Here is a 111538-nt window from a genome sequence, read left to right as displayed (position 1 = left end):
ATCGGCGAGCGGTGCGCTGATGGCGAACGCCGCACCACCTGACGAGCGAACCACCTCGCAGCAGGCCCGGTTCGCGACACAGGCTCGCAGCGCTGGGCTCACCGCGGCTCAGGCCAAGGAGCTGCAACGCAAGGTCGACGATCGGATGGCGCAGATCAAGGTGCCCGTTCACCAGGTCAGCTTCAACCAGATCATGGCGGACGACGGAAGCGCCAGGCTCACCCTCGGCGCTCCGGGAGCCGCGGCGCCACGGAACATCCTGTGCGACGACGGCAACCTGTGCCTGTGGGCCGGCGACTACTACGACCACGAGCGGCACGACCTCTTCTACTGCCGCTTGTACAACCTGGCGGACTGGGGCTTCAACGACAGACTCACGTCGTACATGAACGAGCAGTCGAAGGGAACCCGGGCCAGGTTCTACAACTGGCAGGGCGGCAAGTGGGTCCAGAAGTTCACCAGCGTTGCGCCGCACCAGGACCCCGATCTGGGGCGTTGGCAGGGACTGAACAACATGATCGACGCGGTCCGGCCCTGCTAGTGGCCTGAGCCCAGCGCCCGGGGGAGGACCCGGTCGTCGCCTAACCTGAAGTGATGGTCGGGGACGGGGTGGAGATCCGGGTGCTGGGCCCGGTCGAGGTGATGGTCGGAGGGAGACCGGCGAGCCTCGGGGGTCAGCGGGCCCATCAGGTGCTGGCCGCGCTGCTGATGGAGGCCGGCCGGGCGGTGTCGGCCGACGAGCTCATCGATGCGGTGTGGGACGAGAGTCCGCCGGCTTCGGCGCGGACGCAGTTGTCCATTCAGGTGTCTACGTTGCGGCGGGCGTTCGTGGATGCCGGGTGTGAGCGCGAACTGATCGAGACGACACCGCACGGGTACCGTCTGAACGACCAGGAGGTTCGGATCGACCTGGCAGAGGCCGAGCGGTTGCAGGCCGAGGCGCAGGCTGCGGGTGATCTTGAGGACGCGGCTGATCGGTTGCGGGCTGCTTTGGCGCTGTGGCGTGGTACGGCGTTGCGGGACCTGTCGACGCGGGCGCTGAGTGCTAGTGCCCAGCGGGTGGCTGAGCTGCGGCTGACGATCGCTGAGCAGTTGTACGACGTGGAGTTGGCGCTCGGGCGGTACCGGCAGGCGATCGCGGAGCTGAGCGCCCTGGTCGCCGAGCAGCCATTGCGCGAACACCTGCGGGCCCTGCTGATGACGGCCCTGTGGCGCTCCGGCCGCCCCGCGGAGGCCCTCGAGTGCTACCGCGAGGGCCGCGACCTCCTCGTCGAGGAACTAGGCATCGAGCCCGGCCCCGAACTCCGCGACCTCGAATGCGCGGTACTAGCCGGAACAACCCCGGACGAGCCACGGGACGAGGGGCGGGGGAGGGTTGTGCCGGCGGAGTTGCCGTTGGGGGTGCCGGGGTTTGTGGGGCGGGGGGCGGCTATCGGTCGGCTTCGGGAGGTGTTGGGGGGTGTGCGGGTGCGGCCGGCGCCGATTGCGGCTCTTGCGGGGCCTGGTGGTGTTGGGAAGTCGGAGCTTGCGGTGCATGTCGGGCATCTGGTTGCCGATGCGTTCCCGGACGGTCAGCTGTACGTCGACCTTCGCGGATCCACTCCGGATGTCGCGCCTCTGGAACCCGCCGAGGTGCTGGGACGGTTCCTGCGTTCGCTCGGCGCCGCCGACGGGACTGTACCGGCGGACACCGACGAGGCAGCCGCCCGCTTCCGCTCGATGACGAACGACCTGCGGCTCCTCGTGGTGCTCGACAATGCCTCGGACGTCAGCCAGGTCGAACCGCTGATCCCGGCCGGGCCGGACTGCCGCACCATCGTGACCAGCCGCCGGATCCTGGCGGCGCTGACCGGCGCCGTTCACGAACCGCTCGAGGTCCTGCCCGAGGAAGACGCGATCGCCTTGCTCGCCCGCCTGGTCCAGCGGGTCGACCTGGCCGATCCGGAGCAGCGCCGGGCCGCCGCAAACGTCGTACGGCTCTGTGGCGCCCTGCCGCTCGCGGTCTCGATCGCCGCGTCCCGGCTGACCTCCCGTCCGTCGTGGACCTTGCCGACCTTGGCCGACCGGCTCGCGACCACCGACCACGGAAGCCGGCGGCTGAGTGAGTTGCAGACCGAGGACCGCGGCGTGCGGGCAAGTTTCCAGGTCAGCTACCAGGAACTCGACGATCGGCAACAGCGGCTCTTCCGGCAGATCAACCTCTTGGACGCTGCCGACGTGGGCATTCCGGTTGCCGCGGCCTTGGCGAACACCAGCACCAGCACCGCCGAGGACCTGCTCGAGAGCCTGGTCGACATGCAGCTGCTCGACAGCCACGCGCCAGGCCGGTACCGGGCGCACGACCTGCTCCGGCTGTTCGGCCGCGACCGTGCGCGTGCAACGGACGACGACGCGAGTCGCGCAGCCGCCGTCTGGCGGGCTCTGCACTGCTATCTGGCGACTTCGCGGACCGCATGCCGACTGCTGAACGCCGATGCCGCGTGGCGGACCGAGGCCGGACCCGCGACCCTCCCGGGCGTCGGTGTCGAACTCCGTGATCGCGACGAGGTCTACGCGTGGCTCGATGCGGAGGCCGACAATCTGTCCGCGATCGTCCGCCAGGCTGCCGGAATGGACCCGGGGCTGGCGGCTGCGATCGGCTCGGCGGTTGGTCTTGGGCTGACTTTGCGCGGGCGGCATCGCGACCGACTCCGGCTCGGTGAGCTGGTGCTGGCTGCGGCCGTCGAGCCGTTTCACACGGCGGTTGGGCACGAGAACATCGGGGCCGCGCTGCTGCGCTGGGGAGACAACAGCTTCGCGCTCGAGCACCTGTCGCGGGCGTTGTCCGCGTACCGGGAGGTCGGCAACGAGGCTGGTCAGGCGGTTCAGCTGGCTTCGATGGCGTCGGCGTACCGTCTGCTCGGTCGGCATGACGAGTCGATCGCTCACTCGCGCGCGGCGATCGAGCTGAACCGGCGCAATGATCGGCCGACCGCATTGGCTGACTCTCTGACCAGCCTCGGGTTGACCTATCGGCACGCGGACCGGCCCGCGGACGAGGTCGCCGCGCATACCGAGGCGTTGGCGATCGCCGAGTCGTTGGACGAGATGAACTGGCTGGCGAACATTCTCTGCAACCTGGCCGAGGCGACCCGGCTGGCTGGTCGGCCTGCTGAGGCGCTTGCTCACTTCGAGCGTGCGCATGCGGCCAGCCGGCGGTCCGAAGCGACGCAGACGCTTCTCGACGCCGAGATCTGGTGGGGCCTCGGCCGGACGCAGGCCGATCTCGGCGCACCCGGCACCGCCCGCGACTGCTGGCGCCGGTCCGCGGCGATCCTGCACGAGCTCGGCCTGATCTCAGCCGCCGAGCGACACGAGATCGCCCACGCCGACACCCCGTCCGCCCCGGACCTGATCGACCGAAACACCTGACCACTTACAGCCGGTCGGTAGGTATCCGCTCGATGCGGGTCCAGCCTTTCCAGCCGCGTTGTTCCAGGAGGGTGATGATTCGTTGGGCCTCCGGGGCGGCCTCCAGCATCGCGGTGTCCATCAGGCGTACCAGGTCGTCGTCGAGGCCGTAGGAGCCGGCGGCACCTGCCTGTACGGCGGCGATCATCATGCTCTCGATCAGGTCGACCATCTCGATGATTCGCGGGTCGTCGGCCGCCGCGTCGAGGGTCTCGTTGACGAGGCGGTACAGCTTCACCGTGTCCGGGTGCTCCAGCGCCTGGTGCTTCTGCACGATGACGTCGTCGACGAGGTGCGGGACCTGCGCCGCGATCATGATCCAGGCGTCCCGCTCGAGCACGATGTAGCGCTCGTCCATGCCGAGTTCGCGGAGGCGGTCGAGGTAGTCCACCACACTGGCCGGAAGCGCGAGATGCTCGCCCGCGGCGAGCCTGGCGAGGCGTTTGCGGGTGTCCTGCAGCCGCCGGATCTCGGCGCGTAGTTCCTTGTCGATCTTCTCCACGCCGTCGCTGAACTCTTCCGGCGCGGCGTCGAGAAGCTCCTGGACGCGGGCGAGCGGTACGCCGGCACCGGCGAGCGTGTGGATCTGGATCAGGCGCACAACCGCGCCGGCGTCGTACGCCCGGTACCCGGAGTGGTCGCGTCCGGGCTCCGGCAGCAGGCCGATCTTGTGATAGTGCCGCACCGCGCGCACCGTCACCCCGGCGTACGTCGCCAGCTGGCTGATCGTGAGCATGGGTCCCAGCCTGCCTCAGGCGATCTTGCGGCGGTAGGCAGCCACGGCGAAGACGTAGGCGACGACGAGGATGCCGACGCACCACGCCAGAGCGGTCCAGATGTCGTCCCCGACCGGCTGCTGGGCGAACAGGTTGCGGATCGTGTCGACGATCGACGTCACCGGCTGGTTCTCGGCGAACCAGCGCACCGGACCCGGCATGGTCTGCGTGGGCACGAACGCCGAGCTGACGAACGGCAGGAAGATGAGCGGGTACGCGAACGCGCCCGCGCCCTCGACCGTTGCCGCCGAGAGTCCCGGGATCACGGCGATCCACGTCAGGGCCAGTGTGAACAGGAACAGGATTCCCGCGACGGCGAGCCAGTCCAGTACGCCGGCGCTCGAGCGGAACCCCATGAGCAGCGCGACGCCCGCGACGATCACCAGCGAGACCAGGTTGGCGACCAGGGACGTGAGGACGTGCGCCCAGAGCACGCCCGATCGGGCGATCGGCATCGACTGGAACCGTTCGAAGATCCCACTCTTCAGGTCCATGAAGATCCGGAACGCCGTGTACGCGACGCCGGACGCGACCGTGATCAGCAGGATGCCGGGCAGCAGGTAGTTCACGTAAGCCTCCGACCCGGTGTCGATCGCGCCGCCGAAGACGTACACGAACATCACCATCATCGCGACCGGCGTGAGCACCGTCGTGATGATCGTGTCCACGCTGCGGACGATGTGGCGCAGGCTGCGTCCGGTGAGGGCGGCGGTGTCGCCGAGGAAATGGCTGGTCACTATGCGCGGTCCTTCGTGATCGCGAGGAACACGTCCTCGAGGGTCGGCTGCTTCTCGACGTACTCGATCTCGGCCGGCGGGAGGAGCTGTTTGAGTTCGGTGAGGGTGCCGTTCACGATGATCCGGCCCTGGTGCAGGATCGCGATCCGGTCGGCGAGCTGTTCGGCCTCTTCCAGGTACTGCGTGGTGAGCAGCACCGTCGTACCGTGGCCGGCGAGCTCCTGCACGGTCTGCCAGACCTCGATCCGCGCCTCGGGATCGAGCCCCGCGGTCGGCTCGTCCAGGAAGATCACCGGCGAGTCGCCGATCAGGCTCATCGCGATGTCCAGGCGGCGGCGCATTCCACCCGAGTACGTCGCTGTTCGCCGGGCGGCCGCCTCCGTCAGCGAGAACCGGTCGAGCAGGTCGTCGGCGACGGCGCCGGGGTCCGCGACGTGCCGGAGCTTGGCGACCAGTACGAGGTTCTCGCGGCCGGTGAGGATCTCGTCGACGGCGGCGAACTGCCCGGTCAGACTGATGGACTCGCGGACGTCGGCCGGCTGCGTGGCCACGTCGAAACCGTTGACGGCGGCGGTGCCCGCATCCGCCTTGAGGAGGGTGGAGAGGATCCTGATCGTGGTGGTCTTGCCGGCCCCGTTGGAGCCGAGGAGGGCGAAGATGCTGCCCCGCGCGACGTCGAAGTCCACGCCGCGCAGCACCGCCTTCGTCCCGTACGCCTTCTCCAGACCCTGCACCCGGATCGCCGGGCCGGCGGTCGATCGAACTGTCATGGACAGCACCTTGCGGGGTTGACCCAGCGTCAAGGTCAAGCCACCGCGAGCGGGTTATTTGATTGACGGTGCCGATGGGGACTGATCTGCTGGGGGCACGTGCGCCGGATCAGTCGGTGCGGACCGGAAGGAGGGACGCGTATGTCTGCTCTGTCCTGCAGGTTTGCTCTGAAAGGTTCTTCGGTTTGGTATTCGCACGTTCGTTCAGCTGTGAACATTGCGGCGTAGAGGTCTCCCTCGACGCCCCTGGAACTACCCATCGCAACCATTGCCCGAGTTGTCTGTGGTCGCGTCACCTCGACCGCAACGTGCCGGGTGATCGCAAGGCCGACTGTGCCGGCGGCATGGAGCCGATCGCGGTCACGGTCCGCGGCGAGGGCCGCTGGGTCCTCATCCACCGGTGCACCAACTGCGGGCGTCTGCGCCTGAACAAGACCGCCGGCGACGACAACGTCCTGCTCCTGATGCGGCTGGCGGCGCTCCCGCTGACCATGCCGTTCGTCCCGTTCGCTGCCGAGCCCCCACTCAACGGCAGCAACGGCAACGGGACCAAACCTCGCAAGCCGAGGGCCCGCAAGAAGGCGGCCACCGACGCGAGCCCGGCGTGAAGCGCTCAGCGGGGAGTGAGCAGGCAGAACTCGTTGTTCTCGACGTCTGCCAGGACGGTCCACGCAACGTCGCCCTGGCCGATGTCCAGGTCGGTGGCGCCGAGTGAGCGCAGCCGGTCCGCCTCCGTCGCGTGGTCGTCGCTGGGGTACGGGCGGAGATCGAGGTGGATGCGGTCCAGTCCGATCTTCGGGTCGGAGGTGCGGATGAACTCGAGGTAGGGCCCGACGCCCTTGGCGGACCGCAGTACGGCGGAGTTGTCGGTCGTCTCGTGGAGTGTCCAGTCCATGGCCTCCGACCAGAACCGGCCCATGGCTCGCGGGTCCGCGCAGTCCACGACGACCGCGGCGATCGGGCCGGTGTCGCTGTAGATCGGCCGCGGCTCCAGGACGCAGAACTCGTTGCCCTCCGGGTCGGCGAGGACCGTCCACGGGACGTTGCCCTGGCCGATGTCGGCGGGCGTCGCACCGAGCTTCTGGAGGCGCGCGATCAGGTCCGCCTGGTGGGTCGCGGAGGTGGTGGCGAGGTCGACGTGGACGCGGTTCTTCGCCGTCTTGGGAGCGGGGACGGGAAGGATGTCGATGCAGACGGCGCTCGGGTCGGGGTAGCTGAAACCGTGGGGTTCGAGGTTGGTTTCCTCGGCGTTGTCGGCGGTGACCTCCCAGCCGAGCGCCTCCGCCCAGAACCTGCCGAGCGCCGAGCTGTCGTGCGCCTTCATCGAGATCTGTACCAGCCGCGTCGCCATGCCGCCGATCCTAGGCCAGGCTGCCTCCCGCACAGGGAGGCAGCCTGGGCCGGGTTAGGCGGTGAGCAGATCGGCGAGGGTCGTCCGGGCCCGTGACACCTTGGAGCGGACGGTACCGATCGGGCAGCCCAGGTGGGCGGCGGTCTGGGCGTAGGGGACGCCGGCGAGCTGAGTGAGGACGAAGACCTCGCGGCGGTCGCCGGGGATCTTGTCGAGCAGCTCGGTCAGCGCGATGCCGTCCTCGAATCCGGGCACGTCCCGCGGCTGGGACTGTTCGGCGGCGCGCTGCCAGTCGTGCCGCGAGATCCGCGGGCGCGCGGCCCTGCGGCGCAGGTCGTCGGCGACGGTACGCCGGGCGATGGACAGCAGCCAGGTCCGCGCCGACGAGCGGCCCTCGAACCGGTGCAGGCTTTGCAGCGCCCGCAGGAACGTCTCCTGGGTGAGGTCGTCGGCCGCGTGCGGATCGCCGCTGAGATGCGCGACATAGCGCCGTACGTCGTGGTGCAGCGCGCGGACGAAGTGGTCGAGGGCAACAAGATCACCGTCACGTGCGGCGATCGCCCAATGGGTCGATCGGTCGTCGATCAAGGCAGAAGCCATGGAGTGAGTCCTTCTGGGGTCCAGATGATCCGGCGGCGCATGGAAACGCGGCACCGGTGAGCGGAGGCCTGCCGAATGGCATGGCACAACCCCGGACGGCGAAACGCCCGGGGTGAATCGTGCTGTCAGAAAGCAGCGATTCCGCTCGGCGGACCCCTGGACGTGATGGCGTGCACGAGCAGCAGGTCGTCGTACGGCGCGGGGGAGTGGGCGAGCCGGATCCGCGGCCGGTGCGTGGTGATCTGCGGGCGCGTGAACGGCCGCAACGGCACCAGGATCAGGCGGGCGACGGAGCGCAGTACGGCGAACGCGGCGCGCTCCCCGTACGCGAGCCACAGCCCGCACAGGAGCGCCGCGAGCAGGTGAGCGCCGAGCATGCCGAAGGACGACGTACCGGTCATCTCATGGCCGGTGTGCATCGCGTGCGGGACTGCCATTGACTGCGCGAGCGAGAACACCAGGTGCAGCGCGCCCTGCGCCACCAGCGTGCTCAGGACGACGAACGGTACGCCGCGCTCCCGGTCGGCGACGATCCACGCGGTGCCGCCGATCCAGCCGAGGCCCATCGGGATCGCCCACCAGGGGAGGCCCGCGCCGGACATCACGACGTGGCCGAGGGCGGCGAGCAGCACGCAGGTGACCGCGAACATCGCGGCCCGCGTCCCTCGGAACCCCCACGTCTGCTGCATGGCGGGACCATCGTCGCATTCTCCGCCGACAGCCCTTCCGACAGCCTCTCGGGCCGCACCTGTGTCCCACGCCACATCGGCCGGCTGGAACTGATCGCGCCCGCGAACCGACTCCTGGTGTGGACGGTGCGAAGAAGGAGTGGACGTGAGCGCAGTACTGGAGGCCCCAGCGAAGCCGGACCACGGTGCGCGGACCCGCGGCGCCGGGTTGTTCCGGGCGTTCTGGCGATGGCACTTCTACGCGAGCTTCCTGGTGATCCCGGTCCTGCTGATCCTCGCCGCGACGGGCTTGATCTACCTGTTCCGTTTCCAGATCGAGCCGGTTCTGCACGCTGATCTGATGAAGGTCGACCAGCCCGCGGGGCTGGTCGCGCAGCCGTACGAGACGCAGCTGGACGAGGTACACCAGGCCTTCCCGGACGCCACGGTGGTCTCGATGACCGAGCCCTCCGCGCCGAACCGCTCGACCGTGTTCTCCGTCGACACCGCGGCCGGTCCCCGGGACGTGTTCGTCGATCCGTACGAAGGCAAGGTCCTGGGCTCGCTCAACCCGGACACGACGCTGTCGGGCGCCGCGATCCTGCTGCACGGCGAACTGATGGCCGGCCGCTGGGGCGACTACGTGATCGAGATCGTCGCCTGCTGGGCGATCGTGATGGCGCTGACCGGGTACTACCTGTTCTTCAAGGGCAGGGTCGCGCGAGCGCGCAGGCGAGCGGCTGGTGCGGCGGGCGCCGTACTGCGCTCACGGCACGGCCGCACCGGCGCGGTCCTGGGCCTCGGGTTGCTGTTCCTGATCGTGTCGGGTCTGCCGTGGACCGGGTTCTGGGGCGCGAAGACCCAGGAACTCGCGACTCAGCAAGGTACGTCGTTCTGGGGCGAGGATCCCGGTGCGCTGTCGAACCCGACCTCGACCCTCGACGAGTCGCTCCCGCACAGCCACTCGGTGCCGTGGGGTCTCGGCAAGACCGAGGTACCGCGCTCGAACCCGGCCGACGGGAAACGGTCGGTGGCCACCGTCGACACCGCGATCGCGGTAGGCCAGCGCAACGGGCTACGCCGCCCGATGACGATCGCTCTGCCCACCGACGATGCGGGCGTCTACTCGGCGATCGGCTACGCGTTCAACGACCCCGGCAAGGAGCGCACGTTGCACGTCGACCGGTACGGCGGCCGCGTGGTGTCGACGTACGGGTACAGCGACTACCCGACACTCGCGAAGGTCGTTGCCCAAGGCATCGCGCTGCACGAGGGCCGGCGCCTGGGAACGCTCAACTTCTGGGCGACCACCGTCTTCTGTCTCGGCGTGATGTTCATGTGCGTCAGCGGACCGCTGATGTGGTGGCGCCGCCGCCCGAAAGGCAACGCCCTCGGTGCACCCCGCGGCCGCCTCCCACTCCGCGCCACCCCCGCCCTGGCCGTCCTCGTCGTCGCCCTCGCCCTGTTCCTGCCCCTCTTCGGCCTCACCCTGGCCGCCGTACTCCTCCTCGACCAACTCCTACTCCGCCGAATCCCACGCCTGACCACCTGGTTCAACACCGCGCCGTAGCAGGCACGCCGGAGCAGCTTGTTCGATGTGGTGTCATGTGGAACGCTCATAGCAAGTGGAGGGGAGTATTCCTTCGCGGCGGCGTCGTCATCACGGCTAGCGGGCTGTCCCGCACCCGGCGCCGTCGGCCAGCTGACGCGGTGAGCTTTGACCAGCCCCCCGCATGGCGGAAGAGACCTCCGGTCAGAGGCGCATGCCCGCAGAGTCGGAGCGTGCCCGAGCACCGGAGAGATGTCATGGGGCTGGTCAGTAACTTCGCTGTCGTCGGAGCTGTCGCGTGTGCGGTCGTGTACGCCGCCGCGCGCCTGGTCGCACTTCTCATCGTCCTGCGCGGAACCCGCCCGAGCCAGCGGGCCGAACTCGTGCGCGCGGTCGCGGAACTGTTCCACTACAGGTCCTCCCGCACGAAGGAGGACAGCCAATCGGACTAGCCAGTTCTAGGGCGCTATCTGGAAGTTGGCGAACAACGCAACATGTGGAAGCCGGCTCGGCCTCGACGCCGCTATAGACGCTGGGAGCGTGCCGTGCCTCACGTTCTGGGGGTGTTAGAGAGGCGTTAGAAACGGCCGGGTGGAGGCCGAGCGCTGGTTAGGCTCCGGGCGGTGACAGAAACGCGTGAGAACGAGACGGTCGGCGTCCCGCCGCCCACCCATGGGCGGGTGGTCGGCTGGTTGCTGCACGACCGTCCGGCCGGGCACCCGGGCCCGCATCGGCCGGCGCCGCACCCGACCCACCGCTGGTGGAAGGTGATGTGCCTGACCGGTGTCGACTACTTCTCGACGCTCGGCTACCAGCCCGCGATCGCCGCGGCCGCGGTCGGGCTGCTGTCACCGGTCGCGACGTTGATCCTGGTTCTCCTGACCCTGCTCGGCGCGCTGCCGGTCTACCGCCGGGTCGCGGCCGAGAGTCCGCACGGCGAAGGCTCCATCGCGATGCTTGACCGGCTGCTCGGCCGCTGGAAGGGCAAGTTCACGATCCTGGTCCTGCTCGGCTTCATGGCCACCGACTTCATCATCACGATGACGCTGTCCGCCGCCGACGCCACCGCGCACGTGGTCGAGAACCCGTACGTGCCGCACTGGTTCGAGGGCAAGGAGGTGATCATCACCCTGGTGCTGCTGGCCCTGTTGGCGGGCGTGTTCCTGCGCGGCTTCGGCGAGGCCATCGGGATCGCGGTCGCGCTGGTCGTGGTGTACCTCGGCCTGAACCTGATCGTGGTCGCGAACGCGCTCTGGAACGTCGTCACCGCGCCGGAGCTGGTCACGAACTGGCGCGGCATGCTGACCACCGAGCACTCGAACATCTGGGTGATGATCGGCATCTCGCTGGTCGTGTTCCCGAAGCTCGCCCTCGGCCTGTCCGGCTTCGAGACCGGTGTCGCGGTGATGCCGCAGGTCGACGGCGCGCCCGAGGACGACCCGGCGCACCCGGAGACGCGGATCCGCAACACCCGCAAGCTGCTGACCACGGCCGCGTTGATCATGAGCGGGTTCCTGATCACCAGCAGCTTCACGACGATCGTGCTGATCCCCGAGGACGAGTTCAAGGACGGCGGCGAGGCCTCCGGGAGAGCGCTCGCCTACCTTGCGCACGAGCACCTCGGCAACGTCTTCGGGACCGTGTACGACGTCAGCACCATCCTCATCCTGTGGTTCGCCGGGGCGTCGGCGATGGCGGGCCTGCTGAACATCGTGCCGCGCTACCTGCCCCGCTACGGCATGGTCCCGGACTGGGCGCGGGCGACCCGGCCGCTGGTGATCGTGTTCGGGCTGATCGCGTTCGTGATCACGATCCTGTTCAAGGCCGACGTCGACGCGCAGGGCGGTGCGTACGCGACCGGCGTACTGGTGCTGATCATGTCCGCGTCGATCGCGGTCACGCTGTCCGCCCGGCGGAAGGGGGAGCGGGCCAAGACCGTCGGGTTCGGCGTGATCAGCGTGGTGCTGCTCTACACGACCGTGGCGAACATCATCGAGCGGCCGGACGGTGTGCAGATCGCCTCGTTCTTCATCGTCGCGATCATCCTCACCTCGCTGATCTCGCGCGCCACCCGGTCGCTGGAGCTGCGGGCCACCGAGGTCCGGTTCGACGAGGAGGCGTGCCGGCTGATCGCCGCGGCCGCCCGGCACGGCGAGCTGCGGATCATCGCGAACGAGCCGGACGCGCGCGACGAGGCGGAGTACCAGGAGAAGGAGGCCGAGCAGCGCGAGGTGCGTAACCTGCCGGAAGGTCTGCCGATCCTGTTCCTCGAGGTCACCCTGACCGACGCGTCCCAGTTCGAGACCGAGCTGGACGTCCGCGGCGAGGAACGCTTCGGCTACAAGATCCTGCGCGTCGACAGCCCCAGCGTCCCGAACGCCATCGCCGCCCTGCTGCTGAAGATGCGCGACGACTGGAACGTGATGCCCCACATCTACTTCGCCTGGGCCGAGGGCAACCCGTTCTATTTCCTCTTCCGCTACCTGATCTCCGGCGAAGGCGACGTCCCCCCAGTCACCCGCGAAGTCCTCCGCCGAGCCGAACCCAAACGCTCGAACAGACCGTGGGTCCACGTCGGTTAGAAGTGCTCCGACAGCCGTCCGCGGATCAGCGCGTCGAGGCGTTCCCAGGCCGGCGACGACGCGTTGATCGAGGACTGAACGAGCTGGGGCAGGGCTCTCTCGGACGCATCTTGGCGCAGCTCGTCGACCGGATAGCGCTCGAGCGACGCTGTGACGATCCGCTGCGCGAGATCCGCGAGCGCCGGGTCGTCCGGGGCGAGGTCGTAGGCGCTGTCGTACGCGAGGTAGAGGCCGCGGAGCTCAGGATCGGCCTGCGCGTGCGCCTGATCCGTGAAGTACTGCCGGGCGGTGTCCGGGTCGGTCGCGAACGAGAGAATCCAGAGATCGCTCTCGAGCGCGATCCAGCGTTCGGAGAATCCGAGCTCGTGCAGCCGCAGCAGGTGCTGCTCGACGTCCGGCGGCAGGAACGGGTTGTTGCCGGCAGCAAGGTCTCGCAGCCGGGCGAGCGTGCCGGTGAGCCGCTCGATCCGGGCGGTCAGCTCGGTCTCCGCCGCAGACGCCGCAGCCTGCAGTTCCGCGGGTGAACCGACTTGCGCGATCTTGGCCAGCGGCAGACCGGCCTCGGCCAGCGTGCGGATCTTGATCAGCTCGACGAGGTCCTGCGCGGAGTACCGGCGGTACCCCGACTCGTCGCGCGGGGGCTCGGGGAGCAGTCCTTTCTCGTGGTAGACGCGGATCGTCTTGGTCGAGACGCCGACGTACTGCGCCAACTGGCCGATGGTGATCACGGCACCAGCTTGACCCTTCCCCTGGGGCAATGTCGCACGATCAGGGTATGACCAACGATCGGGAAACCCTGCGCGCACTCGCTGACGACGGCAACGAGCGGGCCTTGGACCGGCTTGCGGACCTGGCCGAGGCGCGTGGCGACGTACAGGAGCTGAGTGATCTGCTGGACGAGGGGTGCCTGCACGCGGGGGAGTTGCTGACGCGGCGGGCGGCGGCTGTTCGTGATCTTCGGGAGTTGCAGCGGATCGCCGATGCCGGGTACGACGAGGCCGCGGAGGTGCTCGAGCAGTTGCTGGTGAGTGATCGGTAATTCGACCGCAAGACCTCGGCGCCCGGAACCAGGGACGGCATCGGTTCGGTGGCCGCCGCGGACCGCGACGACCTGCGCAGCTCGACCGATCCGCGCTACCGCTGGGATTTCGTCGCGCTGCGCCTGAAGGTCTGAGTGCGGACCACGATCAGACCGGTGAGTAGCGCGGCTCCGACCACGAGGGCCAGCAGGCTCAGGCCGCTGATTGGTGCGGCTCCTGCGCCGCGCACCGTTGGGTCGAGGGCGAACAGCAGCAGCCAGGGGGCCGAGTTGACCGCGAGGGCGGTGCCCCAGGTCCGGTGGCCCGCGATCAGCAGGACGGTGGCCAGCACGATCAGGCCTGTGCCGAGCAGGATTCCGAGGGCGATCCGTAGCGAGACCTGGTCAGGTTGGCGGTAGAAGAACCAAGGCTCGGGACCGAGTGACGATGCGAGGACGAGCATCGCGGCGATGGTCGGACCGGCTGCGAGCAGCGCGAACAGGCCGCGCGAGCTGCTGCGGGGCGGCACCGGCTCACCGGTTGCGGCGAGCGCGCTCACCAGGATGACGAAGGCGAGGATGCCGCCTGGCGGCCGGGTGAAGCCGAAGCTGTGCGCGAACTGCTCGATCGGCGGCGCCATGATCGCCAGCGCGCTCAGTGCGCTGAAGGTGGCGAGCCATCGTGCCGAGACCGCCCGGCCGAGAACCATCGCGAGCGCGGCAAGCAGTCCGGCGAGGAAGGGGATCGATCCGGTGGTTACGTTACCGATCGGCGAGCCCTCCATACTCGATTGCGGATCCCAGGGCGCCCACTCGCCGAAGACCAGGAATGTACTGCTGATCGCGGCCAGCAGTGCCACCGCGATCACCGACACCCGGTTGCGGATGCCCTGCACCAGCGTGGGCGGACCTGCCTGGGTCAGGCGGAGCCGAGCGGCGTGGGCCGCCAGGTTGAGCAGATCCCTGAAGTCGGCGCGGCCACGAGCCTCGGCGGAGTCGAGCAACAGACCGAGCGCCTCCTCGCCGTGCTGGTCGCGCCACCAGCGCGGGTAGCACTTCAGTACGGCGCGGTACAGGGCGCTCATGCGACACCACCTCCGGCCGCGGGACCCAGCCGGAGCCGGAGCTTGCGGAGCGCCTGGTCGGCGTTGGACTGCAGTCGAGCCGCCTCGGTGGACAGCGTCTCGGCGCCGGCGTCCGTGAGTTCGTAGTAGCGACGGAGGCGGCCGTCGACGATCTCCTCGCCGGCCGGGCGGACCAGACCTTCGTCGCGGAGGCGGTCGAGGGCGGCGTACAGGGTGCCGGGGCGGAGGGTGACGCGGCCGCTGGACAGGGCTGACACCTCGCTGATCACCGCGTAGCCGTGTTTGCGGCCGTCGGCGAGGGCGGCCAGGACGAGGAACGTCGGCTCGCGCATCTCGGAAGAGGACATGCGCCGACAATAGTCAGTTCATCGGTATATAGCAATCATTGAGTCATGGCGAAGGATTCCCCTGATTTTGGGGAGCGACCGCTTCCGTGTCAGGTAAGTGCTGGGCAGTATTCGGGGCAACCGGCCGCCCGCCCAGCGGCCCGACCTGGAGGAGCGCAGCTGTGCGATCTCTCATCCCCCGTTCCCGTGCCCTGGCGGTCCTGGTTTCCGGTGCGGCTCTGGTCCTGACTCCACTGAGCGGTCAGGCGACCGCGCGAACGCCGGTCGGCGAGGCGCCGGACTGCTTCGTACCGCCTGCCGGCGCGTCCGCGAAGGGCGGTCACGGCGCCGACACCCGCGACATCTCGGTCTCCGAGCAGAAGGCGATCGAGGCCCGGACGGCGCGGTTGCTCAAGGCAAAGACCGCCCGTGCCGCCGCGTCGGTGAACGTGCCCGTTTACGTGCACGTGATGCGGGACGCCGCCGGCAACGGTGACGTCACCGACACCCAGATCTCGCAGCAGATCGCCGTACTGAACAAGACGTTCGGCGGCCAGGAGTCGTCGCAGGCCGCGAACACCGGCTTCACGTTCACGCTGGCCGGTGTCGACAAGTACGACAACAACCAGTGGCACAAGGACAAGCAGAGCAGCACGTACCGGAAGAAGACCCGTCAGGGCGGCAAGAACGCGCTGAACATCTGGCTGGTCGACTTCGCGTACCTCGGGATCGCGACGTTCCCCTGGGACTACGCGCGGCAGCCCGGCATCGACGGGATCCGCGTGCAGTACACGTCGCTGCCCGGTGGCTCGGCGACGAACTACGACCTCGGTGAGACCGCGACGCACGAAGCGGGCCACTGGCTCGGGCTGTACCACACGTTCCAGGGCGGTTGTACGGCGACGAACGACGAGGTCGCCGATACGCCCGCGCAGAGCAGCCCGACCAACGGCTGCCCGACCGGACGCGACTCGTGCTCGCTGCCGGGCCTGGACCCGATCCACAACTACATGGATTACTCGTACGACTCCTGCTACAACCAGTTCACCCTCGACCAGAGCACCCGGATGAGCAACATGTGGAGCGCTTACCGGGCGTAGCTCGCGGAGGCTGGGTGGTTCAGGGTGCTCTGATGCTGTTCGTGGACCAGTCGGCGAGCGATCGAGCCCGGGCCTTCGAGCTGCAGAGTCTGTGGGTCGTCGGGTAGCCGGAAGCCGAGCGTGGTCACGGTGTCGAGGCAACGGTTCGTACCCAGGACCGCCCAGCCGGTGCGAGTGTCGGGGGAGAGGTCGAGGTCCTCGGCGAGGAGGAGATCCTCGCCGAGCCAGGCACGGGTCGCGGTACGCAGGACGCCGCCGGTTTCGCCCTGCCGTCCCAGGACGAGTGACTCGCGAAGGTGCGCGGTGCAGCCGGCCGCGAGGCGTACGGTCGTCGTACGGGTGACGTCGGCGTCGGCGGCGACGACGAACGGTTCGGCGTACCACTGGAGGCTGGCGCCGTCCGTCAGCCGGATGTCGATGTCCCAGCGCGCGGAACCGCCACGCATGCCGTAGGCAACGGTTCCGGCGGTCTCCACGATCTCCAGCCGGACGGCGCCGGACACCGCGATCTCGATGCGTACGTCGTCACCGGCAAGGAGCAGCGCACCGGCTGCGACGAGGGCGACGCGTACGACGCCGGCGGCACCGGGCAGTTGCCGCGGTGACAGGTGGTCGGTCGTCAGCAGGCAGCGGTCCCGGACCGGGTCGGCGACGACCTCAATGCGTGTGGACATGGGTGATGACCTCGCCGTTCTCGCCGATGTGCGAGTGCGGGGCCATGGGACCGGGATCGACGGGTGTGTGGTCGCCGGTGCGTACGACGTGCGCCATCGATCGCACCCATGCGGTCAGGAGTGCGATCGAGGCGGGATCCGTGCGCGAGAGCGCGATCACGGGTTTCCCGTCGCGGGCCGTCTCGGCGTCCTTCACCATCTGCTCGACGTCGACCCCGACGTACGGCGCGAGGTCGGTCTTGTTCACGATCAGGAGGTCGGCGCGGGCGATACCGGGACCGCCCTTGCGGGCCACGTCACCGCCGCCGGCCACGTCGAGGACGAAGATCTGCGCGTCGACGAGGGCGGGGGAGAACGTCGCTGTCAGGTTGTCGCCGCCGGACTCGACCAGGACGACGTCGAGCGGCGCGAAGTCGCGTTCGAGGTCTTCGACCGCGATCAGGTTCGGGGTGACGTCGTCGCGGATCGCGGTGTGCGGGCAGGCCCCGGTCTCGACCGCGCGGATGCGTTCCGGGTCGAGGACGCCGGCCGAGCGCAGCAGCCGCGCGTCCTCGTCGGTGTAGATGTCGTTGGTGATGACACCGAGCCGGAGTTCGGTGGCGAGCTCGCGGCAGACGGTCGCGATCAGCGAGCTCTTGCCGGTGCCGACCGGTCCTGCGACTCCCAGGCGGAACGAGCGGGTCTCAGGCGTGTCAGGCATGGAACAACCTCATTCTCTCGATGGCGTGGTGGTGCGCGAACACGTCGATCAGCGGCGCACCGTCGGCCGGGATCTCGTCGACGCGGGTCAGCGGCGCGACGTCCTTGACGAGCCGTTCGATGTCGTCGTGCAGGCCGGCTAGCCAGGTCGCCGCGTCGGCTGGGTCCACGGGCAGCAGCTTCAGGGACGCGGAGATGACGGTCTGCGCGTCGTCGTACGCGACGGTCCGCGCCACCTGCTCAGCCGACAGCCCGGTCACCGCCCCGACGACTCCGAGTACGACGGGTCTCGCGATCTCGCCGTCGTTCGGCAGGTACGTCGATACGCCGGGCCATACTCGCCGCGCCAGGCGCAACAACAGCCGCCCCTGCCGCCGCGAGACGCCCCGCACCACGTGGCTCGGCACCCGCGCCGCCCACGCCGCCTCGACCAACGCCACGGGCTCGGGGCTTTCCGGAACATTTTTGTCGCCTGGTGCAACTTTTGTTCCGGAAAGTGCCAGCGCCATGTGGCGAGTGAGGACAGCGACAGCGGCTTCCACGCGGGTCGTCGTACGGAGGCGATCGCGGACATAGGCCGCGACGTCGGCGAGTTGCCTGCCGTCGGCACCCAGGCCCGCGCGGACCGCGGGCTCCAAGCCACCGGACTGGGTGTGCCCGCCGGTCGGCAGCCGGCCGTCGGCGAGCATCATCGCGACCAGCTCCGCGTTACCCATCAGAACATCGCGTACAGCTGAGCGAGCGGCAAGACCGACGCCGGCGCCGGCTCGACCAGCTCACCGTCGACCTTGATCGCGAACGTCTCCGGGTCGATGTCGATCGCCGGCAGCGCGTCGTTGTTCTTCAGATCCGCCTTGGTGATGTCCCGCGTCGGCCGTACGCCGAGCAGCTCGCGCCGCAGCCCGAGCCGCCCGGCCAGTCCGTTCTCGAGCGCGGCCGGGGACACGAACGTGTACGAGAGATCCGCCCCGATCGCGTCCCCGAACGCGGGCCGCATCAGCACCGGCTGCGGCGTCGGGATCGAGGCGTTCGGATCGCCGAGGGCGGCCCAGGCGATCGCGCCGCCCTTGATCACCAGGCTCGGGCGGACCCCGAAGTACCGCGGGTCCCAGAGCGCGAGGTCCGCGAGCTTGCCGGGTTCGACCGAGCCGACGACGTGATCGATGCCGTGGGCAATGGCCGGGTTGATCGTGTACTTCGCGACGTACCGGCGGACCCGCTCGTTGTCGGCGGGAAGGCCGCCCGTCAGCGCGCCGCGGCGGTGTTTCATCACGTGCGCGACCTGCCAGGTGCGGGTGACGACCTCGCCGATCCGGCCCATCGCCTGCGCGTCGGACGACGTCACCGACAGCGCGCCGAGGTCGTGCAGGATGTCCTCGGCGGCGATCGTGGTGGCGCGGATCCGGGACTCGGCGAACGCGAGGTCCTCGGGGACGTCCGGGCTGAGGTGGTGGCAGACCATGAGCATGTCGAGGTGCTCGGCGACCGTGTTGACCGTGTGCGGCAGCGTGGGGTTCGTGGAGCCCGGGATGACGTGCGGGTACGACGCGATCGAGAGGATGTCCGGCGCATGACCACCGCCCGCGCCCTCGACGTGGAACGCGTGGATGCCCCGGCCCGCGATCGCGCCGAGGGTCGACTCGACGTACCCGGCCTCGTTCAGGCTGTCGGCATGCAACGCGACCTGGAGCCCCCACTCGTCCGCGGCCCGCAGTGACGCGTCGATCGCGGCCGGGGTCGAACCCCAGTCCTCGTGCACCTTGTACCCGGCGGCGCCGGCGAGCGCCTGCTCGGCGAGGGCCTCGGCGCTGACGGTGTTCCCCTTGCCGAGCAGGAGGATGTTGAGCGGTACGGCGTCCAGCGCGCGATGCATCTGCTCGAGGTGCCACGCGCCGGGGGTGACCGTGGTCGCCTTCGAACCCTCGCTCGGGCCGGTGCCGCCGCCGACGATCGTGGTGATCCCGGTCGCCAGCGCCTCGTGGAGCTGTGACGGGGACAGCAGGTGGACGTGCGCGTCGATCGCGCCGGCGGTGAGGATGCGGCCCTCGCCGGCGATCACGTCGGTGGACGGCCCGATCCGGAGGTCCGGGTGGACGCCGTCCGCGATGTCTGGGTTGCCCGCGCGGCCGAGGGCGACGATGCGGCCGTCGCGAATGCCGACGTCCGCGCGCACGATGCCCCACCAGTCCACGACCAGCACGTTGGTGATGACGGTGTCGGGCGCACTGTCCGCACGGGTCGTCGTCCCTTGCGCCATCGATTCGCGGATCGACTTGCCGCCACCGAAGACGACCTCCTCGCCGCCGACGGTGAAGTCCTGCTCGACCTCCACCCACAGGTCGGTATCCGCGAGCCGCACCTGGTCGCCGACGGTCGGCCCGTACAGCGCGGCGTACGCGGCCCGCGAGATCTCAACCACGATCAGTCGCCTTCAACTGGATGCCCGGCACGCGGCGGTTGCCTCGCAGCGCGACCAGCGCCACCTCGCGCGAAGCGCCGGGCTCGAACCGTTGCGACGTACCCGACGGGATGTCCAGGCGGAACCCCTGGGCGGCATCCCGGTCGAAGGCGAGGGCCGAGTTGGCGTCCGGCAGGTGCAGGTGCGAGCCGATCTGGATCGGCCGGTCGCCGGCGTTCACGATCACCAGCCGCAGACGCTCGTCGTCTGAGCGGTCGGCATTCAATCGGATGCTCCCAGGGAGCACCCGGACTGCTCCAGGCCCCGCCCCGCCCTGTCTTTCCTTGCTAAGTCTATCGTCGTCGGCCATGGATCCTGCCTTCAAATGATCGGGCTGTGGATAGTCACGAGTTTGCGGCCGTCCGGGAAGGTGGCTTCGACCTGGACGTCGTGGAGGAGCTCGGCCACTCCGGGCATCACCTGATCGCGGGTGAGCACCGTGCGACCGGTCTCCATCAGGTCCGCCACGAGAGCGCCTTCGCGGGCGCGTTCGATCACCCAGGTGCTGAGCAGGGCGACGGCTTCGGGGTGGTTGAGAAGCACTCCCCGGGCCAGCCGGTCGCGGGCGACCATGCCGGCCACGGAGAGCAGCAGCTTCTCGACGTCAGCGGGAGTGAAGTTCATGTGAGTGGTGCGGGGCCGGCCCGTTGTTCAAGGCGAGACGTGACCGCCGCTGACTCCCTTCGGAGGTCGGAGACTGCGAGCGAGCGCAGCCGGACGGGCCGGGATTGGGGAGGATTGCTGTCCGTTTTGGGTAGGTAATCCTCCCCAACCGCATCATTGCAGCTCCGGCGCGGGGCGGCTCATCGTTGTGCGGGAAGGACGTGGTCGGACACCTTGTCTGTGCTCAGGCAGAGCGAGCACACGGCCGCGGAGTGCGTCGCGCAGGCAGTCATGTCGGGGCGCTCGTACTGCTGGCGGCACACGTGACACGTCAGTACTTCGCCCGACGGGTTCCCGTGCTCGTCGTACATCGGCAAATCGAGTCCGTCGTCGGTCCGCCGCAGGTAGTACTTGCCGCGGGTGATCGCGGCCAGCACCGGCGGGAGGACCAGGGCGAGCCCGATCGCGACGAGTGGCGAGTACGGCTTGATGCCGGCGCCGAATCCACCGAAGAACACGACGATCGAGACACCCGCGGCCGCCGCCATCGACACGAAGCCGACCGGGTTGACGGCGTACAGCATGCCGCGCCGGAACTCGGGAGCCTTCGGGGACAGCCCCAGCAGGTACTTGTTGAACACGATGTCCGAGGCAACGACCACGATCCACGCCATCCCGCAGTTCGCGTAGAACCCGAGAATGGTGTTCAGGAAGTCGAACATGTTCGCCTCCATCAGCACCAGCGCGATCACCAGGTTGAACCCGAGGAACACCAGCCGTCCGGGGTAGTGCCGGGTCAGCCGCGTGTACGAGTTCGTCCAGGCCAGCGAACCGGAGTACGCGTTCGTCACGTTGATCTTCACCTGGCTGATGACGACCAGTACGACGGCCAGCGTCATCGCGAGCCACCCGGGCAGGAACCCGCGGTAGATCTCCAGGAACTGGTGTACCGGCTGGTTCGCGATCGACGACGAGTCGGCGACGTTCGCGATCAGGTACACGGCGAGGAACAGGCCGATCACCTGCTTCAGCGCGCCGAAGATCACCCAGCCCGGACCGGCGAGCAGCATCGCGGTCCACCACCGGCGCGAGTTCTCCGGGGTCTTCGGCGGCATGAACCGCAGGTAGTCGATCTGCTCCGCGATCTGCGCGATCAGCGACAGGCACACGCCGGCCGCGAGCAGCATCGAACCGAAGTCGGCGTCCGGACCGTAGTCGAAAAACGTCGACACCGACGACGGGTGCGACACGAGCAGGTAGCCGAACGGCAGCACCATGAGGATCAGCCACAGCGGAGTCGTCCACACCTGGAGCGTGGAGAGCACCTTCATCCCGTAGATGACCAGCGGGAAGATCACCAGCGTCGAGACGGCGTACCCGAGCCACAGCGGCACGTGCAGGCCCAGTTGCAGGCCCTGCGCCATGATCGAGCCTTCGAGCGCGAAGAAAATGAACGTGAAGGACGCGAAGATCACATTGGTGACGACCGAGCCGTAGTACCCGAAGCCGCTGCCGCGGGTGATCAGGTCGAGGTCGATGTTGTAGCGCGCGGCGTAGTACGCGAGCGGCAGGCCGGTCGCGAAGATCACCACGGCGAAGATCGCGATTCCCCACAGCGCGTTCGTGGTCCCGTACGAGATCCCGATGTTCGCGCCGATCGCGAAGTCAGCGAGGTACGCGATCCCGCCGAGGGCCGAGACGGCGACGACGCCGGTCGACCATTTCCGGTAGCTGCGCGGCGCGAACCTGAGGGTGTAGTCCTCGAGTGTCTCGCGGGTCGCGGTGGTGGGCGCGGGGGCTTCTGCGGTGGTGCGGTGGTCGAGCGAGGGTTCCACAGACATGGGCGAACTCCTGGCGGCACCTTCGGGCGAGCGGTGCTCCGGCGGGCCGGCGACGCTGCCGGCGGGGGATGCACCCGAATGGAAGGAACCTAGGAACGCCGTGTTACCGCTGTGTTGCCGAGCTGCTACGTTCGTGTATTTCCATCTGGAAGTACTTTGAAATCATTTCCTCGAGACCGCGCTGGGCCGCGGCGAGACGCTCGGCGACCGTGGCGCCGACGGGGGAGAGCGCGATGATGACCCGTCGCTTGTCACTGGTATGGATGCGGCGCAGAACCAGGCCGCGTTCGACCAGCTTGTCGACGTGCCGGGTGAGGCTGGCGGCCGGCAGGACGGCAGACTGTGCGAGGACGGTCATCGGCTGTCCGGGCTCCTCGCGGAGTGCGGCCATGATCCGCCACTGCTCGATCGTCAGCCCGAACTCGCCGAGCAGCGGCTGCAGGCCCAGCTCGAACTGCCGCTCCATCCGCTTCAGCAACAGCAGCATGCCGCACCTCCTCCTCGGTTCAGGTGCTGGGAAATATAACCGGTGGCTCGCGGTTCCGCCGCATCGTCGGTCAGACTTGGCCGCGACTGGAGGAGGTGACGATGCGGCGTACTGACGTACTGCCGATCGCCTTCGTCGTGCCGTTGCAGGGGCCGACCGGGATCTACGGGCCGTCGTGTCTGGCCTGCGGGCAACTCGCGGTCGAGCAACTGAACGCGCGGAACGGTATCGCGGGCCGTCAGGTCGAGCTCGTCCAGGTGGACGCCGGCCGCCCACCGGAGGTCGTCGCCGAGGAGGTCGGGCGGCTCGTCGACACGGGTCGCGTGGAAGCGGTCGCCGGCTGGCACATCTCCGCGGTCCGGGTCGCGCTGACCCGACGCATCGGCGGGCGGGTGGTGTACGCGTTCGCGGCGATGCACGAGGGCGGTGACGACACGCCTGGTGTGTTCATGCTCGGCGAGCGCCCGGTCAACCAGCTGCTGCCGGCGGCGCACTGGCTGCGCGAGCATCTCGGCGCCCGGCGCTGGGTTGTCGTCGGCAACGACTACGTGTATCCCCGGGTCACCGGTTCGGTTGCGCAGGAAGCCTTGCAGGGAACGGGATCCGAGATCGTGCACTCGGCGTACGTCCCGCTCGGTACGGCGGACTTCCGGGACGTGATCGATGGACTTCGGGCCACTGACGCCGACGGCGTGATCATGCTCCTGATGGGCCAGGACGCGGTGCACTTCAACCGGCAGTTCGCGGCCGGTGGGCTGAGCGAGAGACTGCTCCGTCTCAGCCCGGCGATCGAGGAGAATACGCTGCTCGGCGCCGGATCGGGCGCGAACCACGGCGTCTACGCGGCGGCGGCGTACTTCGACAAGCTCACCACCGTCGAGAGCAACGAGTTCGCCCAGCGGTACTACGCCCGCTTCGGGGCGTTCGCGCCCGCGCTCAACGCGGTCGGCGAGTCCTGTTACGAGGCGATCCGCTTCCTCGCCCGCCTCGGCGAGGTCAGCGGCACCATCGCGATGTCGGCCGGACTCCCGAGCGGCCACTTCTACGACAGCCCCCGCGGCCTGCTCCGTCTCGACGGCAACCTCGTCGACCAGGACGTGTACCTGGCGGTCGCCGACGGTCTCGAGTTCCGGATCCAGGAGCAGATCGCCCACACCTCCTAACCGACATGAACCGTCTAGATGGTTAGGTAGTGGGATGGATGTCGACGAGCGATTCAGCTGGGAAGGCCGATCGATCGCCTGGGGACGCGCCGGCAGCGGCCCACCGGTGGTGTTCTGCCACGGGACACCGTTCTCGTCACGCGTGTGGTCGCGGTACGCGGACGCGTTGAGCGCCGACTTCCGCGTGTACCTGTGGGACATGCCGGGGTACGGCGAGTCGTCCAAGCACCCCGACCACGCGGTCGACTTCGGTGCGCAGGCGAAAGCGTTCGCGGCGTTGCTCGAGCACTGGGAGTTGGACAGGCCACGGGTCGTGGCACACGACTTCGGCGGCGCTGTCTCCTTGCGAGCAACACTGGCCGAGGGCGCGGCGTACGAGTCGTTGATGCTCGTCGACGTGGTGGCGATCCCGCCGAGCGGGTCGGCGTTCTTCCAGTTCGTGAAGCGCTACCCGACGACGCTCGACGAGTTGCCGCCGTACATCCACGAGTCGATCCTGCGGGCGTACGTGAGCGCCGCGAGTCATCGCGGGCTGCGGGACGAGGAGCTGGCAGCGCTGGTTTCCCCCTGGTGCACCGAGGCCGGGCAGCCGGCGTTCTATCGGCAGATCGCGCAGTACGACGAGGAGTTCCTGGGTCAGAACGAGCGGACCGTCGGCCAGCTCGCGATCCCGGTCAAGGTGGTCTGGGGGAGCGACGACGCGTGGATCCCGCCGGCGACCGGGCGGCGGCTGGCCGGGCTCATCCCGGGGGCGTCGTACCTCGAAGTACCCGACGCCGGCCACCTGATCCAGTACGACGCACCGGTGGCGCTCGCGACGGAGCTGCGCAAGTGGCTGTATTTCTGACCACGGGTCCGCGCTCTTTTCACAGGTGACGAGATCTGCGGTGGTGGTCGGTGGCGGGATCGTGGGGCTGGCTGTGGCGCGAAGCCTGCAGCGGCGCGATCCCGGTACGCCGGTAGTCGTACTGGAGAAGGAACCGGCCGTCGGGGCGCACCAGACCGGGCACAACTCGGGCGTCGTGCACTCGGGGCTGTACTACCGGCCAGGCTCGCTGAAGGCGCGGCTCGCCGTGGCCGGCGGTACGGCGCTGCGCGAGTACTGCGAGGAGAAGGGCATCCCGCTCGACGTACCGGGCAAGCTGGTCGTCGCGACGACCGAGGCCGAACTACCGCAGCTCGATCGCCTCTTCGGGATCGGCCGCGAGAACGGCGTCCCGGTGCGTCGGCTGACCCTGGACGAGGTCGCGGAGCGTGAGCCCCACCTGCGGGTGAAGGGCGCGCTGGCGGTCGACTCCACGGGACGTGTCGACTTCAAGCTCGTGGCCGCGGCCCTCGCCGACGATGTCTGCGCGGCGGGCGGCGAGATCCGGACCGGGGTGTCTGTGACGGCGGTCGAGAACGCGGGTTCCGTGGTGCGCGTTCGGACGACCGACGACGTGATCGAGGCCGACCGCGTGGCGGTGTGCGCGGGCCTGCACAGCGACCGGCTGGCGCGTGCGTCCGGTCTGGAACCGGGCGTCCGCATCCTGCCGTTCCGGGGCGAGTACAGCGAGCTCGTCCCCGAGCGGGAGTTCCTGGTGAAGGGACTGGTGTACCCGGTGCCCGATCCCGACCTGCCGTTCCTCGGTGTGCACCTGACCCGCGGCATCGACGGCAGCGTTCACGTCGGCCCGAACGCCGTCCCGGCGCTGTCCCGCGAGGGGTATTCGTGGGGCAAGATCGTCGTACGGGACGTGTGGGAGTCGGCGACGTACCGCGGGACCTGGAAGCTCGCCCGCCGGTACGCCCGCACCGGCGCGAAGGAGATCGTCCGCTCACTCACCGGCCGGGCGCTGGTCCGCGAGGCGCGGCGGATGCTGCCGGAGCTGCAGGTTTCCGACGTACGACGGTCCGGTGCCGGCGTCCGCGCCCAGGCCGTGACGCGCGACGGCAAGCTGGTCGACGACTTCCTGTTCCTCCGCGACGGCCGCGCCCTGCACGTCCTGAACGCGCCGTCACCCGCCGCCACCGCCTGCCTCGTGATCGGCGACCGCATCGCCGAGGAACTGTCCGCCGACCGAGCCTGAGCTACGCCTATCTTGGTCGGCATGACGACGTTCGGCGTGCCAGGGGTTCGGGTGGGGCATTGGAGCGACTTCGAAGGGCGGACCGGCTGCACGGTCGTGGATCTGCCGGCCGGTACGGTCGCGTCCTACGAGGCGCGCGGTGGTGCGCCGGCCTCGCGGGAACTGGAGCTGCTGGAGCCGGGAAAGGCCGTGAGCGCGATCGACGGCGTCGTACTGACCGGGGGATCGGCGTTCGGTCTGGCGGCGGCGGACGGTGTCATGCGGTTCTACCGCGGGCAGGGGCGCGGGGTGCAGACGCCCGCGGGCCCGGTGCCGATCGTGCCGACGCTGGCGCTCTTCGACCTCACCGCGGGCGATCCGGCCGCGGCTCCGGACTCCGCTGCCGGGTACGCGGCCGCGCAGGCGTGCGCCGTGGACCAGACGCTCCAAGGACAGGTGGGGGCGGGAACCGGCGCGTACGTCGGTCATTGGCGCGGGCCGGACGGCCGGCGACCCGGCGGGCTCGGGTACGCCGAGCATCGGCTGGGCGAGCTCGTGGTGGCCTGCCTTGCCGTGGTGAACGCATTCGGTGACATCGACGACGGCAGCGCGGGCGTGTCGTTCGACGCCGTACGGATGCTCGCGGAGCCGTTCGCGTTCGGCGAGGGACGCGCGCACACGACGATCGGCGTCGTCGTCACGAACGCCCGCCTCGACAAGACCGCCTGCCGAACCGTTGCCCAGGGCGCCCATGACGGCCTCGCCCGCTCCATCACGCCACCGCACACCCAGTTCGACGGCGACGGGTTCGTCGCCGCGGCCACCGGTCAGGTCGACGCCCACGTGGACATCGTCAGGCTCCTCGCCCTCGCCTGCGTCACCGACGCCGTCCGGAGCGTCGCCTAGGTCCACCGGCGAACTTCACATCGGTGCAACAGGAGGGAAATTTCGGCCGGGGATGCTGTGAGTCATGGACACGTTGCGTACGACGCTCACCGGCGGGACGGCCTGTGACGTATGCGGAAGGCTGCCCCACCCGCGGCGCCTCCGTCTGACGCTCGCGAAGCTCGTGGCGATCGCGCCCGTCGAGCTCGCGTTGCACGCGGCGGTGCTGGCCGCGCATCCGCCGTACCTGGTCTCGGTCGCGGTCCTGGCGAGTGTGACGACCGCGCTGGTGATCTGGGTGGTGGAGCCGTCGACGATGCGGCTGCTGCGGTCCTGGCTGCACGCCCCGAAGGCTCGTCCGCGGAACGGGATCGGGACGCTGTGGCGGATCCGCGTGACGCTCGACGACCGGGCGGGAACGCTGGAGAGCGTTACCCGGCAGCTCTCCGTACTGGACGCGAACATCCTCGGGCTGCACGTTCATCCGATCGACGACGGGGTGCGGGACGAGCTGGTGGTCTCGACGCCGGATGACGTCACCGCAGCTGACCTGGAAGATGCGATCGAGTCGGCCGGCGGCCGCGAGACGCACGTGTGGCCGACGACGGCGCTGGCGTTGGTCGACGGCCAGACCAAGGCGCTGAGTCTGTCGGCTCGCGTGGTCGCGGATCCGGCTGAACTGCCGCACGCGGTCGCCGAGCTGCTCGGAGCTCAGCTGGTCACCGATCGGGCGACGTTGACGGGTCAGCTTCCCGACGACGGCACAGTACTGAAGGTCCCGTCGCCGTGGACCGGCCTGTTCGCGTTCAGTCGACCGGGCGAGCCCTTTACCCCTGCCGAGTCCGCCCGCGCCCACCGCCTGGCCGAACTGGCAGAAGCCACCCAAACCCTCACCCGCTGAGGTCAGGGTGTTGGAAAGGTGATGGGCTGGACGATTTCGATGCGGGTTCCGACGTGGTCGCAGGTGGGGAGGTCGTGGTAAACCTCCCAGCTGTCGCCGGTCGCGACCGCAGCGCCGGTTTCCAGCCAGTCCTGAACGGCGTGGTAGCTGAGCGGGATCTTCTCGTCCGGATCGGTGTGCCAGACGGCGAGCACCGGCCCGGCGGGCAGGGAGGACGGTTCGACGTCGCCGCTGCCCGCAATCGGCGTACCGACCGGGAAGCCGGCCTCGGCTTCGATCTCGCCGCCGGGCAGCGGGTGCCAGCGAGCGTACGGGTAGCCGGTCGGCGCGATGCCGCGGTGACGCAGATGCTCGGCGACGGCCGCGCACGCCGAAGGAACCCAGTCCTCCAGTTGCTCAGGCACAAGATGACCCCGCCGGACGGCGGTCGCTTCGTCGCTGTGGAATCTCACCTGGGGCATGGTGCATCACCACCACTCAATGTACGACGGCATCCGCCGCCTGCCTACCGACGTCTGGCCCCGTCTTGTATCACCAGGTGCTGCTCTGCGTTCCTCTCTACAGAGGACCCGACGGCACTTGGAGGTTCCGATGGCCCTGATCGAACTCACCCCGGACGACCTGTGCGCGATGGTGAGCGCTCCCTTCCCGTGTGAGGAAGGATCCGTGATCGACCCGATCGCGGTCGCTCATTTCCTGGGGCTCGTCGAAACCGGCGCGGCCGTCTTCGAGGACATCGAGGGCGGGTTCGCGCCCAAGGGCGGGCGGACGGCGGACGAGCGCCTCGCGCTGCTGTTCCTGGCCTGCTCGATGGAGGCGAGTCAGGCCGTGACCCGGGGGAGGACCGCGAGTCCGGACGCCGCCGAGGCCGAACCCGAACGTGCACACGTCAAGGACGCACTCGACGCGTTCACGGACGGTGTGATCGCGAGCCCGCCGGTGCTGACCACTGTGATCCCGGCACCTGGCACGGTCGTCGTGATCGGCACCGTCGTGATCAAGATCCCGACGCCGCCACCGGTGCCTCCGCGCTGGGAAGAGGGCGAGCAGCTCACCCGTACCGATCTGCTGGCGCTGGCCGTCCGATTCCAGTCCGCGTCGAAGATGCCGGACATCGGCACGACCGCGGAAGACCTCGCCGGAGCAGCCACCCGCCTCATCGACGCCGCGATGACCCGCTAACCGCCGACGACGTCCAGGGCTTGGCGGGCGATCTCCCACTCTTCGTTGGTGGGGATGACCAGGACGGCGACCGGACTGTCGTCGGTGGAAGCGATGTTGTCCGTGGGGTCGGCGTTGCGGGCCGGATCGAGATGGATACCCAGGCCTTCGAGCCCGCTGACAGCGGCCGCGCGGACCTCGGCCGAGTGCTGGCCGACCCCGGCAGTGAAGACGATCGCGTCGACCGTTCCGAGTACGGCGTAGTACGCGCCGATGTACTTCTTCAACCGGTAGCAGTAGACATCGAACGCGAGCTGGGCCCGCTCGTCCCCGGCCGCCCGGCGACGCGACACCTCCCGGAAGTCGTTCACGCCGGTCAGGCCCTTGAGCCCGGACTCCGAGTTCAGCGCCCGGTCGGTCTCCTCCGCGGACCGCCCCGCGACCCGCGCGAGAAGCCCGTGGATCGCTGGATCGAGGTCGCCCGACCGGGTCCCCATCACGAGACCCTCCAACGGCGTCAGCCCCATCGAGGTATCCACCGACCGGCCGCCCCGGACGGCGGTCGCGGAACACCCGTTGCCGAGGTGCAGCACGATCAAGTTCACGTCCTCCACCGACCGTCCGAGCAGCGCGGCGGCCTGTCCGGACACGAACGAGTGCGACGTCCCGTGGAACCCGTACCGCCGGATCCCGTACTCCTCCTGCCAGGCGGTCGGCACCGCGTACGTGTAGGCGTACGGCGGCAACGTCTGATGGAACGCGGTGTCGAAGACGGCCACATGCGGCAGGTCCGGCAGGAGCCGCCGCGCGACCTCGATACCTTCCAGATTCGCGGGATTGTGCAACGGCGCCAGCGGAACCAGCTCGGTCACCGCCGCGATCAGCTCGTCGTCGACCAACGCCGGCGCCGCGAACCTGTCGCCGCCGTGCACCACCCGGTGCCCGACCGCCACGATATCCACGTCACCGAGCGCGGGACCGTGCGTCTCGAACGCTTGTACGGCGGCCTCCAGCGCGGCTTCGTGATCCGCGACGGCCTGCTCGTCGTCGTACGAACCCGAAGGCCCGTGGTGCACGTGATGGCTCTGCTCCTCGCCGATCCGCTCGACCAGCCCGGTCGCCGCGGCCTCGCCGGTCTTCGCGTCGACCAGGCTGTACTTGAGCGACGACGAGCCGGCGTTGATCACCAGGACATGTCCACTCATCGCGTGCCACCCTGCTGTGCCTGGATCGCGGTGATCGCGACCGTGTTGATGATGTCCCGGACGGTCGCTCCGCGCGACAGGTCGTTGACCGGTTTGCGCAGACCCTGTAGGACCGGGCCGACCGCGACGGCGTTCGCCGAGCGCTGCACTGCCTTGTACGTGTTGTTGCCGGTGTTCAGGTCGGGGAACACGAACACCGTGGCCCGTCCGGCGACGGGGGAGTCCGGCAACTTCGTTCGCGCCACGGCCGCGTCGATCGCGGCGTCGTACTGGATGGGGCCCTCGACCGGCAGCTGCGGTGCGCGTTCGCGGACGATGTTCGTTGCCTTGGACACCTTTTCCACGTCGGTGCCGGCGCCGGACGTGCCGGTCGAGTACGACAGCATCGCGACCCGGGGCTCGACGCCGAACGCGACGGCGGTCGCCGCGGACGAGATCGCGATATCGGCGAGCTGCTCGGCCGTCGGGTCCGGGTTCACCGCGCAGTCGCCGTACACCAGGACCTGGTTCTGCAGGCACATGAAGAACACCGACGAGACGACGGACACGTCCGGGACGGTCTTCACGACCTCGAGGGCCGGCCGGATCGTGTGCGCGGTGGTGTGCACGGCGCCCGACACCATGCCGTCCGCGAGGCCGAGCTGGACCATCATCGTGCCGAAGTACGACACGTCACGGACCAGCTCGCGAGCACGGTCGAGGTCGACGCCGCGATGCTGCCGCAGCCGGTGGTACTCGGCGGCGAACTGCTCGGCAAGCTCACTGTTCTCCGGATGTACGACGCGCGCCGCGGTCGTGTCGACGCCGAGGGCCGCGGCCTTCGCGCTGATCGTGGTCGGATCGCCGAGCAGGGTGAGGTCGGCGACGCCTCTCCGCAGCAGTACGTCGGCCGCGCGCAGGATCCGCTCCTCCTCGCCCTCCGGCAGCACGATGTGCCTGCGGTCCGAGACAGCTCGGTCGACCAGTTGGTGCTCGAACATGAGGGGCGTCACCGCGCTGCTCCGGGCGAGCGCGAGCTGGTCGAGCAACGCCGTCCCGTCGACGTACTGGTCGAAGAGTGCCAGGGCCGTGTCGATCTTGCGCGGCGCGTCCTTCGTGAGCCGGCCGCGGACGGCGGTGAGCTTGGCGGAGGTCGCGTGCGTCCCGAGATCGGTCTCGATGATCGGCAATGTGACACCGAGGCCCTCGATCAGCCGCTGCACCTGGCCAGGGAGCTCGAAGCCGCCGTTGAGCACGATCGCGGCGATCTGCGGGAAGGTCCGGGACGCGTGCGCCATCAGTACGCCGAGCACGACCTCGGGTCGGTCGCCGGCGGTGACGACCGCGGCGCCGTCGAACAGCCGGTCCAGCACGTTCGGCATCGTCATCCCGGCGATCATCAGCCCGGTGACCTCGCGGGTCAGCAGCTGCGGGTCACCACTCAGCAGCCGGCCGTCGATCGGCGCCAGCAGGTCGGCGACGAGCGGCTGGTTCAGCACCGGTTCCTCGGGGATCGCGAACGCGGGCGCGCCGATACCGTCCAGTGCCGCGACGAGCGGCTTGCCCTCACCTTCGTCGACGCGGTTGGCGATCACCGCGAACAGCGAGCCGTGGTTCGCGGCGAGCTCGGCCGCGGCCATGTCGGCGATGGCCCGTACGTCGTGCGGCGTCCGGCCGAGCCCGTTCAGCACGAGCAGGACCGGCGCGCCGAGGTTCGCCGCGATCTTGGCGTTGAACGAGAACTCGGTCGGGGTGCCGACATCGGTGTAGTCGCTGCCGACGATCAGCACCGCGTCGGCCTGCTCGGCGACCGCGTGATACCGCTGGACGATGGTGTCCAGCGCCGCATCGGGGTCCTCGTGCACCTCGTCGTACGTCACCCCGACACCGTCGTCGTACGACTGCTCGACCGCGTCCTGCGAGATCAGAAGCTCGAGAACGTAGTCCCGCCCGCCATGCGTCGCGGTGTCCGCGCGCACGATCGGCCGGAACACCGCCACCCGTCCGACCCGCCGGGACAACTGGTGGAGCACCCCGAGAGCCACCGTCGACTTCCCGGTCGTGCCCTCCACCGAAGCAACGTAGACACTGCTACCCATACCGCGAACCCTACGGAACCGCGGGCTCCTGAAGTCGTGCAGGTGGCCGATCACGGTGTCGACCGTCATTCGGCCCGGCCTACCGGCCGGGGAGATTCTGGCGGGCGAAGGCGACGGCCTCGGTGAGGAGCGACTGCCAGAGGGCGCGGTCCGGTTCGGGGATGGTGACCCACTCGCGCATCGGGTGGCCGGTTGGGGCGAAGGGGGTGCCGGTGCCTGCGGCGATCAGCGCTGTCACTCGGTCGGCGGGGAGTTTGAGGATCAGGCCGGTGCCGTTCCGCTCGAGGCAGGCGACGAACTGGCCGGCCAGGCGGATGCACGGATGGCCCATGATCGTGCCGTGGCCGATCGCCGGGTCGTAGAGCAGGTCGTCGGTGAGCTCGTCGTACAGCTCCCGCGCAGCGTCCCCGCCGGCGGTGGCCGGCGGGGGCGTGCGCTTGGTGGGTCGGGTCATGCGGCGGGCGGGGTGAAGACCCCGAACTGGTTGCCGGCCGGGTCGCGGAGGTAGGCGAACGCCGGCGTGGTGTCGAGGCTCTTGGTGATGACGGTGCCGCCGAGCTGTTCGGCGTCGGCGCAGGTGGCCTCGATGTCGGCGACCAGGATGTAGAACACCGCGTGGTTCGGCAGCTGCCCGTTGGTGCCGAAGATGCCGCCCATCGGCCGGTCGGCGCCGGAGGCGGTGATGTTGCGGTACTCGAGGCCGGTGGCGGCGAGCCCGCCGTCGGACTCGAAGGTCCAGTCGAACAGGCTGCCGTAGAACTTCTGCGTGGTCTCGGGGTCGTCGGTCGCGACCTCGAACCAGGCCAGCGTGCCAGGGGCCGGAGTACTCATCGATCTCTCTCCTTCATCAGGTGGTCTGTGAGACCCAAGGTGTCAGCGATTGGCGACAGCCCTATGTCGGAGTTGGGAAAAGATCTTCGGGACGCAGCGCGGCATCCGGCAGTTTGGTCTCGTACCCGTCGACCTGGAGGTCGCCCGTCGCGAGCGGCCGGGACGGCGGTGTGGCGGTGCGCTCGGCGCGGGTGATCCGGTCCATGCGGAACACGCGGTCCTCCTGCCGCAGGTGACACCACGCGGTCAGGTACGAGCCGTTCGGCCCGACGACGACGTGCTGCGGCTCGACCTCGCGCTCGGTCCCGATCCCGCCGACGTCGGTGTACTCGATCCGCAGGACCTGGTTGTCCCGCACCGCCCGCCAGATCTGCTCGGCGATCTGCCCGTCCGGAGCAGGCACCGGCTGGACCAGCAGCCGCACCTTCGCGGCCGCGGTCCGCGCCTCGTCCAGATCCCGCGCCGGCATCGCGGCCACGATCTTCTGCAGCGCGGTTCGCGAGTCGCGGGCGAACAACACGTGCTCGCTGCGGCTCAGGGCCACCGCGACGGCCATCGCCTCCCGCGCGGTGAAGTTCAGCGGCGGGAGGCTCATCGACCGGTCCACGGAGTACCCGCCCGTGCGGCCCTGTTTCGTCGCCAGCGGTACGCCGGCCTGCCCGAGCGCACTGAGATCACGCTCGATGGTCCGCACGCTCACCTCGAAACGCGCCGCCAGTTGCCGCGCTGTACGCCCTCGAGGCCCCGCCGCCCGCAGCTCCTCGGCGAGCGCGTACAGCCGATCGATCCGGTTCATGCTCGCAGGCTAGGCGCGGCCATGGACATTTACTGCGGCAGTTCGGCTCCGGTGCGCTCCGCGAGCATGTAGGTCGCGTACCAGGTCGGCCAGTTCTCGTCGGCCTGGCCGGTGCGGGCCTCGTGCTCGCCGTGGGCGGCCGCGGCGCGCCGAAGGGCCGCTTCAAGGTCGTCGACGGAGCTGTACGTCGCATCGTCCACGCGCCCCGGCAGCCGCTTGGTGACCTCCTGCAACAGCCAGGTGTTGCCGTCCGGGTCGTTGAACGTCGCGAACGACCCATAGCTCGATCGCTCGTCGGCCGGCCCGGTCACCCGGCCGCCGGTGTCGCCGGCCTCGAACTGCGCGCCGGGAGCAGCCGGGTGGAAGACCTCGCTGACCTTGGCGCCGTGCGCCAGCAGTTCCGATCGGGCCGCCTCCACGTCGGTGACGACCAGGTAGAGCCCCTGCGCGGTGCCCGGCTCGGCCGAGGTGATGTTCGTGCCGAACTGAACCGAGGCAGGGGAGCCCGGAGGGGTGAACTGGACGACCCGGAACCCGTTGTCGAACGCGAAGTCCGCGTCCAGCCGCCAGCCGAGGCCGCTGTAGAACTCCTTCGACCGATCGGCGTCCGCGACCGGGACGACGACGGCTTCCAGCTTCAGGTCCGTGCTCATTGCTTCCTCCAGGGGATTCGACTCGTTCACCGACCTCCACTGTGCCGCCGCGGCACCCCCGTGACACCAGTGAGAGTCCCTGGTCATTACCCGGGGCCACCGGTGACCGGCCCTAGAGTGCTGTCACGTGGACCATCAGATCGTTCTGATCGCCGGAGCCGGGCTCGCGATCATGATCGCGGCCTCGGTGTTCGCCCGCCGGACCGGCGTCGCCGCGCCGCTGCTGCTCGTCGCCCTGGGCATCGGCGCCAGTTACCTGCCGAGCACGCCGGCCATCCACATCGAGCCCGAGATCATCCTCGCGGGCATCCTGCCGCCGCTGCTGTACGCGTCGGCGGTCCAGCTCCCGGTGCTCGACGTACGGCGGAACTTCGGGCTGATCTCGTGGTTGTCGATCGTGATGGTGATCGTGTCCGCGCTGGTGATCGGGCTGGTCGTGCACGCCCTGTTCCCGGGGATCTCGTTCGCGCTCGCCGTCGCACTCGGCGCGGTCGTCAGTCCGACCGACGCGGTCGCGGCGACCGCGATCGGGCACCGGGTCGGGCTCCCGCCGCGGCTGATGACCGTGCTCGAAGGTGAGAGTCTCGTCAACGACGCGTCGGCGCTCGTCGTCCTGCGTACGGCGGTCGCGGCGCTCGCCGTCACCACCCACTTCAGCCTCGGCCACACCGCGCTCGACTTCGCCTGGGCGGTCGTCGGCGCGATCCTGATCGGTACGGCCATCGGCCTGCTGACCGTCGTACTGCGGCAGCGCCTGGACGACCCGGTGCTCAACACCACGATCTCGTTCGCCGTACCGTTCCTCGCGTACTTCCCGGCCGAGGAGGTGCACGCGTCCGGCGTACTCGCTGTGGTGGTCGCTGGTCTGCTGACCGGAGCGCTCGGCAGCCGGAAGTTCAGTGCGCGCGATCGGCAGACGCAGGCGACGACCTGGACGACGATCAGCTTCATCCTGGAGAGCGGCGTCTTCCTCGCGATGGGGTACCAGTTGCCGGAGCTTGTCGACGATGCCCGCGCGGAGACGACACTCGGCGAGATCACCGGGCTCGTTCTGCTGGTGGTCGGTCTGCTGGTCGTCCTGCGTTTCCTCGGTCTGGCCTGGCCCTGGCTGCAGAGCCGGTTCGGCCGGAGCGACCGGCGCGAGCAGGTGCGGGCCCAGCTGGACCAGTTCGAGGAGCACCTGGACTCGATGGAGCCGGCCGGTGCGCGCGAGGAGAACCGCCTCGCCTGGGCGCGCAAACGGCTCGCCCGCGGCCGGGCGGACGCCGACTTCGAGGAGCGGGAACCGATCACCGGCCGTGGCCTGCTCGTGCTCGCCTGGGCCGGGATGCGCGGCGTCGTGACGGTCGCGGCCGCGCAGACGATCCCGGCCGGTACGCCACACCGGGACACGGTCGTGCTCGCGGCGTTCATCGTCGCGCTGATCACGCTGGTGCTGTTCGGGATCTCGCTGCCCGCGGTGATCGCGAGGATGCGGTTCCGTGCGGAGAGCAGTGCGGACAAGCGCGACTCGGTGCAGGCCCTGATGCGGCAGATCGGCGAGGCCGCGATCGACGCGGTCGGCCCGCTCGAGGAGCAGACCGTCGACGGCGAGCCCCTCGATCCGGTCGTGGTCAGCACACTGAAGGACCGGATCGTGCCGCGACTGGTCTCCGGGAGCCAGCGGCTCCGGGAGACCAAGGCGGACACCCGCGAACAGATGGAGATCTTGCAGCGCCGCTACCTGGACGCAATGCGCGAAGCCCTCGGAACCGAACGCAGCATCGGCGTCTACAGCTCCGAGACCTACCGCCAGGTCGAATCCTTCCTGGACACCGTCGAGCAGCGCTTCACCACCTCCTAGCCCTCAAGCTGCCGGTGCTCGGCGCCGCAGATCGCACTGGGGATAGGCGGTGGGGGGTGGCGACAAGCAATTGTTTGTTCCCGGTCACCGCCGGGTGTTCCCAGTGGGCGAACCGGCCAGCCGGAGCTTCTTACCAGTCCGCGACGCGTTCCTGGCTGCGGTCCTCGGTGGCGACCAGGACGTCGAGGAGGAACTCCTGGAGCTCGGTCCGGATGTCTCGATGCAGGGGGTCGTCCCAGAGGTTCTGCAGCTCGTTCGGGTCGGCGGTGAGGTCGTACAGCTCGCCGGTCCGTTCCCTGGTGGTTGCGGGGGAGCTGTGCTGGACGACGAGCTTCCACTGGTCGCGCCGGAGCATCGTGAGGTGGACCGGCTCCGGGTACGGGTGCCCGCTGTTGCGGTACTCGCTCAGCGCCCAGCCACGCCCCGCCGCGCGATTGGTGGCCAACGGCAACAGATCCTGCCCCTCGCCGAGCGGCGGCAGCCCGGCGGCGGCGAGGATCGTGGCGCCGACGTCGATCCACTGGACCAGCTCGGTGTTCCGGGTGCCGGCCGGGATCACGGAAGGCCGGCGCAGGATCAGCGGGACGCGGACGGCCTGCTCGTACATCATCGGGCCCTTCAGCATCAGCGCGTGGTCGCCGAGCATCTCGCCGTGGTCGCTGGTGAAGACGACGAGCGTGTCGTCGCTGAGCCCTTCCGCGTCGAGCGCGTCCAGAATCCGTCCGACCTGGTCGTCGACGAGCGTCACCATCGCGTAGTACGCCGCCTTCACCTCTTGCAGCTCTTCCGGGCTGTACGACGTGAACCCGCGCGCGTGGCCGGCGTACGACGCGTGCGACGCCTCGGTCTGGATCGCCGGCTTCCCGGCCAGGTCGTCGGGAAGCGGGCGGCTGAGTGCCTTGTCCCGGTAACGGCGTACGTAGTCCTCCGGGGCGCCGAAGCCGTGGTGCGGGTCGAAGAAGTTGGCGATGAACAAGAACGGCTTGTCGCGGTCGCGGGACCGGGTCAGGAAGTCGATCGTCTGCTCGCCGATCCAGTGGCTGTAGTGGATCTCGGCGGGGAGCGTGTCGTAGTCGACCTCTGTACCGGCCAGGTCCGGACGTACCGTGTGCAGCCAGCGGTGGTACTCGTTCTCGGACGAGCCCGGGTACGGGTCGTGGGCCCAGCGGAAGACGCGGAAACCGTCGTCGTGCCGCTTCTCCGAACGGCCGCCGAAGCAGGCGTTGAGATGGAACTTGCCGACCAGGCCGCAGTCGTACCCGGCGTCGGCGAGCTCCTTGCTGAACAGGCGCTCGTGCTCCGGGAGGCCGACGCCGTTCGCCCAGAGGCCGTGCTGGTGCACGTACCGGCTCGTCATCAGGCTGGCGCGGGACGGGCCGCAGACCGGGTTCTGCACGTAGCAGTTCTCGAACAGCGCGCCCTGCGCGGCGAGCCGGTCGAGGTTCGGGGTCTCGATCTCGTCGTTGCCGGAGGCACTGAGCGCGGAGAACCGCTGCTGGTCGGTGCAGAGGAGCAGAACGTTCGGCCGCATGCGGACAGTGTATTAAAACTGGAGTGTTGACATAAATAGGGTCCGGCGGTCAGAGTCGGATCCCGTGGGAAGCGAATCGTCCGGACCGCTCCGGCTGCTCCGGGAGACACACGAAGAACGGGTGCTGTCCCTCCTGCGCGCCCGAGGCCCGCTGACCCGCGCCCAGCTGACGGAACAGACGAATCTGTCCCGCGCGACGCTCTCGTCGATCATCCAGACCCTCCTGACCAAGCAGGCGCTGGTCGAGGTCCGCGAGGCGGCGGGCGGGGTTGCTCGGGGGCGTGGGCGGCCGGTTTCGGTGGTGTCGCTGAATCCGGTCGGTGGGCTCGCGCTGGGGATCGATCTCGGGCAGCGCCGGATCCAGGTGACGATCTCGAACGTCGCGCACGAGTTCGTCGCCACGGGCGCGGTCGCCTGCGTGGACCGTACGCCGTGGACCCGCCGCCTGCGGCTCGCACTGGACCTGGTCGACGACCTGACCACCCGCCACGACCTCTCGCTGACCGCACTCGCCGGAGTCGGCGTCGGCATCGTCGGACCCGTGTCGACCGAAGGCTCGTCGGCAGCCGGCCGGTCCGCCGATCGGATCGCGCTGGTGCGGGACACGCTGCGTGCGAGGTTCGGCGTACCCGTGCATGTGGACAACAACACGCGGCTAGCAGCGCTAGCGGAGGCGGTGTGGGGTGCCGGTGCGGGCGTGGACAGCGCGCTGTACCTGCGGCTGTCGTACGGCGTCGGCGGCGGGATCGTGCTGGGCGGACGACTGCTCGCGGGAGCCGGCGGTGCTGCGGGGGAGCTCGGGCACATCAGCGTGGACCGCGACGGACCGGCCTGCCCCTGCGGCGGCCGCGGTTGCCTCGAGCGCTACGTGTCGCTGACGACCCTGCAAGAGCAATGCGAGAACGTCCTCGACACCCGCGACGACAGGGCCCGCGACCTGCTGGCAGACGCCGGCGCACGCGTCGGCGAGGTACTGGCCGCCGCCTGCAACACCGTCAACCCGGAAGTCGTCGTGATCGGCGGCGAACTGGCCGAGACCGGCGACCATCTGTTCAAGCCACTGCAAGCCGCGTTCCGCAGGCACACCCACAGCCAGGTCCACCGCTCCGTACGAATCACCTGCGCAGCATTAGGCCCCGACGCCGCAGCCCGCGGCGGCATCGCGCTGGTACTCACCTCATCGCCGGCCAGCCCGAACGTGCTCAGTGCTCCCGACCTGGAGGCCTCCCACCCGTGATTCCCGTCGCGACGATCGACATCCGCAGGGGCCGGCGGCACGCCATCGACCCGATGATCTACGGGCACTTCCTGGAGTCCGCGTTCTTCGGCAACATCGAGGGCGGTGTGTTCGACGAGGGCTCACCCCTGGCGTACGGCGGCGACAGCCCGCGGAACGGTCTCCGGACCGACGTGATCGCACTCTGCCGGGAGCTCGGTCTCCCGGTGGTCCGCTGGCCGGGCGGCAACTTCACGTCGGCGTACCACTGGGAGGGCGGCATCGGGCCGCGTGACTCGCGGCCGCGGCGGCTGGAGCTGGCGTGGGGATCCGAGGAGAGCAACCACTTCGGCACCGACGAGTTCCTGGCCTGGTGCGCCGAGGTCGGGACCGAGCCGTACCTCGCGCACAGTTGCCGCGACGTCGACGAGGCGGTCCGGTGGCTCGAGTACACCAACTACGCCGGTGACACCGAGTTCACCCGGCGGCGGGCGCGCAACGGCCACCCGGCGCCGTACGGCGTGAAGTACTGGGGGCTGGGCAACGAGGTGTACGGCGACTGGCAGATGGGTCATCGTAGCGTCGCCGCGTACGCCGCCGACGCGGCCGAACACGCCCGTTTCCTGCGCGCCGTCGACCCGTCGCTCAAGTTCGTCGCGGTCGGCAGGACCGATGACCGCGACGGCTGGACCGAGACCGTACTAGGGGCCGTCGGCAACCAGATCGACTACCTGTCGTTCCATCTCTACGGCGCGACCACCCAGCAGGTCGACGGCGCCTCCGAGTACGACGCGATCGTTGCCCAATCGCTCTACTTCGAGCAGCAGATCGTCCAGTACTCGGATCTGGTCGGCGGGCTGGCGGCGAGGAACGCCGGAGAACGTCCGCTGGCGCTCTCGCTCGACGAATGGAACATCCGGCACGTCGAGCCCGCGACCTGGCCCGAGCCGCAGCCGTCCGACGACGGCGGGACGGTCGCCCGCGAGGTCGACGGCCTGGCGACCCATCCGGCGCACAGGGTGAACCGATGGAGTCCGCGGACGCTCGCCGACGCGCTCTTCTACGCCGGTGTCTTCCATGCCCTGCACCGCGCCGGTGATCGCGAGGTCCCGGTCGCGATGGCGAACACGGTGAACCTGCTGAACGCGAACGGCGTCATCGTTGCCCGCCCCAACGGTGCCGTGCGCGCGGCGACGTACCACGTCTGGGATCTGTACCAGAACCACCTCGGTCCGGTCGCGCTCGCCGCCGACGTACGGTCGCCCGGCCGGCTGACCGCTGTACGGCAGGGTGACGAGCGGGACCACCGCGGCGAGTTCCGCACCTACCCGGCGACGGTGCCGGATCTGGACGTTTCGGCGACTCAGACGGCCGACGGCGGGTCGATCCGCGTGGCCGTCATCAACCGCCACCGGGACAACGCGATCCGCGCCGGGCTGAGCCTCGACGAGCGTCGGGACGCCCTGCCTGCGCGGGCAGGGGTGAAGCAGCTGACCGCGGACGACGTTCTCGCGTCGAACAGCCTGAGCACCCCGGACGCCGTGAGTCTGCGCGACCTGGGGGCCGTCGAACTGACCGATGCAAGCTACGACTTCCCGCCGCACAGCATCACGCTGCTGTCCTTCGACCTCGACGTCCCGGACTAGCGTCCGCGGGCTCAGCGGAGGTCGAGGCGCATGAGGATGCGGGGGTGGCCGGCGAGGGTTGACGTGGTGTCGGCGGACTTGGTGAAGCCGGCGTGCTCGAAGTTCTTGCGGATCCCGGCGTACGCCATCGTCAGATCGACCTTGCTGTCGCCGTTGTCGAGCGGATAGGCCTCGACGACCGGCGCGCCGTTCTCCCGCGCGAACTCGACGGCGCCGGCGATCAGCGCGTGCGAGATGCCCTGGCCGCGGTGCCCCGGCCGGACCCGGATGCACCACAACGACCACACCGGCAGGTCGTCCACCTGCGGGATCTTCCGGTTCCGGGCGAACGTCGTCGCCGCCCGCGGCGCGATCGCGGCCCATCCCACCGGCGTGTCACCGTCGTACGCGAGCACGCCCGGAGCAGGCGTCGCCTGACAGAGCTCCTCGACGTACGCACCCCGCGCCGGCCCACGAAGAGCGTTGTTGAGCTTGGACGGAATCCGATAACTCAAGCAGAAGCACACGTTGGACGTCGGCGACTTCGGTCCGATCACCGCCCGCACATCCTCGTAGACATCCGCAGGCCGTACGTCGATACTCACCTCGGTCTCCCAGCTGGACAAATCGTCAACGAAACCCCATCCGGCGCATGCCACTCCACCTCGAGCAGCTTGCGATCCTCGGCGTACCGCAGGGTTCTACGTACGTCGTCCTCCGAGGCCGAGGTCCGTTCCGCGAGGGAGGCGATCGTCTGCTCGCCGCCACCCCAGAACACGACCGACACCAGATCCGCGGCGTACCCGGTGAACTGCTTCACCGCCTGCGCGCCATCGAGCCAGGTGACCACGTCAGCCGGTAGCCGCAGCACGTCCTTCGCGGCGGGCTTGTCGTCGATGGCGACGTACCGCGTGCCGTCGAACGTGAGGATCTGGAGCGCGACGTACAGGGGGAGGAGGTCGCGCCGGACCCGCGGCTCGGGGACGCGGACCTGCCGGGCGATCTCGGCCGGCGTCGGCCAGCCCTCGCGGGGATGACTGACGCGGAACGTCTGATCGAGCCAGTTCGGACCGCGATGGTGATCGGCACCCCAGCTGTCGATGTCGGCGACGGTCATGCCGGCCGCAGAACCGCCCCATTCGACGACGCCGGCGACCTCCATCTCCTGGTACCCGAGCACCGATCCCCATCCCGGGTCGGCCTCGCGCACCGGCGACCGGTGGCGGCGGAGCCAGCGGGGTGGGTCCGCGGGGTCCTGGTCCGGCCAGAAGTCCAGTTGCCAGAGGTCGGTCGGCTGGAGATCGTCCTCGTCCTCCGGGAGTTCGCGTGCAGGGGGCAGCGGGCGGTGAGCCGCGCGGATGCGGTACATCCCGGGCTCACCCAGCCGCAGATGCTCGCCACCCGGGCCCGTCGTGAGTCCGGTGAGCCCGACGGCTCCGCTCGGGCTCAGGTACGGAACCTCGAAGACATCGCTCCACTGGTCGTCGTCCGCGGGGCGATCGTCGCGCAGTTGCAGACGGACGACACACGGCCCGTCCCCGCCCGCGGCGTACAACCACCCGCGTCCCGACCGCCCGAGCGTGCCGACCGGATGCGCGTCGTTAGCGGTCAGGTCCTCGTACCACGACCCCCCGCGCACGTCCTGCACCACGAGAATCCCGTCCTCGGGCATGTAGTGCTCGTCCTCGTGCCACCCCAGTACACCCATGCGCGAACCGTAGTACAGGGGTCCGACAACTCAGTGCTGGACGGCGTACACCAGTTTCTGGATGCCGTTGCCGTAGGACTCGCTCGACGTGAGGTTGAGGTTGAGCTTGTCGCGGTCGGCGTCGCTGAAGAGGCGCTTGCCGGCGCCGAGGAGGACGGGGAAGACCAGCAGGTTGTACTGGTCGATCAGGCCCGCGTCGGAGAGGTTGCGGTTGAGGGTGGCGCTGCCGTGGACGATGATCGGGCCGCCCTCGGTCTCCTTCAGCGCGGCGACGTCGTCGAGGGAACGCAGGATCGTGGTCTCGCCCCAGTTCGACACCAGGTCGCTGTCCTGGAGGGTGGTCGAGACGACGTACTTCCGCATCGCGTTGTAGCCGGCGAACTCCTCGACCATCCCCGGCCAGACCGGCGAGAACGCCTGGTAGCTGACCCGGCCGAGCAGCAGCGCGGTGGAGGCTTCCTGCTCCTCGCCCTTGACTGCGTACGCCGCCTCGTCGAACGCGATGTCCTTGAAGGTCCAGCCGGTGTTGCGGTAGCCCGGCTCGCCGCCGGGCGAGTCCACGACGCCGTCGAGGGAGATGAACGCGGTGGTGATGAGGGAACGCATCTGGTGCTCCTTGATCAAGTGGTGTGAGGTGCTCGTGCCTGAGCGTCGGGCGGGTCGCGGCGGATACGACATCCGTGAAATGTGACGCCGGTCACTTCGCGGTGACGATCCAGGCAGCGGAGTCGAACGGGACGCCGTCGCCGCTGTCGTGCGCCGCGAGCATCGCACGCAAACCGGTTCTAGCGCGCTCCGCGTCGGGCGGGGTCAGCCTCCACACCCCAACATCAATCACGCGATCCCCGTCCCGCACCCGGGGATCAGGGAACAGGGAACAGGCAATGGTGGGTGGGCACCTGGTATTGCCTGTCCCGAGTCACCATTGCCTGTTCCCGGTCACCAGTGCGCGTTCCCGGTGCGTGTCCGCCCCAGTCAGTAGGCGCGGTGCGCGGGTCAGGCCGCGTGGAAGGTGACTGGGGTGCCGTCGGGGTCCTGGGTGTCGGGGGTGGGGGTCTCGGTGGTGAACGCCAGGTGGGCGATGGTGGCGGCGGGTGGGGGTACGAGCTTCACGGTGTCGGCGCCCAGCCGGAAGGTGTCGTCGGCGATGCGTTCCATGCCGAGGTGGGTGCCGTAGAACTCGGCCGCAGCCTCGGCGTCGGGTGCCGCGACCGCGACGTGCGTGAACCCGAGCACCGGCCCCGTCGTGATCGGTGCGACGCGGAACTCCTCCGAGCGCTGGAGGAGTTCGACGCGCACACCGTTCGGGTCGGACAGGAACGCGAGCCGGCCCTGCCCGCTCCCCGCCACGCGCGGCGACGAGAGTTCGGCGTACCCGAGGTCCATCAGCCGCGCGTAGTCGCCGTCGAGGTCGTCGGTCATGAAGCCGATGTGGTTCAGCCCGTACGTCGCCTGCGGGTCGGGCTCCTCGTGGTGGAGCAGCTCGACCAGGCCGGTCGCGAGCTGGATGTGTACCCGGTTGACGCGCGGACCGGGCATGAACAAGCGGTCGACCACCTCCGCCCCGAGCCCGCCGTAGAACGACAGGCTCGCCTCGAGATCCTGTACCCGACCACCGACATGGTTCAGCTCGTAGATCACCCGACCACCGTAGCAAGCGCTTTCCGGAAGTGTCGCTGATCGGCGCGTTGCCCGGACTGACTACGGTGGTGGGGTGGCGAAACGCTGGGGGTGGGTGGCGGTCGGAGTACTGCTCGTAGGGGTCTGGGCGGCCTGTTCCGACAAAGAAGACACCACCACCAAGACGAGCCCCACCGCGAAGCCGGCCGCCACGAACCCGACAGCGACGGCCAAGCCGACCGCGAAGACCACGACGTCGAAACCCTGGTACGACGACTACGATCCGGCGCACTTCGCCCCCGACGTGCGCCGGTACGCCAAGCAGGCCGGGATCAACCCGCAGTTGCTGATGGCAATCTTGTACAACGAGTCGTACAAGCCGCACGACCCGAAGTTCGAGCGGCAGTGGGCGGAGGTGGACTCCGACCCGGCGTTCGGGATCGCGAACATGCACAAACCCGCGTTCGACGAGACCAAACGCGGCCGCGACTTCGCCCGGCGGAAGTGGGAAGAGCTGCCCGACAACCCCGCCCTGGCGATCCAGGCCGCGGCCTGGCACCTGCACGACCTCGCGCGACGGCTGCCGGCCCAGCGCGCCGACCTCTACACCAAGGACGAGTTGCTTGCCCTCGGCTACAACGCCGGCGGCGGCAACATGCGGATCTTCGCGCGCGGCCGCAAGGCCGGTTCGCAGGCGCAGTCGTACGTCGACCGCTTGCACGACAACTGGGCGAAGTCCGCCGAAGCACTCAAGAGCTGACAGGAGAACCCGTGACGTTCGCGGCCCCCGCACTAGCCGTAGCCGACTGGCGCCGCCAGGTCTTCGCGCTCTACCAGGCCGTCCGCGCCGAGCCCGACCCAGCCGCCGCCCACGCCCACTGGCAAGCCACCCGCAACGACCTGCTGACGGAGCACCCCGCCTCTCCGGTGCCGATCGAACGGCGCGACCGGTACGCCGGGGCGCCCGTCGCGGCGTACCGCCCCGAGTTCAGATTCGAGGCGACCATTGACACCGACGTGAAGCCGTTCACGTGGGAGTTCCAGTCCGCGACCGACGGCGTGATCCCGTTCTCGCGCGTCGGCGTACTCCATCTACCGGTGGGGGTCCTGGACGTCTGGTGGCTGGAGTCGTACGGCGGCGGTCTCTTCGTCCCGGTCAAGGACGCGAGCAGCTCGACGTACGGCGGCGGCCGCTACCTGATCGACACGGTGAAAGGCGCCGACCTCGGCAGCGACCCGCATGAGTTCGTCGTCGATCTGAACTTCGCGTACAACCCGTCCTGCGCCTACAGCCCGGAGTGGACCTGCCCCCTCGCACCGGCAACCAACACGCTGAGTGTCGAGCTGCCGGTGGGGGAGTTGTCAGGCTAGGTCAGGCAGCAGCTTCCAGGGCCCGGGTGAGCAGTGCGGCCAGCGCTTCGAGCTGGAAGTCGGCGGAGGAGCCGACCTCTTCGTCGGAGCCGTCGAGGGCCTTGGCGGCCAGACCGGCCTTGGCGTCGATCAGGTCCGCCACCCGGGTGTCGATGGTCTGGGCGGCGATGATCCGCCACGCGGTCACCGGCTCGTCCTGGCCGATCCGGTGCACCCGGTCGATGGCCTGGGTCTGCTCGGCGTTGGTCCACGACAGCTCGGCGAGCACGACGTTCGACGAGACCTGCAGGTTGAGGCCGACGCCCGCGGTCAGCAGCGAGCAGACCGCGATCGACACGTCGGGGTCGTTGACGAAGGCATCGATGTTCTTCTGCCGGGTACGCGCGGTCTGGTCGCCGCGGATCGAGGAGTACCGGATGCCGCGCTCGGCGAACAGTTCCTCGGCGGTGTCCATCACCTCGATGTGGCGGGCGAAGAACACCACCTTGCCGACGTTCTGCGCGAGCTGCGCCGCGTAGTCGGCGGCCAGGCCGGCTTTCGCCTGACCGATCCGGCGGAACAGGCTGAACACGTTGTCGCCGGTCTTCTTGGCCGCCATCTCGGTCCGTTCCCAGCCGGCCACCTGGCGGACCAGGTCGTGGTCGATACCGTCCACGACGACACCCGAACGGCGGGTCTCGAGCGCGGTCCGGTACCGCTCGACGAGCCGGTCCGCGAGCTCGCGCTCCGCGGCCCGGATCGAGCGGCCGACGGCGCCGTCGAGCTCGACGGGAAGGTCGGCGATCCGGCGGGCCGGGATGTCCGCGGCCACGTCGACCTTGCGACGCCGGACGATGCCCATGTCGATCACGCTGGCCCGCGCGGCCGCGTTGAACCCGGGATCGGCCGGGGTCAGGTCGGTCGCGTCGAGCTTCTCCATCAGCTCGGCCCGCGGCGCCTTCTCGTCGATCCAGCCGAGGAACTCCCAGATCGCGGTGAAGTCCTCGATCGAGTTGATCAGCGGCGTACCGGTGAGGGCCATCAGCAGCGGCCGGGCGGTCCGGCTGCGGATCCGGTTGGACAGGTCGAGCACGTTCCGGGACCGCTGCGACTTCTTGTTCTTGATGAAGTGCGCCTCGTCGACGACCATGCCGCGGAACCCGAGGTCGCCGAGCCAGCCGACGTGCCGGTCGAGGATCTCGTAGTTCACCACCACGATGTCCGCGAAGCCGTCGATGGAGTCGCCGTCGCCGTGGATGACGGTCGGCGTACGGCGCGGTGTCCAGAGGCCGGCCTCGCGGGCCCAGTTCGTCTTGACGACGTTCGGCACGACGGCCAGCAGGGGATAGGCGTCGGCGGCCTGCGCGGCGAGCAGCGCCTGGGCGGTCTTGCCCAGACCCGGCTCGTCGGCGAGCAGGAACGTCCGGTGGCCCTCGGCCGCGGCTTCGATCAGACCGGCCTGGTGCGGCATCAGTTCGAGGCCGCGGAGGCGGAGCGCGTCGATACCGCCGGCGAGCCGGAGCGACTTCGGGTCGGGCAGGTGCATGGTGGCCGAGGCCGCGGCGTGCTCGAAGGAGCGCAGCAGCGGTCCGATCAGCTCCCAGCCGCCCAGCCGGCTCGGCTTGGACGCGCGGGCGGGGGCGTTGGAGAAGTCCGGGGTCAGGAACGGGTTGGCGAGCTGCCGCGAGACGACCGCCTGCGGCACCACCCGGCGGGTCTGCGTCTCCGGGGGAGCGACCGGTTGCTCCGGCTCCGCCTCCTCCGGCGCCTCCATGCCGGCGTCCTCCAGCATCTGCCGCTTCAGCGCGGCAGCGGCCTCGGAGATCACCGCGTCCTCGGCCAGCAGACCGAGCAGCGAAGGCTCCAGCGCGGCGGTCTTCGCCAGGATCGTCGCGATCCCGTCGAGCCGCCGGAGCTGCTCGGTGCGGTACGCCTCGGTGGCGGACTCGGCGCCGTTCACCCGGGCCCGCTCCTCGCGGACCAGCAGGGCGACGATCTGGAATTTCGTCCGGGTCGACGCCTTGATCGCGCCACGGGTGACCGCGGCCTCGACCTCGCGCACGGCCTGTGCGAGGACCTGGATCAGACCGTCGGACTCGCCGTCACGGACGCGACGCCGGCGACGGGGAGCGGAACGGGTAGCGCCGGGCTGGCGCTGACCTCGTCGGGCCAACATTTCCTCCTGTGTCGTGCCACGACCGAGCCGTGGCGGAACCCCAGACCACGCGAGGACCGACCCGTCGACCAGACGCCATGCCTTTCCACGTCATGCCAAGCGGTGTCGTGCAGAGGGCCGTCCAGAGGGTCCCCCAGGAACACGGCTCAGAATTCACCGCTCCTGTGTGCGCGATCGAGAACCCATCCTACCCTCTGTCCGTGCCGACGACCGCCCGGGACCCACCGTCACGCGTCCGGCGCGCCGGACGCGTGCTCGCTCTCGTACTCCAGGGTCGTCTTCAGCTCGCCCAGCACCTGCCGGAGCTCCCCGTCGACGTCGACGTCATGGGTGGTCCGGAAACCGCAGTACCCGGTCCTCGTCGAGAACGTCGATCCACCCCTCGTGCCGCTCGTCGCCCTCCGCCGTGACGTCGACCTCCTCGCGTACGGCCTGATGCGGCCGCCGCGCCTCCGGCCCCTGAGCCTGCACCGGCCGGGACCTCGTGCGGTGCAGCTCGCTCAGCCCTCGGCTTCGTCCCGCAGCTTCTGCTGGAGCTTGTCCTTGGGGAGATCCGACGTACCGGAGATGTCCGCGTTCGCCGCTTGCTTGGCGAGTTGGTCGCGGGTGATGTCGCCCGGCTGCTCGCCCAGGTGCTGCTTGCGGCTGGCTGCGAACGCTTCGCCGAGTTCGGTACGCCGCTCGTCGGACAGGTTGGACCGGATGCCCGGCAACACCTTGGTCTCCTCTTCCTCGACGTGGTGCGAGACCGCGTCGACGAGGTTCTGCAGGATCTTCTCGAAGTCGGCCGACGCGGGATCGGTCGCCGCGAGCTTGGCCAGCAGCTGATCGGCCTCGATGTGCTCCTGCTGGCTGTGCGACACCTCCTCCTTCTCCCCGGCCTCGGACGCCGCCACCGGGTACACCTCGGCCTCCTCCGCGCGGCTGTGGGCCGTCAGCAACGTCGTCAGCACCGGCAGCAGGTTCGGCCGCTTGTCCGGGTTGTCCCTCAACTCGTCGAACAACCGCTCGACCTCCCGATGGTCCTGCATGATCAGATCCACAACGTCACCAGGCATCTTTCCGCCGTCCCTTTGATAGTCAGTCAGTAGTTCGTGATGACGGCTTCGCGCCGGGCCCAACCCCGGGCGCCAGGACGAGACCCGGCTTTCGAGCTTGGCTGCACTCGGCCTGGCCGTGTGCTGCCCGGCGCGAAGCGTTCGGATGTCAGCGGTGGTGGTGCCCGCTGACCGATTCAGCCGTCGCCGACGTGTGCCGCTCACGGCGTACGGTGGTCGTCTGTGCAGCCTCTGTCGGCTTGTCGGCAGGCTCGGGACAGACGACCGACTTCTGCACCGGGCCGCCGCCCAGGCGCCGGTACTTCCACTGGCGCTCGTCGTAGTCGTAGTACGTGTCCACACCGCCGACAGCCATGCTCGCCCTCCCACCCCGGTGCGCTCATCTGAGCGCGGCTGCCTACCGGTTCCCACCAGCACGGCACTCAAACCCTGAATGGCCGGGCGCGGCGTCGGGTACTGGGCGGGCTGGGTGAAAGGAGCAACGACATGCCTGCTGGATCGAGTCGGAAGCGCGAGCGGCAGTACGAGCACATCAAGGCCGGCCTGAAGAAGCGGGGCCGGAGCGAGGACACCGCCGAGGAGATCGCGGCGCGGACCGTCAACAAGGAACGTGCGCGGTCGGGTGAGGCCAAGGAGAAGAGCCGGACCTCGACGCAGGACATCTCGTCGGGGCGGCGCGGCGGCCTCCGCTCGCACAGCGGGTCGAAGGGCCGGACCAAGGAGCAGCTCTACAACGAGGCCAAGAACAAGAACATCAAGGGCCGCTCCAAGATGACCAAGTCCGAACTGGCGAAGGCCGTCGGGCGGTAGCGTGCAGAAGCTCGACGCCAGACCGCTGACCGACGACGAGCTGCGCGGGATCGATGCGTACTGGCGGGCGGCGAACTACCTGTCCGTCGGGCAGATCTATCTGCTCGCCAATCCGCTGCTCCGGGAGCCGTTGCGGCCGGAGCATCTCAAGCCGCGCCTGCTCGGCCATTGGGGTACGACGCCTGGACTGAACCTGATCTACGCACACCTCAACCGCGTGATCAGGCAGCGTGACCGGGAGCTGTTGTTCGTCACCGGACCCGGTCACGGCGGGCCGGCGCTCGTCGCCAACACGTGGCTCGAGGGGAGCTGGACGGCGGCGTACCCGAACACCACGCGCGACGAGCACGGCATGGGCCGACTGTTCAAGCAGTTCTCGTTCCCCGGCGGCATACCGAGTCATGTCGCCGCGGACGTCCCGGGGTCGATCAACGAGGGTGGCGAGCTCGGATACTCGCTCAGCCACGCGTACGGCGCCGCGGCCGACAATCCCGAGCTGGTCGTGGCCTGTGTGGTCGGTGACGGCGAGGCGGAGAGCGGTCCGCTCGCGGCGTCCTGGCCCTCGAACAAGTTCCTCGACCCGGCGCGCGACGGCGCCGTACTGCCGATCCTGCATCTCAACGGCTACAAGATCGCGAACCCGGCGCTGCTGGCGCGGATCGGCGACGAGGAGCTGACCGCGTTGCTGCGCGGTTACGGGTACGAGCCCTACCTGGTGGAGGGTTCCGAGCCAGGACCGGTTCATCAGGCGCTCGCCGCGACGCTGGACACGTGCCTGGAACGGATCGACGAGATCCAGCGGGAAGCGCGCTCGGCGAAAGGGCCGTCGGTGCGACCCGCCTGGCCGATGATCGTGCTGCGGACGCCGAAGGGGTGGACGGGCCCGCGTACGGTCGACGGCGAGCAGGTCGAGGACACGTGGCGATCGCACCAGGTGCCGCTGTCCGGCGTACAGACGAATCCGGATCATCTCCGCCAGCTCGAGTCCTGGTTGCGCAGCTACCGGCCTGAGGAGTTGTTCGACGACCAGGGCCGGCCGGTCGCCGAGCTGCTGGAGCTCGCTCCGGATCCGGCCCGGACGATGGGATCGAATCAGCACGCGAACGGCGGCCTGCTGAGCCGTGACCTCGAGCTGCCGCCGGTGGAGGAGTACGCCGTACCGGTAAAGGTGCCCGGCGCCGAGGACGGGGAGCCGACGAAGGTCTTCGGGGCGTACCTCCGGGACGCCTTCCGGCTGAATCCGGACAACCTGCGGCTGTTCGGTCCGGACGAGACCGAGTCGAACCGGCTGTCAGCGGTCTACGAGGAGACACCGAAGCGGTGGCTCGCCGAGCGGCGGGACACCGACAATCACCTCGCGCCGGACGGCCGGGTGCTGGAGATCCTGAGCGAGCACACGTGCCAGGGCTGGTTGGAGGGGTACCTGCTCACCGGGCGGCACGGACTGTTCTCGTCGTACGAGGCGTTCGTTCACATCGTCGACTCGATGGTGAACCAGCACGCGAAATGGCTGAAGACGATCAACCGCCTGGACTGGCGACGACCGATTCCGTCGCTGAACTACCTGCTCACGTCGCACGTCTGGCGGCAGGACCACAACGGGTTCTCGCATCAGGACCCGGGCTTCATCGACCATGTGGTGAACAAGAAGGCGGAGGTGGTCCGGGTCTACCTGCCGCCGGACACGAACACGCTGCTGTCCACGATGGACCACTGCCTGCGGACCCGGAACTACATCAACGTCGTTGTCGCAGGCAAGCAACCGCAGCCCAACTGGCTCGACTGGGACGAGGCGGCGGTGCACTGTGCCCGTGGCGCCGGCGTGTGGGACTTCGCGAGCAACGACGAGGGCGACCCCGATGTGGTGATGGCCTGCGCGGGCGACGTACCGACGATGGAGACGCTCGCCGCGGTCGACCTGCTCCGCGAGCACCTGCCGGAGCTGCGGATCCGGGTCGTGAACGTCGTCGACCTGATGCGACTGCAGGACGCGACCGAGCATCCGCACGGGCTGCCGGACGCGGAGTACGACGCTCTGTTCACCACGGACAAGCCGGTCATCTTCGCGTACCACGGGTACCCGTGGCTGATCCATCGCCTGACCTACCGGCGGAACGGTCACGCCAACCTGCACGTCCGCGGCTACATCGAGGAGGGTACGACGACCACGCCGTTCGACATGGTCGTTCGCAACAACCTGGACCGGTACCACCTCGCGATGGACGTCATCGACCGGGTGCCGTCGCTGCGGTCCCGGGCGGTGTCGACGCGGCAGTACTTCGCCGGGCAACGCACTCGCCATCATGCCCACGTCACGCGGTTCGGCGAGGACCTGCCCGAGGTCCGCAGCTGGCGATGGTCAGCCGGGTGAGGCGAGATCTACAGTGGGGCGGTGGACTCGCATGTGCTGGAGGCGGGGCACGCTCCGACGCCGTTCACGGCCGCTGAGATCCGGGACGCGACGAGGGTGGGGAAGTCGATCACGCGCCGGGTCGAGTCGGCCGGTGCGGAGCCGTTCCTGCTGATCAGCACGTACGTCGAGTGCGACGACGCCGGCGCCACGCTGGAGCGTTCGCGGCGGTCGCTCGACGGAGCGCCGCTGGGAGAGCCGCAGGTGCTGAAGGCGACCTGGCTCGACCTGCAGCGGCATGCTTCGTTCGCGGCCGCCGACACGACGATCGAGCCGGTACGGATCGAGACCGCGATCGGCCCGCTGGACTGCCTGCGCTACACCGTGCGGGACGGCGGGACCGACGAGATCTTCTGGTTCGCGACCAGCCTGCCGGGGATGCCGATCCAGCAGCTGACCCGGACCGACGGGCAGATCGTGGAATCCGTCCTGGTGGTCGACTACACGACCTGATCGAGGAGCTTGACCGCGACCCGGAGATCGTCGACGAAGCGCCCGAAGTCCCGCCGGAACTCCTGAGACCGGACAACGGCGGACGGATGCACCGTCGCAACAGCCGTCTGCCCACCTGGCAGTTCCAACCGCTTGCCACGGTCCTGGGTGACTCGGAACTTGGAGCCGAGGAGTGCCTTCGCGGCCACCGCTCCCATCACGACCACCAGCGACGGCTTCACGATCTCCAGTTCACGCGTCAACCAAGGGTGACACGCGGTGATCTGACCGGCGGACGGCGTCTTGTGGATCCGCCGCTTTCCCTCCCGCTCGAACCGGAAGTGCTTCACCGCGTTGGTGAGGTACACCTTCGATCGGTCGATCCCCGCCTCGACCAACGCCTTGTCGAGCAGGTGACCCGCCGGACCGACGAAGACGTGTCCTTCCTTGTCCTCATGATCGCCCGGTGTCTCGCCGACGAGCATCATCTCAGCCCGGACCGGCCCTTCACCCGCCACGGCCCGCTCGGCGTCCTCCCACAACTCGCAGCCGCGACAGTCCGGGAGCCGCGCCCGGAGCTTGCGCATCCCGCCGTCGTGAGGGACCCATTCTTCCGCGGTCATCAGCCACCCGTTTCGGAGTGTGGCGCGTGGACAGGCTTGGACTGCGCCGAGCGCCGCTGCCGGAGGTAGATCGACCCGCCGATGATCGCCGCGACGGCCAGGAACTCACTCTGCCAGTTCTGCAGCGACTCGTACCAGAACTGCGACGTCCCGAAATACTGCCAGGTGGTCACCGCAGACCCGCCGTGCAGCGCCTGGTCCTCGCTGTACGTCGCGGCCCCGGTTGCCGCGTGCAACCACAGCGAGAGCAGGAACACCAGCCCGAACGCGATCGCGAGCGAGTTCTCGTACAGCCTCAGAATCACCTCGGAACCGTGCCGTACCGGCCAGGGCGCATTCCGGTCGGTGCGATGGTCGCGGGGATCGTCGTCCTGCGCGGCCGGTTCGTCGATGGGCCGGGACTCGGCCGAGCCCTTCTGCACCAGGTACGCCGTGAGCAGCACGTACATGAACATCTGCAGGAACTCGGACTCCCAGTTCTCGAACACCGCCTCGCCGAACGACGACGAGCCGACGTACTGCCCGAAAGTCTGCGATGGCTGCCCGTGCTCGGACAGTTCGGAGTTCTCGTGGGCGTGGCCGACGAACGCCAAGCCGACCAGGAAGCTGAAGAACAGCACCAGGTTCGCCAGCAGGAGCCCACGGAGCCGCAACCATCGCATGCGGCCCCGGTACCCGTTGTGACGCTATTTCATGACGCGGGCGGAACCAGAGCCAGGCGGACGACGACCAGCGCGAACAGCACGAGCGTCAGCCCGTGGACGACGGTGCACCACAGGCAGATCGCGTTGATCTGGAACAGTTCGGCCCAGATCAGGTAGCAGACGAACACGACTCCGGTCAGTACGCCGACCAGCCGCAGGCGGCCCGGCCACGGGGACGACGTACGCCACATCGGCGGCACCGACAGGGCTGTCATACCGGCGAAGAACGCGAGGCCGAGCAGTGCGACCGGGATCCCGAGGACCTTCGAGTACTGGCTGCTGGTCACCTTGGCGCAGTTGACCACCCCGGTATCCGGGCAGGCGAGTGTGGTGCCGGCGGTGAAGTGCTCGTAGGTGAGGTACGCCGCCACTGCCAGGCCGGCCACCGACACCACCAACGTGGCCCAGGGGATCCAGCCCAGCGAGGTCCGGGACGGGTGCTGTGCGGTTGCGCTGCTGGAACTAGGCACGCTCAGCCCTTCGCCGCGCCGAGCTTCGCCGCCGCCGCGGTCACCGCCTCGGTCGAGCAGACCTTCTCCGGCTGGTTGTTCGTCAGCTTGCAGATCGCCGCCGTGTAGACGTTCGCCGAACCGTCGACCGCCTTCGCGATCGGGCTCGACGGGTCCTTCAGCGCGTTCGCGATCTCGGTCTGCGTCTTACCGGCCAGCAGGTCCGGGCTGTACGTCGCCCCGGACCCGACGTACTTGCCGCCGAGGTCGATGAACGGGATCGAGCCGTCGCTCTCGACGTACGGCGGCTTGTTGTACGTGTCGAACGTCTTCTGGTCCTCGGCCGTCGGCGTGTCGAGCGGCTTGTACCCGTTCCCGACCATCTCGTTCGTGGTCGTCTCGACGCCGGTGAACGCCAGGTACTGGCTGGTGTACGTCGCTCCGTGGAACGACAGCGTCGCCGTGTTCGGGAAGACGTCCTCGGACGCCGAATGCGTCGTCCCGAGGTTGCTGAAAGTGCCGAACCGGGACAGCGCGACCGTGACCGGCCAGCGCTCCGCCGCACAGTACGGGCAGAACTCGGCGCCGATGTAGAGCACCTTCGGTTTGCCGCCCGCGGTCAGCGCCGGCGCGGTGATCGCCGACGGGGCGGCCTTGACCTCGCTGGTGCCGACCGCGGCGAACGTCGAGTCCGGGATCGAGGAGAGTGCCGTGACGAGGTCCGCGCCGGCCGAGCCGCTCGGACCGGTCGCGGTCTTCTTCCCGCCGCCGACCAGCCGGATCGTCACCAGGCCGCCGACGATCACGGCGACCAGGACGACCGCCCCGACCGCGAGCAGCAGCCGCCGCCGGCGCTCGGCCTGTTGCTGCGCGGCCAGCTGCGCCGCGATCCGCTCGCGGGCCGCAGCCTTCTGTTCGACACGCCGTGCCATGACTCTCCTCTGATCGCGCCCTGGAGCGTGCTGGTGCTCCTGAGGGTCAACTATCCATCGGCCCCGGAAGTTCCTGTCTGTCCGTCACCGCGAGATTACAGATCGCGTGCGCCGGATGGACCACAGCACCCCCTAATGTCTCCTGACATGGACTGGCGGGCGTGGCACGAGAAGTACGACGATCCTGAGTCGGAGCTGTCGCGGCGGTTGCAGGCGGTGCAGACGCAGGTGCGCGCCGCGCTGGATCGGGCGCCGGCCGGTCCGGTGCCCGTGATCAGTCTGTGCGCGGGGCAGGGGCGGGACCTGCTCGACGTACTAGAGGACCATCCCCGGCGCGCTGATGTGCGGGCGCGACTGGTGGAGCTGGATCCCGAGCTGGCGGCGGCTGCGCGGGAGCGGGCGCCGGAGCAGGTCGAGGTGGTCACGGGTGACGCGTCGCTGACGGATCACTACGTCGGCCTGGTGCCGGCTGAGGTGGTTCTGCTGTGCGGGATCTTCGGCAACATCACGTCCGCGGACATCGAGCGTACGGTCGCGGCGAGTCCACAGTTGTGCCGGACCGGCGGGACGGTGATCTGGACGCGGCATCGGGAGGATCCGGATCTGGTGCCGACGATCTGCGGATGGTTCGAGGACCGCGGCTTCGAGTGGGTCTGGGTGTCGGACAAGGACGCTGGGTTCGGCGTCGGCGTGCACCGCTTCACCGGCGTACCGGAGCCGCTGGTGACCGGCCGGAGCCTGTTCAGCTTCGTGCCGGGCTGAGTATGAGCAGCGCCAGAGCCAGAAGTACGGCGAGCGCGAGGTAGCCGACGTCCAGTACGGCGACTGTCGCGATCGCGGCGACGAACAACGGGCCGCCGGCGTCACCGAGCTCGCGTCCCAGTTCGGCGGTGCCCATGGTCTGACCGAGTCGCTCGGGTGGTGTGCTCGCCGCCAAGGCCGCGAATCCGAGCGGCGTGATGATGCCCGTGCCGGCGCCGATCAACGCGGATGCGACCAGCAGGAACGCGACGCCGGGCAGCGCGGCGGAGACGAAACCTAGCGCTGCTAGCCCCAGGCCTGCGGCGATGCCGGTTCGCGTAGTGAGCTTGCCCGCGTCGAGCGCCCGGCCGGTCCGCGGCTGTACGACGGCCGCTGTCGCCGCAAGCAGTGATACCGCGGCGCCCGTCGCGATTGTGCCGAGCCCGTCCGACGCGCCGGTGACCGGCAAGAACCCGACGCCGACCGACAACGCCGCCGTCGCGGCCGCGAGTGCCGCGGTCGGGCGAAGGAATTGCGGGTCGGTGATCCGTCGTGCGAGATCCACTACGGTCTGCCGGGTCCGCGGCAGCGGCGGCACCGCCGGTACGGCGATGAGCGCCCAGACGGCAACCGCTGCGGCAAGCACTGTCATCACACCGAACAGCAGGCGGAACCCGCCGAGCCACACCAGTCCACCGCCGAGCAACGGTCCGGCCGTGTACCCGATGCTCTTGTAGAACCCGTAGCTGCCGAAGGCGCGTCCGTGGTTCGCCGACGGGTTCAACCTGGCGACCAGCGCCGAGGCGGCGGGGGAGAAGGCCGAAGCCGCGGCGCCCTGGCCCAGGCGGGCGACCCACAACCATCCCGGCCGGTCCACGAGCACATAGATGCCGGAGGCAACCGCGAACCCGGCGAGACCGAACAACAGCATCGGGCGCGCGCCGATCCGGTCGGCGATCGTGCCGAAGACCGGTTTCAGCAGCACCTCCGCCCCGTCGTACAGGGCGAGCAGCAGGCCGAGCGTGAGTAGTGAGGTGACCGCGTCGGCCGAGGATCCGCCGAGATTCGCGGCCACCGCGTGCGCGCCGAACGCCGTCGTGAACCCGGCTGCGTAGAGCGGCCACATCCTCGTCACGGGAAGGAATCTAGTGCACCGCCTGCTCGACAGGATTTGAACCATCGGTTATGTTACATGGACGATGTCATATCGACTCGGAGGTGAGCCCGATGGACGAGACCGCTGAGCGGCTGCTGGGGTCGGCGAGCCGGCTGTCCCGGGATCCGGAGACCGAGATCGACTGGGACGCGCCGATCGGCGACGGGTACGGGATGTCGCCGGAGTGGAGCACGCTCTACGGGACGCCGTATTGGGACGAGCTGACCGAGACGCAGCAGCGGGAGCTGACCCGGCACGAGTCCGCGTCGGTGGCGACGACCGGGATCTGGTTCGAGCTGATCCTGCAACAACTGGTGCTTCGGGATGTCTACGACAAGCCGGCGCGCAGTGCCGAGTTCCAGTGGGCGCTGACCGAGATCGCCGACGAGTGCCGGCATTCGATCATGTTCGCCCGCGCGACCGAGCGGATGGTCGAGCCGGCGTACCGACCGCGGCTGCTCGCGCGCGAGCTCGGCCGGATGTTCAAGACGGTCGCCACCGGCGAGTCGGCGTACGCCGCGATTCTGGTCGCGGAGGAGGTGCTGGACGTCATGCAGCGCGACTGGATGCGGGACCGCCGGGTCGAGCCGCTGGTGCGGACCGTGAACCACATCCACGTGGTGGAGGAGTCGCGGCACATGGTGTTCGCGCGCGAGGAGACCCGCGAGCGGCTGGCCGGGGCGGGACGCGGGCGGCGCTGGGTGAGCGCGCTGGTGATCGCGATCGCCGCCGACATGATCGTGTCGAGCATGGTGGGCCGCGAGGTGTACGCGAACGTCGGGCTGGACGCCGGGCGCGCCGTCCGGGAGGCGCGGCGCAACGAGCACCACCGGTCGCTGCTGCGGACGAGTTGCGCGAACCTGATGGACTTCCTCGGGTCGGTCGGGCTGCTGACGCCCGCGGCCGCCCGGGTGTATCGGCGGACCGGTCTGCTGTGAGCGCGGGTGTTCGATGAGCTACGCGATCTCGGGGGAGTGCTGCTCGGACGCGAGTTGCGTCGCGGTCTGCCCGATGAACAGCATCCACCCGTCGCCGGGCGAACCCGGGTTCGGCGCCGGGGCGAGTCTGTTCATCGATCCGCGGACGTGCATCGACTGCGGTGCCTGCGCAGACATCTGTCCGGTCGACGCGGCGCAGCCGGCCGATCAGGCGGCGCCTGAGGATGTCGAGCGGAACGCGGCGTACTTCGCTGACGCGGAGCCGCTCGAGGCGATGGACCTGGACAGCTGGGAGCCGCCGTCGTACCAGGTCTGGGGTGATGGTCCGCGCCGGGTGCTGGTCGTCGGCGCGGGTCCGGCCGGGATGTACGCGACGCGCGAGTTGTTGCTGCGGACAACGGCTGAGGTGACGCTGGTCGATCTGCTCGCGGACGTCGGCGGATTGGTGCGGTACGGCGTCGCGCCGGATCATCCGCGGACCAAACAGATCATCGACACCTTCCAGCGAATCACCCAGCATCCCCGGGTGCGGTGGCGGCCCGGAACCGATGGCGGGTTGGGTGGGTTCGATGGGTTCGACGCGGTGATTCATGCGGTGGGGGCGCGGTGGAGTCGGCGGGTTGGGTTTGCGGGGGAGGAGGCTGCGTGCACCGCGGAGGATTTTGTTGCCTGGTACAACGGTCGGCCGGGTGCGACCCTGCCGGTGCAGCTGACTGGCCCGCGAGCGGTGGTGATCGGGAACGGGAACGTCGCCCTCGACGTCGCCCGTCTGTTGCTGAGTGACGCGGAGCAGCTAGATGTCCCGCCGGCTGTCAGAGCGGCGCTCAGGGCTAGCGGGATCAAGGAGGTCGTGCTGGTCGGGCGGCGCGGTCCGGACGCGGCGGCGTACACGGAGACCGCGCTGCAGGAGCTGCTGGCCGCGGCCGGCGACCGGGTCGAGCTGAGGTACCACGCACGTCCGGTGAGCTGGACATCCGAGGGGCTGACGCTCGACTCCGGCGAGACGATCGCGGCGGGCAACCTGTTCACCGCGATCGGGTTCGAGGGGCGACCGGTCGACGGGCTGCCGTTCGACGCGGACCGCGGGATCGTCCCGAACGTCCGCGGCGCCGTCGTCGGCCGGCCCGGTCACTACGTGGCGGGCTGGATCAAACGCGGCGCTCGCGGCGGGATCGGCGTGAACAAGGCCTGCGCCCAGGAGACCGTGATGACGCTGGTCAGCTCTTCCAGGGCTGCAGCTTCTCCGGGTTCCTGATCGCCCAGATGTTCGTGATGCGGTCGTCGTTCACGTCGAACGCGATCACGGTCTCGACGACACCCTCGAACTCGATCACCAGTCCGGGCTGGCCGTTGACCGTGCGCTCGATGAGCGTGCGGCCGAGGGTGAACACCGGAAGATCGGCGAAGTACTGCGCGACATCGGTGCCACCGTGCACCGGCGCGAGCGAGGCCCGGACGATGCCGCCGCCGTCGGCGACCGCGGTGACCTCGGGATCCAGCAGGTTGACCAGCGCCGCGATGTCGGTTGCCTCCCAGGCCGCCTTGAACTCGCGGACCAGCTCCGCCCGCCGCGCCGACGGCGCCGCCGGGTGCTCGGCCTCCCGGATCCGGCGCCGGGCCGACGAGGCCAGCTGCCGGCAGGCCGCCGGCGTCCGGCCGACGATCTCCGCGACCTCCGGGAACGGGTACCGGAACACGTCGTGCAGGATGAACGCCACCCGTTCGGCCGGCGTCATCGCGTCCAGGACGACGAGGAAGGCCATGTTCACCGACTCGTCCAGCGTCACCCGATCGGCCGGGTCGGCGGGGTCGGTCGATCCGGTGTGCCACTGGGTGGTCTCGGGCAGCGGCTCCGGGATCCATTCCCCGACGTACCGCTCCCGCCGGGCGCGGGCGGACCGCAGCAGGTCGAGGCAGATCCGGCTCGCGACCTTGGTCAGCCACGCCGCCGGGTTGTCGATCGCCTGCTGCTCGTCCGGCGTCATCGCGTACCAGCGCGCGTACGTGTCCTGGACGACGTCCTCGGCGTCGGCCAGCGACCCCAGCAGCCGGTACGCGAGATTGATCAGCTGCCGCCGCTCGCTCATGATCGCGCTCAGACCCGGGTCGCTCATGCCGTTCCTCTCCTCGTTCATACCCGTACGACGGAACAGCCCGCCGAACTGTGAGGTCTGACAGTTCGCGCCGGTGTCTCGTCGTACCGATCATGACCACACAGAATCCTAAGAATGCTGTATCCGAAACCGACATCCGCGAACGTATCGATGTCCTGCTCGACGCGATCCGAACCGGTGACCGGGCCGCCGTCCGGACGATCTTCGCCCCGAACCTCGTCTCCTTCGACATCGAGCCGCCGCTGCGGCATCTCGGTGCCGAGAAGAAGTGGCAGAACTGGGAGCTGGTCTTCACGGCCTTTGAGCTGCCGCTCGAGTACGAGGTTCGCGACCTGACCGTCCTCGTCGACGGCGATCTCGCGGTCGTGTACTCGCTCAACCACCTGAACGCCGCCCTCAAAGTAGGCCCCAAGATCGACTACTGGCTGCGCTGGACCTCCGCCTGGCAGAAGATCGACGGGCAGTGGCTGATCGTGCACGACCAGGTTCTCGGTCCCGACGAACTTCCAGGACCGCACCGCGGCCATGGACCTCATGCCCTGAGTCGCGCGCGGCCGAGGATGTGCGGGCTGGCGGGAGTCTTCTGACCGGGCGGGAACTCGAACTGGTCGAGTTCCTCGATCTCGAAGCCGGCCGCGGTGATCGCGCCCGCGGTGTCACGGTGAGTGTGGCAACCGCCGACGAACAGCGGCCACAGGGTCGCGTCGGAGATGCGCTGGACCGTCGCGAGCGTGCGGTCGGGGGCGGCCGCGACGTGCTCGTAGAACCTGAGCTCGCCGCCGGGCCGCAGGACCCGTCGTATCTCGGCCAGGGCCTTGGCCTGGTCGGGAACGGAGCAGAGCACGAGCGAGACCACGACCGCGTCGACGGATGCATCAGGTGCCGGCAGGCGGTCCGCCGTACCTTCGACGACCTCGACGTGGACCGGGGCAGCGGCTGCCTGGCGCTGGGCCTGGGTGCGGAGGTAGGGCTCGGGTTCGACGGCGAGGACGCTGACCACCTCGGTGGGGTAGTGGGCGAAGTTGCCGCCGTCTCCCGCTCCGACCTCGACCACCCGGCCGTGCGCACCCGCGAGCAGGCGGCGCCGGTGCTCGGCCGCTCCCTGCTCGTCCATGGCGGGCCGCACCCGCGTGTACATCCGGGCGAACAACGGACGTCTCATGAACCCACCATCTCAGAACCGGCGCAGACTGTCGGATCGCGGCCCGGGCCGATCGTCTCCTGAGCGAGACTGTGGTCAAGGAGGGTCAAGGAGGGTCAAGGAGGTATGCGGGTGAAGTACGTACTGATGTTCATCGAGACCGAGGAGTTCGCGACCGAGTTCGCGGCGCTGGGGCCGGCCGAGAAGGAGGAGGCGTACCGGCGGGTGTACCAGTGGTTCGACGACCACGCGGACAAGATCACCAACCGGGGGAGCAAGCTGCAGGGCCGGGAGACCGCGACGACGGTCCGGCTGGACAGCGGACAGCTGACCACCGACGGGCCGTTCATCGAGGGCAAGGAGGTCGTGTCCGGGTTCACCGAGATCGAGGTCGAGGATCTCGACGAGGCGCTGCGGATGGTGAAGACGTGGCCGGCCTGCCCGGTGATCGAGATTCGCCCGGTAGCGGAGATGTGAGTACCGAGCAGGAGCTGTCCCGCGTGGTGCGTGACCACGCGGGGCGGTTGGCGGGTGCGCTGGTGTCGCTGCTCGGGGACTTCTCCGCGGCCGAGGACCTGGTGCAGGACGCGGTCGAGATCGCGCTGAAGCGGTGGCCGGTCGAAGGGATTCCCGAGCGGCCGGACGCGTGGCTGTTCACGGTCGCGAAGCGCCGCGGTCTCGACGTACTGCGTCGCCAGCAGAACTACCGTGCGAAACTCGCGCTCCTGCAACCGTCGGAGCCGCCGCCGCCGGACGACCGGCTGCGCTTGATCTTCACCTGCTGCCACCCGGCGTTGGCGCGCGAGGCGCAGGTGGCGCTGACGCTCCGGGTCGTGTGCGGTCTGACGACGGCCCAGATCGCGGCCGCGTTCCTCGCGTCGGAGTCTGCCGTCGCACAGCGGATCACGCGGGCGAAGCGCAAGATCACCGACGCAGGCATCCCGTACCGGATCCCGCGCGACGACGAGCTCCCCGAGCGCCTGAGCGAAGTACTGACCGTCATCTACCTGCTCTTCAACGAGGGCTATCTGTCCAGTACGGCGGAACGCGCGCACTCACGTGATCTCGTCGACGACGCCGAATGGCTGACCGCGCTGCTCCACGGGCTCCTGCCCAGCGAACCCGAGGTCGCAGGCCTGCTCGCCCTGATCAGACTGCACCGAGCCCGTACGGCAGCACGCTTCACGCCGGCCGGCGACCTCGTCCTCCTCGAAGACCAGGACCGTACGGCGTGGGACCACGCGGCGATCGCCGACGCAACGGCCCTCCTCACGCGCACCGCCCGCCGGTACCACGCGCCCGGCCCGTACCAGCTCCAGGCCGCCATCGCCGCCTGTCACAGCGAGGCACCCACCTGGCCCGACACGGACTGGCCGCAGATCCTCGTCCTGTACGACATGCTGCTCACCCTGCAACCGACACCCGTCGCCGGCCTGCACCGATCCATCGCACTGTCATATGTCCGCGGACCTGCCGCCGCCCTCGCGGAACTCGACGGAATGGCCGCCGGCCTCCAGCAGTACTCGCTGTTCCACGCGACCCGCGCGCAGCTCCTCCGCGACCTCGGACGCGCTGCCGAGGCTCATGAGGCAGACGAACGCGCCGCCGAGCTGACCGCCAATCCGGCACAGCTCGGGCTGCTCAACGAGCGCCTGGCCCGCTGAGCCACCATCCTTGCTGCATGGGTGTGGAGGGGCGGGGCGAACGGCTGTGGTTTATCGACTGGTTGCGCGTGATCGCGGTCTTCGGGGTGTTCGTGTTCCACACCCTGCGGCCGTTCGACGACGGCGACTGGCATGTGAAGAACGAGCAGACGAGCGAGGGCATCTCGATCGGAATCGCGTTCCTGGGGTTGTGGGGATTGGCGTTCTTCTTCATGATCTCCGGCTCGGCCGCGTGGCTGGCGCTGCGGTGGCGGAGCGCGCTCGAGTTCCTCCGCGAGCGCTCGCTGCGGTTGCTCGTCCCGTTCTTCGTCGCGTACGTGCTGCTGTCTCCGCTGCAGTACTTCATCGAGGAGCACCACAAGGGCCGCTCGACCGCGTCGTTCTTCGGTGACGTACGGACGTTCTTCAGCGATCTCGCCGGCGATGCACCGCTGTGGCTGCGCGACACGTACCACCTGTGGTTCCTCGTCTACCTGATCCAGTTCGCCGTACTGGGTCTGCCGGTGTTCCTGTTGCTGCGCGGACGAACGGACTGGATCGCGCGACGGTTCGAGCGGCGCGGTTCGATCCTGCTGCTCGCCGTACCGCTGATACCGATTCACCTGTTGCTGCTCGCCGCGCCCGGTCCGGAGCACGGGTGGGGCGAGTTCGTGTTCTTCTTCGACTTCTTCGTCGTCGGGTACCTGGTGATGTCCGACGACCGGCTCCTGGCCGCGGTACGCCGCGACGCCGTACCAGGACTGATCCTCGGCGTCGGCGCGTTCGTGCTCGGTGTCGTCACCGGCATCATCGACTTCCTGGACGGCTGGTGGCCGGACCCGGGCTACTCGTGGCAGTACGTCTGGTACTCGCCGCTCATCACCCTCGCCGTCTGGGGCTGGCTGGTCGCCGTCCTGGGCCTCGGCCTCCGTGCCCCCGCCCTCCAACGCCCACTACCCCCGCGCCTGGCCCGCGCCGCGATGCCGTACTTCATCGTCCACCAGCCGATCATCCTCGCGATCGCCTACTTCGTGATCCGATGGGACGCCGGCATCGGGCTCAAGTACGCCGTACTCCTGCCGGCCACCTCCGCCGCCTCCGCACTCCTGGCCTGGCTGTTGTCGTCGACCCCGGTGGTCAACCAGTTGTTCGGCGTGAAGCGCTAGATGTACTCGCCCGGACCGGCTGAGACGCGCCGCCACCGGGAACGTTATCCGGCGCTCCTGTCCGATGTGTGGGCGGCGATCAACCCGGTCCGGGATCAGGGAACAGGCAATGGTGGGTGGGCACCTGGTATTGCCTGTCCCGAGTCACCATTGCCTGTTCCCAGTCCCCAGTGCGTGTTCCCGGTGCGTGTCCTCGGTTGTGGGTTTCGGCGGTGTCCCTTGGCGGTGTGTGTGTCGTCGGAGCGGGCACCAGGGCAACCCACACCTGCCCACCCACGACTTCCCCGGAGCACGGTGACTGCGGCCCGGCGATCACACGCTGCGGAGGACCGAGACGACCACGCCGAGGATCGTCGCGTGGTCGCCGTCGATGACGTCGTACGCCGGGTTGCGGGGCTCCAGGTAGACGTGGTTGTTGCGGCGGCGGTAGACCTTGACGGTGGCCTCTTCGTCGAGCATGGCGGCGACGATCTGACCGGAGTGGGCCTCGGACTGCTGGCGGACCACGACGATGTCGCCGTCGCAGATCGCGGCGTCGATCATCGACTCACCGCGGACGCGCAGGCCGAACACGGTGCCGCGGCCGGTGAGCCCGCGGGGGAGTTGGAGGACGTCGTCGACGTGCTCGATCGCGGAGATCGGCGTACCGGCCGCGATGTCGCCGACCACCGGCACCGGCACGTTGTCGTCACTCGTCGCGCCCGCGGACGGCTCCTGGAGGAACATCCGGACGTCGATCGGCCGGGAGACCGACGGGCTCCGGCGGAGGAACCCCTTCTCCTCCAGACTCGCCAGGTGCTTGGACACCGACGACGAGGAACGTAACCCGACCGCGTCGCCGATCTGCCGGCTGCTCGGCGGGTACCCGTGCCGCGTCACCCAGTCCCGGATCACCACCAGAATGCGTTGCTGCCGCTCCGGAAGCGCCCCGGTGTCGAGGTCGCCGAACAGGTCGAGATCAGTCACCGCGAAATCCTATAGTCCGCAGTCGCCGAGGCAGCCACAGGTCGTCGGTGGGTTGTGGAGGTTTCTTCACATGTTCTACAAGGGTGTTCAGGTCGGGATGCCGGTTCGAACTGTGCCAGATCAGTGACCAGGGATAGACCGGCGTCGGGTCGACAACCCGCAGTCGCCGCAGGCCGGGCGGCCACGGGCCGGCCTCCCGGGTCCGTTCACCCCAGAACGTGATCAGTGACCTGGACTCGGCAACCGTGCCGACCAACTCCTCGAACCCGAAGCTCGGCCCGGTCGAGTCGATGGTGAGGCCGAACTCTGCCGACAGCTCTTGGTAGAAGGCGCCCCATTCGCTGCCCTCGATGATCCCCGGCACCCAGAACGTGTACCGGCGCAGCTCGTCCACCGGCACCGAGGTCCGATTCGCGAGGGGATGCTCCGCGCCGACGATGATCTCGTGCGGCTCGAGGTAGGCGACCATGCTCTCCAGTCCCGGCGGCAGCGGCTCCGGGTGGTACGCGAACGTCGCGTCGATCTCGCCGGACAGCAGGGCAGGCACCGCCGCGCCGAGGCCGCGCAGGACGAGCGTCTTGAGGGCGATCTCCGGATGGGTCTGGTGGAAGTCGAGCATCAGGACTCCAGGCAGCAACCTGCTGCCGAGGATGTCGACGCGCAACGGCCGCGCCTCACGCTGCACCGACTCGACCGCATGCCGTGCGGCGATCAGTACGGCGTGCGCGTGCGGGAGGAACCTCCGTCCCTGCGGTGTCAGCGTCGCGCCGGTCGGGACGCGATCGAAGAGCGTGACGCCGAGCGAGGACTCCAGCGCCGCGATCCGCTTCGAAACGGCCTGCTGACTGAGTCGCAGGCGGTCGGCGGCGTACCGGAACTGGCCCTCCTCGGCGACGGCGACGAACGCGCGCAGGCTGTCGAGATTCACGGGACCAGACAGTACAACCGCAGGTTGTCGGCACAGCTGCGAGGGTTGTTTGATCCGCGCGCCCGGCGATCCTTGGATGAGGGCTCCAGACAACTAACGGTTGTGGAGCTCGAGTGCCTTCGTTCACCCATCTGCACGTTCACACGCAGTACTCGCTGCTCGACGGCGCCGCGCGGCTGAAGGACCTGTTCGCGGCCTGCGCCGAGCACGGCATGACCCATCTCGCGATCTCGGACCACGGGAACCTGCACGGCGCCTACGACTTCTTCCACCAGGCCCAGAAGGCCGGCATCACGCCGATCATCGGTATCGAGGCGTACGTCGCGCCCGCGTCCCGCCGTACCAAGGAACGGGTGTTCTGGGGGCAGCCGCACCAGAAACGCGACGACGTCTCCGGATCCGGCGGTTACACGCACAAGACGATCTGGGCGCGGGACGCGACCGGTCTGCACAACCTGTTCCGGCTGTCGTCCGACGCGTACCAGGAGGGCTGGCTGCAGAAATGGCCGCGGATGGACAAGGACAGCCTCGCCCAATGGTCCAAGGGGTTGATCGCGTCGACCGGTTGCCCGTCCGGCGAGGTGCAGACCCGGCTCCGGCTCGGCCAGTACGACGCAGCGGTCGCGGCCGCCGCGCAGTATCAGGACATCTTCGGCAAGGAGAACTACTTCCTGGAGTTGATGGACCACGGCATCGAGATCGAGCGCCGGGTCCGCGACAGCCTGCTCGACCTCGGACGCACTCTCGGCATCCCGCCGCTGGTCACCAACGACTCGCACTACACCCGCGCGGCCGAGGCCAAGGCGCACGACGCCCTGCTGTGCATCCAGACCGGCAAGTCCCTGGCCGACCCGGACCGGTTCCGCTTCGACGGGTCCGGCTACTACCTCAAGTCCGCCGCCGAGATGTACGCCGTCGACACCTCGGACGCCTGGCAGGACGGCTGCCGGAACACCCTGATGGTTGCCGAGCGCATCGACACCGCGGGGATGTTCACCAAGCGTGATCTGATGCCGAGGTTCGACGTACCCGAGGGCTTCACGGAAGTGACCTGGTTCCGCGACGAGGTGCTGCGCGGGATGCGCCGGCGGTATCCGGACGGGTGGGACGAGCGCTACCAGAAGCTGGTCGAGTACGAGATGGACGTCATCGTCCAGATGGGGTTCCCGGGCTACTTCCTGGTGGTCGCGGACTTCATCATGTGGGCCAAGGGCAACGACATCGCGGTCGGCCCAGGTCGCGGCTCGGCGGCCGGCTCGCTGGTGTCGTACGCGCTCGGCATCACCGACCTGGACCCGATCGAGCACGGGCTGATCTTCGAGCGGTTCCTGAACCCGGAGCGGGTCTCGATGCCGGACGTCGACATCGACTTCGACGAACGCCGCCGGGTCGAGGTGATCCGCTACGTCACCGAGAAGTACGGCGCCGACAAGGTCGCGATGATCGGCACCTACGGCACGATCAAGGCGAAGAACGCGATCAAGGACTCGGCCCGCGTGCTCGGCTTCCCGTACGCGACCGGCGACCGGATCACCAAGGCGATGCCCGCGGACGTCGGCGGCTCCGGTATCGACCTGACCGGGATCACCGACCCGGCGCATCCGCGCTACGACGAGGCGGCCGAGGTCCGGTCGATGTACGAGAACGACGCCGACGTACGCACCGTGATCGACACCGCGAAGGGCGTCGAGGGTCTGGTCCGGCAGATGGGGGTGCACGCGGCCGGCGTGATCATGTCGAGCGAGTCGATCGTCGACCACGTACCTGTCTGGGTCCGGCACTCCGACGGCGTCACGATCACGCAGTGGGACTATCCGAGCTGCGAGTCCCTGGGCCTGCTGAAGATGGACTTCCTGGGGCTCCGCAACCTGACCGTCATCGACGACGCGGTGAAGATGGTGCGGGCGACGCAGGGCCTCGAGATCGAGTTGCTCCGGCTGCCGCTCGACGACGCCCCGACATACCAGCTGCTGAGTCGCGGTGACACGCTCGGCGTCTTCCAGTTCGACGGTACGGCGATGCGCGCGCTGCTGCGGCTCATGCGGCCGGACCAGTTCGAGGACATCACGGCCGTGACCGCGCTCTACCGGCCGGGTCCGATGGCGATGAACTCGCACACGAACTACGCGCTGCGCAAGAACGGGCAGCAGGAGATCACGCCGATCCACCCGGAGCTCGAGGAGCCGCTGCGGGAGGTGCTCGGGATCACCTACGGGTTGGTGGTCTACCAGGAACAGGTGCAGAAGGCGGCGCAGATCCTCGCCGGGTACAGCCTGGGTCAGGCGGACCTGTTGCGGCGCGCGATGGGCAAGAAGAAGAAGGAGGTGCTCGACCAGGAGTTCGTCCCGTTCCGTGACGGTTGCCGGAAGCACGGATTCTCGGACGCGGCGACGCAGGCGGTGTGTGATGTTCTGGTGCCGTTCGCCGGGTACGCGTACAACAAGGCGCACGCTGCGGCGTACGCGCTGGTGTCGTACTGGACGGCGTACCTGAAGGCGAACCATCCGGCCGAGTACATGGCGGCGTTGCTGACCTCGGTGAAGGACGACAAGGACAAGTCCGCGGTGTACCTGAACGAGTGCCGGCGGATGGGGATCAAGGTGCTGCCGCCCGACGTGAACGAGTCGGCGGCGAACTTCGCGGCGCAGGGCCCGGACGTGATCCTGTTCGGGCTGTCGGCCGTACGGAACGTCGGCAGCGGTGTGGTCGGGTCGATCATCCGATGCCGGGAGGGCGGCCGGTACGGGTCGTTCCCGGACCTCCTCGCGAAGGTCGAGTCCGTTGCCTGCAGCAAACGTGCGCTCGAGTCGCTGATCCAGGCCGGTGCCTTCGACACGCTCGGACACACGCGCAAGGGTCTGCTCGCGCGGCACGAGGAGCTGGTCGAGAACGCCGTCGCCGTGAAGCGGAAGGAGGCCGAGGGGCAGTTCGACCTGTTCGGTACGTCGGACTCTCCGGTGTTCACGCTCGACGTGAGCTTCGCGGCGGACGAGTGGGACAAGGCGACCCTGCTGGCGCGTGAGCGGGAGATGCTGGGGCTGTACGTGTCCGACCATCCGCTGTTCGGGCTGGAGAATGTGCTCGCCGAGCGTGCGGACGTCGGGATCGCGCAGTTGGGCGACCAGCCGGACGGCGCTGTCGTGACGGTCGGTGGGATCATCTCCGGCCTGCAGCGGCGGGTGACGAAGAAGGGCGATCCGTGGGCCACGGCAACGATCGAGGACCTCGCCGGGTCGGTCGAGTGCCTGTTCTTCCCGGCCACGTACCAGTTGGTGTCCGGGAGGTTGCAGCAGGACGCGGTGGTGTTCGTGAAGGGGCGGCTGGACAAGCGGGACGACGTACCGCGGCTGATCGGCTCCGATGTGATGGTTCCCGATCTCGCGACGGCCGGGGTGGTCGAGTTGGAGATGGCGCAGGGCAACGTCGTACCGCGGACGGTGAACCAGTTGCGGGACGTGCTGGCCGCACATCCCGGGCGGTCCGAGGTGCATCTGCGGGTCCGCGGCGCCGCGACCACGACGGTGTACCGGCTGGGGTTCCGGATCGCCGCCGGGGCTGGGTTCTGGGCCGATCTGAAGGCCGAGGTCGCGTCGGTGCGGGCCCGTCAGACCTGACCGATGAAAGAGTGCAGGCATGGAGGAACCCTCTCGTCGCGTGCTGGATGCCTACGGTCTGACCGAACTGCCCGTTCGGTTGGCCGGCGGGCAGGGGGAGACGTGGCGTTCCGGAGCGGTCGTACTCAAGCGGGCCGATGCGGAGGCAGGGTGGCGCGCTGAGGTGCTGAGTGCGTTGCCGGAGTCCGAGGATTTCCGGGTCGCGCGGCCGGTGCGGGCCCGGGACGGTGAGTGGGTTGCCTTCGGGTGGGAGGCCAGTGAGTTGCTGGTCGGTGCGACGGACGTTCGACGGCAGGACGAAGTTCTCACCGCCGGGGCCGCGTTTCACGAGGCGGTGTCGGGTCTGCCGCGACCTGATTTCATCGACACTCGCCACGATCCGTGGGCGGACGGTGACCGGGTCGCCTGGCGAGAACAGTCGGTCGACGGAAGTCCGGCGTACGTCGAACTGGTCAGGCCGCTCGTGGCTGCGTGGCGGCCGGTGGAGCTGGTGGCGCAGGTGGTGCACGGTGATCTGCCGGGGAACGTGATGTTCGCCGACGGTCTCCCGCCGGCGATCATCGACTGGCCGGTCTACTGGCGGCCGCCGTCGTGGGCCGCGGCTGTCGCGGTCGCCGACGCACTGTGTTGGTACGGCGCCGAACCGGAGCTCGCGGCGCGCTGGGCGCACCTGCCCGAGTGGGGCCAGATGCTCGTCCGCGCGTTGATCTACCGCATGACAACCGACGACCTCGCCAACGGCGCCGAGACCTGGACAACCACCCGCCGCAGCGCCTACGCGCCGGTCATCGACCTCGCACTCTCATGCTCCGGCTGAGAGGCTCGGATGGCTAGGGGGATGGTGCCGAAGGCAAGTACTCCGAGGGCGGCGCCGATCCAGCCGACCGCGGAGTAGCCCGCGCCCGCGTCGAGGGCCAGACCGCCGAGCCAGGGGCCGACCGTGATGCCGACGTTGAAGGCCGAGATGTTGAAGGCGGCGGCGAGGGTCGGCGCGGATCCGGCGACGCCGAAGACCCGCGAGTTCACCGCTGGGTTGGTCGCGAACCCGAACGTCCCGACCCCGATGATCGCCGGAACCGCGAGCCACGGTGTACCGGTCGCGAGCGCGAGCACGACGGCCGCGACGATCACCCCGGTCAAGCTGACCACGAGCGTACGGAACGGCCGCTGATCCGCGGTCCGTCCGCTGACCGTGATACCGACCAGCGCGCCGACGCCGTACAGCGCCAGGATCACCGGCACCCAGCCCGCGGCCAGCCCGGTGGTCTCGGTGAGCAGGGGAGCGAGGTAGCTGAAGATCACCAGGATCGCGCCGGTCGACAGCGCCGTCGTCCCGTACGCGAGCCAGAGCTGCGGATTCGCCATACTCCGCAGCTCGAGCCGCAGCCGGGGCGCGGTCTCTGCCCGTCCCCGCGGGATCGTCGCCATGACACCGCCGATCGCGAGGACCGACAGCACCGCGACCGCCCAGAACGCCGACCGCCACCCGAGGTGCTGGCCGAGCAGCGTCCCGGCGGGCAGGCCGACGATCGTGGCCACGGTGAGACCGCTCGCCAGGACGCTCATCGCCTTCGCGCGTGCCCCCGGCCCCGCCAGCTCGATCGCGGTCACGGAGGCGACCGCCCAGAACCCGGCGTACACGAACGCGCCCGCGACGCGGGTCGCGACCAGCACGCCGTACGACGACGTGAGGGCGCCGGCCACGTGGGTCAGCGCGAAGATCGTGAGGAAGGCGAGCATCGCGGCGCGCCGGGACCACCGCAGCGTGGTGACGGCCAGGATCGGTGCGCCGACGAGCATGCCGATGGCGAACGCGGAGATCAGCAGGCCTGCGGCGGGGATCGAGACGTCCAGGTCGGCGGCGATCTCGGGGAGCAGGCCGGCGAGCATCAGCTCGGACGTGCCCTGGGCGAAGATCGCCAGGCCGAGCAGATAGACAGCGCGGGGCATGAGGGCCTCTCAAGTATTAGATCGATCGGTTCAAAACTTGGGCAGGGGAACGTCAGAAACTGCGCAGCGTTGCCTCGACGACGATCCGCTGGCTCTCGGAGGTCGCGCCACGGCGGGCGGCCACGCGCAGGCCGCCGAGAACCGTGAAGACGCAGGTCGCAAGCCCGGCCGCGTCCTGCTCCGGGTCGAGCTCACCGTCGGCCTGCGCCGCCTGGATGGCGTCGGTCAAGGCGGAGAGCTTGGCCTCGTGGTCGCGGTCGAGCAACCCGACGACCTCGGCGTCGGTCGGACCCAGCTCCACGATCGTGTTGATCACGAAGCAGCCGGCCGGTTCGCCGGGATCCGGCTCCACCGCGGGCATGAGGATCCGCCGGACCCGCTCGCGGATCGGCAGGGTCGTGTCCTGGATGACCTCGAGCTGGGCAGCGCTGAAGCGGTCGACGTACCGCTGCAGTGCGCGGTCGAACAGGTCGCGCTTGCTGGTGAAGGTGTTGTAGATGCTGCTGCGGCCGAGTCCGGTCGCCGCGCAGAGGTCCTGGGTCGAGGTGGCCTCGTAGCCCGAGGTCCAGAACACCCGCATCGCGGCGTCCACCGCGCGGTCCTCGTCGAAAGTCCTCGGTCTCGGCATGGCGCCGAGCCTATCACGTTATGGACCGAGCGATCCAAAACACCGCCCGATGATCGAACTCGCTGCGCCGATAGCATCTGGGCATCGAGGCGAGTGCCGGAAGCTCTTCGACAGAAGCGCGGGCGCTCGCCTTCACTTGGGGGCACCGTCCATCGATGGAACTGGGGAGCAATGTGAGGTTGTTCAGACCTGGGGGGCTCGCGCTTGCCCTTGGCCTGGTCGCCGGAGTCGCCATGAGCGCACCGGCTACCGCTGAAGACACCAAGACAGTTTCGTACCGCGGTTACCAGGTAACGGTCCCGGCCAGTTGGCCGGTCGTCGACTTGGCCGCGAACCCGGCCGCCTGCGTGCGGCTCGATCAGCCGGCCGTGTACCTGGGCCGCAGCACGGCACAGGCCAACTGCCCGGCGCACCTCGTCGGCCGCAGTTCCGGTCTGATCCTGGAGCCGCTGACCACCACGCAGTCGTCCAGCGACGGCCTCCTCCGGCGTGCGGTCGCCGACGCGGGCGTGCTGGCGACGGCGTACTACGCGCCGGGTGCCGAGGCCGCGGCGAACGACGTTCTCGCGACCGGTCGCGTGGTGACCAAGACGCCGTCGGCGCGGGTCGCCGAGCAGACCGCGGTCGCCCCGACGATCGTTGCGACGGGCAACTACGCCGGCAACGGCTTCGACACCTGCGCGGCGCCGTCACAGGCCGCGATGGACGCGTGGCGCCCGACGTACCAAGGGGTCGGGATCTACATCAGCGGCGGGTTGCGGGCGTGCGCGCAGCCGAACCTGACCTCGAGCTGGGTCGCCGCGAACGCGAGCAAGGGCTGGCAGTTCCTGCTCATCGACGTCGGCCTGCAGGCGCCGTGCACGACGTACAACAGCCGGATGTCGTCGGTCGCGTCGACGGCGCTCGTCCAGGGCCGGAACGCCGCGATCAACGCTGTCGCCGCCGCGCAGGCGCTCGGGTTCGCGCAGCGCAGCGCGATCTACAGCGACATCGAGGCGTACACGTCGACCGCAGCCTGCAAGGCGGCGGTGTTGTCGTACCTGAGCGGGTGGACGCAGGAGCTGAACTCGCGCGGTTACCTCGGCGGCGCGTATGTCGGCGCGGCCTCGGGCGCTGCTGATCTGGCCAGTGCTTACATGAGTACGGCGTACACGCGGCCGGACAATATCTGGTTCGCGCACTGGGGCTCGACGCCGGTCGGTACGACGCGTTTCATCCCGTCGACGTACTGGAGCAACCATCAGCGCGTGCACCAGTTCGCGGGTGACGTCAGCGAGACCAACGGCGGCGTCACGATGTCGATCGACCGCAACTACCTGAACCTGACCGCCCCGCCGCCGCCGGTGAGCAGCTTCACCGTGTCGGGTGGAGTCGCCGCCGCCACACTGCGCTGGACGAAGCCCGCGAACACGACGCTCGGGCAGATCATGGTCCGCGCCGCGTCGGGTTCGACACCGCCGCCGCTGCCGACCTCGGGTACGCCGATCTACAACGGTGTCGCGAGCATGTTCACGCACACCGGGCTGGCGAACTCGGCCAGCTACGCGTATCGCGTGTGGGTGAAGGACAGCAAGGGCAAGATCGGCCCGGGTGTCGACGTCCGGCTGGTCGGTTCGAAGGCGACGATCGGGGCGAGCGCGGCGTCGATCATGTACACCGGCGCGGTGACGCTGTCGACGGCCGTGACCCGGCTCGACGGCGCCAAGCTGGCCGGCGTACCGGTGGTGCTGTACTCGAAGGCGAAGAACGCTTCCAAATGGTCAACAGTTGGAAGTTTTACCTCGGACGCCAACGGCGTGGCGAAGACCTCGCAGAAGCCAACCGTGTCGACGTACTACATGTGGGGCTACAACGGCGCCACCGGCGTACTCGGCACGCGGAGCGCGGCGCCCCTCGTGCAGGTCCACCCGGCAATGTCGGCGTACCTGACCCCGGCGGCGATCACGCTCGGCGGATCGACCCTGCTGTACGGCTACCTGAACCCGGCCCACGCCGGTACGACGGCATACCTGCAGCGTCGCTCCGGGACGTCGTGGGTGGCCGTGACGACCGGGAAGCTGACGACGAACGGCAAGTACGCGTTCTCGATCAAGCCGACCGCCCGCGGCACGTACACGTACCGCGTGGTGTGGCTGGCAGACGCCGACCACCAGGGCACGCAGACAGCGTCGAAGGTCCTGACGGTCAGCTAATCGGTGAGGTCGGCCGCCGCACTCCGCGCGAGCTCGATCGCGTGTGCCGCCAGCGGCGAGTGCGTGCGGCCGGCCTGCCACAGCAAGAAGATTTCCCGCGGCGGGAGCTCTGGCGTGAGCTGATGCAGCGCCAGACTCTCGTCCTCCCGGAGTACGGCGAGACGCGGCATCAGGGCCGCACCGAGGCCGGCGCGGACCATGGCCAGGAGCGCCTCGTTGCCCTCGGTGCGAAACACGACCTGCGGACGGATGTCGCGCGCCTCGAGGAAGTCTTCGAGGACTGCCTGGTGGCAGATCGCGGGATGCGCGACCAGCGACAGTCCGTCGAGCCACTCGAGCGCGACTGGCCCTTGGGGGAAGTCGCCGGGCCGCGCGACCAGAAAGTACGGGTCGTCCAGCAGTTTGAGGTCGTCGATGCCGTCGCCGCCCGGGCCGTCGAAGAACATCAGGTCGAGTCCGCTGAGATCGGGATCGTCGGTCTCCTCCTCGAACAGCCGGATGTCGCAGCCCGGATGTGCGTCGCGGAGCGCGCCGATCACCTGCGGCAGCAGCGTGTTCGACACCGTCTGGAACGTGGCGATGTCGATCCGGCTGTCGCCCGCCCGGAACCGCTCGATACCGTCGCGCATCTCGTCGGCGCGACGCAACAGCTCGCGCCCGTGCCGCAGCACGACGCTGCCGAGCGGCGTGATCCGCACCGGCTTCGGCCCGCCAGGACGGTCGAAGAGCGGACCGCCGGCAGTCTTCTCCAGGATCGCGATCTGCTGGCTGACACTCGACTGGGTGTACCTGAGCCTGCTCGCGGCGCGGCCGAACGACCCCTCGTCGGCGACCGCGGCCAGCGTCGCCAGATGACGTAACTCGTACATACCTGACACTCTATCGCCGATGGCGATTGCTTTGATAAGAATCAATCGCTTTTCATGATGGTCGTCCACTCCTACGGTCGAACCATGACCACTTACGCAGTCAACGACATCGAGCTCGACGCGGAGACGTACGGCGATCCCGCCGATCCCGCCGTCCTGCTGATCCACGGCGCCGGCGCCTCCATGCTCTGGTGGGACGCTCGGCTGTGCACCGAGCTGGCGGCGCGCGGCCGCTTCGTGATCCGGTACGACCAGCGCGACACCGGCCGCTCGACGTCGTTCCCCACCGGCGAACCGGGGTACGCGATGAGCGACCTGGCGACCGACGCTGCCGGTCTGCTCGATGCGCTGGGCATCGACCGGGCGCACGTGGTGGCGCAGTCGATGTCCGGTGGTACGGCGCTGATCCTGGGCGTCGACCACCCGTCACGCGTCGCCTCGCTGACGTTCGTGTCGACGAGCACCGGCGACGACGGCCTCCCGCCGCCATCGGCCGACATGCCACGGTTGGGCTGGCCCGACTTCGCCGACCAGGCCGCGGTCGAGGAGTACGTCGTACGGTCGATCGAAGCCGAGGCGGCGGGTGATTTCGACGAGACCGAGGCCCGCGCCCTGGTGCGGGACGACATGGCGCGAGCGAGGAACTACGAGGCCTCGCTGACGAACCACTTCGCGATGACGTTCGACGGACCGAAGAACGGTGGCTTCGGCGACCTGTCGATGCCGGTTCTCGTACTGCACGGCGACGCGGATCCGTTGCTGCCGTTGCCACACGGTGAATCCGTTCGCGATGCGGTGCCGGGTGCTCGGCTGGTGATACTGCCCGGAATGGGTCACGGACTGTCGGCGCCGTACTGGAACACCTTTGTCGACGAGCTTGTAGAACACACGGCGCACGCTGGCGGGCGATGATGAAGTACGCAGTCTGGCTGCCGTTGTTCGACGAGTTGTCCGACCCGGTGGAGGTCGCGCGGCTCGCGGCGGCGGCCGAAGAGGCCGGGTGGGACGGGTTCTTCCTGTGGGACCAGCTGTGGTGGCGGGAACCGGTCCGCGAGGTGTCGGACCCGTGGATCACGATGAGCGCGATGGCGGCCGCCACCGAACGGTTGTGGATCGGCCCGATGGTCTCGCCGATCGCGCGCCGGCGGCCCACCAAGTTGTTGCGTGAGACAACGACCCTGGACCGGCTCTCGAACGGCCGGCTGATCCTCGGCGTCGGGCTCGGCAGCGACCGGTTCGCGCAGGAGTACTCGAAGACCGGCGAAGAGGTGGACGACCGGGCGCGCGCCGAGCGGATGGACGAGACACTCGACATCCTCACCGCCGGATGGACGGGGGAGCCAGTCAACCATCACGGGAAGCACTACCTCGTCGACGACGTACAGTTCCTGCCGCGCCCCGTGGCTGGCCGAGTGCCTGTGTGGCTCGCCGGGTTCCCGGGCAACGTGAAGCCGGTCCGGCGGGCGGCCCGGTACGACGGCTTCTTCCCGGTCAACCTCACCTCACCGGATCAGCTGACCGAACCTGTCGCCGTACTGCGTGAACTGCGCGGCACCCTGGACGGCTACGACATCGCGGTCGCCGTGGAGCCGTCCGACGATCCGCGCCCGTACGCGGAGGCCGGCGCGACCTGGTGCCTGATGGACGTCGACCCCGCGACGCTGCGGCTCGCCGACGTCCGCGCGATGATCGCGGCCGGTCCCCAGAGGTAGCTGATGACGATCCATAGGTGTCTAATCGAAGGGATGCGGTACTACGGGAGGTCGCATGGCCAGTGTCAGTGGGCATGCCGGGGTCACCGAGCGCACCTCGACCGCTACTGAGGTGGGACAGCGGCCGCTGGGGCAGGTGATCGGCCGGCTGCTGTCGACAACCGACCACAAGGTGATCGGCCAGCTGTACCTCGTCACGTCGTTCGCGTTCTTCCTGATCGCCGGCGTGATGGCGCTGGTCGTTCGCGCCGAGCTGGCCGAGCCGGGTCTGCAGATCGTGAACGAAGAGGTGTACAACCAGCTCTTCACGATGCACGGCACGATCATGCTGCTGCTGTTCGCGACCCCGCTGTTCGTCGGCTTCGCCAACGTCATCATGCCGGTGCAGATCGGGTCGCCGGATGTGGCGTTCCCGCGGCTGAACATGTTCAGCTACTGGCTGTTCCTGTTCGGCGGGCTGATCACGATCGGCGCGTTCTTCACCCCGGGCGGTGCGGCGGACTTCGGCTGGACGGCGTACGCGCCGTTGTCGGGCGGCATGCGATCGCCGGGGATCGGCGGCGACCTGTGGATCATGGGTCTGTGGATGGCCGGTCTGGGGACCATCCTGGGTGCGGTCAACTTCGTCACCACGATCATCACCATGCGCGCACCCGGTATGACGATGTTCCGGATGCCGATCTTCTGCTGGAACATCCTGGTCACGTCGATCCTGGTGCTGATCGCCTTCCCGATCCTGGCCGCGGCGCTGCTGGTGCTGGAGGCCGACCGCACGCTGGGCGCGCACGTGTTCGACGCCGCGAACGGCGGGGCGCTGCTCTGGCAGCACCTGTTCTGGTTCTTCGGGCATCCCGAGGTGTACATCATCGCGCTGCCGTTCTTCGGCATCATCACCGAGATCCTCCCGGTGTTCAGCCGCAAACCGATCTTCGGGTACTACGGTCTGGTCGCCGCGACCCTGGCGATCGGGGCGCTGTCGATCGCGGTGTGGGCGCACCACATGTTCGTGACGGGCGGAGTGAATCTGCCGTTCTTCTCGTTCATGACGTTCCTGATCGCGGTGCCGACCGGGGTGAAGTTCTTCAACTGGATCGGCACGATCTGGGGCGGGTCGGTGTCGCTGGATACCCCGATGCTGTGGTCCGTCGGCTTCCTCGTCACGTTCCTGTTCGGCGGTCTGACCGGGATCATCCTGGCGTCGCCGGCGCTCGACTACCAGTTGAACGACTCGTACTTCGTGGTCGCGCACTTCCACTACGTCGTGTTCGGCACGGTCGTGTTCGCGATGTTCGCGGGGTTCTACTTCTGGTGGCCCAAGTTGACCGGGCGGATGCTCGACGAGCGGTTGGGCAAGCTGCATTTCTGGCTGCTGTTCGTCGGCTTCCACACCACGTTCCTGGTGCAGCATTGGCTCGGCGTCGAGGGCATGCCGCGCCGGTACGCCGACTACCGGGCGAACGAAGGCTTCACCGTCCTGCACCAGGTGTCGACGATCGGCGCGTTCGTCCTCGGCGTCTCGACGCTGCCGTTCCTCTACAACATCTACAAGTCCCGCCGTACCCCGCGGGTAGAGGTCGACGACCCGTGGGGCTGGGGCCGCTCACTGGAGTGGGCGACGTCCTGCCCACCACCACGCCACAACTTCGAAAAGCTCCCGCGAATCCGCTCCGAATCCCCAGCCTTCGACCTCCACCACCCCACCCTCGCCATCACCGACCACCGCGAGGAACTCGAGATCTAGACCCGGCCCGAGGTCTGGGCGAACTAGTGGGGCCGTGCGACAGGTTCTGGTGGGCTCGCACCTGATATTGCCAGTCCGCAGCCCCCGGAAGGTGTCTGTTCTCCCGGCAACCGGCTGACCGCGCCCACGGGTACGGCGCTCCGTCGGGAACATGCCCCGTCGACAGGACGACCCCGCGCCGAACTGCTGGCGGCGGACAGGAACTGCTGGCGGCGGACAGGAACTGCTGGCGGTGGACAGGAACTGCTGGCGGTGGACAGGAACTGGTGGCTGGAGACACGCAATAACCTGTTCAAGCCCCCGAGAACCCCGACCCCGCCCTCCGCCCACCAGCCACCGCCCACCAGCCACGGGTGGCCCGCGGTCCGGGCAGCGAGAGGTCTAGGGCAGGCGGGCGAGCAGGCGGGTGAGTTGTTGTTCGGTTTGTTGGGGGGAGGGGCTGGTGGAGGCGAGGAGGTCCAACGCCTGGGTGTAGGCCTCTACGTCGTCGCGCTTGTCCAGGTAGAGGGCGCTGGTCAGATGTTCCAGGTAGACGATGTCGGGTAGGTCGCGCTGCGGGAAGCGGAGCAGGCTGAAGGCGCCCCCGGTGGCGGTGTGGCCGGCGCTGTCGAGCGGGATGATCTGCACGGTCACGTTGGGGCGGGTGACGGCTTCGCGGAGCGCGTCGAGCTGGTTGCGCAGTACGTCGGTGCCGCCGATCGGCCGGTGCAGTACGGACTCCTCGATGACGGCCCAGAGTTTGAGCGGCGGCTCGCGGTCGAGCACCCGTTGCCGGCGGGTGCGCAGCGCGACCACCCGCTCGATCTCACCGTCGGTCCGCGCCCCGCCGGGGGTGAGTTGCGCGACGGCGCGCGCGTAGTCCGCGGTCTGCAGGAGGCCGGGGACGAACTGGATCTCGTACGTCCGGATCAGCTCAGCGGTCGCCTCGAGCCCGAGATACGAGTCGAACCACTCGGGCGTGACATCGCCGTACCGATGCCACCAGCCCGGGTCGTTGGCCTCGCGGGCCAGCTGCAGCAGCCGATCGCGCTCGCGGGCGTCCTGCACGCCGTACAACGTGAGGAGGTCGGAGACGTCGCGCTCCTTGAACCCGACCCGGCCGAGCTCAAGCCGGCTGATCTTCGACTCCGAGGCCCGGATCGCCCAGCCGGCATCGGTACGCGTGACGCCGGCGCGCTCGCGCAGCTCCCGCAGATGACTCCCGAGCATCATCCGCAACGCCGTCGGCCCCACCACACTTCGCCCCGCCATACCCCGAGTCTACATCATTTTCGAACAAGTGTTCCCATGCGATCTCAGCCCACCCGAGTCCCCACCAGTACCGAGTTCCGCAGATCCGGAAGCACCACCTCAGCAGCCACGAGCCGCGGATCACCGAAGAAGAACTCCCGCTTCGGATCGTGATCCCGGTACGGCGAATCCGCCGGCAGCACGTCGACCGGCGTCACGTCATCGCACACGAGCCGCCCGCCGATCCGCAGCAGGTCGACGATCGTGGCGGGCCGGCTCCCACCGTCCGCGAAGAGCAGATCGAACGGCGCCCGCCGCGCCAACTCGGCGGACGAATCCCCGTGCACCACGTCGACCCGCGGCTCGTCCGCGAACACCCGCCGAGCCGCAGCCGCCCGTCTCTCGTCCAGCTCTACTGTCACCAGGCGGCATGAGGTCGGCATCGCCGACGCCATCCACGCCGACCCGTAGCCGACACCGGTCCCGGCCTCACCGATCAGACCGTCGGCGCATCCGGCCGCCAGTACGGCCAGGAAGCGGCCGACGTCGGGCAGGCAGCAGGACGGTCCGGTTCCTTCGCGCCGCAGCGGCATCCCAACTTCAAGAGCCGCGTCCTGAGCTCGCTGCACCAGCGGCGGCAGGTCGGCCATGAGCTGTCAGTCGCGCAGGTACTCGGCGCGCCAGCGTAGGACGGTTGCGTCGGCAGGGCTGGGGGACTGGGTGAGTTGGATGAGCCGGACGTCCGCGGTCGCGAATGACTGGATGGTTGCGCGGGTGAGCGGCCAGGGCGGGCCCTGGATGTCGGCGTCAGGCTGGTCGTCGGGTCGAGCGGCAGCGATGACCAGCAGCGTGCCACCGGGGGCCACGAACTCGGTGACGTGCTTGACGGCGTCAGGCTGGAGCGCGATCGGGAGCGCCTGCACGGTGAAGATCTCCACGACGAGGTCGAACGCGTGCTGCCACTCGGCCGGCGGCGCGAGCAGATCGGCGACCCGGTAGTGCGCCTTCGAGTCCGGGTGATTGTGGTGCGCGGTGTCGATCGCGGTGGGGGAGATGTCGAACGCGGTCGTGTCGTACCCGCGGTCGGCGATCAGTTCGGCGTCCCAGCCGGTCCCCGCGCCGACGATCAGTGCCGTCTTGTCCGCGCCGTCCGGCGACGATTCCTCGACCCATTCGAGCAGCAACTGGTGCGCCGTACCGCGATCCCATGGGACGACGGCGGCGCCTTCCGCGGCCGCGGCGTACAGGTTCTCGAACCAGCCGGTGGGGTCGTCCCGGTCGAGCGATTCGCGCGCGATCCGCCGCGACACGACATCTGGATCCTCAGTCATCTTTCACCTCATCGGAACCGGCGTGGATCTCGCGCACCGTCCGCACGGTATCAACGTCGGCGGGCCGCTTGTCCTCGCGATAACGGAGCACCCGGGCGAACCGCAGCGCCATCCCGGCCGGATACCGCGGCGAGGTCTGCACGCCGTCGAACGCGATCTCGACCACCACCTCCGGTCGGAGGTAGACCGCCCAGTCGTCCCGCCGTACGGCGAGCTCCTGGAACCGCTCCGTCTGCCACCGCAGCAGCTCGTCCGTCAGCCCCTTGAACGTCTTCCCGAGCATCACGAACTCGCCGGTCTCCTCGTCCCGCGCGCCGAGATGCAGGTTCGACAGCCAGCCCGTCCGCCGCCCGTGACCCCACTCGGCCGCCAGCACGAGCAGGTCGAGCGTGTGCGTCTGCTTGACCTTGACCCATCCCGAACCACGCCGCCCGGCCTCGTACGGAACGGTCAACGACTTCACCACCACACCCTCATGCCCGCGCCGCACCGCCTCCGCAAAGAACGCCTGACCGGCGTCCGCGTCATCGGTCACGAGACGCGGGATCCGCCGCTCCTCGGGCACGAGCTTCGCCAGCCATTCCTGCCGCGCTGCTCCGTCGAGCCCGAGCAGATCCTCACCGTCCTGATGCAGGATGTCGAAGAAGTACGGCGTCAGCGGGACCGACTCCGGCCCCGTCGCGGCCCGCGTCGCCGTCCGCGACCCGGTCACCTGGAACGGCTCCGGCCGCCCGTCGGTCCGCAACGCGATGAGCTCTCCGTCGAGCACGACCTGCTGTGCATCGAGCGCGAGTACGGCGCTGACCACCTCGGGAACCCGCGTGGTGATGTCGTCCAGGGTCCGCGTGTAGACGACGACCTTGTCGCCGTCCCGGTGTGCCTGGATCCGGATCCCGTCCAGCTTCCACTCGAGCGCGGCCGGCGTACCGGTCTTCGCCAACGCCTCCGCCACAGTCGTCGCCGACTGCGCGAGCATGGGCTGCACCCCACGACCGACCTCGAGCCCGAACTGCGCCAGCCCCGCCTCGCCCTCGGTCAGTACGGCGACCGCGACCGGCGCAGCTGCCCCGCGCAGCATCGCCGCGGCCCGGATCTTGTCGAGCGGAATGCCCGTCGCCCGCGCGACCGCGTCCGCCATCACCCCGTCGAGCGCCCCCTGTCGCAGCTCACCACCGACGAGCAGCCGCAGGAACCGCTGCTCGTCCGCCGTCGCCCGCCCGAACAAGCCATCCACCGCTGCCCGCCGGCGAGCCTGCACACCGGCGCCCGACATCTCCGCCAGCTCCGCGAACGCCGCGTCGACCTCCTCGACCGTCACCGTCGGCTCGGCGGCCGGATCCGGGGCGTCCATCAACGTCCGCCAGCCCACCCCGGTCCGCCGCTGCCGCAGCTCGCCCGACAGGTACGTCACGACGATCTCGATCTCGGCCGGCTCGGTGGCCTTGGACAACAACCCGGCGATGAACTCGGCCTTCTTCAGCCGCGACCGGGTCCCGGCCAGCGCGGCCGACGTCTCGACCACCTCGGTGAGCAACATACTCCCAGTGTCACCCAACCCACCGACACTTCCAGGAACCGCTCAGGGCGCCGGGGGCAGGTCGTCCAGGAACGCCGCGGGCGGTGTGAAGAACAGGCCGCCGGTGACCGCGGTGGAGAAGTCGAGCAGGCGGTCGTGGTTGCCCTCGGGTACGCCGATGAACATCCGCCGGAGCATCAGCTCGGTCACCGCCGGCGTCTTCGCGTACCCGATGAAGTAGGTGCCGAACTCCTGCGTGCCGATGGTGCCGAACGGCATGTTGTCGCGCAGGATCTGCAGCTCGTTGCCGTCCTCGTCCTCGACCACGTTCAGCACGATGTGCGCGTTGCCGGGCTTCCTGTCGTCGTCCAGCTCGATGTCGTCAAGCTTGGTCCGGCCGACCGCGAGCTCCTGCTGCTCGACGGTCAGCGTGTTCCAGGCCTTCAGGTCGTGCAGGTACTTCTGCACGATCACGTAGCTGCCGCCGCGGAAGTCCGGGTCCTCGTCGCCGATCAGGACGGCCGCGTGGGCCTCCTGGCCGCTCGGGTTCTCGGTGCCGTCGACGAAGCCGAGCAGGTCGCGCATCTCGAAGTACTTGAAGCCGTGCACCTCGTCGACGACCGTCGCGGCGCCGTCGAGGACGTTCATGATCTGGCCGGCGAGCTCGAAACACTGGTCCTGGTGCGCCGCCCGGATATGGAACAGCAGATCGCCCGCCGTCGCCGGTGCGTGGTGGGTGGCGCCCTTGAGCTCGACGAACGGGTGCAGCTCGGCCGGGCGCGGACCGCTGAACAAACGGTCCCAGACGTCCGAGCCGATGCTGGTGACACACGAGAGGTTGCCGGCCGGCACGCGGAAACCGACCGAACGCACCAGACCGCTCAGCCGCTCCAGCAGGTCCCTGGTCCGGTCCTCGCCACCTGGCTCGACCTGGACCACCAGGAAGATCGCGGAACCGCTCAACGGCATCAGCACGGACTGCGGCAACGCGTCCGTCTGCCGGTCCGCCCCGAGCGTCGGTTCAGTAACCACCGTGTTCTCCCTCCGTCCAGTTGGTCCGGTCTTCTAGAGTCCAGTCATGGACCCGCAGCAGCCCGGACCGCCTCCGCGCCCGGGCCCATACTCCCAGCCGGGGCAGCCACCCCTACCGCCGCCCCACGGCAGCCCTTACCCCCAACAGCATCCACAGCAGTACCCGCCCCAGTATCCGCCCCAGTATCCGCCGCCGTATCAGCAGCCGTACGGCGCCTTCCCGTCGCCGTACGCGCCGCGCGAGCCGCGTGTGATCCCGGCTCCGCCCGGTACGCCGTACCACCGGCTGGCCCGTACTGCGAAGCACGCCTGGTGGCGACCCGTGGTGGGAACCATCCTGCTCGTGCTCTTCGGTTTCGTCCTGACCTCGCTCGTCGTGGTCGTGTGGATGATCGCGCACCGGGTCCTCGCCGGACCGTTCCCGACGCCGAGCGGCACAGACCTCTTCCCGAGCGACACCGAGAACCTCGCCTCGACGCTGGTGCTGCTCGGCGTTCTGATCCCGGTCCGTCGGCCTGGTCGCGTGGCTGGTGCAGCGCCGCCCGTTCTGGAGCGTCGCGTCGGTCCTGAACCGGATCCGCTGGCGCTGGCTGCTGTGGTGCTCCCTGCCGGCGATCGGCTACATCGCGCTCTCGTTCCTGGCCGGGGTGCTGGTCGACGCGGTGTCTCCGGCCGACGAGTCGATCGGCACGTCCGGCGGCGACTGGGTCGGCTTCGGCGCGTTCGTCGTACCGGCGCTGGTGATCCTGTTGCTGGTGCCGTTCCAGTCGGCGGCCGAGGAGTTCGTGTTCCGCGGCTGGCTGATCCAGGCGGTCGGCGCCTACGGGCCGGACGACCCGAACGGAAAAGCGCGCTGGTTGCGGACCCTGTTCCGGTCGCCGTGGCCCGGGCTCGTCGTCGGCGGCGCCGCGTTCGTGTCCGCCCACGGGTACACCGGCTGGGCGATGGCCGACATCTTCCTGTTCGCGCTGGTGGTCGGCTGGCTGACGGTCCGGACCGGGGGACTGGAAGCCGCGATCGCGCTGCACGTGATGAACAACCTGATCGCCTTCTTGTTGCCGGCGGCAACTGGCCGGCTGGATCAGTGGAACGTGCAGGGGAGCGCTCCGTGGACGCTGTTCGTCGCGGACATCCCGTGCCTTGCGTTCTACCTGGTCGCCGTCGCCTGGCTGGCGCGCCGGAAGGAGATCCGCCGGCTGAGCTGACACCGGGCGGACACCGGGGCTGACCTCGGCTGGGGTGAAAAGCAGGCGAGAACTGTCGGTCGGCTCTGGCAGGCTTTGCCGGGTGACGAACGCGAAGATCGAAGCCGTCCTGTTCGACTGGGGCGGCACCCTGGCAACCTGGCACGACATTTCGCTGCACGAGACGTGGCTGGCCGTGTCCGCGCTGATCGACGAGGACAACGCCGAGGAGCTGGCGGCCCGCCTGGTCGCGGCCGAGGGCTCCGTGTGGCGGCGCTCCCGCGACGAGCACCGCAGCAGCACGCTCGAGGAGGTGTGCCTGCTCGCCGAAGTGGTGATGACACCCGCGGCCCTGGCGGAGTACGAGCGGCAGTGGGATCCGCACACCGTGCTGGAGCCGGACGCGGTCGACACCCTGCAGGCGCTGCGCGACCGCGATCTCAAGGTCGGCGTCCTGTCGAACACGATCTGGCCGCGCCGGCGCCACGAGGAGGTCTTCGCGCGCGACGGCGTACTCGACCTGCTCGACGGAGCCGTCTACACCAGCGAGATCGCGCACACCAAGCCGCACCCGGAGGCGTTCCTGGCCGCGATGCAGGCGGTCGGGGTGGCCGAGCCGTCCCGGTGCCTGTTCGTCGGCGACCGGCTGTTCGACGACGTCTGGGGCGCGCAGAACGTCGGCATGCGCGCCGCGCACCTGCCGCACAGCGCGATCCCGGCCGAGCAGATCGGCCACACGGAAGGTACGCCGGACGCCACCGTCCAGCGCCTGTCCGAGCTGGTCCCGCTGATCGACTCCTGGAACGAAGCAGCTGCCTGACGTCATGTCCGCGACGCGCTACGGCTAGCGACTGGTTACCCGACCTGGTTAACGTCCAACCTCCTTGCAAACCGCCCTTGGAGGTTTTTGACATGTTCACCATCATCGGGCGCCGGCGGCTGGCCGCGCTCGTCGCGGTGGCCGTCGCCGGCGTGACTCTCACCAGCGGTGTGTCCCAAGCCGCCCCGACGATCACCGCCGAGCCCACCGCCACTGCCTCGGCAGGTCCGCTGCACGTGATGTCGTACAACCTGCGGTACGCCAGCGACACCCCGCCGAACACCTGGGCGGACCGCCGTCCGGTGATGCGGGAGCAGCTACGGCAGGCCCGCCCGCAGCTCATCGGCACCCAGGAAGGCCTGTACTCCCAGCTCCAGGACATCGCCTCCGACCTCGGCCCGGCGTACGACTCGATCGGGCTGGGGCGGGAGGGCGGCAGCAAGGGCGAGTTCATGATGATCTTCTTCGACCAGCGCCGGCTGCAGCCGCTCGAGTACGACCACTTCTGGCTGTCGGACACCCCGGACGTGATCGGCTCGAAGACCTGGGCCGGCTGCTGCCCGCGGATGGTCACCTGGGTGCGCTTCAAGGACAAAGCGACGTCCAAGGAGTTCTACGCCGTCAACACGCATCTGGAGGCGTACGACGCGACCACACGCTCCAAGTCCGCCGACCTGATCCTGCAGCGGATCGCCGGGTTCGACGCGGCGCTGCCGATCATCATGACCGCGGACTACAACGAGGCCGCGAAGCCGGGGCTGACCGTGTACGACAAGCTCGTCACCAGCGGGAAGTTCGCGGACAGCTGGGTGACGGCCGAGCGTCGCAGCGCGCTGTACGCGACGTTCCACGGGTACAAGCCGCTGACGCCGAACGGGGACCGGATCGACTGGATCCTCACGACGCCCGGTCTGCGCGTCTCGAAGGCGAGTATCAATACGTTCAGCAAGAACGGGCAGTTCCCGAGCGACCACCTTCCAGTGGAGTCGTGGATCCACCTGGGCTGAGAACCGAAAGGACCCCCGAGCCAGATCGTGGCTCGGGGGTCCTGAGGGGTTTCGGGGTGGGTGTTACGCGGCCAGCGTCGGGTCTGCCATCAGACGGAGGCGGCCCAGCGCCTCGCGCTCGATCTGGCGGACCCGCTCGGCGGAGATGCCGTGCACCGCGCCGATGTCGGCCAGCTTGGCCTGGCGGCCGTCGTGCAGACCGTAGCGGCGCCGGATCACGTCCGCGGACCGCGGGTCGAGCTGGTCGACCAGACTGAACAGGCCCGAGCGGTCCGACGCATCGGCGACCAGCTGGTCCGGACCCGGCGCGGTCTCGGCCGCGATCAGGTCACCCAGCGAGGTCTCACCCTCGTCGTCGACCGGGCTGTTCAGGCTGATGTGGTCCCGGCCGATACGGATCAGTTCGGTGACCCGCTCCTCGTCCAGCCCCAGCTCCAGCGCGATCTCTTCGAGCTCCGGCTCCCGCCCGAGCTTGCGCTCCAGCGTGCGCCGTGCCGACCCGATCTGGTTCAGCTGCTCCACCACGTGCACCGGCAGCCGGACCACACGGGCCTGCTGCGCGATACCGCGGGTGATGGCCTGCCGGACCCACCAGGTCGCGTACGTCGAGAACTTGAAACCCTTCCGGTAGTCGAACTTCTCCACCGCGCGGATGAGTCCGGTGTTGCCCTCCTGGACCAGGTCCAGCAGCGGCATCTGGGACCGCCCGTAGCGGCGGGCGATCGACACCACGAGCCGGAGGTTGGCGGTCACGAACCGCTGCTGCGCGCGCCGGCCTTCTTCGGCCAGCCACTCCAGCTCCTCCTCCGTGGCATATTTGGGCGCTCCGCCCTTCTTACGTCCAACCCGCCCTTCGGCCAGCAGTTGCTCCGCGAGGAGTCCTGCCTCGACCGTTTCAGCGAGCTCGACTTCTTCCTCAGCTGTCAGCAAAGGAGTGCGAGCGATCTCCTCGAGGTAGAGACCGACGCTGTCCTTGCCGTCGATACCGTCGTCCGTGGACCGGACACGAGCCATGCGAGCCACCGAAACTCCCTTCGTCGTTACATGGAGAGCAACGCTCGAGTAGGGTTCAAGATTCCAGGACGAGTGTGTAAACACCCTGAACGTTCCCTGAGAGTTCCTGGCAGCGAAATCGTGCTGGAAACCGGTGTCCCTCAGGCCTGACGGGACTATTCGGCACAACACGCGCCGCGGAAGCTGAGAATTCGTCCAGAATCACTGTGTTCCGGTGCCCCCGGATGTGTTGCACAACACACGTCCGGGGGCAGATATTCCCGGCTGTGTCAGCCGGGGGTCAGCTGAGTCCGAGGGTGTCGAGCTCCCACGACAGCGAGAACGCGACCTCGCGCCAGGCGTCGTACCGCCCGCTGCGGCCGCCGTGCCCGGCGTCCATCTCGGTCTTGAGCAGGACGTCGGGGTCACCGGCCGCGGTCGCCCGGAGTTTCGCCACCCACTTCGCCGGCTCGACGAAGAACACCCGGGTGTCGTTCAGGCTGGTGATCGCGAGGATGCGCGGATAGTGCTGCGCGGTGACGTTTTCGTACGGCGAGTAGGACTTCATGTACTCGTAGACAGCCGGGTCCTCGAGCGGATTGCCCCATTCCTCCCACTCGATCACGGTGAGCGGCAGCGACGGGTCCAGAATCGTCGTCAACGCGTCGACGAACGGGACTTCCGCGACGATTCCGCCGAATGCCTGCGGGGCCAGGTTCGCGACCGCGCCCATCAGCAGCCCGCCGGCGCTGCCGCCCTGCGCGACGATCCGCTCCGGCCTGGTCCAGCCGGACCGCACCAGGTGCTCGGCGGCCGCGACGAAGTCCGTGAACGTGTTCCGCTTGGTGAGCATCTTGCCGTCGTCGTACCAGTGCCGGCCGAGCTCGCCGCCGCCGCGGATGTGCGCGATCGCGAACACCACGCCGCGGTCGAGCAGCGACAGCCGCGGGATCGAGAACCACGGATCCATCGACGACTCGTACGAGCCGTACCCGTACAGCACGACCGGCGCATTCCCGTCCTTCGCGACGTCCTTGCGCGCGACCATCGAGATCGGCACCTTCGTCCCGTCCGGAGCGGTCGCCCACTCGCGGTACTGCGTGTAGTCGCTCATGTCGACGCCGCCGAGTACGGGCTGCTGCTTGAGCAGTCGCCGCTCGCCGGTCGCGACATCCACGTCGTACGTCGAACCCGGGGTGACGAGGGAGGTGTAGCCGAAGCGGTAGCGGGTGTCGTGCCACTCGTCGTTGCGGCCGGGGGACACGGTGTAGATCGGCTCGTCGAACTCGAGTACCTCGGGAGCGCCGAAACCGTCCGCGGTACGCCGCATGATCGCGAGCTCGGTGAGCGCGTTGCGGCGCCGGTACAGGATGACGTGGTCAGCGAACGCGTCCGCGCCGAGCAGACGGCTGGTCTCGTCGCCCTCGATCAGCGTCGTCCAGTCGCCGGGGGATTCGAGCGGCGCGGACGCCAGCGAGAAGTTGGCGGCGTCCGCGTTGTGCGTGATCAGGAGCTGGTCGCCGGCGTGCTCGACGTCGTACTCGACACCCTCGCGGCGGGCCGCGACCACGACCGGGTCACCCGCCGGGTTCTGGGCGTCGAGCAGCCAGACCTCGCTGGTGAGCTTGCTGCCGAGCGCGATCATGATCGCCTGCTCGTTGCGGGTCAGGTCGACGCCGACCCAGAACCGCTCGTCGGTCTCCTCCATGACGAGTACGTCGTCGGCGGCGCCGAGGGTGTGCCGCCAGACCTGGTACGGGCGCCAGGCGTCGTCGACCTTGGTGTAGAAGATCGTCGAGCCGTCGGCGGACCACGCCGAGCCGTAGTGCACCTCGGGCAGCTCGTCCGGCAGCAGCTCGCCGGTGTCGAGGTCCTTGATCCGCAGGGTGAACCGCTCGTCGCCCTTGAGGTCGACCGAGTACGCGAGCAGCCGGCCGTCGGGGGACACGTCGACGGTGCCGAGCGAGAAGAACTCGGAGTCGCCGGCCACCTCGTTACCGTCCAGCATGACCTCTTCGCCCGCGATCTCGCCGTCGGTCGCCGGCGGCTGGTCGCCGTCGACCTTGACCCGGCAGTGCAGCGAGTACTGCCGGCCCTCGATCGTGCGCGAGTAGTACCAGTACCCACCGCGCCGGGCCGGGACGCTCAGGTCGGTCTGCAGCGTCCGGTCCGAGATCTCCTTGAAGATTGCCTCACGCAACGATTCCAGGTGCGCCGTCCGCGCCTCGGTGTACGCGTTCTCGGCCCGCAGGTACCCCAGCACCTCGTCGTCGCCCTTGTCCCGCAACCACTCGTACTCGTCGACGAACACATCACCGTGATGCACCCGCTCAACCGGCTTCCGCGCAGCAACCGGCGGCACAGGCGAAGAAGAATTCTCAGACATGCCGCGAGACTACCTGCGCCCCCGGACAAGAACTATTCAGATGTCGTACGTCGCCACGACCGGGGCGTGGTCGCTCCAGCGTTCGGCGTACGTCGGGGCTCGGTGGACGACGCAGGTGGTGGCGGTGGTGGCCAACTCCGGCGAGGCGATCTGGTAGTCGATGCGCCAGCCGGCGTCGTTGTCGAAGGCCTTGCCGCGCCAGGACCACCACGAGTACGGGCCGGGGCCTTCGCCGCCGAAGCGGCGGCCGAGGTCCACCCACCCGGCCTCGAACAGGCGGTCCATCCAGGCGCGTTCCTCGGGCAGGAAGCCGCTCTTCTTGCGGTTCGCCTTCCAGGCCTTCAGGTCTTCCTCGCGGTGCGCGATGTTCAGGTCGCCGCACAGCAGCACGTGCCGCCCGTCCGCCCGCAGTTCCGTCAGCCGCGCGGTGATCGCGTCCAGGAACGCGTACTTCTCCTCCTGCCGCGGCGGGGTCTCGAACTCCCCGGTGAACACGTACGTGCTGACCGCAGTCAACGTCGTACCGTCGTCCAGCACGACGTCCGCCTCGACCCAGCGCCCGGTCCCGGCGAACCGCTCGGGCCCGATCTCGCCGCGCTCGTCCTTGATCGGCCGCCGGCTCGCGACCGCGACACCCGCGCGGCCCTTGTGCCCGTCGATCGCCGGCTCGGCGTGCGCGATGTTCCAGTCGCCGCCCAGCAGTTCCCGCAGCACGTCGTCCGACGCGCGAACTTCCTGCATCAGCAACAGGTCCGGGTCCGTGCTCTCCAGCCACGGCGCCATCCCGCGCCGGAAGGCGGCCCTGATCCCGTTCACATTCACCGTGGCAACCGTCAGCACGGCGGAAACCCTACCCCTTGGTGTGCCCCGGCTTGACCACCATCAGCACCAGGACGACCGCCCAGAGCAGACTGAAGATCCCGCTCGTCATCGACAACAGCTTCGCCTTCGACAGCACCCCCGCCCGTACGTCGGCCGGCTGGTCAGCGACCGCGATTACGGCGGACTGTGCCGGCACGACCAGGAACGCGAGCACGAGGGCGGCGGCCAGCGTGAGGACGATCGAGACGATCAGCCACGCCTCGTCCATCACCTGCATGCCACCCGCGACCGCGAACCCGAAGACCGGTACAGCGAGGCCGGCCCACGCGTACACCCGGGTGATCCGGTGCAGTACGTCGAGCCCGCCCGCGTCCGGCGACCCTGGTGTCTCAGTGCCGAGCATCTTGCGGGCGAGCGGCGGGAACATGCTCGCCGCGACGGTGACCGGACCGACGCACAGGATCGCGGCAAGAACGTGAATCGTCAGGAAGAACTTGTTCATCAGCTCTCATTCGGACGTTGTCGTGAGGATCGCGTCCAGGGACCGCGCGCACAGATGCTCGAGGGCTTCGGGCGAGACGGTCGGGTTGTCGATCCACACCAGCAGGGTCTGTTCGACGTAACCCTGCCAGCCGTGGCACGCGAGCTCGACGACGGGGGTGATCTCGATGCCACGCTCCGCGACGGCGCTGATCACCCATTGGCTGAAGACCCGGCGCAGATCGGAGTGCAGCGCCCGGATCTCCGGGTCACCGGCGGCCGACATCAGCAGCGTCGCCCGGTAGAGCTGCGGCGCCTCGAGGACGGCGCGGACGAACGCGCGGATCCCGGCCCGCAGCTGCTCGTCGGGAGGCAGCGACGGGTCCGGGGCGGTGCGCAGCATGACCTCGGCAGCGGCCTCCTCGATGACGGCGTACTGGAACTTCTTCTTGGAGCCGAAGTAGTGGAAGAGGAGAGCGGGGGAGACGCCGGCCTCGGCGGCGACGAGCTCGACCGTGAGCTCGCGGTGCGGGTCCGCGAGCAGCACCCGGCGCGCGGCGGCCAGGATCTGCGCGCGCCGCTCGTCGGGCCGCAGCCGGGCACCGGAGGAAGAGGTCTGACTCACCCGGACAGTCTATTGAGTATTCGGTCAACAAGCACTTACTGTTGAGTATCCACTCAACAAGCTGGAGGTCCCGATGCGTCCGTTGCCCGGTCAAGTCGTGCTCATCACCGGCGCCTCCCGGGGGATCGGCGCCGCGGTCGCCCGGAAGCTGGCGCAGGACGGCGCGAAGCTCGCACTGGTCGGCCTGGAGCCGGACGAGCTGAAGAAGGTCGCCGAGGACTGCGGACCGGACGCCGGCTGGTGGGAGGCCGACGTCACCGACACCGACTCGCTGCGGACCGCGGTCGAGGCGATCGCCGAGCGCTACGGCCGGATCGACGTCGTGATGGCGAACGCCGGGATCGCCGCGCCGGGATTCAGCCGAAGCATGGACCCGAAGGTCTGGGAGCGTGTTCTGGACGTCGACCTGGTCGGTGTCTGGCGGACGGTTCACCTGACGCTGCCGTACCTGCTGGAGAGCAAGGGTTATCTGCTGCTCGTCTCGTCCCTGGCCGCGATCGTGCACATCCCGGGCCTCGCGTCGTACAACGTGTCCAAGGCCGGGGTCGAGGCGATGGGGGACACGCTGCGGCCGGAGCTGAAGCACCTCGGCGTCCGGGTCGGCGTCGCGCACATGACGTTCGTCGACACCGACATGGTGCGCGGGGTCGACACGCACCCGGTGTTCGGCAAGGTGCGGACCGGGATCCCGGGTGTGAGCAAGACGTACTCGCTGGAGTTCGCGGTGGGCAAGTTCGTCGAGGGCATCAGGAAGCGCTCGCGCACCGTGCACGTACCGGGCTGGATCGGCGCGCTGAAGGTGTTCCGCTGGGTGATCCCGCATGTCATCGAGGCCGGTTCGCGGTTCAGCGTGCCGAAGGCCGACGCGGCGGCGCTGGCCGATGTCCGGTCGCGCGGAGCTGAGGCGTCCTCGCGACCGAGCGGCGCCGGCGGGCTGGCGGATGCCGCCGCTGCGCAGAAGTGAGCCCAGATATGAGCCGCGAGTACGACGTTGTGCTGCTAGGAGCGAGCGGGTTCACGGGCGCGCTCACGGCGGAGTACCTGGCGAAGAACGCGCCCGAGGGCCTCCGCTGGGCCGTTGCCGGACGCAACAAACAGAAGCTGGAGCGGTTCAGCCGGGACATCCTCGTCGCGGACGTCACCGACCCGACCTCCCTGCGCGAGCTCGCCGAGTCAACGAAGGTCGTCGCCACCACGGTCGGCCCGTACGTCGAGTACGGCGAACCGCTGGTCGCGGCCTGCGCCGAGGCCGGGACCGGGTACCTCGATCTGACCGGTGAGCCGGAGTTCCTGGACCGGATGTACGTGCGGTACCACGAGCGCGCGACGCAGACGGGTGCCCGGATCATCCACGCGTGCGGCTTCGACTCGATCCCGTACGACCTGGGGGTGCAGTACACGGTCGAGCAGTTGCCGGAGAACGTGCCGATCCAGGTGGACGGACTGCTGCGCGCCGGCGGCCGCCCGTCCGAGGGAACGTTCCATACTGCGATCACCGCGTTCTCGCGACCGAAACAGAACCTGGACGCGCACCGCGCCCGGCGTGCGGCCGAACCCCGGCCGGCGGACCGACGGGCGCGGGCGGTGCCGGGGAAGATCCACCGTCAGCAGGGGTTCTGGGCGGTTCCGTTGCCGACGATCGATCCACAGATCGTCGGGTACTCGGGCCGCCTGCTCGATCGCTACGGGCCCGACTTCCGGTACTCGCACTACGCCGCGATGAAGCGTCTCCCGACTGTTGCCGCAGGTATCGGCGGGGTGGGTCTGCTGGTCGCGGGCGCCCAGGTGCCGCCGATCCGGAACGCGCTGCTGAAGCGTCTCCAGCCCGGTGACGGCCCGAGCGCGGAACAGCGGGCGCGGTCGTGGTTCAACGTGCGGTTCGTCGGCCGGGGCGGTGGCAAGCAGGTGATCACCGAGGTCGCGGGCCGGGACCCCGGGTACGACGAGACCGCGAAGATGCTCGGGGAGAGCGCTCTGTGCCTGGCGCTCGACGATCTGCCGGAGACCGCCGGCCAGACGACGACTGCCGCGGCGATGGGACCCGCTCTGCGCGAGCGCCTGGTGAAAGCGGGGATGACCTTTGCCACCCTCGAAGTCGACAGCTACTAGCCAGGACGGCACCACCCTCGCCGTCTACACCTACAACAACCGCGCTGCTCCGGTGCTGGTTTGTGTGCACGGGTATCCGGACAACGCTGCGCTCTGGGCACCGGTGGCCGACCTACTCGCCGACGAGTTCCAGGTGGTCGCGTACGACGTCCGCGGTGCCGGCGCATCCGATCACCCGGCGAGCACCGCGGCGTACGTGCTCGATCGCCTGCAGGAGGACTTCCGCGCAGTCATCGACCAGGTGTCACCCGACCGACCCGTGCACGTGCTCGCCCACGACTGGGGCTCCATCCAGGCGTGGCACTTCGTGACTGCCCCCGACCTGCAACCGCGCATCGCGTCCTTCACGTCCATCTCCGGCCCGTCGCTCGATCACGCCGGTTACTTCCTCAGAAAGGGCTCCCGCGCGGCGCTCAAACAGCTGTTGCACTCCTGGTACATCTTCTACTTCCACCTGCCCTGGCTCCCGGAGCTCGGTTGGCGCAAAGGCTGGGCGCACCGCGCGTTCAACCGCCTCGAGCGGCAAGAGCCCGACGACAACCGCTCTCTCGGCGACTACGTGAACGGCATCAAGCTGTACCGCGCGAACGTCGTCCCACGGCTCCTCCGACCCGCGCAACGGCGTACCGACGTACCTGTGCTCGCGGTGTCGCCGGATGCCGACCCGTTCGTCACGACGCCGCTGCAGACCGATATCGCACGCTGGGCCCCGAACCTCACGACCAAGGTGATCAGGGGCGGCCACTGGATGCCCCGGAACGATCCCGGACTTGTCGCCCGGTTGGTGCGGGAACACGCCGGTCAGGTGGCACGCTGGGGGACATGAAGACGCTCCTCAACCTGATCTGGCTGGTCCTGGCCGGGTTCTGGCTGGCGGTCGGTTACGCGGTCGCCGGGATCATCTGTTGCGTGCTGATCGTCACGATCCCGTTCGGGATCGCGTCGTTCCGGATCGCCGCGTACACGCTGTGGCCGTTCGGGCGGACCATCGTGGACAAGCGCAGTGCCGGAGCCGGCGCGCTGCTCGGCAACATCATCTGGATCGTCGTCGCGGGCTGGTGGCTCGCGCTCGGCCATCTGACCACCGGCATCGCGCTGTGCCTGACGATCGTCGGCATCCCGCTCGGTGTCGCGAACTTCAAGCTGATCCCGGTGTCGCTGGTGCCGCTCGGCAAGACGATCGTGCCGACGGATCGGCCGTTCGTGTGAGGGCGCTGACCGTCCTCGGTTCGTGCGGCGCCTGGCCCGAGGCCGGTCGGGCCTGCGCGGGCTTCCTGCTCGAGTACGACGGTTTCCGGGTCGTGCTCGATCTCGGGTACGCCGCCCTCCCGCGACTGCTCGAACACTGCCCGACGGGCGAGGTCGACGCGGTCGTCGTGACCCACCAGCACCCGGACCACTGCGTCGACGTGAGCGGTCTCGCCCGCGTGCGGTACTACGAGGCGCCGGACGCGCCACCGGTTCCGCTGCATTGCGCCCCGGGGGTTCTCGACGTACTGCGAGCACTTGAACCCCACCCGGATCCGGCAGACGTCTTCGCCGTACACGACCTGGCGTCGACGACGCGGATCGGGCCGTTCGAGGTGCTCACTGTGGAGCTGCCGCATTACAAGACGAATCTTGGCGTGCGACTCTCTGCGCCAGGGGTGTCGGTCGCGTACACGGGAGACAGCGGACCGTCTCCCGAGCTGTCGCGATTGGCCGTCGGGACGGATCTCTTCATCTCCGATGCGACGCTGCAAGGCCCGTCGCCGCAGACCCAGCCCCGCTACGTGATGACAGCCGCCGAAGCGGCCGAGGGCGCTCGGGGTGCGTCAAGGTTGTTGCTGACCCATTTCTGGCCCGGCTCGGATCGTTCAGTGTCCGTGGCAGAGGCCAAGCGATTCTTCGACGGCGAAGTGCTGGCGGCCGAAGAAGGTCTCACGCTGACTTTCTCAGTCGGGCGTACTCGGTGAACCGTCCGAGTGCGTACGGCCAGACCTGCTCGGCGACATCGGGTGGGACCGTGAGACCGGCCACGGCGGTGAGTTCGCGCACAGGCGCAGCCTAGTTCTGCTGTTCGGCCGCGACGACCTTCCGGACGTTCGCGATGTCCCCGCAGCCGGACTCGATCAAGCGGGCGCGCTCTTCGGCGAACAGGTCGCCGAGCTTGCGGCGAACACCTTCGGCCACGTCTGTCCGGGCCGGGTTCAGGACGTCTCGCTCCTCCTCGTCGAGGTGGTGCGTGAGCGCCTCGGACAGCTCGTGCAGCTTCTCGCTGAACTCCTCGCTGCCGGTGTCGTCGACCTCCATCAGGGCGAGCAGCGCGTCGTTGCCCTCGGCATGCTCGTGTTCGGAGTGCTCGACCTCGTCGGCGTCGATCGCGTCCTTGTGCCGCAGCGCCGGGTACACCTTCGACTCCTCGGCCTCGGCGTGCGCGATCAGGACGGTCGCGAGGTCGGCGAGCACCGCGGCGCGATCGCTGCGGACGTTGCGCAGTTCGCGCAGTGCCTCCTCGAACCACCTGTGGTCGGCGAGGATGATCTCGACCACGTCACCACCCGCTGCCGGAAGGATCTTCGGCATCCGTCGTCTCCTTTCTCGGATGCCCTGCCTGGTACCCGGATACCCTGCGGCCATGCCCACAGCCCTCATCCGCCGCCCGAGCCCGCGCCTCGCCGAAGGGCTGGTCACGCACATCGAGCGCACACCGGTCGACCTCGCGCTGGCGTTCGACCAATGGCAGCGGTACGTCGACGCGCTGCACGACACCGGCTGGCACACGGTCGAGGTACCGCCGATCGACGAGTGCCCGGACAGCGTGTTCGTCGAGGACACGATGGTCGTGTACGGCGACCTCGCGGTGATCGCGCGGGCCGGCGCGGACGAGCGTCGCGCGGAGGCGGCGGCCGCCGAGGAGACGGTTGCCGCGCAGGGGTACCGGATCGTCAGGATCGACGAACCCGGGACGCTGGACGGCGGCGACGTCCTGAAGATCGGCTCGACGATCTACGTCGGCCAGGGCGGCCGGACGAACGCGGCCGGGATCCAGCAGCTGCGCGACGGGTTCGCACCGCTTGGCGTGGACGTCCACGCGGTGCCGGTGCGGAAGGTGCTGCATCTGAAGTCGGCCGTGACCGCGCTACCCGACGGCACTGTCGTCGGGTACGAGCCGCTCGTCGACGACCCCGCTGCGTTTGACGCGTTCCGTTCGGTCCCCGAGGAGGCGGGCGCGCACGTCGTACTGCTGGATGACGATCGGCTGCTGATGGCGGCGTCCGCGCCGAAGTCGGCGGAGCTGTTCGAGAGCCTGGGTTATCGGCCGGTCGTGGTCGACATCAGCGAGTTCGAGAAGCTTGAGGGCTGTGTCACGTGCTTGTCGGTGCGTCTGCGCCGCTGAGCAGCCGGCGCGCGGCCGCGGCGAGCTGCACGTCGCGCTTCTTCCCTCGCGCCTCGAGGACTCCGCACGCCTCCACCAGTGCCTTGCGGTAGATCGCCGTGTCCGGATGACCAGGCGGGGCGTCCCGGACAACCTGGGTCAGCGCCTCGACCGCCTCCGCGATGTCGCCGCACGCGAGCAACGCCTTCCCGAGCGCGGCTCGATCACGCAACAGCTGCGCGGCGTCGTCCACCACCGCGTCGGCCGCGACGATGTCCGCGAGCAACTGAGCCTCCGACCGCGGACCGCCGACCATCAACCGCGCACCGGTGATCGCCTCGGTCGCCGCCCGGGTCAGCTCGTGGTGCGGCCCGAATACGTCGACCAGCTGCGGTGTCACCAACTCGAACCAGGCGATCGCCCGCCCGTAGTTCCTCGTCGCCAGCAGACCCTGGGCCACCCGCAGCCGGACCCGCAGCGTCGCCGGGTCGTCGGCCGCCAGCACCAGCTCCCGCTCGGCCAGCGCCGCCTGGTAGAACGGCAACGCCTGCCCTGGCTCGCTCTCGTCCCAGTACGCCTCGGCCTGCTTGTACGCCGGGGCGCCGTCGAGCTCCGGGTACGCCGCGATCGCGGACACGGGCTCGCGCCGTACGAGGGCCTGCATCGGCTGATCGACCACCTTCCGGCCGACGTACGTGCGTCCGCCGGTCGGGATGATCCGGAACCGTCCGACCTTCGACACCGGAACCCACAGCACCGTGTTGTAGAGCGTCCGCACCGAGGACCCGCAGTTCTCGCACACGTTCCGGTGTCCGTAGAACCTGCTGCCCATCGGCCCCGCCGTCTCGGCCGCCCGCCACGCCTCCGACCCCGCCGTGCACGGCGCACAGAACGGGTACACCCCCCGCCGTTCTTCATTCATTCGAGACATTGTGGTCAGTTTCGGGTTCGTCGTCTGCATCCGCGGGGGTGTGCTGCACTTTTGTCAGGGCCGGATCGTCGACGGAGAACGTCCGGACCGGGCCCGGTGGGGTGTCCGCGGTCTCGAAGCGGACCGTGACGCGGCCGCGTCCCGAGCCCCAGACCCAGCCGCGGCCGTAGTCCGGGTGAGCGACATCCTGACCGGGATGGAACCCGAGCTGGTCGCGCGGCCGGGCCGGCAGCTCGACCACCTCGATCGGGTTCTCGGCGTGCTCGCCTTCGGTGAACAGATCGTCCTGGATCCAGTCGGCCAGTGACGAGACGCCTACACCGAGCAACCGGATACCGCCGCCGATGTCGCTCTCCTCGAGCAGCCGGCGTGCGACCCGTGCGACCACCCGCGCGTCGTCGGTCGGGCCGGCCAGCGTCGACGAGCGGGTGTGCGTGGTGAAGTCGTGCATCCGCGTCTTGACCGTCACGGTCCGGCCGGACAGCTGCGCCTTCTGCAGACGCTCGGCGACGCGATGCGCCATCCGGTCACTGATCGCCGTCAGCAGCGCGCGGTCGATGATGTCGGTCTCGAACGTGTCCTCGACGCTGACCGACTTGGTCTCCCGATCGCTCACGACCGGCCGGTCGTCGGCCGCCACGGCGAGTCGGTGCAGGCTGGTGCCGTGCGCGGACCCGACCTGACGGATCAACTCGTCCTCGTCGAGCTGCTGCAGGTCCGCGACCGTACGGACGCCGGCCATACTCAGCCGCTGCGCGGTCGCCGGGCCGACGCCCGGGATCACGGTGACCTGCATCGGTGCGAGGAACGCGGCCTCGGTCCCGGCCGGTACGACGACCACGCCGTCCGGCTTGTCGAGATCGCTGGCGATCTTCGCGATCAGCTTCGACGTCCCCGCGCCGACCGACGCGGTCAGTCCGCCGGACACCTTGTAGATGGCCGCCTTCAGATCGTCGGCGATCGCCTGCACGTCCTCGACCGTCAGCCCGGTCAGCCCACTCGCGGCCAGATCGATGAACGCCTCGTCCAGTGACAGCGGCTCGACCAGCGGCGACAGCGCCCGCATCTCCGCCATCACCGCCTGGCTGCTCTTCCGGTACACCTCGAAACGCGGACTCAGGTACGCCGCGTGCGGGCACCGGGACCGCGCCTCGGCCGTCGACATCGCGGACCGTACGCCGTACTTGCGGGCCTCGTACGACGCGGTCGACACGACCCCGCGCACGCCGATGCCGCCGACGACCACGGGCTTGCCCCGCAGTGACGGCTTGTCCCGCTGCTCGACCGCCGCGAAGAACGCGTCCAGGTCCACGTGCAGCACCGAAGGATCCCCTCGCACAACCCCAGTCTCCCCGCCCCCACCGACAATCCGCGCCACCGAACCCCACCCTCCAACCCACCCCAGCCAACTTTGAGTACCCACCAACCATTTTTCACGCTGGGAAATGGTTGGTGGGTTCTCAAAGTCGGCCTGCGTCGAAGGTTGCCGCGGGCAAGGCCGCGGGGTGGGAGAGGGGTGGCAGAGGGGTGGCGGCGACGCACTGGGAGTGGTTCGGGATCACATCTGGCGGCAGGTTCGGGCACACTGAGCACAGGAGCCACCACGGGAGGCGCTGATGGGTGAGGAAGTCGACCGGGTCGAGTTCACCCGGGCGGACCGGACCGCGTTCCGCGAACAGGTGCACCGCAACCTCGACGCCTTCGCGCGGATGCTGCGCGAGAACCGGTTCGCGCCCGAGCGGCCGATGACCGGGATCGAGATCGAGCTGAACCTGGTCGACGAGAAGTGCGACCCGGCGTTCAAGAACTCCGAGGTGCTGAGCGCGATCGAGGACGACGCGTTCCAGACCGAGCTCGGCCAGTTCAACATCGAGATCAACGTGCCGCCCGGACAGATCGACGGACTCGGTCTGGACACCATGGAGTCGAACATCCGGGACAGCCTGAACGCCGCCGAGGACAAGGCGTCCCGGACCGGCTCGTCGATGGTCGTGGTCGGCATCCTGCCGACGCTGCTGACCGAGCACATCCGCCGCGACGCGCTCAGCACCAACCCGCGGTACGCGCTGCTCAACGACCAGATCTTCGCTGCCCGCGGCGAGGACGTGCAGATCTCCATCGACGGCGTCGAACGGCTGCAGGTCACCGCGGACAGCATCGTCCCCGAGGCCGCCTGTACGTCGACGCAGTTCCATCTCCAGGTGACACCGGAGGCGTTCCCGCGGTACTGGAACGCCGCGCAGGCGATCTCCGGCGTACAGCTCGCGGTCGGCGCGAACTCGCCGTTCCTGTTCGGCAAGGAACTGCTCCGCGAGACCCGGATCGCCTTGTTCGAACAGGCCGCCGACACCCGCACGCACGAACTGAAGACGCAGGGCGTCCGCCCGCGGGTTTGGTTCGGTGAACGATGGATCACCTCGATCTTCGACCTCTTCGAGGAGAACTCGCGGTACTACCCGGCGCTGCTGCCGGTCACCTCCGACGAGGATCCGATCGCTGTCCTGGACCGCGGTGACACGCCGGCCCTTTCGGAGTTGCGGCTGCACAACGGGACGATCTACCGCTGGAACCGGCCCGTGTACGACGTTGTCCGGGAGAAGCCGCATCTGCGCGTGGAGAATCGCGTCCTGCCGGCCGGCCCGACGGTGGTCGACACGATCGCCAACGGCGCCTTCTACTTCGGGCTGGTACGGGCGCTGGCCGACGACGAACGGCCGATCTGGTCGCAGATGTCGTTCAGCGCCGCCGAGGAGAACTTCCACAACGCGGCCCGCAACGGCATCGAGGCGGAGGTGTTCTGGCCCGGTGTCGGTACGGCGCGCGCGACCGAGCTGGTGCTCAGACGCCTGCTCCCGTTGGCGGTTCGGGGTCTGGACGCGTGGGGCGTGGACGTCGCCGTACGGGACCGGCTGCTCGGGATCATCGAGCAGCGGTGCCTGACCGGCCGCAACGGGGCGTCGTGGCAGGCCGACGAGTTCCACCGCCTGTATACAAAGGGATCGCACGGCCGAAAGGACGCGTTGCGCGGGATGCTCCGCCGGTACCGCGACCACATGCACGACAACACGCCGGTGCACGAATGGCCGGTGGACTGAACCGGTTCGTACGCCGGTGTACGCAGGACAACGTAGGACAGCGGGTCGCGGAACCCCGGTCCTTCTGGCGGAACCCGTTCGATCTTGCCCAAGGCAACGGGATCGACGGTTTCCGGGCGAGTTCGATAACGACCCGGACTACAGGGGTGGCGCATTTGGTGACAGCCCTGCAAAGGTGTGGCCACCGGAAGGTTAGGCGGGCCCGCCGCGGGTAGGACCCGGGCACCGGCAGCCCTCCGTCACCGGTGCGACACAACAGGTGCAAATGCAGCGGATGCCGACTGCGGTCGGGAGCAGTATCGTTCGAGACGGGTCGACACACACCCGGAGGTGAGGCAGGGCGATGACGACCATCGTCGTGGGTTATGTGCCGAAGGCGGAAGGCCGTGCGGCCCTTCGGCGCGCAGCGGAGGAGGCAACGCTGCGGGACGCCAAGCTGGTGGTGGTGAACTCGCACCGAGGTGGGCGCAGCTTCGACAGCGACGAGGCTGAGGCGAGTGACGCCGCGTTGACGGAAGTACGGGAGCAGCTCGACTCGACCGGTGTGCCGTACGAGGTGCGGCAACTGGTGCGTGGCCTGGACCCGGCGGAGGACCTGGTGGCCGTCGCCGAGCAGGTGCACGCGGAGTTCATCGTGATCGGGCTGCGGCGCCGTTCCCCGGTCGGCAAGCTCATCCTCGGCAGCAACGCGCAGCGGGTGCTGCTCGATGCTCCGTGTCCGGTGCTGGCCGTGAAGGCCGAGGAAGGGGAGGACTGATGACTTCGACACGCAGCAGGAAGCTGTGCCTCGCGCAGCAGCCCGACGCCGACGAGATGTTGAGCAGAGATCCGTTCGCCCTGCTGGTCGGCATGCTGCTCGACCAGCAGATTCCGATGGAGCGGGCGTTCGCCGGCCCGGTCGCGATCTCGAAGCGGATGATCGGTCCCTTCGACCCGGCGACGGTCGCGCACTACGACCCGGACGCCTTCGTCGAGGTGGTGGCCGGTCCGCCGGCCGTGCACCGGTTCCCGACCGCGATGGCGGCCCGGATCCAGACGTTGGCCAAGCACCTGGACGACCAGTACGCAGGGAACGCGTCAGGCCTGTGGTCCGACGTGAAGTCGGGGGACGATCTGCTGGCGCGACTGTCGGCGCTGCCGGGCTTCGGCGCGCAGAAGGCGAAGATCTTCGTCGCGCTGCTCGGCAAGCAGTTGAAGGTCCGGCCGCGCGGCTGGCGCGAGGCCTCCGAGCCGTACGGCGAGGACGGCGCGTTCAAGTCGGTCGCGGACGTCATCGACGTCGCGTCGCTGGTGAAGGTGCGGCAGTTCAAGCAGGAGCAGCAGATGGTGCGGCAGCGGGTGGTGGCACGGCCACTGCGGCAGACCCGCAACGGGTGACACGATCGACGGCGGCGACCCCCCGGAAATGACGTCTGCGGGGGGTCGCGCGACGCCTGGGCTTGGTTCGCGGATTACAATGGACTGTTGCCGCCGCCTGACCAGCGAGCAGCCGCGAACAGCAGCACCCAAAGACTCAGCAACACCCACAGTTCCATCAGCCGTACCGTCGTACAAACCCTGCGTCAGACGAGAGGTAATTCGTGTCGTCCAGCTCGTCCGAGAATCTTCCCGCCGAGCCGGCCCGGACCGTGGCCGCCACGGCCCGTAGCACGGCTCCGAGGACCAGCGCCCGAGTGACCGACCCCGCTGCCAAGAAGGCGGCCGCGAAGAAGGCGGCGGTGAAGGCCGCCGGCACCAAGGAGGACGGTATCCCCGCGAAGAAGGCCGCTGCCAAGAAGGCTCCGGCGAAGAAGGCAGTGTCCGAGGCGGGTCTGTCGATCGACCCGAAGACCGGGAAGCCGCGCGCGCTCGACGAGGTGGACGAGTCCGACTTCCAGCCGGAAGCGGTGAAGGGCCTGGAGAAGGAACTCACCGAGGACCAGGGCTTCATCGTCTCCGAGGCCGACGAGACCGACGAGCCCGAGCAGCAGGTGATGGTCGCCGGGGCCACCGCGGACCCGGTCAAGGACTATCTGAAGCAGATCGGCAAGGTCCCGCTGCTGAACGCCGAGCAGGAGGTCGAGCTCGCCAAGCGGATCGAGGCCGGTCTGTTCGCGGAGGAGCAGATCGCCGACGAGGCCGCGAAGCTCAAGGAGAAGGTCCGCGACGAGTACGAGTGGATCTCCGAGGACGGCCGGCGCGCCAAGAACCACCTGCTCGAGGCCAACCTGCGCCTGGTGGTGTCGTTGGCCAAGCGCTACACCGGTCGCGGCATGCTGTTCCTGGACCTGATCCAGGAGGGCAACCTCGGTCTGATCCGCGCGGTGGAGAAGTTCGACTACACCAAGGGCTACAAGTTCTCGACGTACGCGACCTGGTGGATCCGGCAGGCGATCACCCGCGCGATGGCCGACCAGGCCCGCACCATCCGGATCCCGGTGCACATGGTCGAGGTCATCAACAAGCTGGCCCGCGTCCAGCGGCAGATGCTGCAGGACCTCGGTCGCGAACCCACTCCGGAAGAGCTCGCCAAGGAGCTCGACATGACCCCGGAGAAGGTCATCGAGGTGCAGAAGTACGGTCGCGAGCCGATCTCGCTGCACACGCCGCTCGGTGAGGACGGCGACTCCGAGTTCGGTGACCTGATCGAGGACTCCGAGGCGATCGTGCCGGCCGAGGCGGTCTCGTTCACGCTGCTCCAGGAGCAGCTGCACGCGGTCCTCGACACGCTGTCCGAGCGCGAGGCCGGCGTGGTCTCGATGCGCTTCGGTCTCACCGACGGCCAGCCGAAGACGCTCGACGAGATCGGCAAGGTGTACGGCGTGACCCGTGAGCGGATCCGCCAGATCGAGTCCAAGACCATGTCGAAGCTCCGGCACCCGTCGCGGTCCCAGGTCCTCCGGGACTACCTGGACTGATGGCTGGACTGTCATGACGCAGTGGATCGCCGGCGTTCTCGCGTCGGTGGTCTCTGTGTTCGACACGGCTTCACTGGCCGCCGCCGTGCTGACGGCGGCGGCCTTGCTGTTGGCGCTGGTGGTCGTCGCGCGGACGTCCGCGCGGTGGTCGGTGCACACTGCCGCGCCGCTGCTCGCCCGGGCCACCTCGGTCCGGGACCGCGCCGAGCAGACCGTGTTCCTCCGGCTGCGCGATCCTGACGCAGCCGGTCGACCACGCCCACGAGCACCGGGACAGTAGCGCTCCACCTCGCTACCTGTTCCTACACACTCGTGGAGTTCTGCTGTGCCTTCCTTTCTGGAGGCACCGGTCGCCGGTGCCTATCACTTGCTCACGTCCGTCGTCACTGCTCTCGAACCGTTCGCCGGCGCCTACGCCGCGGTCATCGCGATCGTGCTGTGCACCCTCGCCGTACGGCTGTCTCTCGTCCCGCTCAGCGTGCGGGCGCACCGCGGGTTGAAGGCCCGCGCGGAGTTGATGCCACAGCTGAAGCAGCTGACCGAACGCCATCGCGGCAACCCGGAGCGCCTGCAGCGTGAAGTCGCGAAACTGCAGACGGAGTCCGGTACGTCGTTGTTCGCCGGCTTCCTGCCGACGCTCGCGCAACTGCCGTTCTTCTGGCTGATGTACACGCTGTTCTCGCGGACCATGGTGGCGGGGGAGTCGAACCAGCTGATCAGCGGCAACCTCCTCGGCGCCCCACTCGGCGTCCACTGGCCGATCCTCACCGGCACCCCGGCGTACGTCGTGATCGCGGTCCTGCTCGCTGTGGTCGCGTGGTTCTCGGCCCGGCTCCAGCTACGTCAGCTGGATCCGTCCGCGACCACGTTGTCCCGACGGTTCACGCAACTGTTGCCCTTTGGCACGCTTCTGACGGCCGCCTTCGTTCCCCTCGCCGCCGGCCTCTACCTCCTGACAACCGCCACCTGGACCGTCGTCGAACGAACGATCCTGCAGCGTTGATCGCCCGCCACCCGTCGTGCAGACGATGGGTTATCCCTTCGTGTTGGGGGTTCTCTACTGGTACACGAGGGAGAACCCTGCACGCGAGGGGACCGGCTCTTCTGACTGATCCGTGGAGGGTTCTGGCGTTATCAGGGGCAGAACCCTCCCACCAGCCACGATCCCCTCACCCTGACCCTGCCCCCTCACGGCACGGCATGGCACGGCACCCGGCGTGAGCTGGCCGGACCCCAAACCGGTTCGGGGAGGAACACTTCCCGGATCGGGCAGGAAACCCTCCCCAAACACCTCCCCGCACACCTCCCCGCACACCCTTTCGCGCCGCTTCACACCATGCGCGGCACCTGCCCGGATACCACTGGGGGCGATGACCCACGGATCAGTCACCAGAGCCGGATAACCCCGACACTGCTGGCTTCACCACGATCGCCGGCGTCGGCTCGGCGGGATGTCAGTTGCTCTTGGCCAATTGCCGTTGCTACTCGGCGATCCATTCTGTTACCGTCTTTATTAAAGCCGGTTCCATAATGGGTTGGGGTCGATGGACACTGCACGCGGCGCCGCCCAGGCGGAGCGATCTGCGAATCAGGTCGCGTGTCTGCGGTTCCTGGCCGAGACGGACGAGGCGCGCACGGTCGGGGTGATCAGCGAGGGCACCGGCCTGTCGCGGCCGACGGTGCATGCCGTCCTCGACGATCTCCTCGAGACCGGGCTGGTCGAGGCGGCCAGCCCGGCCTCTGCTGGTCCTGGCCGGCCGGCTCGCGCGTTCCGGTTCGCCCGCGAGACCGGCCTCGTCGCAGGCGTCGACCTCGGCCCCCGCGGAGCGCGAGCAATCATCTGCGACCTCTCCGGCCACCGCCTCGGCTACGCCGAAGTACCACCCAACACGCGAGCCGACCTCTCTCTGATCCCACAAGCCCTCGAAGCCGCTGCCACCTCGCTGGACCTTGGGCGGTTGCGGGCGGTTGGGGTTGGACTTCCTGGTGTGGTTGAGGCGGACGGACAGTTGCGGGCCAGCTTGGCGATGCCGGAGTTGGTGGGGCTGCCGGTCGCGGAGCTGCTGGCGAAGGAGTTCGGGCAGCCGATCGTCGTGGACAACGACATCAAGCTGGCGGCGCTGGCGGAGCAACGCGGCGGCGCGGGCCGTGGGTACTCCGATGTCGTCTATCTCCAGATTGGGCATCGCCTCTCAGTCTCGATCGTTCTCAACGGAGTCATCCGGCAGGGCCGCCACCGGCTCGCGGGTGAGCTCGGTGCGCAACGAGGCATGCGCTGGACGCGCAACGCCCAGCGCGGACAGCTGGTCTGGTCCGTACGACCGACCAGCGCGGAGGTGCTGAGCGCCGCCGCGGCCGGTAACGCCGACGCGCAGGCGGAGCTCGAGGACTTCTGCGCCCAGATCGCCGGCCGGATCGCGACGGTACTCCTGGTCGTGGATCCCGAGGTCGTGGTCGTGCGCGGCGGGGCCTTGCAAGACAGCGGTGCGCTGCTCCGTCCGCTCGCGGCAGCGGTCGAGCAGGAATTGGTCTTCCCCGAACGCCCACCCTTCGTCGCCTCGGCGCTGGGGCGCGAGGCGGTGGTGCTCGGGGCGGTCGGCAACGCGTTCGACCGGTGCAGCTCAGCTATCTACGGCGTCCACGGCTATCCCAGTCCGTGGGCCCACATCACTCACGAAGTGGAGAGGACCACCAAGTGAAGCTCGGAGTCAGCTCGTACTGCTTCCGCCAGCTCATGACGAGCGGCGAGATGGACCTGATCGCGGTCCTGGACTGGGTCGCGGCCTCCCCGGCCGGGCACATCGAGGTCGCCGCGATGGACGGTGAGTACTACCTGGAGAACGAGAACGTCGTCCGCGACACCGCCAAGCACGCCGAGGAGATCGGCGTACCGATCGTGAACTACCTGGTCAGCGGTGACCTGCGCACCGCCGACACCAACGAGATCGACCGGCTGCGCAAGCAGTTGGACGTCGCGCATGCGTTCGGCGCGCGGATCTTCCGGCACGACGTCGCGCCGTGGGCGTGGCGGGAGCAGGACCCGGGCGAGTTCGAGTCGACGTTCGCAAAGGTCGTCGAGGGGTGCCGTGCGGTCGCCGACCACGCCGCGGACCTGGGCATCGTGTCGACGATCGAGAACCACGGCTTCTTCATGAACGGCAGCGACCGGCTGGCCCGGCTCGTGCACGCCGTGGACCGCCCGAACTTCCGGGTCACCCTCGACCTCGGCAACGGCCTGTGCGTCGGCGAGGTGCCGGGCAAGACGGCCGCGGGCCTGATCGACGTCGCCGCGTCGATCGGCATCAAGGACTTCCACATCCGCCGCTCGGCCGGGGACGGCTGGCTGAAGACGCTGGCCGGCGACTACCTGCTCGGGACGGTCACGGGGCACGGCGACGTCGACGTACCCGGTCTGCTCGCACTGGTCGCGACCAAACCCGACGTACCGGTGAGCCTGGAGTTCGAGGGTATGGAGGCTCCGCTGGCGGCCATCGAGCGTTCGCTGGCGAACATCATCCGACTGAACGAAAGCGTGGCGTGACATGACGACGCGGATTGCGGTGATCGGCCTCGGCTCGATCGCCGTCGAGCACCTGAAGGCGTACCAGCTGAACCCGCAGGCCGAGCTCGTCGCCGTGTGCGACGTGGACCTCGAGCGGGCGAAGGCCCGTGGCGAGCAGTTCGGCGTGGCGCGGGTGACCGGCTCCGCCGAGGAGATCTTCTCGGACCCGGACGTCGACGCGGTCAGCGTCTGCGTGCCGAACACGCTGCACGCCCCGATCGCCGAGGCGGCGCTGCGGGCCGGCAAGGATGTCCTGGTCGAGAAGCCGATGACCGTGACCGTGCCGGAGGCCGAGGCACTGGTGAAGGCGGTCGAGGAGACCGGGAAGGCGCTGCAGATCGGGTACGTACGGCGGTATGCACCGAACGCCCTGGTCACGAAGCGGTTCCTGGACGCGGGCGAGTTCGGTGACATCTACGCCGCACGGGCCACGTTGCTGCGGACGGCCGGCAACCCCGGCGGCTGGTTCGGGGACGTGGAGCTGTCCGGCGGCGGTCCGCTGATCGACCTCGGCGTTCACATCATCGACCTGTGCTGGTACCTGATGGGGATGCCGAAGGCGGTGTCCGCGTCCGGTGCGACGTTCGCGCCGCTGGGTGCCCGCGACAACATCCAGAACCTGACCCGCTACAAGGCCGCGTCGGCCGCGCGGCCGAACACGGTCGAGGACTTCGCGACCGCGCAGATCCGCTTCGAGGGCGGGGCGGTCCTCGACGTGGCGACGTCCTTCTCGCTGCACGCGCGCAACGAGATCAGCGTCCGGATCCACGGTGACAAGGGCGGTGCGGAGATCGAGCCGGAGCTGCTGATGATCACCGAGCGGCACGACACGCTGCTGCACGTCCAGCCGCAGATCGACTCGCTCGGGTTCGACTTCCGGATCGGGTTCGCGAACCAGATCGACCACTTCCTGCGGATCTGCCGCGGGGAGATCCCGGCCGACGCGACCGCCGAGCAGGGCCTGGAGATGGCCCGGATGCTGACCGCGATCTACGAGTCCGCGAAGAGCGGCGCCGAGGTCGCCATCACCCGCTGATCGCCCGGTTGCCCGAGGCAGCACGCCTCGGGCAACCGGTCCGCGTCACAGGCGGGCTTCGAGGCCGTCCAGGATCCTGGCCAGGCCGTAGCTGAAGTTGTCCTCGCCGCCCGCTTCCAGGTCGGTGTCGCTGTTGGCGGCGTACAGCGCCCGCATGTGCGGGTACGGCTCGGCGGCCTTGACCGCCGCGGGCCAGACTTCGGCCTGCCATGCGGCCATGTCCTTCCCGGTGCGCTTGAGCTTGGTGATGGTCGCGGCCTCGACGGACGCGACACCGATCACGTAGCCGAGCACGGTGTTCGCGGCCTGGTCCGCCTCGATCAGCTCGAAGCCGGCGGCGAGATAGGTGCCGAGCAGGTCGTCGGAGATCCGCATCAGGTTCGGCCCGAGATAGTTCATGCCGACGTCGGCGAGCGTCGGCGCCACCCACGGGTGCCGGACGATCATCGCGCGCACGCTGCGCGCCGCGGCCTCGGCTGCCGGGCGCCACGCGGACGGATCCGCCACCGCCGGCACCTCGACTTCGCCGTACACCTCGTCGACGACGAGCTCGAGCAGCTCGTCCTTGTTCGCGACGTGCCAGTAGACCGCGGTCGCCACCGCGCCGAGCGCGGCGCCGAGCTTGCGCATCGTGAGCGCCTCCAGCCCGTCGGCGTCCAGCAGCTTGATCGCCTCCGCGACGATCTGCTCCTGGGTCAGTGCGGGCTGCTCGCGGCGCCGGCCGCGCTTCGGCCGGATCCAGACGGACGTGTACTCCTCGCTCGCCATCGTCGTACCTCCTCGTCGGGGATCACCCTAGCCGATTACTGAACACTGTGCAGGACTTGACCGGTGTTCAGTTGTAATTGCACACTGTTCAGGCAAGCTGAACGCTGTTCAAGTATTCGACTCGAGGAGGTGCGCGATGACCGCTCGGCATCCGCGCAGATGGCTGATTCTGATCGTGCTCTGCCTGAGCACGATGGTGCTGGTCCTGGACAACGGCGTCCTGAACGTCGCGATCCCGGTGCTGACCGAGGACCTCGGCGCGAGCGCGCAGGAGATCCAGTGGATCGTCGCGAGCTACATCCTGGTGTTCGCCGGCCTGCTGCTGACGGCCGGCAGCCTGTCCGACCGGTACGGGCGCAAGAAGGTGATGATCACCGGCCTCGCGATCTTCGGTGCGGCGTCCCTGCTGGCGACGTACGCCGGGACTCCGGAGATGCTGATCGCGGGACGGGTGCTGATGGGCGTCGGGGGAGCGGTGGTGATGCCGAGCACCCTGTCGGTGCTGATCACGGTCTTCGACGACGACGAACGCCGCAAGGCGATGTCGATCTGGAGCTCGGTGCTGATGGTCGGGCTGATCGGCGGCCCGGTGCTCGGCGGCGCGCTGATCGCGAAGTTCTGGTGGGGTTCGGTGTTCTTGATCAACGTGCCGGTCGCGGTGATCGCGATCATCGCGGCGGTCATCCTGATGCCGGAGTCGAAGGGCCCGTGGCGCAAGCCCGACCCGATCGGTGCAGTGCTGTCGATGGTCGGACTGGTCGCGCTGGTCTGGGTGATCATCGACCTGCCGGAGCACGGTCTGTCGTGGCCGATGCTGGCGGTCGCTGTCGCCGGGCTGACGCTGTTCGTCGGGTGGGAGCTGCGGACGCCGGTGCCGATGGTGCCGTTGGCGCTGTTCCGTGACCGGAACTTCAGTGGCGGGAGCCTGTCGCTGGTGCTGCTGCAGATCGCGAACGGCGGGCTGATCCTGGCGCTGACGCAGTACCTGCAGTTCGTGCTCGGGTTCTCGCCGACGAAGGCCGGTCTGGCGATGGCGCCGATGGCGGTGGCGGTCATCCTGGTGAACGGCGTCGGGGCGACGCTCGGTCAGAAGATCGGGAACCGGCCGATGACCGTTGCCGGGCTGGTCGTGCTGGCCGGCGGGTTCTGGGTGATGTCGACGCTGTCCGCGGACGACGGGTTCGGGATGGTCGCACTGGCGCTGGGTGTGTTCGGCGCGGGCGCCGGGATGGCCCAGCCGGCGGCGACCGCGGCGCTGATGGGTGCGGTGCCGCACGAGCACGCCGGTGTCGGATCGGCGCTGAACGACACCGTGCAGCAGGCGGGTGCGGCGCTGGGGATCGCGATCCTCGGGTCGGCGCTGGCGAACAACTTCACCGCGAACATGCCGGAGTCGGCCCCGGCCGCCGCGCGCCGCTCGATCGGCGAAGCCTTCACTCTCGGAGACGCAGGAGTGGCCGCAGTCGCCCGGACGGCCTTTGCGGAGGCGATGTCGGGCACCTTCGTGGTCAGCGCAGTCGCAGTCCTCGGGTCCGCGGTGCTGGCGTTCGCGCTCCTGCGAGACAAGAAGAACACGACCGAAGCGGAGGAGCCGGACGACGAAACCGTCGCGGTGGGGTGACAGCCTAGTTGAGTAGGGCGGTGGGTCGATGCCTTCTCGGCACACCGACCGTCACTGGTGCCGAGCCATTCTCGCGCCAAGCTCTCCGGTTCTTGAACGCCTTCAGCGCTTCTGCCCGTTCGGTGTGCACCACCGGGCTTGGGGAGGGTTGTGTGGGCAGATTCAGGGGGTGGTCGCAACGCGGTCTAGGTCTTGGATGAGGAGGCTAGCGAACATTTCGCGGGGGGTGTGGTAGCCGAGGCGTTTGCGGGGTC

At 69.0% G+C, this 111538-nt stretch carries 115 protein-coding genes (1 of these 115 cut by a window edge); 54 read left to right on the top strand and 61 right to left on the bottom strand.

Translation table 11 applies throughout. The features are described from left to right. Positions 1–541: the 3' portion of a hypothetical protein gene (locus E0H50_RS23885; protein ID WP_131292261.1), read on the top strand. The gene continues 53 nt to the left of window position 1, outside the view; only the last 541 of its 594 coding nucleotides appear in the window; the start codon falls outside the window, past its left edge; the stop codon is at positions 539–541. Between the two features lie 53 nt (positions 542–594). Beyond that, positions 595–3411 (top strand): AfsR/SARP family transcriptional regulator, encoded by a 2817-nt coding sequence (locus tag E0H50_RS23880; RefSeq protein WP_131292259.1) that lies wholly within the window; start codon positions 595–597, stop codon positions 3409–3411. A gap of 4 nt (positions 3412–3415) precedes the next feature. Here the strand turns inward: E0H50_RS23880 and E0H50_RS23875 are convergent, their stop codons facing one another. Genes E0H50_RS23875 through E0H50_RS23865 form a run of 3 tightly spaced genes read right to left on the bottom strand, consistent with a single transcriptional unit; the run spans position 3416 to position 5733 of the window. Further along, positions 3416–4186, bottom strand: a complete 771-nt coding sequence (locus E0H50_RS23875; protein WP_131292257.1) for a MerR family transcriptional regulator — start codon at positions 4184–4186, stop codon at positions 3416–3418. Between the two features lie 15 nt (positions 4187–4201). Next, positions 4202–4963, bottom strand: coding sequence for an ABC transporter permease (locus E0H50_RS23870; protein ID WP_131292256.1), 762 nt, complete (start codon positions 4961–4963; stop codon positions 4202–4204). Next, positions 4963–5733 carry an ABC transporter ATP-binding protein gene (locus E0H50_RS23865; RefSeq protein ID WP_131292254.1) on the bottom strand — a complete coding sequence of 257 codons (771 nt, stop codon included), beginning with the start codon at positions 5731–5733 and terminating at the stop codon, positions 4963–4965. The genes E0H50_RS23870 and E0H50_RS23865 overlap by 1 nt, the downstream gene beginning before the upstream one ends. Positions 5734–5807: 74 nt before the next feature. On the opposite strand from E0H50_RS23865, the gene E0H50_RS23860 reads away from it, so the two are divergent. After that, positions 5808–6341 (top strand): RNHCP domain-containing protein, encoded by a 534-nt coding sequence (locus tag E0H50_RS23860; protein ID WP_131292698.1) that lies wholly within the window; start codon positions 5808–5810, stop codon positions 6339–6341. Between the two features lie 5 nt (positions 6342–6346). Here E0H50_RS23860 and E0H50_RS23855 read toward each other — a convergent pair whose 3' ends face one another. The 3 genes from E0H50_RS23855 to E0H50_RS23845 form a co-directional block, all read right to left on the bottom strand. Then, positions 6347–7084 (bottom strand): VOC family protein, encoded by a 738-nt coding sequence (locus tag E0H50_RS23855; RefSeq protein WP_131292252.1) that lies wholly within the window; start codon positions 7082–7084, stop codon positions 6347–6349. Between the two features lie 54 nt (positions 7085–7138). Next, positions 7139–7684: a sigma-70 family RNA polymerase sigma factor gene (locus E0H50_RS23850; protein WP_131292250.1), complete on the bottom strand. Its 546-nt coding sequence runs from the start codon at positions 7682–7684 to the stop codon at positions 7139–7141. Positions 7685–7809: 125 nt separating this feature from the next. Beyond that, positions 7810–8373, bottom strand: a complete 564-nt coding sequence (locus tag E0H50_RS23845) for a hypothetical protein (protein WP_202868300.1) — start codon at positions 8371–8373, stop codon at positions 7810–7812. A gap of 145 nt (positions 8374–8518) precedes the next feature. On the opposite strand from E0H50_RS23845, the gene E0H50_RS23840 reads away from it, so the two are divergent. The 3 genes from E0H50_RS23840 to E0H50_RS23830 all read left to right on the top strand — a co-directional run bounded on the left by E0H50_RS23840 (position 8519) and on the right by E0H50_RS23830 (position 12483). Continuing rightward, a complete protein-coding gene (locus tag E0H50_RS23840; RefSeq protein ID WP_238151172.1) occupies positions 8519–9922 on the top strand; it encodes a PepSY-associated TM helix domain-containing protein in 1404 nt (467 codons plus the stop codon). Positions 9923–10158: 236 nt separating this feature from the next. Next, positions 10159–10353 carry a hypothetical protein gene (locus E0H50_RS23835; RefSeq protein ID WP_131292246.1) on the top strand — a complete coding sequence of 65 codons (195 nt, stop codon included), beginning with the start codon at positions 10159–10161 and terminating at the stop codon, positions 10351–10353. A 171-nt stretch (positions 10354–10524) separates the two neighbouring features. Next, complete coding sequence (locus E0H50_RS23830; RefSeq protein WP_131292244.1) at positions 10525–12483, top strand: APC family permease; 1959 nt, start codon at positions 10525–10527, stop codon at positions 12481–12483. Here E0H50_RS23830 and E0H50_RS23825 read toward each other — a convergent pair. Next, positions 12480–13211 (bottom strand): MerR family transcriptional regulator, encoded by a 732-nt coding sequence (locus tag E0H50_RS23825; protein ID WP_131292242.1) that lies wholly within the window; start codon positions 13209–13211, stop codon positions 12480–12482. The genes E0H50_RS23830 and E0H50_RS23825 overlap by 4 nt on opposite strands. A 47-nt stretch (positions 13212–13258) precedes the next feature. Here E0H50_RS23825 and E0H50_RS23820 point away from each other — a divergent pair, with 47 nt between their 5' ends. Further along, positions 13259–13522 (top strand): hypothetical protein, encoded by a 264-nt coding sequence (locus E0H50_RS23820; protein WP_131292240.1) that lies wholly within the window; start codon positions 13259–13261, stop codon positions 13520–13522. Between the two features lie 95 nt (positions 13523–13617). On the opposite strand, the gene E0H50_RS23815 is transcribed toward E0H50_RS23820, so the two are convergent. Both E0H50_RS23815 and E0H50_RS23810 read right to left on the bottom strand, forming a co-directional pair. Further along, positions 13618–14586: a hypothetical protein gene (locus E0H50_RS23815; RefSeq protein WP_131292239.1), complete on the bottom strand. Its 969-nt coding sequence runs from the start codon at positions 14584–14586 to the stop codon at positions 13618–13620. Next, positions 14583–14933, bottom strand: a complete 351-nt coding sequence (locus E0H50_RS23810) for a PadR family transcriptional regulator (protein ID WP_131292237.1) — start codon at positions 14931–14933, stop codon at positions 14583–14585. Before E0H50_RS23810 ends, E0H50_RS23815 begins: the two co-directional genes overlap by 4 nt. A gap of 161 nt (positions 14934–15094) precedes the next feature. On the opposite strand from E0H50_RS23810, the gene E0H50_RS23805 reads away from it, so the two are divergent. Then, on the top strand, positions 15095–16012 hold the full coding sequence (locus tag E0H50_RS23805) for a zinc metalloprotease (RefSeq protein WP_131292235.1): 918 nt from the start codon (positions 15095–15097) through the stop codon (positions 16010–16012). On the opposite strand, the gene E0H50_RS23800 is transcribed toward E0H50_RS23805, so the two are convergent. The 8 genes from E0H50_RS23800 to E0H50_RS23765 all read right to left on the bottom strand — a co-directional run bounded on the left by E0H50_RS23800 (position 16000) and on the right by E0H50_RS23765 (position 22774). Further along, the gene (locus E0H50_RS23800; RefSeq protein WP_131292233.1) at positions 16000–16686 is read right to left on the bottom strand and encodes an urease accessory protein UreD; all 687 of its coding nucleotides are present in this window, start codon (positions 16684–16686) and stop codon (positions 16000–16002) included. The genes E0H50_RS23805 and E0H50_RS23800 overlap by 13 nt on opposite strands. Next, positions 16670–17386, bottom strand: coding sequence for an urease accessory protein UreG (gene ureG / locus E0H50_RS23795; protein ID WP_131292231.1), 717 nt, complete (start codon positions 17384–17386; stop codon positions 16670–16672). The genes E0H50_RS23800 and ureG overlap by 17 nt, the downstream gene beginning before the upstream one ends. Then, positions 17379–18101, bottom strand: a complete 723-nt coding sequence (locus E0H50_RS23790; RefSeq protein ID WP_131292229.1) for an urease accessory protein UreF — start codon at positions 18099–18101, stop codon at positions 17379–17381. Before E0H50_RS23790 ends, ureG begins: the two co-directional genes overlap by 8 nt. Next, positions 18101–19804, bottom strand: a complete 1704-nt coding sequence (locus tag E0H50_RS23785; protein ID WP_131292227.1) for an urease subunit alpha — start codon at positions 19802–19804, stop codon at positions 18101–18103. The genes E0H50_RS23790 and E0H50_RS23785 overlap by 1 nt, the downstream gene beginning before the upstream one ends. Then, entirely contained in the window at positions 19797–20069 is a 273-nt protein-coding gene (gene ureB / locus E0H50_RS23780) for an urease subunit beta (RefSeq protein ID WP_238151171.1), read from the bottom strand. The genes E0H50_RS23785 and ureB overlap by 8 nt, the downstream gene beginning before the upstream one ends. Before the next feature lie 95 nt (positions 20070–20164). Further along, positions 20165–20467, bottom strand: a complete 303-nt coding sequence (locus E0H50_RS23775) for an urease subunit gamma (RefSeq protein WP_131292223.1) — start codon at positions 20465–20467, stop codon at positions 20165–20167. Positions 20468–20646: 179 nt separating this feature from the next. Then, positions 20647–22287, bottom strand: a complete 1641-nt coding sequence (locus E0H50_RS23770; RefSeq protein WP_131292222.1) for a hypothetical protein — start codon at positions 22285–22287, stop codon at positions 20647–20649. A gap of 103 nt (positions 22288–22390) precedes the next feature. Beyond that, positions 22391–22774 carry a MarR family winged helix-turn-helix transcriptional regulator gene (locus E0H50_RS23765; RefSeq protein ID WP_131292220.1) on the bottom strand — a complete coding sequence of 128 codons (384 nt, stop codon included), beginning with the start codon at positions 22772–22774 and terminating at the stop codon, positions 22391–22393. Positions 22775–22875: 101 nt separating this feature from the next. Between E0H50_RS23765 and E0H50_RS23760 the strand changes: the two genes are divergently transcribed. From E0H50_RS23760 to E0H50_RS23740, 5 genes are all read left to right on the top strand, one after another. Further along, the gene (locus E0H50_RS23760; RefSeq protein WP_131292218.1) at positions 22876–23937 is read left to right on the top strand and encodes a substrate-binding domain-containing protein; all 1062 of its coding nucleotides are present in this window, start codon (positions 22876–22878) and stop codon (positions 23935–23937) included. 34 nt (positions 23938–23971) lie between these two features. Next, the gene (locus E0H50_RS23755; protein ID WP_131292216.1) at positions 23972–24784 is read left to right on the top strand and encodes an alpha/beta fold hydrolase; all 813 of its coding nucleotides are present in this window, start codon (positions 23972–23974) and stop codon (positions 24782–24784) included. Between the two features lie 25 nt (positions 24785–24809). Beyond that, positions 24810–26006 (top strand): L-2-hydroxyglutarate oxidase, encoded by a 1197-nt coding sequence (gene lhgO / locus E0H50_RS23750; RefSeq protein ID WP_131292214.1) that lies wholly within the window; start codon positions 24810–24812, stop codon positions 26004–26006. Between the two features lie 21 nt (positions 26007–26027). Continuing rightward, complete coding sequence (locus E0H50_RS23745) at positions 26028–26891, top strand: P1 family peptidase (protein ID WP_131292212.1); 864 nt, start codon at positions 26028–26030, stop codon at positions 26889–26891. A 64-nt stretch (positions 26892–26955) separates the two neighbouring features. Next, a complete protein-coding gene (locus tag E0H50_RS23740) occupies positions 26956–27771 on the top strand; it encodes an ACT domain-containing protein (RefSeq protein WP_165547268.1) in 816 nt (271 codons plus the stop codon). 2 nt (positions 27772–27773) lie between these two features. Here the strand turns inward: E0H50_RS23740 and E0H50_RS23735 are convergent, their stop codons facing one another. Then, positions 27774–28223, bottom strand: a complete 450-nt coding sequence (locus E0H50_RS23735; protein WP_131292210.1) for a GyrI-like domain-containing protein — start codon at positions 28221–28223, stop codon at positions 27774–27776. Positions 28224–28362: 139 nt separating this feature from the next. On the opposite strand from E0H50_RS23735, the gene E0H50_RS23730 reads away from it, so the two are divergent. After that, positions 28363–28953: a hypothetical protein gene (locus E0H50_RS23730; protein WP_131292208.1), complete on the top strand. Its 591-nt coding sequence runs from the start codon at positions 28363–28365 to the stop codon at positions 28951–28953. On the opposite strand, the gene E0H50_RS23725 is transcribed toward E0H50_RS23730, so the two are convergent. From E0H50_RS23725 to E0H50_RS23700, 6 genes are all read right to left on the bottom strand, one after another. Further along, the gene (locus E0H50_RS23725; RefSeq protein ID WP_131292206.1) at positions 28950–30137 is read right to left on the bottom strand and encodes an acetate/propionate family kinase; all 1188 of its coding nucleotides are present in this window, start codon (positions 30135–30137) and stop codon (positions 28950–28952) included. The genes E0H50_RS23730 and E0H50_RS23725 overlap by 4 nt on opposite strands. Continuing rightward, entirely contained in the window at positions 30134–32215 is a 2082-nt protein-coding gene (gene pta / locus E0H50_RS23720) for a phosphate acetyltransferase (RefSeq protein WP_131292204.1), read from the bottom strand. Before pta ends, E0H50_RS23725 begins: the two co-directional genes overlap by 4 nt. Before the next feature lie 79 nt (positions 32216–32294). Then, positions 32295–32669 (bottom strand): hypothetical protein, encoded by a 375-nt coding sequence (locus E0H50_RS23715; protein ID WP_131292202.1) that lies wholly within the window; start codon positions 32667–32669, stop codon positions 32295–32297. Then, positions 32666–33046, bottom strand: coding sequence for a VOC family protein (locus E0H50_RS23710; RefSeq protein WP_131292200.1), 381 nt, complete (start codon positions 33044–33046; stop codon positions 32666–32668). Before E0H50_RS23710 ends, E0H50_RS23715 begins: the two co-directional genes overlap by 4 nt. 61 nt (positions 33047–33107) lie before the next feature. Further along, positions 33108–33842, bottom strand: coding sequence for a helix-turn-helix transcriptional regulator (locus E0H50_RS23705; RefSeq protein ID WP_131292198.1), 735 nt, complete (start codon positions 33840–33842; stop codon positions 33108–33110). Positions 33843–33871: 29 nt separating this feature from the next. Next, positions 33872–34495, bottom strand: a complete 624-nt coding sequence (locus tag E0H50_RS23700) for a VOC family protein (protein ID WP_131292196.1) — start codon at positions 34493–34495, stop codon at positions 33872–33874. A 127-nt stretch (positions 34496–34622) separates the two neighbouring features. Here E0H50_RS23700 and E0H50_RS23695 point away from each other — a divergent pair, with 127 nt between their 5' ends. After that, a complete protein-coding gene (locus E0H50_RS23695; RefSeq protein WP_131292194.1) occupies positions 34623–36338 on the top strand; it encodes a cation:proton antiporter in 1716 nt (571 codons plus the stop codon). Between the two features lie 130 nt (positions 36339–36468). On the opposite strand, the gene E0H50_RS23690 is transcribed toward E0H50_RS23695, so the two are convergent. After that, complete coding sequence (locus E0H50_RS23690) at positions 36469–37869, bottom strand: sulfatase family protein (protein ID WP_131292192.1); 1401 nt, start codon at positions 37867–37869, stop codon at positions 36469–36471. Positions 37870–37933: 64 nt separating this feature from the next. Here E0H50_RS23690 and E0H50_RS23685 point away from each other — a divergent pair, with 64 nt between their 5' ends. Both E0H50_RS23685 and E0H50_RS23680 read left to right on the top strand, forming a co-directional pair. After that, positions 37934–39106 (top strand): ROK family transcriptional regulator, encoded by a 1173-nt coding sequence (locus E0H50_RS23685; protein ID WP_165547267.1) that lies wholly within the window; start codon positions 37934–37936, stop codon positions 39104–39106. Continuing rightward, entirely contained in the window at positions 39103–40731 is a 1629-nt protein-coding gene (locus E0H50_RS23680) for an alpha-L-arabinofuranosidase C-terminal domain-containing protein (RefSeq protein ID WP_238151170.1), read from the top strand. Before E0H50_RS23685 ends, E0H50_RS23680 begins: the two co-directional genes overlap by 4 nt. 11 nt (positions 40732–40742) lie before the next feature. Here E0H50_RS23680 and E0H50_RS23675 read toward each other — a convergent pair whose 3' ends face one another. The 5 genes from E0H50_RS23675 to E0H50_RS23660 form a co-directional block, all read right to left on the bottom strand. Continuing rightward, the gene (locus E0H50_RS23675) at positions 40743–41315 is read right to left on the bottom strand and encodes a GNAT family N-acetyltransferase (protein ID WP_131292188.1); all 573 of its coding nucleotides are present in this window, start codon (positions 41313–41315) and stop codon (positions 40743–40745) included. Then, a complete protein-coding gene (locus E0H50_RS23670; RefSeq protein ID WP_131292186.1) occupies positions 41312–42418 on the bottom strand; it encodes a DUF6042 family protein in 1107 nt (368 codons plus the stop codon). The genes E0H50_RS23675 and E0H50_RS23670 overlap by 4 nt, the downstream gene beginning before the upstream one ends. Before the next feature lie 30 nt (positions 42419–42448). Next, positions 42449–43024 (bottom strand): dihydrofolate reductase family protein, encoded by a 576-nt coding sequence (locus E0H50_RS23665; RefSeq protein WP_131292184.1) that lies wholly within the window; start codon positions 43022–43024, stop codon positions 42449–42451. Positions 43025–43115: 91 nt separating this feature from the next. Continuing rightward, positions 43116–43241 carry a hypothetical protein gene (locus tag E0H50_RS44240; protein WP_272948516.1) on the bottom strand — a complete coding sequence of 42 codons (126 nt, stop codon included), beginning with the start codon at positions 43239–43241 and terminating at the stop codon, positions 43116–43118. Between the two features lie 173 nt (positions 43242–43414). Next, positions 43415–44059, bottom strand: coding sequence for a VOC family protein (locus E0H50_RS23660; protein ID WP_131292182.1), 645 nt, complete (start codon positions 44057–44059; stop codon positions 43415–43417). Positions 44060–44132: 73 nt separating this feature from the next. Here E0H50_RS23660 and E0H50_RS23655 point away from each other — a divergent pair, with 73 nt between their 5' ends. Beyond that, on the top strand, positions 44133–44798 hold the full coding sequence (locus tag E0H50_RS23655; RefSeq protein WP_131292180.1) for a transglycosylase SLT domain-containing protein: 666 nt from the start codon (positions 44133–44135) through the stop codon (positions 44796–44798). Positions 44799–44809: 11 nt separating this feature from the next. Then, on the top strand, positions 44810–45409 hold the full coding sequence (locus E0H50_RS23650) for a DUF1684 domain-containing protein (RefSeq protein ID WP_131292178.1): 600 nt from the start codon (positions 44810–44812) through the stop codon (positions 45407–45409). 1 nt (position 45410) lies between these two features. Here the strand turns inward: E0H50_RS23650 and E0H50_RS23645 are convergent, their stop codons facing one another. From E0H50_RS23645 to E0H50_RS23635, 4 genes are all read right to left on the bottom strand, one after another. After that, positions 45411–47564, bottom strand: coding sequence for a DEAD/DEAH box helicase (locus E0H50_RS23645; protein WP_238151169.1), 2154 nt, complete (start codon positions 47562–47564; stop codon positions 45411–45413). A gap of 324 nt (positions 47565–47888) precedes the next feature. Next, positions 47889–48035 carry a hypothetical protein gene (locus tag E0H50_RS43075; protein ID WP_165547266.1) on the bottom strand — a complete coding sequence of 49 codons (147 nt, stop codon included), beginning with the start codon at positions 48033–48035 and terminating at the stop codon, positions 47889–47891. Positions 48036–48064: 29 nt separating this feature from the next. Further along, complete coding sequence (locus E0H50_RS23640; RefSeq protein ID WP_131292176.1) at positions 48065–48622, bottom strand: hemerythrin domain-containing protein; 558 nt, start codon at positions 48620–48622, stop codon at positions 48065–48067. 148 nt (positions 48623–48770) lie between these two features. Then, complete coding sequence (locus E0H50_RS23635; RefSeq protein WP_131292174.1) at positions 48771–48977, bottom strand: hypothetical protein; 207 nt, start codon at positions 48975–48977, stop codon at positions 48771–48773. A 131-nt stretch (positions 48978–49108) separates the two neighbouring features. Here E0H50_RS23635 and E0H50_RS23630 point away from each other — a divergent pair, with 131 nt between their 5' ends. Genes E0H50_RS23630 through E0H50_RS23620 form a run of 3 tightly spaced genes read left to right on the top strand, consistent with a single transcriptional unit; the run spans position 49109 to position 52295 of the window. Then, entirely contained in the window at positions 49109–49432 is a 324-nt protein-coding gene (locus E0H50_RS23630) for a plasmid stabilization protein (RefSeq protein ID WP_131292172.1), read from the top strand. A 1-nt stretch (position 49433) separates the two neighbouring features. Then, a complete protein-coding gene (locus tag E0H50_RS23625; RefSeq protein WP_131292170.1) occupies positions 49434–51803 on the top strand; it encodes a phosphoketolase family protein in 2370 nt (789 codons plus the stop codon). A 21-nt stretch (positions 51804–51824) separates the two neighbouring features. After that, positions 51825–52295: a hypothetical protein gene (locus tag E0H50_RS23620; RefSeq protein ID WP_131292168.1), complete on the top strand. Its 471-nt coding sequence runs from the start codon at positions 51825–51827 to the stop codon at positions 52293–52295. Here the strand turns inward: E0H50_RS23620 and E0H50_RS23615 are convergent. Genes E0H50_RS23615 through E0H50_RS23600 form a run of 4 tightly spaced genes read right to left on the bottom strand, consistent with a single transcriptional unit; the run spans position 52283 to position 54982 of the window. Next, positions 52283–52897, bottom strand: coding sequence for a UdgX family uracil-DNA binding protein (locus E0H50_RS23615; RefSeq protein ID WP_131292166.1), 615 nt, complete (start codon positions 52895–52897; stop codon positions 52283–52285). The genes E0H50_RS23620 and E0H50_RS23615 overlap by 13 nt on opposite strands. Continuing rightward, positions 52897–53559 carry a DUF6766 family protein gene (locus E0H50_RS23610; protein WP_131292164.1) on the bottom strand — a complete coding sequence of 221 codons (663 nt, stop codon included), beginning with the start codon at positions 53557–53559 and terminating at the stop codon, positions 52897–52899. The genes E0H50_RS23615 and E0H50_RS23610 overlap by 1 nt, the downstream gene beginning before the upstream one ends. Before the next feature lie 29 nt (positions 53560–53588). Next, on the bottom strand, positions 53589–54071 hold the full coding sequence (locus E0H50_RS23605) for a vitamin K epoxide reductase family protein (protein ID WP_238151168.1): 483 nt from the start codon (positions 54069–54071) through the stop codon (positions 53589–53591). A gap of 2 nt (positions 54072–54073) precedes the next feature. After that, positions 54074–54982 carry a DUF929 family protein gene (locus tag E0H50_RS23600; protein WP_131292162.1) on the bottom strand — a complete coding sequence of 303 codons (909 nt, stop codon included), beginning with the start codon at positions 54980–54982 and terminating at the stop codon, positions 54074–54076. Between the two features lie 147 nt (positions 54983–55129). Between E0H50_RS23600 and E0H50_RS23595 the strand changes: the two genes are divergently transcribed. Further along, the gene (locus E0H50_RS23595) at positions 55130–55744 is read left to right on the top strand and encodes an SAM-dependent methyltransferase (RefSeq protein WP_131292160.1); all 615 of its coding nucleotides are present in this window, start codon (positions 55130–55132) and stop codon (positions 55742–55744) included. On the opposite strand, the gene E0H50_RS23590 is transcribed toward E0H50_RS23595, so the two are convergent. Next, on the bottom strand, positions 55725–56849 hold the full coding sequence (locus E0H50_RS23590) for an MFS transporter (RefSeq protein WP_131292686.1): 1125 nt from the start codon (positions 56847–56849) through the stop codon (positions 55725–55727). The genes E0H50_RS23595 and E0H50_RS23590 overlap by 20 nt on opposite strands. Positions 56850–56950: 101 nt before the next feature. Between E0H50_RS23590 and E0H50_RS23585 the strand changes: the two genes are divergently transcribed. Both E0H50_RS23585 and E0H50_RS23580 read left to right on the top strand, forming a co-directional pair. Beyond that, positions 56951–57817 carry an AurF N-oxygenase family protein gene (locus E0H50_RS23585; RefSeq protein ID WP_238151167.1) on the top strand — a complete coding sequence of 289 codons (867 nt, stop codon included), beginning with the start codon at positions 56951–56953 and terminating at the stop codon, positions 57815–57817. A gap of 13 nt (positions 57818–57830) precedes the next feature. Beyond that, positions 57831–59072, top strand: coding sequence for an FAD-dependent oxidoreductase (locus tag E0H50_RS23580; protein WP_131292155.1), 1242 nt, complete (start codon positions 57831–57833; stop codon positions 59070–59072). Here E0H50_RS23580 and sigJ read toward each other — a convergent pair. Beyond that, positions 59035–59931, bottom strand: a complete 897-nt coding sequence (gene sigJ, locus E0H50_RS23575) for an RNA polymerase sigma factor SigJ (protein ID WP_131292153.1) — start codon at positions 59929–59931, stop codon at positions 59035–59037. The genes E0H50_RS23580 and sigJ overlap by 38 nt on opposite strands. Before the next feature lie 92 nt (positions 59932–60023). Here sigJ and E0H50_RS23570 point away from each other — a divergent pair, with 92 nt between their 5' ends. Further along, on the top strand, positions 60024–60518 hold the full coding sequence (locus E0H50_RS23570) for a YybH family protein (RefSeq protein WP_131292151.1): 495 nt from the start codon (positions 60024–60026) through the stop codon (positions 60516–60518). Here the strand turns inward: E0H50_RS23570 and E0H50_RS23565 are convergent. Next, on the bottom strand, positions 60464–61093 hold the full coding sequence (locus E0H50_RS23565; RefSeq protein WP_131292149.1) for a class I SAM-dependent methyltransferase: 630 nt from the start codon (positions 61091–61093) through the stop codon (positions 60464–60466). The genes E0H50_RS23570 and E0H50_RS23565 overlap by 55 nt on opposite strands. Positions 61094–61198: 105 nt before the next feature. Between E0H50_RS23565 and E0H50_RS23560 the strand changes: the two genes are divergently transcribed. The 3 genes from E0H50_RS23560 to E0H50_RS23550 are packed head-to-tail and all read left to right on the top strand — an operon-like array spanning position 61199 to position 63881. Further along, positions 61199–61549: a YciI family protein gene (locus tag E0H50_RS23560; RefSeq protein WP_420323256.1), complete on the top strand. Its 351-nt coding sequence runs from the start codon at positions 61199–61201 to the stop codon at positions 61547–61549. Then, on the top strand, positions 61546–62736 hold the full coding sequence (locus E0H50_RS23555; protein WP_131292145.1) for an RNA polymerase sigma factor: 1191 nt from the start codon (positions 61546–61548) through the stop codon (positions 62734–62736). The genes E0H50_RS23560 and E0H50_RS23555 overlap by 4 nt, the downstream gene beginning before the upstream one ends. Positions 62737–62753: 17 nt before the next feature. Next, positions 62754–63881, top strand: coding sequence for an acyltransferase family protein (locus tag E0H50_RS23550; RefSeq protein WP_131292143.1), 1128 nt, complete (start codon positions 62754–62756; stop codon positions 63879–63881). 312 nt (positions 63882–64193) lie between these two features. Here E0H50_RS23550 and lexA read toward each other — a convergent pair whose 3' ends face one another. Then, positions 64194–64847, bottom strand: coding sequence for a transcriptional repressor LexA (lexA, locus tag E0H50_RS23545; protein ID WP_131292141.1), 654 nt, complete (start codon positions 64845–64847; stop codon positions 64194–64196). Beyond that, positions 64840–65775: a LysR family transcriptional regulator gene (locus tag E0H50_RS23540; RefSeq protein WP_165547265.1), complete on the bottom strand. Its 936-nt coding sequence runs from the start codon at positions 65773–65775 to the stop codon at positions 64840–64842. Before E0H50_RS23540 ends, lexA begins: the two co-directional genes overlap by 8 nt. Positions 65776–65888: 113 nt before the next feature. Here E0H50_RS23540 and dnaE point away from each other — a divergent pair, with 113 nt between their 5' ends. Beyond that, entirely contained in the window at positions 65889–69389 is a 3501-nt protein-coding gene (gene dnaE, locus E0H50_RS23535; RefSeq protein ID WP_131292137.1) for a DNA polymerase III subunit alpha, read from the top strand. A gap of 19 nt (positions 69390–69408) precedes the next feature. Further along, entirely contained in the window at positions 69409–70206 is a 798-nt protein-coding gene (locus tag E0H50_RS23530; protein ID WP_238151166.1) for a TIGR02569 family protein, read from the top strand. On the opposite strand, the gene E0H50_RS23525 is transcribed toward E0H50_RS23530, so the two are convergent. Further along, positions 70164–71339: a Cmx/CmrA family chloramphenicol efflux MFS transporter gene (locus E0H50_RS23525; RefSeq protein ID WP_131292135.1), complete on the bottom strand. Its 1176-nt coding sequence runs from the start codon at positions 71337–71339 to the stop codon at positions 70164–70166. The genes E0H50_RS23530 and E0H50_RS23525 overlap by 43 nt on opposite strands. 52 nt (positions 71340–71391) lie before the next feature. Further along, positions 71392–71967: a TetR/AcrR family transcriptional regulator gene (locus E0H50_RS23520; RefSeq protein WP_131292133.1), complete on the bottom strand. Its 576-nt coding sequence runs from the start codon at positions 71965–71967 to the stop codon at positions 71392–71394. Positions 71968–72200: 233 nt separating this feature from the next. Here E0H50_RS23520 and E0H50_RS23515 point away from each other — a divergent pair, with 233 nt between their 5' ends. Next, complete coding sequence (locus E0H50_RS23515; protein ID WP_131292131.1) at positions 72201–74159, top strand: DUF1906 domain-containing protein; 1959 nt, start codon at positions 72201–72203, stop codon at positions 74157–74159. Here the strand turns inward: E0H50_RS23515 and E0H50_RS23510 are convergent. Continuing rightward, positions 74156–75028, bottom strand: a complete 873-nt coding sequence (locus E0H50_RS23510; RefSeq protein ID WP_131292129.1) for a LysR family transcriptional regulator — start codon at positions 75026–75028, stop codon at positions 74156–74158. The two genes, E0H50_RS23515 and E0H50_RS23510, sit on opposite strands and share 4 nt — an antisense overlap. An 84-nt stretch (positions 75029–75112) precedes the next feature. Here E0H50_RS23510 and E0H50_RS23505 point away from each other — a divergent pair, with 84 nt between their 5' ends. The 3 genes from E0H50_RS23505 to ctaD are packed head-to-tail and all read left to right on the top strand — an operon-like array spanning position 75113 to position 78481. Continuing rightward, positions 75113–75940, top strand: coding sequence for an alpha/beta fold hydrolase (locus tag E0H50_RS23505; protein WP_202868297.1), 828 nt, complete (start codon positions 75113–75115; stop codon positions 75938–75940). Further along, positions 75937–76740: an LLM class flavin-dependent oxidoreductase gene (locus E0H50_RS23500; protein ID WP_202868296.1), complete on the top strand. Its 804-nt coding sequence runs from the start codon at positions 75937–75939 to the stop codon at positions 76738–76740. The genes E0H50_RS23505 and E0H50_RS23500 overlap by 4 nt, the downstream gene beginning before the upstream one ends. Before the next feature lie 55 nt (positions 76741–76795). After that, positions 76796–78481, top strand: a complete 1686-nt coding sequence (gene ctaD, locus E0H50_RS23495) for an aa3-type cytochrome oxidase subunit I (protein WP_131292127.1) — start codon at positions 76796–76798, stop codon at positions 78479–78481. A 381-nt stretch (positions 78482–78862) separates the two neighbouring features. On the opposite strand, the gene E0H50_RS23490 is transcribed toward ctaD, so the two are convergent. The 6 genes from E0H50_RS23490 to E0H50_RS23460 all read right to left on the bottom strand — a co-directional run bounded on the left by E0H50_RS23490 (position 78863) and on the right by E0H50_RS23460 (position 84049). Continuing rightward, positions 78863–79732, bottom strand: a complete 870-nt coding sequence (locus tag E0H50_RS23490; RefSeq protein ID WP_131292125.1) for a helix-turn-helix domain-containing protein — start codon at positions 79730–79732, stop codon at positions 78863–78865. A 44-nt stretch (positions 79733–79776) separates the two neighbouring features. Further along, positions 79777–80361 (bottom strand): O-methyltransferase, encoded by a 585-nt coding sequence (locus E0H50_RS23485; protein ID WP_131292123.1) that lies wholly within the window; start codon positions 80359–80361, stop codon positions 79777–79779. 6 nt (positions 80362–80367) lie between these two features. Next, positions 80368–81042, bottom strand: coding sequence for a class I SAM-dependent methyltransferase (locus E0H50_RS23480; protein ID WP_131292121.1), 675 nt, complete (start codon positions 81040–81042; stop codon positions 80368–80370). After that, positions 81035–82579 (bottom strand): ATP-dependent DNA ligase, encoded by a 1545-nt coding sequence (locus E0H50_RS23475; protein WP_131292119.1) that lies wholly within the window; start codon positions 82577–82579, stop codon positions 81035–81037. The genes E0H50_RS23480 and E0H50_RS23475 overlap by 8 nt, the downstream gene beginning before the upstream one ends. Positions 82580–82621: 42 nt before the next feature. After that, positions 82622–83590, bottom strand: a complete 969-nt coding sequence (locus tag E0H50_RS23470) for a Dyp-type peroxidase (RefSeq protein ID WP_131292117.1) — start codon at positions 83588–83590, stop codon at positions 82622–82624. Between the two features lie 198 nt (positions 83591–83788). Next, positions 83789–84049 (bottom strand): hypothetical protein, encoded by a 261-nt coding sequence (locus E0H50_RS23460; protein WP_131292115.1) that lies wholly within the window; start codon positions 84047–84049, stop codon positions 83789–83791. A gap of 71 nt (positions 84050–84120) precedes the next feature. Between E0H50_RS23460 and E0H50_RS23455 the strand changes: the two genes are divergently transcribed. From E0H50_RS23455 to E0H50_RS23445, 3 genes are all read left to right on the top strand, one after another. Continuing rightward, positions 84121–84795: a CPBP family intramembrane glutamic endopeptidase gene (locus E0H50_RS23455; protein WP_165547264.1), complete on the top strand. Its 675-nt coding sequence runs from the start codon at positions 84121–84123 to the stop codon at positions 84793–84795. A gap of 82 nt (positions 84796–84877) precedes the next feature. Further along, positions 84878–85594 (top strand): HAD family hydrolase, encoded by a 717-nt coding sequence (locus tag E0H50_RS23450; RefSeq protein ID WP_131292111.1) that lies wholly within the window; start codon positions 84878–84880, stop codon positions 85592–85594. Between the two features lie 92 nt (positions 85595–85686). Beyond that, positions 85687–86601 (top strand): endonuclease/exonuclease/phosphatase family protein, encoded by a 915-nt coding sequence (locus E0H50_RS23445; protein WP_131292109.1) that lies wholly within the window; start codon positions 85687–85689, stop codon positions 86599–86601. Between the two features lie 63 nt (positions 86602–86664). Here E0H50_RS23445 and E0H50_RS23440 read toward each other — a convergent pair whose 3' ends face one another. From E0H50_RS23440 to E0H50_RS23420, 5 genes are all read right to left on the bottom strand, one after another. Continuing rightward, on the bottom strand, positions 86665–87624 hold the full coding sequence (locus tag E0H50_RS23440) for a sigma-70 family RNA polymerase sigma factor (RefSeq protein WP_131292107.1): 960 nt from the start codon (positions 87622–87624) through the stop codon (positions 86665–86667). A gap of 271 nt (positions 87625–87895) precedes the next feature. Beyond that, a complete protein-coding gene (locus E0H50_RS23435) occupies positions 87896–89980 on the bottom strand; it encodes a S9 family peptidase (protein ID WP_131292105.1) in 2085 nt (694 codons plus the stop codon). A gap of 36 nt (positions 89981–90016) precedes the next feature. After that, positions 90017–90820: an exodeoxyribonuclease III gene (locus E0H50_RS23430; RefSeq protein WP_131292103.1), complete on the bottom strand. Its 804-nt coding sequence runs from the start codon at positions 90818–90820 to the stop codon at positions 90017–90019. Between the two features lie 10 nt (positions 90821–90830). Further along, a complete protein-coding gene (locus E0H50_RS23425) occupies positions 90831–91304 on the bottom strand; it encodes a hypothetical protein (RefSeq protein WP_131292102.1) in 474 nt (157 codons plus the stop codon). A 6-nt stretch (positions 91305–91310) separates the two neighbouring features. Further along, entirely contained in the window at positions 91311–91907 is a 597-nt protein-coding gene (locus E0H50_RS23420; protein WP_131292100.1) for a TetR/AcrR family transcriptional regulator, read from the bottom strand. A gap of 73 nt (positions 91908–91980) precedes the next feature. Here E0H50_RS23420 and E0H50_RS23415 point away from each other — a divergent pair, with 73 nt between their 5' ends. The 5 genes from E0H50_RS23415 to E0H50_RS23395 are packed head-to-tail and all read left to right on the top strand — an operon-like array spanning position 91981 to position 95971. Continuing rightward, complete coding sequence (locus E0H50_RS23415; protein ID WP_131292097.1) at positions 91981–92871, top strand: SDR family oxidoreductase; 891 nt, start codon at positions 91981–91983, stop codon at positions 92869–92871. 8 nt (positions 92872–92879) lie between these two features. Continuing rightward, the gene (locus E0H50_RS23410; protein ID WP_131292095.1) at positions 92880–94016 is read left to right on the top strand and encodes a saccharopine dehydrogenase family protein; all 1137 of its coding nucleotides are present in this window, start codon (positions 92880–92882) and stop codon (positions 94014–94016) included. Beyond that, positions 93988–94842, top strand: a complete 855-nt coding sequence (locus tag E0H50_RS23405; protein WP_131292093.1) for an alpha/beta fold hydrolase — start codon at positions 93988–93990, stop codon at positions 94840–94842. Before E0H50_RS23410 ends, E0H50_RS23405 begins: the two co-directional genes overlap by 29 nt. Then, a complete protein-coding gene (locus E0H50_RS23400; protein ID WP_131292092.1) occupies positions 94839–95225 on the top strand; it encodes a YccF domain-containing protein in 387 nt (128 codons plus the stop codon). The genes E0H50_RS23405 and E0H50_RS23400 overlap by 4 nt, the downstream gene beginning before the upstream one ends. Then, positions 95222–95971, top strand: a complete 750-nt coding sequence (locus E0H50_RS23395; RefSeq protein ID WP_131292090.1) for an MBL fold metallo-hydrolase — start codon at positions 95222–95224, stop codon at positions 95969–95971. Before E0H50_RS23400 ends, E0H50_RS23395 begins: the two co-directional genes overlap by 4 nt. A gap of 91 nt (positions 95972–96062) precedes the next feature. On the opposite strand, the gene E0H50_RS23390 is transcribed toward E0H50_RS23395, so the two are convergent. After that, on the bottom strand, positions 96063–96581 hold the full coding sequence (locus tag E0H50_RS23390) for a hemerythrin domain-containing protein (RefSeq protein WP_131292088.1): 519 nt from the start codon (positions 96579–96581) through the stop codon (positions 96063–96065). A 52-nt stretch (positions 96582–96633) separates the two neighbouring features. On the opposite strand from E0H50_RS23390, the gene ddaH reads away from it, so the two are divergent. Then, complete coding sequence (gene ddaH / locus E0H50_RS23385; protein WP_131292086.1) at positions 96634–97395, top strand: dimethylargininase; 762 nt, start codon at positions 96634–96636, stop codon at positions 97393–97395. Here ddaH and E0H50_RS23380 read toward each other — a convergent pair. Both E0H50_RS23380 and E0H50_RS23375 read right to left on the bottom strand, forming a co-directional pair. After that, on the bottom strand, positions 97364–98296 hold the full coding sequence (locus tag E0H50_RS23380; protein ID WP_131292085.1) for a tetratricopeptide repeat protein: 933 nt from the start codon (positions 98294–98296) through the stop codon (positions 97364–97366). The two genes, ddaH and E0H50_RS23380, sit on opposite strands and share 32 nt — an antisense overlap. Then, entirely contained in the window at positions 98289–99644 is a 1356-nt protein-coding gene (locus E0H50_RS23375; protein WP_131292083.1) for a DNA polymerase IV, read from the bottom strand. The genes E0H50_RS23380 and E0H50_RS23375 overlap by 8 nt, the downstream gene beginning before the upstream one ends. A 277-nt stretch (positions 99645–99921) precedes the next feature. Here E0H50_RS23375 and E0H50_RS23370 point away from each other — a divergent pair, with 277 nt between their 5' ends. From E0H50_RS23370 to E0H50_RS23330, 9 genes are all read left to right on the top strand, one after another. Continuing rightward, a complete protein-coding gene (locus E0H50_RS23370; protein ID WP_131292081.1) occupies positions 99922–101400 on the top strand; it encodes a glutamate-cysteine ligase family protein in 1479 nt (492 codons plus the stop codon). Between the two features lie 343 nt (positions 101401–101743). After that, positions 101744–102157, top strand: coding sequence for a universal stress protein (locus E0H50_RS23365; RefSeq protein WP_131292079.1), 414 nt, complete (start codon positions 101744–101746; stop codon positions 102155–102157). Then, entirely contained in the window at positions 102157–102777 is a 621-nt protein-coding gene (locus E0H50_RS23360; RefSeq protein WP_131292077.1) for an HhH-GPD-type base excision DNA repair protein, read from the top strand. Before E0H50_RS23365 ends, E0H50_RS23360 begins: the two co-directional genes overlap by 1 nt. 203 nt (positions 102778–102980) lie before the next feature. After that, on the top strand, positions 102981–104297 hold the full coding sequence (locus E0H50_RS23355) for an RNA polymerase sigma factor (protein WP_131292075.1): 1317 nt from the start codon (positions 102981–102983) through the stop codon (positions 104295–104297). A gap of 13 nt (positions 104298–104310) precedes the next feature. Next, the gene (locus tag E0H50_RS23350) at positions 104311–104577 is read left to right on the top strand and encodes a DUF6412 domain-containing protein (RefSeq protein ID WP_131292074.1); all 267 of its coding nucleotides are present in this window, start codon (positions 104311–104313) and stop codon (positions 104575–104577) included. Between the two features lie 45 nt (positions 104578–104622). Further along, positions 104623–105300, top strand: coding sequence for a YidC/Oxa1 family membrane protein insertase (locus E0H50_RS23345; protein ID WP_131292072.1), 678 nt, complete (start codon positions 104623–104625; stop codon positions 105298–105300). A 541-nt stretch (positions 105301–105841) separates the two neighbouring features. After that, the gene (locus E0H50_RS23340; protein WP_131292070.1) at positions 105842–106996 is read left to right on the top strand and encodes an ROK family transcriptional regulator; all 1155 of its coding nucleotides are present in this window, start codon (positions 105842–105844) and stop codon (positions 106994–106996) included. Further along, on the top strand, positions 106993–107838 hold the full coding sequence (locus E0H50_RS23335; protein ID WP_131292068.1) for a sugar phosphate isomerase/epimerase family protein: 846 nt from the start codon (positions 106993–106995) through the stop codon (positions 107836–107838). Before E0H50_RS23340 ends, E0H50_RS23335 begins: the two co-directional genes overlap by 4 nt. A 1-nt stretch (position 107839) precedes the next feature. After that, positions 107840–108895: a Gfo/Idh/MocA family protein gene (locus tag E0H50_RS23330; protein ID WP_131292066.1), complete on the top strand. Its 1056-nt coding sequence runs from the start codon at positions 107840–107842 to the stop codon at positions 108893–108895. A 45-nt stretch (positions 108896–108940) separates the two neighbouring features. On the opposite strand, the gene E0H50_RS23325 is transcribed toward E0H50_RS23330, so the two are convergent. Further along, complete coding sequence (locus E0H50_RS23325) at positions 108941–109663, bottom strand: TetR/AcrR family transcriptional regulator (RefSeq protein WP_131292064.1); 723 nt, start codon at positions 109661–109663, stop codon at positions 108941–108943. Positions 109664–109799: 136 nt separating this feature from the next. On the opposite strand from E0H50_RS23325, the gene E0H50_RS23320 reads away from it, so the two are divergent. Further along, on the top strand, positions 109800–111284 hold the full coding sequence (locus tag E0H50_RS23320) for an MFS transporter (protein ID WP_131292062.1): 1485 nt from the start codon (positions 109800–109802) through the stop codon (positions 111282–111284). Positions 111285–111538: the final 254 nt, after the last annotated feature.

Origin of the sequence: Kribbella sindirgiensis, from assembly GCF_004331435.1 — a bacterium.
Taxonomy (GTDB): domain Bacteria; phylum Actinomycetota; class Actinomycetes; order Propionibacteriales; family Kribbellaceae; genus Kribbella; species Kribbella sindirgiensis.
Note: the sequence above shows the minus strand (reverse complement) of the source record. Positions and strands in the feature narration are given on the sequence as shown.

Bases quoted from the DNA above. Each gene is read 5' to 3' on its own strand.
- E0H50_RS23670 (WP_131292186.1), bottom strand. From the start codon at position 42,418: ATGGGTGTACTGGGGTGGCACGAGGACGAGCACTACATGCCCGAGGAC.
- E0H50_RS23530 (WP_238151166.1), top strand. From the start codon at position 69,409: ATGGAGGAACCCTCTCGTCGCGTGCTGGATGCCTACGGTCTGACCGAA.
- E0H50_RS23740 (WP_165547268.1), top strand. From the start codon at position 26,956: ATGGACACGTTGCGTACGACGCTCACCGGCGGGACGGCCTGTGACGTA.
- E0H50_RS23730 (WP_131292208.1), top strand. From the start codon at position 28,363: ATGGCCCTGATCGAACTCACCCCGGACGACCTGTGCGCGATGGTGAGC.
- E0H50_RS23820 (WP_131292240.1), top strand. From the start codon at position 13,259: ATGACCAACGATCGGGAAACCCTGCGCGCACTCGCTGACGACGGCAAC.
- E0H50_RS23815 (WP_131292239.1), bottom strand. From the start codon at position 14,586: ATGAGCGCCCTGTACCGCGCCGTACTGAAGTGCTACCCGCGCTGGTGG.
- E0H50_RS23570 (WP_131292151.1), top strand. From the start codon at position 60,024: ATGACCACACAGAATCCTAAGAATGCTGTATCCGAAACCGACATCCGC.
- E0H50_RS23330 (WP_131292066.1), top strand. From the start codon at position 107,840: ATGACGACGCGGATTGCGGTGATCGGCCTCGGCTCGATCGCCGTCGAG.
- E0H50_RS23710 (WP_131292200.1), bottom strand. From the start codon at position 33,046: ATGAGTACTCCGGCCCCTGGCACGCTGGCCTGGTTCGAGGTCGCGACC.
- E0H50_RS23485 (WP_131292123.1), bottom strand. From the start codon at position 80,361: ATGGCCGACCTGCCGCCGCTGGTGCAGCGAGCTCAGGACGCGGCTCTT.
- E0H50_RS23590 (WP_131292686.1), bottom strand. From the start codon at position 56,849: ATGTGGCCGCTCTACGCAGCCGGGTTCACGACGGCGTTCGGCGCGCAC.
- E0H50_RS23770 (WP_131292222.1), bottom strand. From the start codon at position 22,287: ATGTCTGTGGAACCCTCGCTCGACCACCGCACCACCGCAGAAGCCCCC.
- E0H50_RS23800 (WP_131292233.1), bottom strand. From the start codon at position 16,686: ATGTCCACACGCATTGAGGTCGTCGCCGACCCGGTCCGGGACCGCTGC.
- E0H50_RS23765 (WP_131292220.1), bottom strand. From the start codon at position 22,774: ATGCTGCTGTTGCTGAAGCGGATGGAGCGGCAGTTCGAGCTGGGCCTG.
- E0H50_RS23500 (WP_202868296.1), top strand. From the start codon at position 75,937: ATGATGAAGTACGCAGTCTGGCTGCCGTTGTTCGACGAGTTGTCCGAC.
- E0H50_RS23475 (WP_131292119.1), bottom strand. From the start codon at position 82,579: ATGTTGCTCACCGAGGTGGTCGAGACGTCGGCCGCGCTGGCCGGGACC.
- E0H50_RS23325 (WP_131292064.1), bottom strand. From the start codon at position 109,663: ATGGCGAGCGAGGAGTACACGTCCGTCTGGATCCGGCCGAAGCGCGGC.
- E0H50_RS23705 (WP_131292198.1), bottom strand. From the start codon at position 33,842: ATGAACCGGATCGATCGGCTGTACGCGCTCGCCGAGGAGCTGCGGGCG.
- E0H50_RS23340 (WP_131292070.1), top strand. From the start codon at position 105,842: ATGGACACTGCACGCGGCGCCGCCCAGGCGGAGCGATCTGCGAATCAG.
- E0H50_RS23715 (WP_131292202.1), bottom strand. From the start codon at position 32,669: ATGACCCGACCCACCAAGCGCACGCCCCCGCCGGCCACCGCCGGCGGG.
- E0H50_RS23690 (WP_131292192.1), bottom strand. From the start codon at position 37,869: ATGCGGCCGAACGTTCTGCTCCTCTGCACCGACCAGCAGCGGTTCTCC.
- E0H50_RS23480 (WP_131292121.1), bottom strand. From the start codon at position 81,042: ATGACTGAGGATCCAGATGTCGTGTCGCGGCGGATCGCGCGCGAATCG.
- E0H50_RS23370 (WP_131292081.1), top strand. From the start codon at position 99,922: ATGGGTGAGGAAGTCGACCGGGTCGAGTTCACCCGGGCGGACCGGACC.
- E0H50_RS23600 (WP_131292162.1), bottom strand. From the start codon at position 54,982: ATGGCACGGCGTGTCGAACAGAAGGCTGCGGCCCGCGAGCGGATCGCG.
- E0H50_RS23755 (WP_131292216.1), top strand. From the start codon at position 23,972: ATGGATGTCGACGAGCGATTCAGCTGGGAAGGCCGATCGATCGCCTGG.
- E0H50_RS23565 (WP_131292149.1), bottom strand. From the start codon at position 61,093: ATGAGACGTCCGTTGTTCGCCCGGATGTACACGCGGGTGCGGCCCGCC.
- E0H50_RS23610 (WP_131292164.1), bottom strand. From the start codon at position 53,559: ATGCGATGGTTGCGGCTCCGTGGGCTCCTGCTGGCGAACCTGGTGCTG.
- E0H50_RS23580 (WP_131292155.1), top strand. From the start codon at position 57,831: ATGAGCTACGCGATCTCGGGGGAGTGCTGCTCGGACGCGAGTTGCGTC.
- E0H50_RS23425 (WP_131292102.1), bottom strand. From the start codon at position 91,304: ATGAACAAGTTCTTCCTGACGATTCACGTTCTTGCCGCGATCCTGTGC.
- E0H50_RS23445 (WP_131292109.1), top strand. From the start codon at position 85,687: ATGTTCACCATCATCGGGCGCCGGCGGCTGGCCGCGCTCGTCGCGGTG.
- E0H50_RS23725 (WP_131292206.1), bottom strand. From the start codon at position 30,137: ATGAGTGGACATGTCCTGGTGATCAACGCCGGCTCGTCGTCGCTCAAG.
- E0H50_RS23875 (WP_131292257.1), bottom strand. From the start codon at position 4,186: ATGCTCACGATCAGCCAGCTGGCGACGTACGCCGGGGTGACGGTGCGC.
- E0H50_RS23855 (WP_131292252.1), bottom strand. From the start codon at position 7,084: ATGGCGACGCGGCTGGTACAGATCTCGATGAAGGCGCACGACAGCTCG.
- E0H50_RS23435 (WP_131292105.1), bottom strand. From the start codon at position 89,980: ATGTCTGAGAATTCTTCTTCGCCTGTGCCGCCGGTTGCTGCGCGGAAG.
- ddaH (WP_131292086.1), top strand. From the start codon at position 96,634: ATGCCCACAGCCCTCATCCGCCGCCCGAGCCCGCGCCTCGCCGAAGGG.
- E0H50_RS23585 (WP_238151167.1), top strand. From the start codon at position 56,951: ATGGACGAGACCGCTGAGCGGCTGCTGGGGTCGGCGAGCCGGCTGTCC.
- E0H50_RS23490 (WP_131292125.1), bottom strand. From the start codon at position 79,732: ATGGCGGGGCGAAGTGTGGTGGGGCCGACGGCGTTGCGGATGATGCTC.
- E0H50_RS23860 (WP_131292698.1), top strand. From the start codon at position 5,808: ATGGGGACTGATCTGCTGGGGGCACGTGCGCCGGATCAGTCGGTGCGG.
- E0H50_RS23410 (WP_131292095.1), top strand. From the start codon at position 92,880: ATGAGCCGCGAGTACGACGTTGTGCTGCTAGGAGCGAGCGGGTTCACG.
- E0H50_RS23505 (WP_202868297.1), top strand. From the start codon at position 75,113: ATGACCACTTACGCAGTCAACGACATCGAGCTCGACGCGGAGACGTAC.
- E0H50_RS23510 (WP_131292129.1), bottom strand. From the start codon at position 75,028: ATGTACGAGTTACGTCATCTGGCGACGCTGGCCGCGGTCGCCGACGAG.
- E0H50_RS23700 (WP_131292196.1), bottom strand. From the start codon at position 34,495: ATGAGCACGGACCTGAAGCTGGAAGCCGTCGTCGTCCCGGTCGCGGAC.
- E0H50_RS23880 (WP_131292259.1), top strand. From the start codon at position 595: ATGGTCGGGGACGGGGTGGAGATCCGGGTGCTGGGCCCGGTCGAGGTG.
- E0H50_RS23810 (WP_131292237.1), bottom strand. From the start codon at position 14,933: ATGTCCTCTTCCGAGATGCGCGAGCCGACGTTCCTCGTCCTGGCCGCC.
- E0H50_RS23790 (WP_131292229.1), bottom strand. From the start codon at position 18,101: ATGGGTAACGCGGAGCTGGTCGCGATGATGCTCGCCGACGGCCGGCTG.
- E0H50_RS23635 (WP_131292174.1), bottom strand. From the start codon at position 48,977: ATGGCTGTCGGCGGTGTGGACACGTACTACGACTACGACGAGCGCCAG.
- E0H50_RS23415 (WP_131292097.1), top strand. From the start codon at position 91,981: ATGCGTCCGTTGCCCGGTCAAGTCGTGCTCATCACCGGCGCCTCCCGG.
- E0H50_RS23645 (WP_238151169.1), bottom strand. From the start codon at position 47,564: ATGTTGGCCCGACGAGGTCAGCGCCAGCCCGGCGCTACCCGTTCCGCT.
- E0H50_RS23400 (WP_131292092.1), top strand. From the start codon at position 94,839: ATGAAGACGCTCCTCAACCTGATCTGGCTGGTCCTGGCCGGGTTCTGG.
- E0H50_RS23525 (WP_131292135.1), bottom strand. From the start codon at position 71,339: ATGCCCCGCGCTGTCTATCTGCTCGGCCTGGCGATCTTCGCCCAGGGC.
- E0H50_RS23760 (WP_131292218.1), top strand. From the start codon at position 22,876: ATGCGGCGTACTGACGTACTGCCGATCGCCTTCGTCGTGCCGTTGCAG.
- E0H50_RS23560 (WP_420323256.1), top strand. From the start codon at position 61,199: ATGCGGGTGAAGTACGTACTGATGTTCATCGAGACCGAGGAGTTCGCG.
- E0H50_RS23615 (WP_131292166.1), bottom strand. From the start codon at position 52,897: ATGACCGCGGAAGAATGGGTCCCTCACGACGGCGGGATGCGCAAGCTC.
- E0H50_RS23515 (WP_131292131.1), top strand. From the start codon at position 72,201: ATGAGCGCACCGGCTACCGCTGAAGACACCAAGACAGTTTCGTACCGC.
- E0H50_RS23550 (WP_131292143.1), top strand. From the start codon at position 62,754: ATGGGTGTGGAGGGGCGGGGCGAACGGCTGTGGTTTATCGACTGGTTG.
- ctaD (WP_131292127.1), top strand. From the start codon at position 76,796: ATGGCCAGTGTCAGTGGGCATGCCGGGGTCACCGAGCGCACCTCGACC.
- E0H50_RS23350 (WP_131292074.1), top strand. From the start codon at position 104,311: ATGACGCAGTGGATCGCCGGCGTTCTCGCGTCGGTGGTCTCTGTGTTC.
- E0H50_RS23365 (WP_131292079.1), top strand. From the start codon at position 101,744: ATGACGACCATCGTCGTGGGTTATGTGCCGAAGGCGGAAGGCCGTGCG.
- E0H50_RS23665 (WP_131292184.1), bottom strand. From the start codon at position 43,024: ATGCGTTCCCTCATCACCACCGCGTTCATCTCCCTCGACGGCGTCGTG.
- E0H50_RS23595 (WP_131292160.1), top strand. From the start codon at position 55,130: ATGGACTGGCGGGCGTGGCACGAGAAGTACGACGATCCTGAGTCGGAG.
- E0H50_RS23745 (WP_131292212.1), top strand. From the start codon at position 26,028: ATGACGACGTTCGGCGTGCCAGGGGTTCGGGTGGGGCATTGGAGCGAC.
- E0H50_RS23835 (WP_131292246.1), top strand. From the start codon at position 10,159: ATGGGGCTGGTCAGTAACTTCGCTGTCGTCGGAGCTGTCGCGTGTGCG.
- ureG (WP_131292231.1), bottom strand. From the start codon at position 17,386: ATGCCTGACACGCCTGAGACCCGCTCGTTCCGCCTGGGAGTCGCAGGA.
- E0H50_RS23775 (WP_131292223.1), bottom strand. From the start codon at position 20,467: ATGAACTTCACTCCCGCTGACGTCGAGAAGCTGCTGCTCTCCGTGGCC.
- sigJ (WP_131292153.1), bottom strand. From the start codon at position 59,931: ATGAGCGACCCGGGTCTGAGCGCGATCATGAGCGAGCGGCGGCAGCTG.
- pta (WP_131292204.1), bottom strand. From the start codon at position 32,215: ATGGGTAGCAGTGTCTACGTTGCTTCGGTGGAGGGCACGACCGGGAAG.
- E0H50_RS23360 (WP_131292077.1), top strand. From the start codon at position 102,157: ATGACTTCGACACGCAGCAGGAAGCTGTGCCTCGCGCAGCAGCCCGAC.
- E0H50_RS23865 (WP_131292254.1), bottom strand. From the start codon at position 5,733: ATGACAGTTCGATCGACCGCCGGCCCGGCGATCCGGGTGCAGGGTCTG.
- E0H50_RS23640 (WP_131292176.1), bottom strand. From the start codon at position 48,622: ATGCCTGGTGACGTTGTGGATCTGATCATGCAGGACCATCGGGAGGTC.
- E0H50_RS23380 (WP_131292085.1), bottom strand. From the start codon at position 98,296: ATGAATGAAGAACGGCGGGGGGTGTACCCGTTCTGTGCGCCGTGCACG.
- E0H50_RS23390 (WP_131292088.1), bottom strand. From the start codon at position 96,581: ATGCCGAAGATCCTTCCGGCAGCGGGTGGTGACGTGGTCGAGATCATC.
- E0H50_RS23845 (WP_202868300.1), bottom strand. From the start codon at position 8,373: ATGCAGCAGACGTGGGGGTTCCGAGGGACGCGGGCCGCGATGTTCGCG.
- E0H50_RS23630 (WP_131292172.1), top strand. From the start codon at position 49,109: ATGCCTGCTGGATCGAGTCGGAAGCGCGAGCGGCAGTACGAGCACATC.
- E0H50_RS23320 (WP_131292062.1), top strand. From the start codon at position 109,800: ATGACCGCTCGGCATCCGCGCAGATGGCTGATTCTGATCGTGCTCTGC.
- E0H50_RS23850 (WP_131292250.1), bottom strand. From the start codon at position 7,684: ATGGCTTCTGCCTTGATCGACGACCGATCGACCCATTGGGCGATCGCC.
- E0H50_RS23520 (WP_131292133.1), bottom strand. From the start codon at position 71,967: ATGCCGAGACCGAGGACTTTCGACGAGGACCGCGCGGTGGACGCCGCG.